General features: G+C 69.4%; 106 protein-coding genes, 1 tRNA gene and 1 pseudogene (1 of these 108 only partly in view). 56 read left to right on the top strand and 52 right to left on the bottom strand.

Translation table 11 applies throughout. The features are described from left to right. Positions 1–11: the start of a SulP family inorganic anion transporter gene (locus BUB75_RS14915; RefSeq protein WP_143175217.1), read on the bottom strand. 1798 nt of this gene lie to the left of the window's left edge; the window shows 11 of its 1809 coding nt (coding positions 1–11); the start codon lies at positions 9–11; its stop codon lies beyond the left edge, outside the window. 171 nt (positions 12–182) lie between these two features. Here BUB75_RS14915 and BUB75_RS14910 point away from each other — a divergent pair, with 171 nt between their 5' ends. The 3 genes from BUB75_RS14910 (at position 183) to BUB75_RS14900 (ending at position 3677) form a co-directional block, all read left to right on the top strand. Beyond that, positions 183–1589: a DUF2252 domain-containing protein gene (locus BUB75_RS14910; protein WP_073257545.1), complete on the top strand. Its 1407-nt coding sequence runs from the start codon at positions 183–185 to the stop codon at positions 1587–1589. Positions 1590–1743: 154 nt separating this feature from the next. Then, positions 1744–2550 (top strand): metallophosphoesterase family protein, encoded by an 807-nt coding sequence (locus BUB75_RS14905; protein ID WP_073257544.1) that lies wholly within the window; start codon positions 1744–1746, stop codon positions 2548–2550. Continuing rightward, the gene (locus BUB75_RS14900; RefSeq protein ID WP_073257542.1) at positions 2550–3677 is read left to right on the top strand and encodes a hypothetical protein; all 1128 of its coding nucleotides are present in this window, start codon (positions 2550–2552) and stop codon (positions 3675–3677) included. Before BUB75_RS14905 ends, BUB75_RS14900 begins: the two co-directional genes overlap by 1 nt. Before the next feature lie 272 nt (positions 3678–3949). On the opposite strand, the gene BUB75_RS14895 is transcribed toward BUB75_RS14900, so the two are convergent. Together BUB75_RS14895 and BUB75_RS14890 are read right to left on the bottom strand one after the other, a co-directional pair. After that, the gene (locus BUB75_RS14895) at positions 3950–4453 is read right to left on the bottom strand and encodes a DUF6069 family protein (protein WP_073257540.1); all 504 of its coding nucleotides are present in this window, start codon (positions 4451–4453) and stop codon (positions 3950–3952) included. Between the two features lies 1 nt (position 4454). After that, positions 4455–4904, bottom strand: coding sequence for a DUF7144 family membrane protein (locus BUB75_RS14890; RefSeq protein ID WP_073257538.1), 450 nt, complete (start codon positions 4902–4904; stop codon positions 4455–4457). Positions 4905–5175: 271 nt separating this feature from the next. Between BUB75_RS14890 and BUB75_RS14885 the strand changes: the two genes are divergently transcribed. The 3 genes from BUB75_RS14885 to BUB75_RS14875 all read left to right on the top strand — a co-directional run bounded on the left by BUB75_RS14885 (position 5176) and on the right by BUB75_RS14875 (position 9318). Next, on the top strand, positions 5176–7365 hold the full coding sequence (locus tag BUB75_RS14885) for an MMPL family transporter (RefSeq protein ID WP_073257536.1): 2190 nt from the start codon (positions 5176–5178) through the stop codon (positions 7363–7365). A gap of 215 nt (positions 7366–7580) precedes the next feature. Next, positions 7581–8099 carry a TetR/AcrR family transcriptional regulator gene (locus BUB75_RS14880; RefSeq protein ID WP_073257534.1) on the top strand — a complete coding sequence of 173 codons (519 nt, stop codon included), beginning with the start codon at positions 7581–7583 and terminating at the stop codon, positions 8097–8099. Between the two features lie 28 nt (positions 8100–8127). Continuing rightward, positions 8128–9318: a UDP-N-acetylglucosamine--N-acetylmuramyl-(pentapeptide) pyrophosphoryl-undecaprenol N-acetylglucosamine transferase gene (locus tag BUB75_RS14875; protein WP_073257533.1), complete on the top strand. Its 1191-nt coding sequence runs from the start codon at positions 8128–8130 to the stop codon at positions 9316–9318. On the opposite strand, the gene BUB75_RS14870 is transcribed toward BUB75_RS14875, so the two are convergent. From BUB75_RS14870 to BUB75_RS14845, 6 genes are all read right to left on the bottom strand, one after another. Continuing rightward, positions 9307–10338 (bottom strand): agmatine deiminase family protein, encoded by a 1032-nt coding sequence (locus BUB75_RS14870; protein WP_073257531.1) that lies wholly within the window; start codon positions 10336–10338, stop codon positions 9307–9309. The genes BUB75_RS14875 and BUB75_RS14870 overlap by 12 nt on opposite strands. A 274-nt stretch (positions 10339–10612) precedes the next feature. After that, complete coding sequence (locus BUB75_RS14865) at positions 10613–11446, bottom strand: siderophore-interacting protein (RefSeq protein WP_178379870.1); 834 nt, start codon at positions 11444–11446, stop codon at positions 10613–10615. A gap of 84 nt (positions 11447–11530) precedes the next feature. Further along, complete coding sequence (locus BUB75_RS14860; protein WP_143175216.1) at positions 11531–12412, bottom strand: ABC transporter permease; 882 nt, start codon at positions 12410–12412, stop codon at positions 11531–11533. After that, positions 12409–13323 carry an ABC transporter ATP-binding protein gene (locus tag BUB75_RS14855; RefSeq protein WP_073257529.1) on the bottom strand — a complete coding sequence of 305 codons (915 nt, stop codon included), beginning with the start codon at positions 13321–13323 and terminating at the stop codon, positions 12409–12411. The genes BUB75_RS14860 and BUB75_RS14855 overlap by 4 nt, the downstream gene beginning before the upstream one ends. 56 nt (positions 13324–13379) lie before the next feature. After that, positions 13380–14075: a response regulator gene (locus BUB75_RS14850; RefSeq protein ID WP_073257527.1), complete on the bottom strand. Its 696-nt coding sequence runs from the start codon at positions 14073–14075 to the stop codon at positions 13380–13382. Further along, positions 14072–15196, bottom strand: a complete 1125-nt coding sequence (locus BUB75_RS14845) for a sensor histidine kinase (RefSeq protein WP_073257523.1) — start codon at positions 15194–15196, stop codon at positions 14072–14074. Before BUB75_RS14845 ends, BUB75_RS14850 begins: the two co-directional genes overlap by 4 nt. 201 nt (positions 15197–15397) lie before the next feature. Here BUB75_RS14845 and BUB75_RS46240 point away from each other — a divergent pair, with 201 nt between their 5' ends. Continuing rightward, positions 15398–15550, top strand: a complete 153-nt coding sequence (locus BUB75_RS46240; RefSeq protein WP_178379869.1) for a hypothetical protein — start codon at positions 15398–15400, stop codon at positions 15548–15550. A 1-nt stretch (position 15551) separates the two neighbouring features. Here BUB75_RS46240 and BUB75_RS14840 read toward each other — a convergent pair whose 3' ends face one another. Both BUB75_RS14840 and BUB75_RS14835 read right to left on the bottom strand, forming a co-directional pair. After that, the gene (locus BUB75_RS14840) at positions 15552–16889 is read right to left on the bottom strand and encodes an RNase H family protein (RefSeq protein ID WP_073257521.1); all 1338 of its coding nucleotides are present in this window, start codon (positions 16887–16889) and stop codon (positions 15552–15554) included. A 164-nt stretch (positions 16890–17053) separates the two neighbouring features. Beyond that, positions 17054–17425 (bottom strand): response regulator transcription factor, encoded by a 372-nt coding sequence (locus BUB75_RS14835; RefSeq protein ID WP_073257519.1) that lies wholly within the window; start codon positions 17423–17425, stop codon positions 17054–17056. 62 nt (positions 17426–17487) lie between these two features. Between BUB75_RS14835 and BUB75_RS14830 the strand changes: the two genes are divergently transcribed. Next, complete coding sequence (locus BUB75_RS14830) at positions 17488–17820, top strand: nucleotide pyrophosphohydrolase (protein WP_073257517.1); 333 nt, start codon at positions 17488–17490, stop codon at positions 17818–17820. On the opposite strand, the gene BUB75_RS14825 is transcribed toward BUB75_RS14830, so the two are convergent. Then, entirely contained in the window at positions 17821–18597 is a 777-nt protein-coding gene (locus tag BUB75_RS14825) for a TetR/AcrR family transcriptional regulator C-terminal domain-containing protein (RefSeq protein WP_073257516.1), read from the bottom strand. A gap of 90 nt (positions 18598–18687) precedes the next feature. Between BUB75_RS14825 and BUB75_RS14820 the strand changes: the two genes are divergently transcribed. Further along, positions 18688–19071 (top strand): VOC family protein, encoded by a 384-nt coding sequence (locus BUB75_RS14820; protein ID WP_073257514.1) that lies wholly within the window; start codon positions 18688–18690, stop codon positions 19069–19071. A 50-nt stretch (positions 19072–19121) separates the two neighbouring features. On the opposite strand, the gene BUB75_RS46235 is transcribed toward BUB75_RS14820, so the two are convergent. The 4 genes from BUB75_RS46235 to BUB75_RS14800 form a co-directional block, all read right to left on the bottom strand. Continuing rightward, positions 19122–20168, bottom strand: a complete 1047-nt coding sequence (locus BUB75_RS46235; protein WP_084741183.1) for an HAAS signaling domain-containing protein — start codon at positions 20166–20168, stop codon at positions 19122–19124. Next, the gene (locus BUB75_RS14810) at positions 20165–20494 is read right to left on the bottom strand and encodes a PadR family transcriptional regulator (protein ID WP_035861325.1); all 330 of its coding nucleotides are present in this window, start codon (positions 20492–20494) and stop codon (positions 20165–20167) included. The genes BUB75_RS46235 and BUB75_RS14810 overlap by 4 nt, the downstream gene beginning before the upstream one ends. A gap of 82 nt (positions 20495–20576) precedes the next feature. Beyond that, positions 20577–21863 carry a PQQ-dependent sugar dehydrogenase gene (locus tag BUB75_RS14805; RefSeq protein WP_143175215.1) on the bottom strand — a complete coding sequence of 429 codons (1287 nt, stop codon included), beginning with the start codon at positions 21861–21863 and terminating at the stop codon, positions 20577–20579. A gap of 410 nt (positions 21864–22273) precedes the next feature. Continuing rightward, a complete protein-coding gene (locus BUB75_RS14800; protein ID WP_245806262.1) occupies positions 22274–22717 on the bottom strand; it encodes a histone-like nucleoid-structuring protein Lsr2 in 444 nt (147 codons plus the stop codon). Positions 22718–23182: 465 nt separating this feature from the next. Here BUB75_RS14800 and BUB75_RS14795 point away from each other — a divergent pair, with 465 nt between their 5' ends. Then, complete coding sequence (locus BUB75_RS14795) at positions 23183–24337, top strand: acyl-CoA dehydrogenase family protein (RefSeq protein WP_073257508.1); 1155 nt, start codon at positions 23183–23185, stop codon at positions 24335–24337. A gap of 7 nt (positions 24338–24344) precedes the next feature. Here BUB75_RS14795 and BUB75_RS14790 read toward each other — a convergent pair whose 3' ends face one another. Beyond that, a complete protein-coding gene (locus BUB75_RS14790; protein ID WP_073257506.1) occupies positions 24345–25292 on the bottom strand; it encodes a fumarylacetoacetate hydrolase family protein in 948 nt (315 codons plus the stop codon). Positions 25293–25442: 150 nt separating this feature from the next. On the opposite strand from BUB75_RS14790, the gene BUB75_RS14785 reads away from it, so the two are divergent. Both BUB75_RS14785 and BUB75_RS14780 read left to right on the top strand, forming a co-directional pair. Then, positions 25443–26453, top strand: a complete 1011-nt coding sequence (locus BUB75_RS14785) for an amidohydrolase family protein (protein WP_073257504.1) — start codon at positions 25443–25445, stop codon at positions 26451–26453. Beyond that, positions 26450–27403, top strand: a complete 954-nt coding sequence (locus BUB75_RS14780; protein ID WP_073257502.1) for a cyclase family protein — start codon at positions 26450–26452, stop codon at positions 27401–27403. The genes BUB75_RS14785 and BUB75_RS14780 overlap by 4 nt, the downstream gene beginning before the upstream one ends. Positions 27404–27433: 30 nt before the next feature. Here BUB75_RS14780 and BUB75_RS14775 read toward each other — a convergent pair whose 3' ends face one another. Next, positions 27434–28912, bottom strand: a complete 1479-nt coding sequence (locus BUB75_RS14775) for a glycine hydroxymethyltransferase (RefSeq protein ID WP_073257500.1) — start codon at positions 28910–28912, stop codon at positions 27434–27436. A gap of 258 nt (positions 28913–29170) precedes the next feature. Between BUB75_RS14775 and BUB75_RS14770 the strand changes: the two genes are divergently transcribed. The 3 genes from BUB75_RS14770 to BUB75_RS14760 all read left to right on the top strand — a co-directional run bounded on the left by BUB75_RS14770 (position 29171) and on the right by BUB75_RS14760 (position 34232). Further along, complete coding sequence (locus BUB75_RS14770) at positions 29171–30439, top strand: serine hydroxymethyltransferase (RefSeq protein WP_073257498.1); 1269 nt, start codon at positions 29171–29173, stop codon at positions 30437–30439. Positions 30440–30674: 235 nt separating this feature from the next. Then, positions 30675–32294: a M28 family peptidase gene (locus BUB75_RS14765; protein ID WP_073257496.1), complete on the top strand. Its 1620-nt coding sequence runs from the start codon at positions 30675–30677 to the stop codon at positions 32292–32294. 183 nt (positions 32295–32477) lie between these two features. Beyond that, entirely contained in the window at positions 32478–34232 is a 1755-nt protein-coding gene (locus BUB75_RS14760; RefSeq protein WP_073257494.1) for a M28 family peptidase, read from the top strand. Here BUB75_RS14760 and BUB75_RS14755 read toward each other — a convergent pair. The 3 genes from BUB75_RS14755 to BUB75_RS14745 are packed head-to-tail and all read right to left on the bottom strand — an operon-like array spanning position 34184 to position 37343. Beyond that, entirely contained in the window at positions 34184–34966 is a 783-nt protein-coding gene (locus BUB75_RS14755) for a MerR family transcriptional regulator (protein ID WP_073257491.1), read from the bottom strand. The genes BUB75_RS14760 and BUB75_RS14755 overlap by 49 nt on opposite strands. Positions 34967–35001: 35 nt before the next feature. Beyond that, a complete protein-coding gene (locus BUB75_RS14750) occupies positions 35002–36501 on the bottom strand; it encodes a flavin-containing monooxygenase (protein ID WP_143175213.1) in 1500 nt (499 codons plus the stop codon). Between the two features lie 56 nt (positions 36502–36557). Next, positions 36558–37343 carry an SDR family NAD(P)-dependent oxidoreductase gene (locus BUB75_RS14745; RefSeq protein ID WP_073257487.1) on the bottom strand — a complete coding sequence of 262 codons (786 nt, stop codon included), beginning with the start codon at positions 37341–37343 and terminating at the stop codon, positions 36558–36560. 51 nt (positions 37344–37394) lie between these two features. On the opposite strand from BUB75_RS14745, the gene BUB75_RS14740 reads away from it, so the two are divergent. The 4 genes from BUB75_RS14740 (at position 37395) to BUB75_RS14725 (ending at position 41514) form a co-directional block, all read left to right on the top strand. Continuing rightward, a complete protein-coding gene (locus tag BUB75_RS14740; RefSeq protein WP_073257485.1) occupies positions 37395–38792 on the top strand; it encodes a glycosyltransferase in 1398 nt (465 codons plus the stop codon). Between the two features lie 190 nt (positions 38793–38982). Continuing rightward, positions 38983–40278, top strand: a complete 1296-nt coding sequence (locus BUB75_RS14735; RefSeq protein WP_073257483.1) for a hypothetical protein — start codon at positions 38983–38985, stop codon at positions 40276–40278. A gap of 173 nt (positions 40279–40451) precedes the next feature. Beyond that, a tRNA-Ile gene (locus BUB75_RS14730) sits at positions 40452–40528 on the top strand. Beyond that, the gene (locus BUB75_RS14725; protein ID WP_218617522.1) at positions 40501–41514 is read left to right on the top strand and encodes a tyrosine-type recombinase/integrase; all 1014 of its coding nucleotides are present in this window, start codon (positions 40501–40503) and stop codon (positions 41512–41514) included. The genes BUB75_RS14730 and BUB75_RS14725 overlap by 28 nt, the downstream gene beginning before the upstream one ends. A gap of 822 nt (positions 41515–42336) precedes the next feature. Here BUB75_RS14725 and BUB75_RS14720 read toward each other — a convergent pair. Further along, positions 42337–43569, bottom strand: coding sequence for a helix-turn-helix domain-containing protein (locus tag BUB75_RS14720; RefSeq protein ID WP_073257481.1), 1233 nt, complete (start codon positions 43567–43569; stop codon positions 42337–42339). 408 nt (positions 43570–43977) lie between these two features. On the opposite strand from BUB75_RS14720, the gene BUB75_RS14715 reads away from it, so the two are divergent. The 3 genes from BUB75_RS14715 to BUB75_RS14700 all read left to right on the top strand — a co-directional run bounded on the left by BUB75_RS14715 (position 43978) and on the right by BUB75_RS14700 (position 48750). After that, complete coding sequence (locus BUB75_RS14715; RefSeq protein ID WP_073257479.1) at positions 43978–44382, top strand: hypothetical protein; 405 nt, start codon at positions 43978–43980, stop codon at positions 44380–44382. A gap of 423 nt (positions 44383–44805) precedes the next feature. Then, complete coding sequence (locus BUB75_RS14705) at positions 44806–45117, top strand: hypothetical protein (protein ID WP_143175212.1); 312 nt, start codon at positions 44806–44808, stop codon at positions 45115–45117. 87 nt (positions 45118–45204) lie between these two features. After that, positions 45205–48750, top strand: a complete 3546-nt coding sequence (locus BUB75_RS14700) for a WD40 repeat domain-containing protein (protein WP_073257475.1) — start codon at positions 45205–45207, stop codon at positions 48748–48750. Here the strand turns inward: BUB75_RS14700 and BUB75_RS14695 are convergent, their stop codons facing one another. The 3 genes from BUB75_RS14695 to BUB75_RS14685 form a co-directional block, all read right to left on the bottom strand. Continuing rightward, positions 48751–49047 carry an NIPSNAP family protein gene (locus BUB75_RS14695; protein ID WP_073257474.1) on the bottom strand — a complete coding sequence of 99 codons (297 nt, stop codon included), beginning with the start codon at positions 49045–49047 and terminating at the stop codon, positions 48751–48753. 47 nt (positions 49048–49094) lie between these two features. Then, complete coding sequence (locus tag BUB75_RS14690) at positions 49095–49871, bottom strand: GntR family transcriptional regulator (RefSeq protein WP_073257472.1); 777 nt, start codon at positions 49869–49871, stop codon at positions 49095–49097. Between the two features lie 437 nt (positions 49872–50308). Beyond that, complete coding sequence (locus BUB75_RS14685; RefSeq protein ID WP_073257470.1) at positions 50309–50698, bottom strand: hypothetical protein; 390 nt, start codon at positions 50696–50698, stop codon at positions 50309–50311. Between the two features lie 41 nt (positions 50699–50739). Between BUB75_RS14685 and BUB75_RS14680 the strand changes: the two genes are divergently transcribed. From BUB75_RS14680 to BUB75_RS45130, 6 genes are all read left to right on the top strand, one after another. Further along, entirely contained in the window at positions 50740–52548 is a 1809-nt protein-coding gene (locus BUB75_RS14680) for an FtsK/SpoIIIE domain-containing protein (protein WP_073257468.1), read from the top strand. Between the two features lie 725 nt (positions 52549–53273). Continuing rightward, positions 53274–54215, top strand: a complete 942-nt coding sequence (locus BUB75_RS14670) for a ParA family protein (protein ID WP_073257462.1) — start codon at positions 53274–53276, stop codon at positions 54213–54215. Next, entirely contained in the window at positions 54208–54591 is a 384-nt protein-coding gene (locus tag BUB75_RS45145; protein ID WP_143175211.1) for a hypothetical protein, read from the top strand. Before BUB75_RS14670 ends, BUB75_RS45145 begins: the two co-directional genes overlap by 8 nt. 15 nt (positions 54592–54606) lie before the next feature. Next, on the top strand, positions 54607–55824 hold the full coding sequence (locus BUB75_RS45140) for a hypothetical protein (RefSeq protein WP_143175210.1): 1218 nt from the start codon (positions 54607–54609) through the stop codon (positions 55822–55824). A gap of 539 nt (positions 55825–56363) precedes the next feature. After that, positions 56364–57260, top strand: coding sequence for a hypothetical protein (locus BUB75_RS45135; RefSeq protein ID WP_143175209.1), 897 nt, complete (start codon positions 56364–56366; stop codon positions 57258–57260). Between the two features lie 481 nt (positions 57261–57741). Next, positions 57742–58029: a hypothetical protein gene (locus BUB75_RS45130; protein WP_143175208.1), complete on the top strand. Its 288-nt coding sequence runs from the start codon at positions 57742–57744 to the stop codon at positions 58027–58029. A gap of 242 nt (positions 58030–58271) precedes the next feature. Here the strand turns inward: BUB75_RS45130 and BUB75_RS14665 are convergent, their stop codons facing one another. From BUB75_RS14665 to BUB75_RS14655, 3 genes are all read right to left on the bottom strand, one after another. Continuing rightward, positions 58272–58565, bottom strand: a complete 294-nt coding sequence (locus BUB75_RS14665) for a HepT-like ribonuclease domain-containing protein (protein ID WP_245806275.1) — start codon at positions 58563–58565, stop codon at positions 58272–58274. A gap of 42 nt (positions 58566–58607) precedes the next feature. Then, positions 58608–58916 (bottom strand): nucleotidyltransferase family protein, encoded by a 309-nt coding sequence (locus BUB75_RS14660; protein ID WP_073257459.1) that lies wholly within the window; start codon positions 58914–58916, stop codon positions 58608–58610. 336 nt (positions 58917–59252) lie between these two features. Next, positions 59253–59576 (bottom strand): XRE family transcriptional regulator, encoded by a 324-nt coding sequence (locus tag BUB75_RS14655; RefSeq protein ID WP_073257456.1) that lies wholly within the window; start codon positions 59574–59576, stop codon positions 59253–59255. A gap of 613 nt (positions 59577–60189) precedes the next feature. On the opposite strand from BUB75_RS14655, the gene larC reads away from it, so the two are divergent. Beyond that, positions 60190–60519, top strand: coding sequence for a nickel insertion protein (gene larC / locus BUB75_RS45125; protein ID WP_073257450.1), 330 nt, complete (start codon positions 60190–60192; stop codon positions 60517–60519). Positions 60520–60527: 8 nt separating this feature from the next. Continuing rightward, positions 60528–62192, top strand: coding sequence for an amino acid permease (locus tag BUB75_RS14640; RefSeq protein ID WP_342761136.1), 1665 nt, complete (start codon positions 60528–60530; stop codon positions 62190–62192). Between the two features lie 58 nt (positions 62193–62250). Here the strand turns inward: BUB75_RS14640 and BUB75_RS14635 are convergent, their stop codons facing one another. The 4 genes from BUB75_RS14635 to BUB75_RS14620 all read right to left on the bottom strand — a co-directional run bounded on the left by BUB75_RS14635 (position 62251) and on the right by BUB75_RS14620 (position 66944). Next, positions 62251–65202: a WD40 repeat domain-containing protein gene (locus BUB75_RS14635; RefSeq protein WP_073257444.1), complete on the bottom strand. Its 2952-nt coding sequence runs from the start codon at positions 65200–65202 to the stop codon at positions 62251–62253. A gap of 172 nt (positions 65203–65374) precedes the next feature. Next, a complete protein-coding gene (locus tag BUB75_RS14630) occupies positions 65375–65779 on the bottom strand; it encodes a hypothetical protein (RefSeq protein WP_073257441.1) in 405 nt (134 codons plus the stop codon). Continuing rightward, positions 65776–66651 carry a methyltransferase domain-containing protein gene (locus BUB75_RS14625; protein ID WP_073257438.1) on the bottom strand — a complete coding sequence of 292 codons (876 nt, stop codon included), beginning with the start codon at positions 66649–66651 and terminating at the stop codon, positions 65776–65778. The genes BUB75_RS14630 and BUB75_RS14625 overlap by 4 nt, the downstream gene beginning before the upstream one ends. Then, entirely contained in the window at positions 66651–66944 is a 294-nt protein-coding gene (locus BUB75_RS14620; RefSeq protein ID WP_073257435.1) for a hypothetical protein, read from the bottom strand. Before BUB75_RS14620 ends, BUB75_RS14625 begins: the two co-directional genes overlap by 1 nt. Before the next feature lie 65 nt (positions 66945–67009). Between BUB75_RS14620 and BUB75_RS14615 the strand changes: the two genes are divergently transcribed. Together BUB75_RS14615 and BUB75_RS14610 are read left to right on the top strand one after the other, a co-directional pair. Further along, a complete protein-coding gene (locus BUB75_RS14615; protein WP_073257432.1) occupies positions 67010–67645 on the top strand; it encodes a TetR/AcrR family transcriptional regulator in 636 nt (211 codons plus the stop codon). Positions 67646–67741: 96 nt separating this feature from the next. Further along, the gene (locus BUB75_RS14610; RefSeq protein WP_073257429.1) at positions 67742–68305 is read left to right on the top strand and encodes a dihydrofolate reductase family protein; all 564 of its coding nucleotides are present in this window, start codon (positions 67742–67744) and stop codon (positions 68303–68305) included. A 77-nt stretch (positions 68306–68382) separates the two neighbouring features. On the opposite strand, the gene BUB75_RS14605 is transcribed toward BUB75_RS14610, so the two are convergent. The 6 genes from BUB75_RS14605 to BUB75_RS14580 form a co-directional block, all read right to left on the bottom strand. Further along, positions 68383–69390 carry an RNA polymerase subunit sigma-70 gene (locus BUB75_RS14605; RefSeq protein WP_073257426.1) on the bottom strand — a complete coding sequence of 336 codons (1008 nt, stop codon included), beginning with the start codon at positions 69388–69390 and terminating at the stop codon, positions 68383–68385. An 87-nt stretch (positions 69391–69477) separates the two neighbouring features. Beyond that, positions 69478–70701: a cytochrome P450 gene (locus BUB75_RS14600; protein WP_073257423.1), complete on the bottom strand. Its 1224-nt coding sequence runs from the start codon at positions 70699–70701 to the stop codon at positions 69478–69480. Positions 70702–70737: 36 nt separating this feature from the next. Then, on the bottom strand, positions 70738–71535 hold the full coding sequence (locus BUB75_RS14595; protein WP_073257420.1) for a spirocyclase AveC family protein: 798 nt from the start codon (positions 71533–71535) through the stop codon (positions 70738–70740). Between the two features lie 118 nt (positions 71536–71653). Then, positions 71654–73102 (bottom strand): aldehyde dehydrogenase family protein, encoded by a 1449-nt coding sequence (locus tag BUB75_RS14590; protein ID WP_073258379.1) that lies wholly within the window; start codon positions 73100–73102, stop codon positions 71654–71656. A gap of 48 nt (positions 73103–73150) precedes the next feature. Then, on the bottom strand, positions 73151–74029 hold the full coding sequence (locus BUB75_RS14585) for an SDR family NAD(P)-dependent oxidoreductase (RefSeq protein WP_073257418.1): 879 nt from the start codon (positions 74027–74029) through the stop codon (positions 73151–73153). Between the two features lie 4 nt (positions 74030–74033). Then, a complete protein-coding gene (locus BUB75_RS14580; protein ID WP_073257416.1) occupies positions 74034–75146 on the bottom strand; it encodes an ABC transporter substrate-binding protein in 1113 nt (370 codons plus the stop codon). Positions 75147–75274: 128 nt separating this feature from the next. On the opposite strand from BUB75_RS14580, the gene BUB75_RS14575 reads away from it, so the two are divergent. The 7 genes from BUB75_RS14575 (at position 75275) to BUB75_RS14545 (ending at position 82345) form a co-directional block, all read left to right on the top strand. Then, complete coding sequence (locus tag BUB75_RS14575; RefSeq protein WP_073257414.1) at positions 75275–76561, top strand: amidohydrolase family protein; 1287 nt, start codon at positions 75275–75277, stop codon at positions 76559–76561. A 53-nt stretch (positions 76562–76614) separates the two neighbouring features. Then, positions 76615–77934 carry a TetR/AcrR family transcriptional regulator gene (locus BUB75_RS14570; protein WP_084741166.1) on the top strand — a complete coding sequence of 440 codons (1320 nt, stop codon included), beginning with the start codon at positions 76615–76617 and terminating at the stop codon, positions 77932–77934. A gap of 151 nt (positions 77935–78085) precedes the next feature. After that, positions 78086–79585 carry a hypothetical protein gene (locus BUB75_RS14565; RefSeq protein ID WP_143175206.1) on the top strand — a complete coding sequence of 500 codons (1500 nt, stop codon included), beginning with the start codon at positions 78086–78088 and terminating at the stop codon, positions 79583–79585. A 79-nt stretch (positions 79586–79664) separates the two neighbouring features. Next, a complete protein-coding gene (locus BUB75_RS14560) occupies positions 79665–79991 on the top strand; it encodes an ArsR/SmtB family transcription factor (protein ID WP_073257406.1) in 327 nt (108 codons plus the stop codon). Continuing rightward, entirely contained in the window at positions 79988–80449 is a 462-nt protein-coding gene (locus tag BUB75_RS14555; protein ID WP_073257403.1) for an SRPBCC domain-containing protein, read from the top strand. The genes BUB75_RS14560 and BUB75_RS14555 overlap by 4 nt, the downstream gene beginning before the upstream one ends. Beyond that, the gene (locus BUB75_RS14550) at positions 80446–81066 is read left to right on the top strand and encodes a dihydrofolate reductase family protein (protein ID WP_073257400.1); all 621 of its coding nucleotides are present in this window, start codon (positions 80446–80448) and stop codon (positions 81064–81066) included. The genes BUB75_RS14555 and BUB75_RS14550 overlap by 4 nt, the downstream gene beginning before the upstream one ends. Positions 81067–81211: 145 nt before the next feature. After that, complete coding sequence (locus BUB75_RS14545) at positions 81212–82345, top strand: ABC transporter substrate-binding protein (protein ID WP_073257397.1); 1134 nt, start codon at positions 81212–81214, stop codon at positions 82343–82345. On the opposite strand, the gene BUB75_RS14540 is transcribed toward BUB75_RS14545, so the two are convergent. Genes BUB75_RS14540 through BUB75_RS14530 form a run of 3 tightly spaced genes read right to left on the bottom strand, consistent with a single transcriptional unit; the run spans position 82326 to position 85222 of the window. Then, positions 82326–83168 (bottom strand): citryl-CoA lyase, encoded by an 843-nt coding sequence (locus BUB75_RS14540; protein ID WP_073257394.1) that lies wholly within the window; start codon positions 83166–83168, stop codon positions 82326–82328. The two genes, BUB75_RS14545 and BUB75_RS14540, sit on opposite strands and share 20 nt — an antisense overlap. Further along, positions 83165–84373 carry a CaiB/BaiF CoA transferase family protein gene (locus tag BUB75_RS14535; RefSeq protein ID WP_073257391.1) on the bottom strand — a complete coding sequence of 403 codons (1209 nt, stop codon included), beginning with the start codon at positions 84371–84373 and terminating at the stop codon, positions 83165–83167. The genes BUB75_RS14540 and BUB75_RS14535 overlap by 4 nt, the downstream gene beginning before the upstream one ends. Before the next feature lie 51 nt (positions 84374–84424). Next, positions 84425–85222 carry an IclR family transcriptional regulator gene (locus BUB75_RS14530; protein WP_073258376.1) on the bottom strand — a complete coding sequence of 266 codons (798 nt, stop codon included), beginning with the start codon at positions 85220–85222 and terminating at the stop codon, positions 84425–84427. 335 nt (positions 85223–85557) lie between these two features. Between BUB75_RS14530 and BUB75_RS14525 the strand changes: the two genes are divergently transcribed. The 11 genes from BUB75_RS14525 (at position 85558) to BUB75_RS14475 (ending at position 99040) form a co-directional block, all read left to right on the top strand. After that, positions 85558–87033 carry an aldehyde dehydrogenase family protein gene (locus tag BUB75_RS14525; protein WP_073257388.1) on the top strand — a complete coding sequence of 492 codons (1476 nt, stop codon included), beginning with the start codon at positions 85558–85560 and terminating at the stop codon, positions 87031–87033. Continuing rightward, positions 87033–88019, top strand: a complete 987-nt coding sequence (locus BUB75_RS14520) for a zinc-dependent alcohol dehydrogenase (protein WP_073257386.1) — start codon at positions 87033–87035, stop codon at positions 88017–88019. Before BUB75_RS14525 ends, BUB75_RS14520 begins: the two co-directional genes overlap by 1 nt. Then, positions 88016–89737 carry a thiamine pyrophosphate-binding protein gene (locus BUB75_RS14515; RefSeq protein WP_073257383.1) on the top strand — a complete coding sequence of 574 codons (1722 nt, stop codon included), beginning with the start codon at positions 88016–88018 and terminating at the stop codon, positions 89735–89737. Before BUB75_RS14520 ends, BUB75_RS14515 begins: the two co-directional genes overlap by 4 nt. A gap of 53 nt (positions 89738–89790) precedes the next feature. Next, positions 89791–90918, top strand: coding sequence for an ABC transporter substrate-binding protein (locus tag BUB75_RS14510; protein WP_073257380.1), 1128 nt, complete (start codon positions 89791–89793; stop codon positions 90916–90918). Between the two features lie 98 nt (positions 90919–91016). Then, positions 91017–91886: a branched-chain amino acid ABC transporter permease gene (locus BUB75_RS14505; RefSeq protein WP_073257376.1), complete on the top strand. Its 870-nt coding sequence runs from the start codon at positions 91017–91019 to the stop codon at positions 91884–91886. Further along, complete coding sequence (locus BUB75_RS14500) at positions 91883–93724, top strand: branched-chain amino acid ABC transporter ATP-binding protein/permease (protein WP_073257373.1); 1842 nt, start codon at positions 91883–91885, stop codon at positions 93722–93724. Before BUB75_RS14505 ends, BUB75_RS14500 begins: the two co-directional genes overlap by 4 nt. Next, entirely contained in the window at positions 93721–94452 is a 732-nt protein-coding gene (locus BUB75_RS14495; protein WP_073257370.1) for an ABC transporter ATP-binding protein, read from the top strand. The genes BUB75_RS14500 and BUB75_RS14495 overlap by 4 nt, the downstream gene beginning before the upstream one ends. Positions 94453–94529: 77 nt before the next feature. After that, entirely contained in the window at positions 94530–95186 is a 657-nt protein-coding gene (locus BUB75_RS14490) for a TetR/AcrR family transcriptional regulator (RefSeq protein WP_218617520.1), read from the top strand. 58 nt (positions 95187–95244) lie between these two features. Continuing rightward, positions 95245–96576: an MFS transporter gene (locus BUB75_RS14485; RefSeq protein ID WP_073257364.1), complete on the top strand. Its 1332-nt coding sequence runs from the start codon at positions 95245–95247 to the stop codon at positions 96574–96576. Continuing rightward, entirely contained in the window at positions 96573–97349 is a 777-nt protein-coding gene (locus BUB75_RS14480; RefSeq protein WP_073257361.1) for an N-acyl homoserine lactonase family protein, read from the top strand. The genes BUB75_RS14485 and BUB75_RS14480 overlap by 4 nt, the downstream gene beginning before the upstream one ends. Before the next feature lie 2 nt (positions 97350–97351). After that, positions 97352–99040: an FAD-binding protein gene (locus BUB75_RS14475; protein WP_073257357.1), complete on the top strand. Its 1689-nt coding sequence runs from the start codon at positions 97352–97354 to the stop codon at positions 99038–99040. Between the two features lie 94 nt (positions 99041–99134). On the opposite strand, the gene BUB75_RS14470 is transcribed toward BUB75_RS14475, so the two are convergent. After that, a complete protein-coding gene (locus BUB75_RS14470) occupies positions 99135–99782 on the bottom strand; it encodes a TetR/AcrR family transcriptional regulator (protein ID WP_073257354.1) in 648 nt (215 codons plus the stop codon). 114 nt (positions 99783–99896) lie between these two features. Here BUB75_RS14470 and BUB75_RS14465 point away from each other — a divergent pair, with 114 nt between their 5' ends. Beyond that, complete coding sequence (locus BUB75_RS14465; protein WP_073257351.1) at positions 99897–101078, top strand: FAD-dependent oxidoreductase; 1182 nt, start codon at positions 99897–99899, stop codon at positions 101076–101078. Positions 101079–101085: 7 nt separating this feature from the next. Here BUB75_RS14465 and BUB75_RS14460 read toward each other — a convergent pair whose 3' ends face one another. The 6 genes from BUB75_RS14460 to BUB75_RS14435 form a co-directional block, all read right to left on the bottom strand. Further along, complete coding sequence (locus tag BUB75_RS14460) at positions 101086–101376, bottom strand: DUF4287 domain-containing protein (protein WP_073257348.1); 291 nt, start codon at positions 101374–101376, stop codon at positions 101086–101088. A gap of 104 nt (positions 101377–101480) precedes the next feature. Further along, complete coding sequence (locus BUB75_RS14455) at positions 101481–102653, bottom strand: amidohydrolase family protein (RefSeq protein WP_084741163.1); 1173 nt, start codon at positions 102651–102653, stop codon at positions 101481–101483. Positions 102654–102707: 54 nt separating this feature from the next. Further along, positions 102708–104237, bottom strand: coding sequence for a cytochrome bc1 complex cytochrome b subunit (gene qcrB, locus BUB75_RS14450; protein WP_073257345.1), 1530 nt, complete (start codon positions 104235–104237; stop codon positions 102708–102710). A gap of 133 nt (positions 104238–104370) precedes the next feature. Next, positions 104371–105777, bottom strand: a complete 1407-nt coding sequence (locus BUB75_RS14445) for an FAD-dependent monooxygenase (RefSeq protein WP_073257343.1) — start codon at positions 105775–105777, stop codon at positions 104371–104373. Between the two features lie 121 nt (positions 105778–105898). Continuing rightward, positions 105899–106429 carry a hypothetical protein gene (locus BUB75_RS14440; RefSeq protein ID WP_073257340.1) on the bottom strand — a complete coding sequence of 177 codons (531 nt, stop codon included), beginning with the start codon at positions 106427–106429 and terminating at the stop codon, positions 105899–105901. Next, positions 106426–107046, bottom strand: a complete 621-nt coding sequence (locus BUB75_RS14435) for a TetR/AcrR family transcriptional regulator (RefSeq protein ID WP_073257337.1) — start codon at positions 107044–107046, stop codon at positions 106426–106428. Before BUB75_RS14435 ends, BUB75_RS14440 begins: the two co-directional genes overlap by 4 nt. A gap of 121 nt (positions 107047–107167) precedes the next feature. Between BUB75_RS14435 and BUB75_RS14430 the strand changes: the two genes are divergently transcribed. Genes BUB75_RS14430 through BUB75_RS14415 form a run of 4 tightly spaced genes read left to right on the top strand, consistent with a single transcriptional unit; the run spans position 107168 to position 110975 of the window. Next, entirely contained in the window at positions 107168–108421 is a 1254-nt protein-coding gene (locus tag BUB75_RS14430) for an amidohydrolase family protein (protein WP_073257334.1), read from the top strand. Continuing rightward, complete coding sequence (locus BUB75_RS14425) at positions 108422–109456, top strand: acyl-CoA dehydrogenase family protein (protein ID WP_218617519.1); 1035 nt, start codon at positions 108422–108424, stop codon at positions 109454–109456. It begins immediately after the preceding gene. Positions 109457–109465: 9 nt separating this feature from the next. Next, the gene (locus BUB75_RS14420; protein ID WP_073257331.1) at positions 109466–110671 is read left to right on the top strand and encodes an acyl-CoA dehydrogenase family protein; all 1206 of its coding nucleotides are present in this window, start codon (positions 109466–109468) and stop codon (positions 110669–110671) included. Between the two features lie 40 nt (positions 110672–110711). Then, positions 110712–110975 carry a GntR family transcriptional regulator gene (locus BUB75_RS14415; protein WP_073257328.1) on the top strand — a complete coding sequence of 88 codons (264 nt, stop codon included), beginning with the start codon at positions 110712–110714 and terminating at the stop codon, positions 110973–110975. Here the strand turns inward: BUB75_RS14415 and BUB75_RS14410 are convergent. Both BUB75_RS14410 and BUB75_RS14405 read right to left on the bottom strand, forming a co-directional pair. After that, on the bottom strand, positions 110944–112128 hold the full coding sequence (locus tag BUB75_RS14410) for an RNA polymerase sigma factor (RefSeq protein ID WP_073257325.1): 1185 nt from the start codon (positions 112126–112128) through the stop codon (positions 110944–110946). The two genes, BUB75_RS14415 and BUB75_RS14410, sit on opposite strands and share 32 nt — an antisense overlap. Further along, positions 112122–112469, bottom strand: coding sequence for a YciI family protein (locus BUB75_RS14405; RefSeq protein ID WP_073257322.1), 348 nt, complete (start codon positions 112467–112469; stop codon positions 112122–112124). The genes BUB75_RS14410 and BUB75_RS14405 overlap by 7 nt, the downstream gene beginning before the upstream one ends. 156 nt (positions 112470–112625) lie before the next feature. On the opposite strand from BUB75_RS14405, the gene BUB75_RS14400 reads away from it, so the two are divergent. Then, a complete protein-coding gene (locus BUB75_RS14400) occupies positions 112626–112901 on the top strand; it encodes a hypothetical protein (RefSeq protein ID WP_073257319.1) in 276 nt (91 codons plus the stop codon). Between the two features lie 48 nt (positions 112902–112949). On the opposite strand, the gene BUB75_RS14395 is transcribed toward BUB75_RS14400, so the two are convergent. Together BUB75_RS14395 and BUB75_RS46230 are read right to left on the bottom strand one after the other, a co-directional pair. Further along, a complete protein-coding gene (locus BUB75_RS14395; protein WP_073257316.1) occupies positions 112950–113915 on the bottom strand; it encodes a DUF808 domain-containing protein in 966 nt (321 codons plus the stop codon). Between the two features lie 97 nt (positions 113916–114012). Then, positions 114013–114333, bottom strand: a pseudogene (locus BUB75_RS46230) (CDP-alcohol phosphatidyltransferase family protein); the annotation flags it as partial.

The following is a 114333-nucleotide window of genomic DNA, read 5'->3' as shown; positions in this document are numbered from 1 at the left end:
ACTCTCGACATCCGGCCTCCCTCGCGACCCAGCCATTCTCCGGACGCGTCGGCTCTGTCGACCCCATCCGGTAGGGGTGAACCGCGGCTGCTCCGATGGTCCTCCGCTGCGGATGATGTGCGAGTCGTCGGCCGGGACGACCGTAGGACGTCCAGTCCGCATCGTGACAACCGGGGGGACGCATGGTCGATCACCGTGATCCGGCGACCCGGGTCGAGACCGGTCGCGCCGCTCGGGAGCGGACGCCGCTGGCCACGCACGCCGAGTTCGCGCCGAGTGCGGGCCGGACGGATCCGGTCACCGTGCTCACCACCCAGGAGGCGGGTCGGCTCCCGGAGCTGCTGCCGATGCGACACGGGCGGATGCTGACGTCGGTCTTCGCGTTCTACCGCGGGTCCGCGGCGATCATGGCCGCCGATCTCGCGACGACGCCGAACTCCGGTCTCCCCGCGCAACTGTGTGGGGACGCGCACCTGTCCAACTTCGGCGTCTTCGGGTCGCCGGAACGGCGGATGCTGTTCGACGTCAACGACTTCGACGAGACCTACCCGGGACCGTGGGAGTGGGACGTCAAGCGGCTCGCGGCGAGCCTGACTATCGCGGCGCGCGGCAACGGTTTCCGTCGGAAGGCACGGGCCGGGATCGTTCGCGCGGCGGTGGGCCGGTACCGCACGACGATGGCGGAGTTCGCAGCCGCGCGGGAGCTCGAGGTCTGGTACGCACATGCCGACGTCGACCGGTTGGCGCCGGAGCTGACCGCCGAGTTGAGCAAAGAGCGGCTCAAGCGGCTGGAGAAGGTACGGACCAAGGCTCGGTCGCGGGACAGCCTGCAGGCGTATCGCAAGCTCACCACGTCGGTGGAGGGACGCCGGGCGATCGCGGCCGATCCGCCGCTGCTGGTACCGGTCGCCGACCTGCTTCCGGACGACGCTCAGGAACGCTTCGCGGACGATATCCGGGCGCTGTTGCGGCGATACCGGCGGACGCTTCCGATCGAACGTCGGCCGCTGCTGGATGCGTTCACCTACGTGGATACGGCCCGCAAGGTGGTCGGTGTCGGCAGCGTCGGCACCCGCTGCTGGATCGTGCTGTTGCACGGACGAGACGACGACGATCCGCTGTTGCTGCAGGTGAAGGAGGCCGAGCCGTCGGTGCTGGCCGCCCACGTCGCGCCGGGGCTGCGGCTGCCGAGCCGGATCAGCGAGGGCCAGCGGGTGGTGACCGGCCAGCGCCGGATGCAGGCGGCCAGCGACATCTTTCTCGGCTGGCAGACCGCGATGGGCATCGACGGCCACGTCCGTGACTTCTACGTCCGGCAGCTGCGGGACTGGAAGTTCTCGGCGCTCGTCGAGGAGATGGACCCGACCACCCTGCGCACCTACGGGGCGCTGTGCGCCTGGACGCTGGCCCGTGCGCACGCCCGGACCGGCGACCGGATCGCGATCGCGGCCTACCTGGGCGACGATGCGACGTTCGACGAGGCGCTGGTCGAGTTCGCCGAGCGATACGCCGACCGGGCCGAGCGCGACTACGCGCTGTTCGCCGAAGCGGTGCGCGACGGCACGATCCAGGCCGAGGCGAGCCCGTGACCCCGACGCCCCCGCGCCTGGCCGTTGGCGGCGCGGGCCGGGCTGTGAGTGCCGTGGGCCGGTCCGCGGGCGGCGCGGGCCGGGGTGCGAGCGCCGCGCGCGGCGCAGCGTCCGCGGGCCGGGCTGTGGGTGGCGTCTGCCGGGCACCGGGCGGATGACCGCACCGGATACCGGCGCAGCGTCGCTGGTGATCGCGCACGTCTCCGATCTCCACGTCGGCAGGCGCCCGCCGACGCTCGCCGACGCGGTGGTGGCGGACGTCCACCGGGCCCGGCCCGACCTCACGGTGGTCACCGGCGACTGCACGATGCGGGCACGGTCCGCGCAGCTCCGGCTGGCCCGCGTGCTGCTCGATCAACTGCCGCAGCCGTGCCTGGTGATACCGGGCAACCACGATGTCCCGCTCGCACCGTCCCGGGTCCGGACGCCGTACGGGCGCTACCGGGCGTACGTCGACCCGGACATCGAACCAGTGCTGAACGTGCCGGGCGCGCGGGTGCTCGGTCTGGCCTCGATGCCGTGGTGGCGGTGGAAGTCCGGTCGGATCACCGCGGACCAGGCGGCACGGATCGACGCGGTGCTGGGCGGCGCACCGGACGGGACACTGCGCGTGCTCGCGCTGCACCATCCGCCACTCGCGACCGGTACCGCCAGGCTGGTTGGGCGAGCCCTGCTGGTCGAGGCGCTCGTCGCGGCACGGGTCGACGTCGTGATGGCCGGTCATACGCACGTGCCGGCCAGTCGCGTGGTCGAACTGGTGCACGGTGGTCGCCGTCATCGCGTCATCGAGGTGATCGCCGGTACGGCGACCAGTGGGCGCACCCGGGGCGCGGAACAATCCTGGAGCGTGTTGCGGGTCGACACCGGCGGCGTCACGGTGGACGAGCGGCGCTGGATCCGGGACGAATGGCGTCCGGGCCCGAGTGCCCGGCACCTACGCACACCTTCGGGAGCGCCGTGATGGACCAGGCCCTGGTGTTCAGCGCGGTGGTGGCTGCCCGGTTCCTGGTGCCGCTGCTCATCCCACGGTTCCCGCTGCCCGCGATCGTCGCGGCGTTGGTCCTCGACGGCGTCGACCAGACGATCTTCCAGGCGTTCGGGTACGACCCGCCGGGTTACCAGGGCTACGACAAGGCGATGGACGTGTATTACCTGTCCATCGCGTACCTCACGACGATGCGGAACTGGACCAGCGAGTCCGCGGTCGGCGTCGCGCGGTTCCTGTACTTCTACCGCCTGGTGGGCGTCGTCGCGTTCGAGTTGACCGACTGGCGGCCGCTGTTGATGGTCTTCCCGAACACGTTCGAGTACTTTTTCATCGCCTACGAGGTGGTTCGGACACGGTGGCGTCCGGACCGGTGCAGCGTCCGATTCTGGGTGCTGACCGCGGCCGCGATCTGGATCTTCGTCAAGCTGCCGCAGGAGTACTGGATCCATATCGCCCAGTTGGACGTGACCGACCTGCTGGGCGAGTACCCGTGGGCCGGCGTCGCGATCGGCTTACTGCTGGCCGTCGTCGCGGTGGCGGTCGGGACGTTCCTGCGTCCGCGGCTACCCGCCACCGACCACGCGTGGCAGCTCACCGCGGATCCGCTGCCTGCCGGCATCCGGACGGCGCCGCAGCGCGAACGGTGGGTCGCGGCCCACGGACGGCTGCTGTCGGCCTCCACCGCGGAGAAAGTGGTCCTCGTCGGCTTGCTGCTGGTGATCTACGCGCAGGTGCTACCCGGCCGCGACACGTCCGCCCTGCAGTTCTTCCTCGGCGTCGCCGTGCTGGTCGTGATCAACACGGCGGTGATCCTGTGGGTCGCGCGCGGAGCGCGGGGCGTGGAGTCGGTCGCCCTCGCGTTCGGGATCCGGGTGTTGCTGAACGTCGGGCTGGTGTCGGCCGCCGCGATGCTGCTCGACCGCGGGCGGGGGGATCTGCAGGAGGGAAGCGCGCTGTTCTTCGTCGTGCTGCTGAGCCTCACCACGCTGCTGGACGACCGCTACCGGCCGATCCACGAGTACCGCACGGCCGGCCACCCCGAGCCGTCCGACCCCGGCACCCAGCCGGACCCCGACCCGGCCCCGCCGAGCCGCACCTAGAGCCCTGAGCGTCCGACCTGTCGGCCCACGGCCGGGGTCCGCCCGACCATACGCGGGCCTGACGGTCAGGCCCCGCACGATGGCCAGGCCGGGTACGGCGGCCGGACCGACCACGGCCAGGCCTGACGGCCGCACCGGGCGCGGCGGCCAGGGCCGGGCGTGGTGGCGGGGCCGAGGGTGAGGGCTGGGCGCGGCACGGCGGTCAGGCCCGGCCTGAGCGGCCGGGCCTGACGCGATGCGGCCGGCCGTTCAGGCTGGCCGGGGGTGGGCCACTAGTACGGCTGCCCGGGATACGTCCGCCCCGGACCGGGTGCGCCGGACGGCGGGCGCCGCCGGCGCGGCATTCGGACGGATCGGCTGGCGACGCCGCTGACGAGCGTCCCGATCGCGATGCCGATCACCAGGTGGATGACCGACGTGGCGAGTCGCGGCGCCCAGTCCGCGTCGTAGCTGAGCGGCACCAGTGTCGCCACCGCGGTCACCAGCGTCACCACCCAGCCGAAGAACACGAACGGTCTCGGCGTGGAGATCAGCAGCAGGTGGATGAGTGCGGTGGCCAGCAGTGCGCCGACGGCCGCCGACACCGCCAGTGTCCCGGTACTGGCATCGCCGAACGCCCCGGCGCGGCGCGGAGCCAGCACCGGCACGTCGAAGATGCCGCGCGCGATGACGACGCCCACGACCGCGACCAGGGCGGCGACCAGCGCCGCGGCCGCTCCACCCGCCCAGAGCGTGCGGGCGTCGACGGCCGGCCGGACCGGTTCGGTGGGCTGCATCTCAGTCCACCGTGACGGTGTCGGAGCCGGCCCGGCGCGGTGCTGCGTCCGGACGCAGCTCCCCGAGCGCCTCGGACCACTTCGCGGTGAGCGCGAACAGGATGACCGTGTCCAGCCCGATCATCAGCAGCGACCAGACGGGATACGCGCCGAGCCAGGCGATCTGCACGACTGCGTGCAGCCCGACGAGGATGATCGCCGTGACACGGGCCCAGGTCTGACCTTGCAGCAGCGCGGCGCCGACCGCGAGCAACAAGAGCCCGAACAGCAGGATCGTCCACGCCCAGCCGGTCAGGTCGACGACGACCAGGTTCGCGGAGGTGACGACGACCCGCTCGTCCCAGATGAGTGCGATGAAGCCTTGGAAGGCGTTGATCACGCCGACCACGATCAGCATGGCGCCGGCGAAGACGATCCAGCCGGTCCACGCGCTCCTCGATGCGATCGCCATCTTCGTTGTGTCCCTCCGTGGCGAGATCCGCGGACGCTCCGGGAGCGCCCACGGGGGACCGCTCGGTGCCCGCTCCGCATCGTCGTGGCGCGCTCGCCCGCGGCGGATCACCCGCGCAGGATGAGGGAGGGCTCGGAGCTCTGAAACGCGGGTGGCCTGTTAGACATCCCACTAGCCGTCCGGCTAGCAGGTGCAGGGGTGGTCCGGCAGGATTGCGGCCACGGGAGGGGCGTGTGCCGCGCCCTGACTCCACCCCTGACAAGGATCCACATTGGCTACCCTGCTCTACCGCCTCGGCCGGAGCTCGTTCCGCCGACGAAAACTCGTCCTCGCACTCTGGCTCGCGCTCCTGGTTGCGCTCGGCGGCAGCGCGCTTGCGTTCAAGGGGCCGACGACCAGCGACTTCGCTCTGCCGGGCACCGAGTCGCAGCGTGCGCTCGACGCGCTGGAACGTGAGTTCCCCGCGGCCTCGGGCGCCACCGGCACGATCGTGGTGGAGGCTCCCGAGGGCCGGACGCTCGCCGAACCGCGGCTCACCACCGCGGTCGGCGACCTGGTCAAGGAGGCATCCACGCTTCCCGGCGTGGTCGGCGCCGTCGATCCGTTCACCGCCAAGGCCCTGTCGCCCGACGGCCGCTACGCCCTGATCCAGGTGCAGTTCGCCGAGCCTGCCGACGAGGTCACCGAGGCCCAGCGCAGCGCGTACGAGAAGTCCGGCGCCGACGCGGAGGCCGCCGGGCTGCGCGTCGAGCACGGCGGCGAGGTGACGAGCTCGCCCCCGGAGGTCGGCAGCACCGAGGCCATCGGCGTCGCGGTCGCGCTGGTGGTCCTGCTGATCACGTTCGGCTCGCTGGTCGCAGCCGGGATGACGATGCTCAACGCGCTGATCGGCGTCGCCGCGGGCATGGCCGGTCTCTACGCGCTGTCCGGCGTCGTCTCGCTGAACAGCACCGCGCCGATCCTCGCGCTGATGCTCGGCCTGGCCGTCGGCATCGACTACTCGCTGTTCATCACCTCGCGGCACCGCCAGCACCTGGCCGAGGGCGTCGAGCCGGAGGAGGCCGCCGCACGCGCGGTCGGCACCGCGGGGTCGGCCGTCGTGTTCGCCGGGATCACGGTGATCATCGCGCTCTCCGGGCTCGCCGTCGTCAACATCCCGTTCCTCACCGCGATGGGCCTGGCCGCCGCCGGGACCGTTGCGGTCGCGGTACTGGTCGCGGTCACGCTGCTGCCCGCGTTCCTCGGCTTCGCCGGAACGCGGGTCCTTCCCCGCAAGCTCCGCGGTACGTCTCCTGCACATGGGGACGCCGTCCCGGGCGCCATGAAGGAGGGCTTCGGGTTCCGGTGGGCGCGTCTCGTCACCCGGCTGCGGATCCCGGTCATCCTGGTCGGGATCGTCGGGCTCGGTGTGCTGGCGCTGCCCGCGGCGGACATGCGGCTCGCGCTGCCGGACGCCAGCACCGCCGCCGAGGGCTCACCTGCCCGGGAGGCCGCCGACCTGATCACCGAGGGCTTCGGCCCCGGCTTCAACGGGCGGCTCGCGCTCGTCGTCACGTCCGACTCGCCGGAGCAGACCGCGACCGCCGTGGAGGGCGTCACCCAGGCACTGCGGGGGACGCCGAACCTGCTGGCGATCACCCCGCCGAACCTCAGCCCGGACAAGCGCACCGCGCTCCTGGGCATCATCCCGAAGACCGGTCCGACCGCGGCCGCCACCGAGACGCTGGTGCACGACGTCCGCGACGAGACGCGGGGCATCGACGGCGCCGAGGTATCGCTGACCGGGCAGACCGCGGTCGGCATCGACGTGTCCGAGAAGCTCTCCGGCGCCCTGCCGATCTACCTCGCGCTGGTCGTCGGACTGTCGGTACTGCTGCTCATGCTGGTGTTCCGCTCGATCCTGGTGCCGCTGAAAGCCGCCGGGGGCTTCCTGCTCACGGTCGGTACCACGTTCGGCATCACGGTCTGGATCTTCCAGGAGGGCCACCTGGCGAACCTGGTGGGAGTGTCCACACCGGGGCCGCTGGTCAGCTTCCTGCCGATCCTGCTGATCGGCATCCTGTTCGGGCTCGCGATGGACTACGAGGTGTTCCTGGTGTCCCGGATGCGGGAGGACTTCGTGCACGGCGCCGGTGCGCAGGAGGCCACGATCAGCGGAATGGGGCACGGCGCCCGCGTCGTCACCGCGGCGGCACTGATCATGATCAGCGTGTTCGCCGGCTTCGTCTTGATCGACGACCCGACGATCAAGTCGGTGGGCTTCGCGCTGGCGCTCGGCGTCGCTGTGGACGCGTTCATCGTCCGGATGACGATCGTGCCCGCGGTGATCTCGCTGTTCGGGCGGAGCGCGTGGTGGCTGCCGCGGTGGCTGGACCGGCTGCTGCCCAACGTCGATATCGAAGGCGAGAAGCTGCGGGAGCAGCTGCACGAGCCCACCGAGAAAGAGCTCGCCAAGGTCTGACCGTGTAGACCTACCGCCGTGGGAGCGGCGGTAGGTCTTCACCACGTCGGCTCGGAACGTGAATCCCCATTTACGCCCCTTGATGACAAAATCGTCCATAAGGGTGATGGCTCGGGCTGCCGGTAGGTAATGTCCGCTTCGTGCGGTCGATTCCAGCGGTGGGTTCCTCGCCTCGACGTCTGGATGCCCGACGTAATCGCGAGGCGATTCTTCGGGTGGCCGAAGACGCGTTCCGCGACGAGGACGTCGTGTCGCTGGACGAGATCGCCCGCCGCGCCGGCCTCGGGCGGGCGACCGTCTACCGGCACTTTCCGGACCGTTACGCGCTGGGCATCGCGGTCGCGACCCAGTGGCTGACCGAGCTCGAGCATCGAGCGGCCACCAACGGGTCGGACGGCTGGACGTTCCGCGACCTGCTGTACGCGGTGCTCACGCTGCAGACCGAGCAGCGCTCGCTCGTCCACCTCTTCCGTGAGCTGCCGGAACGGGCTCAGCGCCGGTACACCGATGCGCTGCTCACGATCCTCGGGCCCGCGTTCCGCCGCGCGCAGGAGGACGGGAGCCTCCGGGACGACATCGCGATCACCGACCTGCCGCTCGTCTTCGAGATGCTGGAGGGCGCGCTGCGCGGCGGACCATCCGCCGTGAACCGCGGCGAGGCCACCGAGCGGCTGCTCGGCGTCCTGCTCGACGGCCTGTTCGGTACGCGGGCGGCACTGCGGTACCCGGCGTAGCTCTGCGGGCTGGCTCTACCCTGGAGACGTGACTTCTCCGCTCTCGTCGTTCGATCTCCAGCGGCCGTTCCGCCTGATCGTGTCGGGGGGAGGAACCGGCGGGCACACGTATCCGGCCCTGACCGCCGTGCGGGCGCTGCAGTCGCGGCTCGCCGCGGCGGGAAACGTGCCCGAGGTGCTGTGGATCGGGTCCGCGGACAGCCTGGAATCGCGTGTGGCGGCCAGCGAGGGCATCCGATTCGAGTCGGTGGCGACCGGGAAGGTCCGCCGCGACCGCAACCCGCTGAAGATGCTGTCCGCCGCGAACATGCGGGACATGGCGCGGGTGCCGGTCGGTGCGAACGAGGCCCGCTCGCTGGTGACGAAGTTCCGCCCGGACGTCGTCCTGGCGACCGGTGGGTACGTGGCGGTGCCGGTGGGCCTCGCGGCGAAGATGTGCCGCCGCCCGCTGGTCGTGCACGAGCAGACCGTCCGCCTCGGCCTGGCCAACCGGACGCTGGCCCGGGTGGCCACCCGGATGGCGCTGTCCTCGGAGTCGAGTGTGGAGCTGCTGCCGGACTCGGCCAGAGCGACGGCGGTCGTGACCGGCAACCCGGTCCGTCCGGCCGTGCTCGCCGGTGAGCCGCAGAAGGCGATCGAGGCGCTCGGGCTGCAGGGCTTCGACCCCGCGCTGCCGACCGTGTACGTCACCGGCGGCGCGCAGGGCGCGGTACAGATCAACCGGTTGGTGCGCGAGATCCTGCCGTGGCTGCTCACCCGGGCCAACGTCCTGCACCAGTGCGGCCCGGCGAACGTCGAGGAACTGCGGGCGGCCGCGGCGACGCTGCCCGTCGAGCTGGCCGCGCAGTATCACGTGACCGGCTACCTCGGCCCGGAGCTGCCGGACGTGCTGGCGCTGGCCGACGTGGTGGTGTCCCGCAGCGGAGCCGGCACGATCGCGGAGCTCACCGCGCTGGGCAAGGCGGCGGTGCTGATCCCGTACGCCGCCGCGGCGGGCAACGAGCAGGCGCACAACGCTCGCCACCTGGCCGAAGTCGGTGCGGCGGTGGCGCTGCTCGGCGAGGTGTCGTCCGCGGATCTTCGGAGTGCGGTGGAGCCGCTGCTGGCCGATCCGTCCCGCCGCCGGGAGGTCGCCGACGCGGCGCGGGCGCACGGCCGCCCGGATGCGGCTGACCGCCTGGTCGACGTCCTGCTCTCGGTGGTCGTGTCAGCCCGGTGACGGTACGGCGGGCTGCTGCTGCGTGATGCAGTGGACGCCGCCCCCGAAGCGGAAGATGTCGCGGGCGTCGACGAGCACGACGTCACGCCCGGGGTAGACGTCGGCCAGCACAGCGGCTGCCGTGGCGTCCCGCGGATCGTCGAACGCGCACCCGACCACGACGTTGTTTCCGAGGTAGTGGTTGACGTAGGAGTGGTCGACCGGGCGGCCGTCGTAGTCGGCCACGGTGGGGGACGGGAGCTCGACGACCTCCAGCCGCCTGCCCCTGGCGTCGACGGCCGTGCGGAGGATCTCGGCGACCTCACGCATCGGCTCGTGGTCGGGATGACCGGGATCGGGCTGGGTGTGGACGACGACCGTGCCCGGGCGGGTGAACGTCGCGACGACGTCGACGTGGCCGCGGGTGCCGAACTCGTCGTAGTCGGCGGTCAACCCGCGGGGTAACCAGATCGCGGTCGTGGTGCCGAGCCGCTGGTGGATCTCGGTCTCGACCTCGGTGCGCGACCAGCCGGGGTTGCGATCCGGGTCGAGCTGGACGGTCTCGGTGAGCAGCACGGTGCCTTCACCGTCGACGTGGAATCCGCCGCCTTCCTGGGTCAGCGTCGAGCGGTCGACCTCGACGCCTGCCGAGCGGGCGACCCGCGTACCGAGGTGCCGGTCGTGGCCCCACGCGGCCCACGACTGCGCGCCCCAGCCGTTGAACCGCCAGGCGACGGCGCGCGAGGCGACGTCCGACCCGCCGAGGTCATGGACGAACGTCGGCCCGGAGTCCCGCAGCCAGGCGTCGTCCAGCTCGACGTCGATCAGGTGGACGCGGGGGTCGAGTACCGACCGGGCCGCAGCCTTGTCGGAGGCGTTAACGAGCATCCGGACGGGTTCGTAGGCGACGATCACGTTCGCCACCGCGGCCCAGGCGGCGCGGGCAGCGTCCAGCGCCGGGCTGCCGTCCTCTTCGAACGTTGCGTTGGGTGTCGGGAACGCCATCCAGGTGGCCTCGTGCGGTGCCCACTCCGGTGGCATGAGCACCGGCCGCTGATGCGGTGTTCGTGCGGGCCCGCGTCGAGTTGGCCTGCGTCCACGTCCGGTCGTCGATAGCGAGCCGGTGTTCAGCACAGGATCCAGCCACCCCCTGCTCCTCGAGCCGGTGAGCATCTTCGTTCGACCGACGCAGGTCGGGCGCAGCCACCTGATCGTATGGCTCGACGCCGGATCTTGCAGGCGGATCGTGATTTCGATGTCACGCTTCGTGAAGGACGCTCGCGTTCATAACCGCAATACGCCGTCACAAACGGGGTTATTGACTGCGGCCGACCCGCCAATAACCGCAGAACATGATGTGGTTCTTGGGGACGCCCTGGCTCACCCAGTGCCGCCGGAGCCCGGTCGGCAGATTCTGCTCGCCGACCACCCAGCCGTAGAACGGCTCACCCGGAAGCGGCAGTGCGGACGCCGCCGCCAGCGCGGCCCGGCCCGGCACGTCGTGGTGGTCCGGGCGGACGACCCAGGTCACCTCGACGCCGTCCGGCCCCGACAGCGGCTGGCGGTCCTCCTCGGACGGCACCTCGATGATCGCCTCGCCCGTGGCGTCCGCAGGCAGTGAACGCAGGATGCCGGCGACGGCGGGAAGCCCCGACTCGTCGGCGACCAGGCGGACACGGTTGAGTCCGTCCGGCGGGTTGAATCCGACGCCTTCGTCGATGATCGCGACCGGATCGTCCTCCGTGCAGGTCGATGCCCAGGTGGCTGCGGGCCCGGCGGTGCCCTCGGCGGCCGAGCCGTGCAGGACGAAGTCGACGTCCAGTTCGGGGCCGTCCGGCCCGTCCTCCCGGAAGTCGCGGACCGAGTAGTTCCGGAGGGCCGGGCGTTCGGTCTTGGAGACGGCCAGGTAACGCAGCAGCGCGATCGTGTTCAGCTTCTGCGGCGCCCGGGCCAGCGACCCGTCCGATACCGGAATGAAGAGGCGGAACCACTGGTCGAACCCCATCGGTACGAACCGTTCGACGTCGCCGCGGCCGAGCGTCACCCGGCCGAAGTGGGGCGAGATCTGTTCCCGGCGCAGGACGCGCAGGGTGAGTAACTCGGACGTCTGCGGCTTGATGCGGTTCGCGTGCAGGTTCTGCCGGGCCATGCGCTCACCTCGCCAGTGTGGTTAGGCTTACCTAAGCGCCTCACTGTAGGGTGTGATGCGGTGTACCGGTAGGGGGTAATCCGGTCAGACGTCCCGGGTGCGGAACGCGTACGCACTCGCGGCCAGCGCCGCCCCCGTGTACGCGGCCAGTGCGAGCGTGGGCCAGGCCGCGCCCTCGGCCGGGGTGACGAGCTTCTGCAGTGCGGCTGCGGGTGTCGCACCGGTCACCCAGCGTTCGGCGTCGCCGAGCAGGGGCCCGAACAGCGCCGGGGCCAGGAGGACGCCGACGATCGCGCAGATGCCACCCGCGGCGTTGCGCAGCAGGGTGCCGAGCGCGAGGCCGAGGAGTGCGGCGGCCACGGAACAGGCGGCGACGCCGAGCAACGCCGGGAGCGGGTTGCCGAGCGGGTGGTCGTCCCGGTCGAGCAGGACGGCGGTGATCCCGTACGCGCCGGCCGAGGCGAGCAGCGCGACGACGTACACGGGTACCGCGGTGACGAACGCTTTCGCCGTGACCACCGCACTCCGCCGTGGGGTGGCCGCGCACGTCGCGCGGATCGTGCCGGACGAGTACTCGGTCGCGATCACGAGCACCCCGAACGCGCCCGCGACGACCAGGCCGACCGTGCTGTTGCCGAGCGCCGCGGTCAGCACGGTCTCGTCGGGGTGGAAGCTTCCGGTCAGCGCGACCAGTAGCGCGGTGCCTACCGTGGTCGCGGCCATGACGATCAACGTCCAGATCGGGGAGCGGATCGAGCGGAGCTTCGTGAATTCGCTCGCGACCAGGTGCCGAAAGGCGACCGGTCCCGAGCCCGGACCCGGTGCCGGGCCTGGGCCCGGCCCGAGGCCTCGGCCTGCCGCCCCGGCGCGGGCCGCTTCGGGGCCGGGTGCGCTGGAGCCGGGTGCGCTGGGGTCGGGTGCGCTGGGGGTGGTCGTGTTGGGGCCGGGCGGGTCGGGGGCGGTCATGCGGCGGCCGCCCTCGCGCGGAAGGTGCTCGCCTGGTCGGTGAGGCGCGCGTAGGCGTCCTCGAGCGAGTCGCGGTGCGGTGTCAGCTCGTGCAGGACGATCCGCTGCGCGCACGCCAGCTCGCCGATCGTCGCCGCGTCCAGGCCGTCCACCCGCCACGCGCCGCGCCGATCCGGCCGCACCGTGCCGCCCGCGCCACACAGGACGTCGCGGAGGCGTTCCCCCTCCGCGGCGCGGACCATCGTGTACCCGTGCGCGTGCGCGGTGAGGAAACTCTGCATGTCGGTGTCGGCGAGCAACCGGCCGCCCCCGATCACGACGAGATGGTCCGCAGTCAGCTCCATCTCGCTCATCAGGTGGCTGGAGAGCAACACCGTGCGGCCGTCCGCGGCCAGCTGCCGGAGCAGCGTCCGCAGCCACCGGATGCCGTCGGTGTCCAGCCCGTTGATCGGCTCGTCGAGGATCAGCACGGACGGCTCGCCGAGCAGCGCCGCGGCGATGCCGAGCCGCTGCCCCATGCCCAGCGAGTACGTCTTGGTCCGCCGCCGCGCCACCGCAGTGAGCCCCACCTCGTCCAGGACGTCGTCGACGCGCCGCCGCGGGAGGCCGTTCGCCTGCGCGAGGTAGAGCAGGTGGTGGTAGGCGCTGCGGCCCGGATGCGCCGCCCGGCCGTCGAGCAGCGCGCCGACCTCGCGCAGCGGAACCGGAAGGTTCCGGTAGGACTGCCCGTTCACCTCCGCCGAGCCCGCGGTCGGGGTGTCCAGGCCGAGGATGAGGCGCATCGTGGTCGACTTGCCCGCTCCGTTCGGGCCGAGGAAACCTGTCACCCGCCCGGGGCGGACGTCGAGCGAGAGGTCCTCGACCGCCGAGGTGTCGCCGTACCGTTTGGTCAGATGTCGCGTCCGGATCATGCGCCGACCGTAGGAAGCGGGAGCCGCCGGGCGAATCCGCCGATCGAAGTCGGCTACTACTCCGATGGAAGTACCGGCGCCGGGTGATCCGGCGGTGCGCCCACCCGCACCAGGCCGGTCTCGTAGGCGAGCACGACCAGCTGCACCCGGTCGCGCAGGCCGAGCTTCGTCAGGGCGCGGCTGACGTGCGTCTTGGCGGTCAGCGGACTCATCACCAGCCGGGCGCCGATCTCCTCGTTGGACAGACCGCGCGCAACCAGCGCGACGACGTCCCGCTCGCGGTCGGTGAGGACGTTCAGCCGTTCGACGCCGATCAGCGTGCCGCGGAGGCGGGTGAACTCCTGGACGACGGTTCGGGTCACGGCGGGGTCGAGCAGGCTGCCACCGGCGGCGACCACTCGGACGGCCGCGTACAGGTCGTCCGGGTCGACGTCCTTGAGCAGGAACCCGCTGGCGCCCGCCGACAGCGCCTCGAAGACGTACTCGTCCAGCCCGAACGTCGTCAGGACCAGGATGCGCGTGCCACCCAGCGCCGGGTCGGCCAGGATTCGGCGGGCCGCCTCCAGACCGTCGTGACCGGGCATCCGGATGTCCATCAGGACGACGTCCGGCCGCATCCGCCGCGCGCAGGCCACCGCGGACGGCCCGTCCGCGGCCTCACCGACGACCCGCAGGTCCTCGGTCAGATCGAACAGCGCGCGGAAGCCCGCCCGGACGATCGTCTGGTCGTCGGCGAGCACGATCGTGGTCACCGCACTCCTCCCACGGGCAGGATCGCGCGCACATGGAAACCGCCCTCGGCTCGCGGACCGGCCTCGATCCGGCCACCGACGCTTGCGGCGCGTTCGGCCATGCCGCGCAGTCCGAACCCGGCGTGGTCGGCCGGGTCGCCGCCGATGCCGTCGTCGGTAACGTTGACGATCAGTTCGTCCGGTTTCCGGTCGACCGAGACGACCGCGTGTGTGGCGTGCGCGTGCCGGACCACGTTGGTCAGTGCCTCCTGGACGATGCGGTACGCGGTCAGCTCGAGGACGGCCGGCAGCGGCTCGGCGTCCGGATCAGTGCGGACGTCGACGCGGAGGGCCGGCGACCGCACGCCGTCCGCCAGGTGAGCGAGGTCGGACAACCCCGGCGGCGGACCACCGTCGGTCGCCGCACCGCCGTCGCGGAGCAGCGCGACCGCGGTCCGCAACTCGGCCAGCGCGCCCCGGCTGGCCGTCCGGGCCTGCTGCAACGCGGCGCGGGCAGTCTCCGGACGCCGGTCGAGCGCGGCGACCGCGACACCCATCTGCACGGTGACACCGGCCATGACGTGCGCGACCACGTCGTGGACCTCGCGTGCGATCCGCATCCGCTCGGACGCGATCCGGCGGCTCACCTCGCGCTCCCGGTCGGCCACCAGCCGGGCCTCGCGGGCGGCCTGCTCGTGTTGCAGCTCCCGGCGTGCGCGCACGACCTCGCCGAGCAGCAACGCGACGACCGGCCAGGCGAACGCGGTCGCGGGGGCGCTGGAGCGGTCGCCGACCGTCCATTCCAGCGCGCCGGACCAGACCACGGCCGCTGCTCCGATCAGGAGGCTGTGGGCGCGAGTGCTGCGGACCGCCACGCTGTAGAGGGCCACCGCGGTCGGGAGGAACAGCAGCTCACCCCGGTATCCGCGGAGCGACAGGACGGTGAACGCGACCGCGCAGGCGACGAGTACCAGCAACGGCCGGCGACGGCGCAGCAGTAACGCCGCGATCGACGCCCCGACCAGGACGTAACCGAGCGGGTCGGGCGGGGGAGCGCCGGGCGGGCTCCACCAGACGTCGAGGCCGGTCACGAGGGCCACAGCGGAGAGGCCTACGGCGTCGAGCGTCCGGCTGCCCACCATCGCTCTACCGTACGGGCGCGGTGCTTCAGGACGACAGGGCTCTGTGCCGTCTGCAACTTGCGTAAAGCCACTTGCGCGGCAGAGATATCGTGTAGGTGTCGAAAGCGTCGGTGGCGCAAATCGGACTGCCGGCGTACAGCGCTACAGGGGTCGGTGAGCGCGATGACAGTACGAGAACGACGACGAGCACACGCCATACGCATGCGGGTTCACACCGCGACGCTGGTTGCGGTCCGTGCGAGCGGACCGATGATGTCGGACGCCGACCACCGGGCGGCCTACCGACGGCACGCAGCGCACCTCCTCGCCTCGGCTGCCGAGAAGGCGCCGCCGGAGTGTGCGCCGGTTTCCTGAGTTAGGGGGAGGGCTCGCCGCCCCGCAGGCGCCAGGTGTCGCCGGTGCGGGCGGCGGTGAGGCGGACCCGCCAGCCGGGCTCGGCCTGTTCGGCGATTCCCGCCGGGACCGGGACCGGGCCGATCGTCCGGCCGGTCGGGTCGTCGAAGGTGATCGATTCCTCGGTGACGTCGACGATGCGCAGCAGGGTTTCCCGGAGCCATTCGTCGACGGCTGAGTCGGCGAGGTCGGTTTCGTCCTCGAGCCAGAACCGGAGTTCGTCGACGAACTCGTCCCGAAGCTCGTCGATGTCGTCGGGGTCGGGGTCGGCGGCGGGGTCGGCGGCGCCGGGGTCAGCGACGCCGGTGTCGGGCGCGCCGTCCGTGCGGGGCACGGGCGGGGCGTCACCCGGCCGGAACGGGAGGCTCGCGCGCTCGCCGCTGGGGCGCTGGAGCGTGCTGGCCGGTCGCATGGCAGCCACGACCTCCCGCGGCAACGCCCGCCCGGCGGGTGCCGACGCGGTCGGCCCCGGCGCGGTCGGCACCTGAACCGGCACCGGTTCCCCGGCAGGCCCTGGCCTCGCCGCAGGCGCCGCGTCCGCGACGGGCGTCGGCCCTGCAGCGGGTGCCGGCTTCGCAGCGGGCGCCGCGTCCGCGACGGGCCGCGGCTTCACGGCGGGCTCTGGCTCCCTGGCAGGCGCGGCCGGCCTGTCCGCATCCGGACGTCGGGAGGCGTTCTCCCGCTGCGCAGGAGCACGTTCCGGGCGGGCCGGGGAGGCCGGCCCGGCAGCGCGTCCCGGTCGCGCGGCGGCGCGGTCGGCCAGAGCGGCGCGGTCGGCCAGAGCGGCGCGGTCGGCCAGAGCGGCGCGGTCGGCGGGGGACGCGCGGCCGGCCAGAGCGGCGCGGTCGGCCAGAGCGGCGCGGTCGGCGGGGGACGCGCGGCCGGCCGGGGAGGCGGCGGCTGCGGCGAGAGTGGTGGCGCGGGTCGCGAGCGCCGCGTCGACCACCACCCACTGCACCCGGTGCCGCGTCACCGCCGCACCCAACCGGGTCCACAGGTCGGTATCCTGCGGGTCGGTGTCGCCGCCCTGCAAGCGTGCGGCCACCCCGGCACGGACGTACTCGTTGTCGGTGAGCACGAGAACGGTCGTCGGCCGCGTCAGGCACTCCACCGCGCTGACGACCGCGAGCAGGCTCATCCGGTCTCGCGTCGCCCCGGTCTCGGCGCCGGAGAGCTCGCGGCGCGACTCGCCGTGCGTCAGCAGCGCGCCCCACCCGCCGGCGCCCGGCGACGCACCGCCGGACCCGGACGCGTAGATGACGACCCGCCTGTCGTCCGCGGGTGCAGCCTGCTCGACCACGCCATGCCTCCTGGGTGTCCCGACCGATCCTCGCAAATCATGCCCGCCGCCCCGCGACGACGGCCGCGCCACTGTCCGGGCGCGGATGAAACGCGGATCGGTCCAGCTATATACCTGGACCGATCCGCGTTTCATCGACCAGGCCAGGCGGTGACACAGGCACGTCACCGGTCGGTCGAGAGCAGCGCCGCGATGCGTCCGACCAGTTTGCTGGGTGCGAACGGCTTCGTGACGTAGTCGTCGGCGCCCGCCGCGAGGCCGGCGCCGACGTCACGCTGACTCGCCGACGCCGAAACCATGACGACGAGCGTGTCGCGGATCTCGGTATCGGCGCGCACGGTCTCGCAGAACTCCAACCCGGTGGTGTCCGGCAGCAGCACGTCGAGCAGCACCAGATCGGGCCGCTCCGCGTGCAGGACCGAGAGGCCCTCGGCGCCCGTCCGGGTGGTGGTGATCGTGTGGCCGGCTTCGCGCAGCTTGAGCGCCATGAGGTCGAGCATGTCCGGCTCGTCCTCGACAATAAGGATACGCGCCACGACGTATATCGTACTAAATGGTGCGAAGAATCCGCAGGAGGGTGTCGCCGTAGGCTGCGGGCATGAACGGCGACTCGGGACTGGCGGAGCTGACGGCGGCGACGGCGGAGTTCGCGGCAGCCCGCGAGTGGCAGCCGTGGCATACGCCGAAGAACCTGGTCATGGCCCTGTCGGGCGAGGTCGGAGAGCTGACCGCGCTGTTCCAATGGCTGACCCCCGAGGAGTCCGCCGTGGTGATGCGGGACGAGACGGTGGCGGCCGACGTGCGGGACGAGATCGCCGACGTGATGCTCTACCTGGTCCAGCTCGCCCGGGTGCTGGACGTCGACCTGGTCGAGGTGGCCACCGCGAAGCTCGCGCGTAACGAGCACCGCTTCCCGGCGCTGCCCCGGTAACTACCGCTCGACCAGCGCAGCGAGGCCGTCGAGGACGCGGGCCAGGCCGAACCGGTACGCGTGCGCGGGGCTGTACGCGGCGCCGTGAGCCGCGCCGGCGGCGGCTCCGACCCGCGCGGCGAGCGGGTAGCGCGTCTCGTCGAAGACCCGATCCAGCAGCGGGCCGTTCGCCGCCCACCAGTCGGCGTCGCTGAGCGCGCTCTCGTAGGCGGCCGCGCGGACGTCCCCGGCGGCGCGGGCGCACGTCTCGACGAAGCCGAGGACGAACGTGAGCGCCGCGTCCCGCGCCACGTCGTCCAGGCCGAGACCCTCGAACGCGGCGAGCTCGTACTCGTATTTGGCCATCACCCCGGGGCCGAGCGGTGGACGGCTGGTCGCGACCCCGGCGATCCACGGATGCCGTTCGTACAGCGCCTGGTTGTCGTGTGCGACCGCCTCCACCCGCGAGCGCCAGCCGTCGTCGGCGGGGGTGGACCTGGCCATCTCGGCGTACGCCGTGTCGAGCATGAGGTCGAGGAGTTCGGCCTTGCCGGGGACGTACGTGTACAGCGTCATCGCCGCCACCGCGAGTTCGGTGGCGACCCGGCGCATCGTCACGGCCTCCAGGCCTTCGGCGTCGGCGAGCGAGATCCCGACCGCGACGACCCGGTCGACCGACAGCGTCGGCCGCGGCCCCCGCGGGGTCCTGCCGTTCGGTGGGTCGACGTTCTCCGACGAGCGCCAGAGCAGGGCGAGCGTCCGCGCGGGATCGCCCGCGCTGCTGCGTTCGGTGGCCACGGCTCCATCCTGTCAGGCCGTGCAGTGGGCAGTTCTCATCGTACGACGTATAATGTACTGCGTACGATAAATATCCGGAGGGAGACCGCGTTGCGAATCACCGCGTCCGCTGTGTCGTTGAACGTCGACGACGTCCTCGCGTCGAGTGAGTTCCTGCAGAAGCACTTCGGCTTCCGAGAGGTGATGTCCGCGGACGGCTTCGTGTCACTGACCCGGGACGACGCCGGGATGAACGTGATCTACCTGCGTCGTGGCCTGGCGACGCTGCCCGCGGACTTCCGGGACGTCGGCGCGGCGGGCATCCTCGTCGCGTTCGACGTGGAGGACCTTCCCGCCGAGGAGGCCCGCCTGCGCGCCGAAGGTGCGCCGATCACACACGAGCTCACCGTCGAGCCGTGGGGGGAGCGGTTTCTCCAGGTCACCGACCCGAACGGCGTCATCGTTCAGCTCGTCGACTGGGTCACGACGACCTGACGGGTCACGGCGCGGCGCGCGGGCGGCGGACCGCCGCCCGCGCCCGTGCGTCAGCGGGACGGCGAGGGCGCGGTCGCGGACGGCGTTCCGGTGCCCGAGGGCGTGGGCGTCGGCGTTCCGGAGGGAACGGGCGTTCCCGACGCGGAGGGCAACGGAGACTCCTCCGGTTCCGGCGTCGCCTCGGCGGTCGGGGCCGCCCGTTCGGTCGGGAGGAGGCCCGGCAGCCGCTCCGCGACCGGTGCCGAGCCGTCCTCGCAGCGCAGATCGGGCGGCTGGTTCAGCGAGCGCGGGTAGACGTTCTCGGCGACCCCGCCGTCCGTCCGGGTGCGTGGCACGTACTCGCACATCGACGGCAACAGGATCGGGTTGCCGTTCTGGTCGAACACCTGCGCGTCCCGGATCAGCTGCCCGTCCGGCCCGTAGATCCGCAGGTCGGTGGCGCCTTCCAGGTTGCCCGCGTAGTAGTAATCCTGCGCGTAGCCGACCGAGTCATGGTTCGGCTGCGTGACTATCCCCAGGCCCACGAGCGCGACGAAGATCCCGCCCGCGAGCACTGCCCGCTGCGCCCAGCGTCCGAATGAAGCAGTTCGCCGGCCGAGCCAGACGGAGGCGTACGCGGCCGCGGCCGCAAGAATCAGAAATGCGAACGCTTCGGCGCCGCCGCCCGGGAGCACGCCGTTGAAGCCGCCCCAGAACACCCCCGTCACCACCACCGCGGCGAAGTAGCCACGCAGCACCCACCAACCGGGACGCAGCTCCGGCAGGAAGGCGCGGAACCGCCGGTAGGCGGGCAGCCCGTCGAGCGTCGTGCGCACCCGGTCGGTCACGTTGCGCACCCGGCTCGGAACGGTGCTCTCCGGTGCCGGCGCCAGCCCCGCCGACGCGCGTAACTCCGCCGCGTAGGCCTCCGGCCGGCCGAGCCGCTCGACCAGCGCGGCCTCGGTCAGCGTGTCCGGCGTCTCCGCGGCGATGTCGGCCAGGTGCGCCGAGAGGTCGTCGATCAGCTCGTTCCGCTCGTCGTCCGGCAGGTCGGCCAGGGCGGCCCGGACCCGCTGGAGATAGCGGTCCGCCTCGGTACCGACGGTTGGTGCGGTCATGCCACTGCCTCCCCGGTCAACAGGTCGTCCATCGTCCGGGCGAAACCGGCCCAGATCTTCGTCGACTCGGCGAGCTGCAGCCGGCCGGCGTCGGTGATCCCGTAGTACTTGCGGTGCGGGCCCTCCTCGCTCGGAACGACGTACGACGTCAGGCATCCGGCCTGGTAGAGGCGTCGCAGCGTTCCGTAGACCGAGGCGTCGCCGACGTCGGCCAGGCCGGCACCGCGCAGCCTGCGCAGCACGTCGTAGCCGTAGCCGTCCGCGTCCCTGATCACGGCGAGTACCGCGAGGTCGAGCACGCCCTTGAGCAACTGTGTGGTGTCCACGTCCCACCTCCTGCGGACGGGACACTACTGCGCAATGCGCTATACCGGCAAGGGGCGTGCGCAGAGGCGCACCGCGAGGCGTCTAGGGGAGGGCCGGCCGGGTGTCGACGCGCAACACCCGTCCGCGGCGGCGTCCGGTGGCGAGTGACGTGCTCGAAACCCCGAAGTCGACGATCCACAGCGAACCGTCGGCGGGGTGGTACCGGACGTCGACCGGGTTGGCGAACGCGGACGTGTGGAGCACGTGCTGCGCCCCGTCGGACGTCCGCACCAGCACGATCACACACCCCGGCGCCTCCGGGCCGGTCACCAGCGCCACCGTGGCCACCCGTCCTCCGAAAGCGGGGTCCACGTCGAACGCGGTCGCGGTGACCCCGCCGCCGAACGCGGTCAGCGGACGTTCCGGCCGCGGCAGCTCGTGGTGGTTGGCCAGCAGAAACGACGGTGTGCTGCCGTCGCTGGGCCGGTACGCGGGGTCGGTGACCGGCCGCCCGCCGAAGTAGTCGGGCCAGCCGTACCAGGCCCCCTCACGTACCTCCCAGAGGAAGTCCGGAACCTGCCCGACCGGCCGGCTGCCCCGGTCGTCCGCCCCCTGGTCGATCGCCAGCAGCCGCCCGTCCGGCAGGAAACGCAGCCCGAACGGGTTGCGCAGGCCCCAGCAGACCAATTCGACGCCGGAGCCGTCCGGGTTCGCCCGATGCACGGCCGCGGTCGCCAGCGGCCAGCCCCACAGCCGCGCGCCGAGGATGTGCGTATCGGCGTGCACGACCTCACCGAACGGCGTGAACGGGCCGGTGACCCGCTCGGCGCGCGGATCGTCGGAGAACGGGTCGGAGGTACGCGCCCGGACGTTACGTAGCATGATGTCGTAACCCGGGACGTCGAGGATCGCGGGCTGTCGCGCGCGCCAGCCGTTGGCGACCGTGTCCAGCCCGATGATGCCGCTGTTCGTCAGCGATCCGAGTCCGAAGTAGAGCTTGCCGTCCGGCCCGAACGCGACCTCACCGACGTGGTGGTCGCCGCCGGGCAGGTCGGTGAGCACGTGCTGCACGGACCCGTCCGGGTCGAGGCGGCTGATCCGTCCGGGCGGACCGCCCTGCGAGACCCACAGCGCACCGTCGTGGAACACCAGCCCGGTGATCGGCGCGAGGAGCGCGTCGCTGATCAGCGTCCGTTCGCCGGCGCCGTCGAGCCGCCAGACGCGCCCGGCACGGGACGGTCCATCCGGCCGCAACCCGGTCTCGGCGACGTACACCGCACCATCGGCGCCGAACGCAACACCGCTGGGGAACGTGAGCCCCTCCGCCACCGTGGTGACCGGACCGAGGTCGTTCGTGCGGTGCCGGGCGGGCATCGTGGGTGCGGACATCTCGGACTCCCCCCAGGGCGGACGGGGCATGCGTGATCGCAGATACAGATCAAATTGCTGTCTCGTCCACGGTCACATCCGAATTAATGACCGTCAATATCGCGCACGTGATGATTCCGGCAGCGAACTTATCCACCCGTTACTGTTCGCCGCTGCGCGGCGCAGTTCTTGTCAGCCCAACCGCAAATACAACGACAATTTTTGGACGTCCGGCAGCGCGCCGTCCGGGGGAGTGGTGGACGTCATACGCGTCGCGTCGCGGCGGGAGGGCGCGGGGTGCCGGGGCGCGGGGCGCCGGGGCTCCGGGGCGCCGGGGCTCCGGGGCGCGCGCCGACCGCGGGGCGGTGGCGCGCGCCGAGGGCGAGGTGGTGACGCCGACCCGGAGGGCCCGGGCCGACGCCGGTGTTGTCTCAGCCCGAGAACGCGGGCTGCTCGGTGTTCGGTGCGGGGCGACCGGCAGGCGCCGAGTCGTCGTCCTGCTGCTCGGAGAAGTGGCCCCGGTAGCGCTCGATGACCTCCTTCGGCAGGCGGCCGCGCGCGTTCACGTCGATGCCGCTGGCCTCGGCCCACTCGCGGATCGCGGCATTCTCGGCCCGGCTGTTCGTCGAGCCGGACGCCGAGGAAGCCAGCTTGCGTCCCTTGCGGACGGTGCCGCTGGTGCGGCGGCCGGCCCGGACGTACTCGTCGAGGATCTCGCGGAGCTTGGCCTGGTTGGCGGCGCCCAAATCAATTTCGTACTCGACGCCGTCAATCCCGAACTGCACCGTCGGAAGCTCGACGGAAGTCGGATCGATTTCTGAGTTATCGAGGTCATCGGTGAGAATGACCAGCTCTTTCCTCGCCATGCTGCGCATAATACAACATGTTGTCGCGAGTCCAATGAATGGGGTGGAAATTGCGGTTCGGGAGGGGCGCGCATTTTCCTGGGTTCTGCTAGGTGGAGTTTCTGTTTTGTCCGCATTACCGTGTGCGGAGGTGCGGTGCCCGCCCGGGGTGCCGCCCCGGCAAGGGGGGGTTGTCATGGGTAAGAAGAAGAAGGACAAGAAGAAGAGCGGCAAGAAAAAGAAGAAGTAGCCGCGACGGCGGCGGGTCCTCTGCGGCCCGCCGCCCCCATTCGCGCCCGCCACCCATCCCTCCCTGCCGCCCATTCCCGCGGCGCCGCCCGTTCCCGTCCCGCCGCCCATTCCCGCGGCGCCGCCCATTCCCGCCCCGGCCGCGAGGGGTACGGCCGTCTCCAAAAGAGGAACGGCTCTGTACAAGATGAACGATGGCGTGCAAGATGAGCCGAGCCCGGAGGGGACGCTGGAGGAAGGACGCCGATGACCGCGAGCCGGTGGGACACCCCGGAGCGTCAGCTCTTACGCACCACGACGCGCCGCTTCACCGAGCGCGAGATCGTCCCCCACCTCGCCACCTGGGAGGAGACCGGCGAACTCCCACGCGCCCTGCATCGCACCACCGCAAAGGCGGGCTTGCTCGGCGTCGGCTTCCCGGAGAGCGCCGGCGGCAGCGGCGGTGAGCCGATCGACACGCTGCTGATCGCCGAGGAGATGATCCTCGCCGGCGCCTCGTCCGGCCTGATCGCCGGTTTGTTCACGCACGGCATCGGGCTGCCGCATCTCGTCACGGCCGGCGACCCGGACCAGATCGACCGCTTCGTCCGCCCGGTCCTGGCCGGTGACAAAATCGCGGCGCTCGCGGTCACCGAGCCCGAGGGCGGCTCGGACGTCGCCTCGATCCGCACCCGCGCCGAACGGGACGGCGACCACTACGTCGTCACCGGCGCGAAGCTGTTCATCACGTCCGGCGTCCGCGCCGATTTTGTGACGACCGCGGTGCGCACCGGCGGGCCGGGCGCCGCGGGCGTCTCGCTGCTGGTCATCGAACGGGACATGCCGGGCTTCACCGTGTCGACGCCGCTCAAGAAGATGGGCTGGTGGTGCTCCGATACCGCCGAGTTGCGTTTCGACGGCGTCCGGGTGCCCGCAGCGAACCTCGTCGGCGCGGAGAACAGCGGCTTCGGCCAGCTGATGACGCAATTCGCCGCGGAGCGCCTCTCGCTCGCGGTGCAGGCGTACGCGACGGCGGCGCGCTGCCTCGCGCTGACGCTCGACTGGGTGAAGATCCGCGAGACGTTCGGACGCCCGCTCTCCAGCCGCCAGGTCGTGCGGCACAAGGTCGCCGAGATGGCGCGGCAGACCGACGTCGCACGCACCTACACCCGCGCGGTCATCGACGACTGGCTCGACGACCCGACACGAAGCGACCTGGTCTCCCGGGTCGCGATGGCGAAGAACACCGCGGTCGCGGCGTGCGACGAGGTGGTGGACGCGGCCGTACAGCTGCACGGCGGGATGGGGTATTTGCGCGAGACCGAGGTCGAGCGCCACTACCGCGACAGCCGCATCCTGGGAATCGGCGGCGGCACGAACGAGATCATGACCGAGCTCATCTCCCGCCTGCTGCTCGCTTGAGCGCGGGTCAGTTCTGTGCCGCGCCCGCGAACGGTGTGATCGGCTGCGCGACCGGACCGGCCACTACCCGGTTCCGGGTGCCGCCGAGCAGCTCCACGGTGGTCGTGACGACGTCGCCCGGCGCGAGCGGCGGACGGAAATCGCGGCCGTGCCTGCCCCAGAGCTCGGCCAGGCACCCGCCCTGGCAGGTCCCGGACCCGAGCAGGTCGCCGGGGCGGATCTCGGTGCCGCGCGACGCGTACGCGGCCAGCGCCGGGAACGTCCAGGCCATGTGGTCGAGCCGGTCGCTGCCGATCAGCTCGCCGTTGACCCTGACCTCCATGGTCAGGTCGAACGACGATCCCGAGCGGCGGGGCTCCAGCTCGTCGGCGGTCACGAAGTACTGGCCCAGCGCGGTCGCGGTGTCCTTGCCCTTGGCCGGGCCGAGCAGCATCGACATCTCGTGGAACTGGACGTCGCGGGCCGAGAAGTCGTTCAGCACCAGGTAGCCGGCGATGTGGTCGGACGCGTCCTCGACCGACAGGTCACGGCCGGTGCGACCGACGACGGCGGCGACCTCCAGCTCGAAGTCGAAGTCGACGCAGTTCGGCGGCACCGGCACGTCCGCGACCGGGCCGACGATCGCGTACGGGTTGCTGAAGTAGAACGTCGGGATCTCGAAGAACACCGGGTTGATCGTCGCGTCCGGGTTGAACAGCTTGACGATGCCCGCGGTGTGCTCGGGGAACGTGGAGAAGTCCCGGAACGTCGGCGGGTCGAGCGGCGCGAGCAGGTCGGCGTCGGCTTCGGCGGTGACTGTGGCTCTCGTCCGCAGCGCGGCCTCTGCCGCCTCGTGCAGACGTCCGTCCAGCAGCGGGACGAGATCGCGCTCGCCCGGAACGTCGACCAGCTCACCGCTGGTGCCGACAACGGCGAGCTGCGGTCCGGATGCGGTGTTCCGCCGGACGATCTTCATTCGGTGCCTCCTGTCGTCCCAGGACGCCACGGTAGGACGCCGTCGAGAGAGGCGGAAATCAATCCGGTGAGTAGCTCGCATCGACACAGTGCATTTCCGCCCGTGCGCACCGCGACCGTACGGTTTCCGGGTCGAGAGGAAGGCGCTGCGATGACGCACGTTTCGAGCGAGAGACCCCCGGCGATCGACCTGCACGCGCACGCGCTGGTCGGTCCGGCCGAGGGCTTGGTCGCCGACGAACCCGCGCTCGCCGCGGCCAGGGCCGCCGAGGCCCGCGCCGCCGGGCCGGAGACCAGCACGGTCAACCGCGAGCAGATCGCGGCGATCGCGCCGCTGCTGGTCGACCCGGGTAAGCGCCTCGCCGCGATGGACCAGGCCGGGCTCGACATCCAGGTGGTCAGCCCGATGCCGATCCACCACTACTGGGCCGGGCGTCCGCTGGCGCAACGGTATGCCCGTGCGGTGAACGAGGGCATCGTGGCGCACTGCGCGGCCGCACCCGACCGTCTGCTCGGACTCGGCACGGTGCCGCTGCAACACCCGGACCTGGCCGTCGCCGAGCTGACCCGGGCGGTGGAGTCCGGTCTGAAGGGCGTCGAGGTGTCCACGTACGTGGCCGGTCGCGAGCTGTCCGACCCGGTGTACGAGGAGTTCTGGGCCCACGCCGAGGAGCTCGGCGCGGTGATTTTCGTGCACCCGTGGGGCTGCACGCTCGGCGAGCGGCTCGATCTGGGCTACCTGTCGAACACGATCGGCAACCCGCTGGAGACCACGCTCGCGCTGTCCCGGCTGATCTTCTCCGGGCTGCTCGACCGGCGTCCGGGGCTGCGTATCGTCGCGGCGCACGGCGGCGGTTACCTGCCGGTGTACTCGAGTCGGGCCGACCACGCCTGGGAGGCCCGGCGCGACGCCCGCACGTGCGAGGAGCGGCCGAGTGCCTACCTGCGGCGCCTCTGGTACGACTCGCTCGTCTACACCGGGGAGGCGCTCGACCGGCTGGTCGGCGCGGTCGGTGCGGACCGGGTCGTGCTGGGCACCGACTACCCGTTCGACATGGGCGTCACCGACCCGCTGGAGCGCCTGGCGCTCGCGAACCTGGACACCGAACAGACCGACGCGATCCGCGGCGGGAACGCCGCCGCTCTCCTGGGGTTGAAATGACTGATGTCGAGACCGCGATCGCGAAGGTCGCGGAGGAGTGCCGCAACTGGGACCGCTGGGGTCCCGACGACGTGCTCGGCACCCTCAACTACATCGATGCGGACGCCAGGCAGCGCGCCGCCGGGCTGATCCGCCGCGGCGTGACGTTCTCGCTCTCGATGCGATTCGAAGCCGACGGGCCGCAGAAGGGCTGGCGCCGTCGCACGAACCCGGTGCACACGATGCTGGACACCGGCGTGGACGCGGTCGCCGGGCACCAGGGGTTCCCGCACGGCATCGGTGGCGCGGACGACGTGATCGCGATGCCGCTGCAGTGCGCGACGCAGTGGGACGGTCTCGGGCACATCTTCGACCGGGGCAAGGCGTGGAACGGACGCCCGGCCGAGCAGGTCGTGAGCTCGCTGGGTGACCTGGTCACCGGCATCGAGCACATGGCGGCGGACGTCGCGGGGCGCGGTGTGCTCCTGGACGTCGGCCGCGTCTTCGGCGAAGGCGGCGTACTGCCGGACGGCTTCGCGATCACCGCCGACCACTTGGACGAGGTGGCCGCGCAGCAAAACGTCACCATCGGACGCGGGGACATCCTGCTGGTCCGCACCGGCCAGCTCGGCAAGTGCCGCGACCTGCCCGGTTGGGGCGAGTTCGCCGGCGGCCCCGCGCCCGGACTCTCGTTCTGGTCGGCGCCGTGGCTCCACCGCACCGAGATCGCCGCGATCGCCACCGACACGTGGGGCTTCGAGGTGCGGCCGAACGAGTTCCCGGTCGCGTTCCAGCCGCTGCATCAGATCGCGATCCCGAACATGGGGCTGCTGATCGGTGAGATGTGGGACCTGGACGCGCTGGCCGCGGACTGCGCGTCCGACGGCGTCTACGAGTTCTTCCTGGTGGCAGCGCCGCTGCCGGTCACCGGCGCGGTGGGCTCGCCGGTCAACCCGATCGCCACGAAGTAGGCCCGGCCCCGAGGGGCCGGGCCTCCGGGCTCACTTCACCAGCGACAGATCGATCTCCGGGTAGAGCGGGAAGTCGCGCAGCAGGTCGGAGGTGCGCGAGCGCGCCTCGGCGGCGACGGCCTCGTCGAGCTCGTACTTCGCCTTGCTCGAACCGTCGGTCTTCACCGCGGCCAGCACGGTCGCGATCACGTCGGCGATCTCGGTGATCTGCTCGGCGCCCATGCCCAGCGTCGTCACCGCGGGCGTCCCGAGCCGCAGGCCGCTCGTGTACCAGGGCCCGTTCGCGTCGAACGGCAGCGAGTTGCGGTTGAGCGTCAGGCCCACCGACCGCAGCGCGCTCTCCGCCTGGCGTCCGGTGAGGCCGTAGCTCGCGGCGACGTCCACCAGCACGATGTGGTTGTCGGTGCCGCCGGTGAGCACGTCGACCTTGCGCTGCTGCAGCTGGTCGGCGAGCGTCCGGGCGTTCTCGACGATCCGCGACGCGTAGCCGGCGAAGTCGGGGGAGAGCGCCTCGGTGAACGCCACCGCCTTGGCCGCGATCGCGTGCGGCAGCGGGCCGCCGAGCACGGTCGGGCAGCCCTTGTCGACGGCGTCCGCGAACTCCGACGTGCACAGCACCATTCCGCCGCGCGGACCGCGCAGCGTCTTGTGCGTGGTCGACGTGACGACGTGCGCGTGGGCGACCGGGTCGTAGTTGCCGGTGAAGACCTTGCCCGCGACCAGACCGGCGAAGTGCGCCATGTCGACCATCAGCACCGCGCCGACCTCGTCCGCGATCTCCCGCAGCGCGGCGAAGTCGATCAGCCGGGTGTATGCGCTGTATCCGGCGAGCAGGATCAGCGGCTCGACCTCGCGTACCTGTGCACGCACCGCATCCAGGTCGAGCAGCTTGGTGGTCGGGTCGACGGTGTACGAGCGGGCGTCGAACAGGCGCGCCGAGACGTTGAACCGGTACCCGTGGGTCAGGTGGCCACCGGAGTAGTAATCCATTCCGAGCAGCTTCTGGTTGAGCACCGACGACCGGAGCTCTGCCCACTCGGCGTCGGTCAGCGCCGACGCGTTCTTGCGCCCGAACCGCTCGATGATCCCGTTCTCGACCCGGGTCGCCAGGATCGACAGGAACGCGACGAGGTTCGCGTCGATGCCGGAGTGCGGCTGCACGTAGGCGTGCTCCGCGCCGAACAGCTGCTTGGCCAGGTCCGCGGCGTGCGCCTCGATCGTGTCGACGTTGTCGCAGCCGGCGTAGAAGCGGTGGCCGGGCGCGCCCTCGGCGTACTTGTCGGTGAACAGGTTGCCCTGGGCCAGCTGCACGGCCAGCGAGCTGAAGTTCTCGCTCGCGATCAGCTTGACGTTCGACCGCTGGTCGGCCAGCTCCTGGACGATGCTCCCGGCGACCGTCGGGTTGACGGTGGCGACCTGGTCGAGCGAGGCGAAGAACGCGAGCGCACCGGGGTCGGGTGTCGCTCCGTCGAGACTCGCCAGGTAACGAAGGGCGGACAGCTCGGACATGATGGAAGTGACCTCCGAATCGGGGTGCGGCGTGCAGATGATACGGATCCACCGGCGCGACAACCGCCCCGACGGGGTGCGCACCGGTCACCCGAGGAGACGTCGGCCACGTCCGTAACCGCCCCCGCTCCAGGGCTCTCACCAGCAACTTCTGCGCTCCTGAGCAGCACCCTTACTGCTCCCGTCGACACGCGAGCAGCCGGTTGCCCGGCGCCGTTCCGTGGTGCTACGAAGGACGCGAGCGGGGGTGGTCTGCCGATGACGTCACTGCGAACCCCGGTGTTCGACGGGATCCGACCGGCGAATCTTGATGCGCTCCGCTCGGCCGACCCGCAGGTCGCCGACATCCTCGGCGCCGAGTACGACCGGGTCCGCCACTGCGTCCAGCTGACCGCCAGCGAGAACTTCACGTCGCCGGCCGTCCGGGCGGTGCTCGCCTCGACGCTCGGCGACAAACACGCCGAGGGGTACCCGGGGCGCCGCTACTACGGCGGGTGCGAGTTCCTCGACCAGGCCGAGGAGCTGGGGCGGGTGCGGGCCTGCGAGCTGTTCGGTGCCGAGCACGCGAACCTGCAGCCGCACTCGGGGACGCTGGCCAACCTCGCCGCGTACGCCGCGCTGCTGGTGCCCGGTGACACGGTGCTGGCGATGGACCCCCGCTACGGTGGTCACTTCACGAGCGGTAGCAGCCGGAACTTCTCCGGGAAGTGGTTCCGGACGATCGGGTACGGCGTCCGCCGGTCCGACGAGCGCATCGATTACGACGAGGTGCGCGACCTGGCCGCCGAGCACCAGCCGAAGATCCTGGTCTGTGGCGCGACCGCGTACACCCGGCTGATCGACTTCGCCGCGCTGCGTGAGATCGCCGACGAGGTGGGCGCCTACCTGCTGGTCGACGCCGCGCAGATCGGCGGGCTGGTGGCCGGCCGGGCGGTGCCGTCGCCGATCCCGTACGCCGACGTGACGACCGCGACGTCGCACAAGTCGCTGCGTGGTCCGCGCGGCGGGATGATCCTCTGCACCAGCGAGCTGGCCCGCCGCATCGACAACGCGGTGTTCCCGTTCCTGCAGGGCGCACCGCTGATGAACTGCGTCGCGGCGAAGACCGTCGCGCTCGGCGAGGCCGCAGAGCCGTCGTTCGGCGCGTACGCCCAGCGGGTGCTCGCCAACTCCGCCGCGCTCGCCGCCGGTCTGGAGCGGGCCGGTCTGCGGTTGGTGACCGGCGGCACCGACAACCACATGGTGCTCGTCGACCTCGGCGATGCCGGGGTGACCGGGGCGGACGCCGAGCAGCGCTGCCGGGACGTCGGGATCCTGCTCACCAAGCACCTGCTGCCGTTCGACCACCGGCTGCCGGAACACGGGTCCGGGCTGCGGCTCGGGACGCTCGCCGCGACGACCCAGGGTTTGACCGAGGCCGACATGGCCACCGCCGCCGACCTGATCGTCCGGGCGATCCGTGGCGTGGACCCGGTGAGCGTCCGGAGCGAAGTCGCCGAGCTCGCGGCCCGCTACCCCTGCTACTGAACCCGGTCGTTATCGATCAGTGATGCAGGCCACATCCAGCGGATTCGTGGATCACTGATAACGGCCGAGATCATCTTTAATCCATTTTGGTCCCGGAAGTCTTGGAGTACCGCTACGTTCTGGCCCCAGCCGAGCACTGACCGCAGTGCCGGGAGGCCCTACCGGAGGCGTAGCAATGCTTCACCGCCGCTCCTTATCCGACTCCGACCCGTCGACTCGCCCGAGAGCCGGACGCGTGGCCGTCGCGTTCGCAGCCGCCGTCACGCTCGGTCTCGTCGCGACCGGCCCGGCTGTCGCGGACCCGCCGACGCCCGCCCAGGCCGGTGCCGCGGCGTCGAAGAAGCTCACCTCGGCGGTCACGCCGGCCGGCGTGCTGGGGCATCTCCGCCAGTTCCAGCGGATTGCCGACGCCAACGGCGACACCCGGGCGTCCGGCACTCCCGGCTACGACCGGAGCGCGGACTACGTCGCGCAGAAACTGCAGCGCGCCGGCTACCGGGTGAGCAGGCAGAGCTTCCAGTTCCCCTTCTTCGAGGAGCTGAACCCGTCGAAGTTCGCGCAGGTCACCCCTACGCCGACGACGTACGTGAACGGCACGGACTTCTACACGCTCGCGTTCTCCGGTGACGGTGTCGCTCAGGGCACGGTGACGCCCGTCGACGTCAACCTCGCCCCGCCGCGCGCGACGACCAGCGGCTGCGAGGCCGCTGACTTCGCCGGCTTCCCGCGCGGCAACATCGCGCTCGTGCAGCGCGGTACGTGCGACTTCGCGGTCAAGGCCGCCAACGCCGCGGCTGCGGGCGCGATCGGCGTCATCATCTTTAACCAGGGCAACGGCACCGAGGCCGAGAACCCGGATCGGTACGAGGCGTTCCAGGGCAACCTCGGTGGGCCGGTACCGATCCCGGCGATCTCGACGACCTATGCGCTCGGCGCCCAGCTGGCGGGCACCACGAACACCGTCGTCCGGATCGAGACCGACACCCTGTCGGAGACCCGCACCACCCAGAACGTGCTCGCCGAGACCCCCGGCGGCCGCGCGGACAACGTCGTGATGGCCGGCGCGCACCTGGACTCGGTCCCGGAGGGGCCGGGCATCAACGACAACGGCACCGGCAGCGCCGGTCTGCTCGAGGTCGCGCTGAAGTACGCGCCGCTGGCCAAGCACGCGAAGCCCACCAACAAGGTGCGGTTCGCCTGGTGGGGCGCGGAAGAGAGCGGCTTGCTCGGGTCGGAGCACTACGTGGCGTCGCTGACGCCGGCGCAGGTCGCGAACATCGGCCTGTACTTGAACTTCGACATGATCGGCTCGCCGAACTACAAGCTCGCCGTCTACGACGGCGACAACTCCACCGGCACGGGGACGCCGCCCGCCGGGTCCGGTGCGCTGGAGACGCTGTTCCGTAAGTACCTGGCCAGCCGTGGGCAGCAGGCCGTCGACAGCGAGTTCGACGGACGCTCGGACTACGGGCCGTTCATCGCCGAGGGCATCGGGATCCCGTCCGGTGGGCTGTTCACCGGCGCCGAGGGCATCAAGACCGCCGACGAGGCCGCGAAGTTCGGTGGCGTGCCGGACGTCGCGTACGACCCGTGCTACCACCAGGCGTGCGACAGCTTCACGCCGACGGCGGACGGCGGAGACGCGGCGACGTACCAGAGGCTCGCCGCCGCCTACGGGCGGAAGCTCGTCGGCAACGTGAACGTGTTCGCGCTCGACGTCAACTCGGACGCGATCGCGGACGCGGTGGCCAGGCTCGCGTTCGACACCAGCGGGATCTCCGCCCCTGGTGACACCCCGACGGCGGCCGCCGCAGCGGCCCCGAGCGGTGGTCAGGGGCACCTGATCCTCGCCTGACCTCGCGAATCGACGCGAAACCGGCCTCTAACGCGACGTTAGGGGCCGGGTTCGCGTCTCTGCGCGCGAGCGCGCCCGGCGCGGGTTCGCGGCGCGCCGGGCGCGGGCTGGCGGGTGGCGCGAGCTAATGCGACTAATCTCCTGATTCGGGATTTATCGACGTCATCCCGGGGGAGAAGGCCCATGCTTGCTCGCACCCGCCGCGGCAGCCCGGCCCGCAGACCGACCCGCTCCATCGGAGCGGTCGCCGCGCTCGCCGTCGCCGCGCTGGTCGGCCTGGCCGCCAACCAGATGACGGCGACCGCGCATCCCGCCGAGGCGCCACCGAAGAACCAGCGCCCCGCTGCAGCGCCCACCCCACCACCGGCTACTCCGGCCCAGCCCAGCCCGGCACCGGCCACCAGCAAGCCGGTGCCCGACCCGGCGACCGCGGGCACCGCCGCCGGACGGGCGCTCGCCGCCCAGGTGACCGCCGACGGCGTCCTCGCCCACCTGCGCGCGTTCCAGAAGATCGCCGACGCCAACGGCGGCACCCGCGCGTCCGGGGTCGGCAACGGGTACACCCGCAGCGTCGACTACGTCGAGCGCGAGCTACGCCGGGCCGGTTACCGGGTGACCCGCCAGGCGTTCTCGTTCCCGTACTTCGAAGAGGTCCACCCGACGACGTTCCGCCGCACGGCCCCGACGACCCGCACGTACCGCGGACCGGAGGAGTTCCGGATCCTCAGCTACTCCGGCAACGGCGTCGTCGCGGCACGCGTCCACCCGGTCGACGTCAACCTGACGCCGCCGCGGGCCTCGACCAGCGGCTGCGAGGCCGCCGACTTCGTCGGCTTCCCGGCCGGTGCGGTCGCGCTGCTGCAGCGCGGGACCTGCGACTTCAGCGTCAAAGTACGTAATGCGGTGGACGCCAGGGCGGCCGGCGCGATCATCTTCAACCAGGGCAACGGCAGTCCCACCGCCAACAAGGATCGCTACGAGACGTTCGGCGGCACGCTCCAGAAGCCGTCCTCGATCCCGGCCATCGCGGTGTCCTACGAGATCGGCGCCGACCTCGCGGCGTCGCCATCGGTTCGCGTCCGCATAGAGACCGACGCCCGATCCGAGACCCGCACCACCGCGAACCTGCTCGCCCAGCTACCCGGTCCGGCCACCGGCCGGACCGTGATGGTCGGCGCGCACCTGGACTCGGTGCCCGAAGGGCCCGGAATCAACGACAACGGCAGCGGTAGCGCGGGGGTTCTGGAGGTCGCGGTGCGCTGGGCCGAGCTGGTCCGCAACGCCGAGAGCCCGCCGCCGAACCCGGTGCGGTTCGCGTGGTGGGGCGCCGAGGAGTCGGGGTTGCTCGGCGCGAAGCACTACGTCGACCATCTGACCCCGGCGCAGAAGCGAGCGATCGCGCTCTACCTCAACTTCGACATGATCGGATCGCCCAACTACGAGCTGGGCGTCTACGACGGCGACAACTCGGACGGACGGGAGGGGACGACCCGGGGTCCGAGCGGATCGGCGCAGATCGAGCGGTTCTTCCGGAACTTCCTGGCCGAGCGTGGACAGAAGTCGGCGCCGAGCGGCTTCGACGGACGCTCGGACTACGGGCCGTTCATCGCCAAGGGCGTCGGCATCCCGGCCGGAGGCATCGACACCGGCGCGGAGGGCATCAAGTCGCGCAGCGCGGCCGAGAAGTTCGGGGGAGTGCCGGGTGTCGCGTACGACCCCTGCTACCACCAGGCGTGCGACGGGCTGACGCCGTCGTTCCCGGATCGGGCCAAAAAAGAGGCGTACCGCAAGCTCGCCGCGGCCTACGGGAGCCGCCTGGTCGGCAACGTGAACGTGGTGCCGCTCGACCTGATCAGCGACGCGATCGCGGCGGCGGTCGGTCGGTACGCCTACGACGTCTCGGACGTGGAGGGAGCGTCCGCGTCGCCGTCGCCCTGAGTGTGCTTCGAGGCGCGGGCGACCAGCTCCTCGAACGTCCGCTGGATCGCGTCGTTGAACCCGCGGGCGAAGTAGGCCGCGACGGTCTTGGCGGCGTGCGGGCGCAGCCGGGCGATCGACTCGACCGCGTCGTGCAGGTCGTCGGCCGCCGGTAGCGCGCCGGGGCCGTCCGCGGGGAGCAGGTGGCCGCCGACCAGGTCGACGATCCGGTCGGCGGTGCGCTGCTGGTCGTCCCGGATACCCTCGCTGAGGTCGAGGACCGCGGTCAGCGGGATGCCGGCCGCGACCATCTCGACACCGGCCGCGAACGGGCGGGGTTCGAGGATCTCGAACGTGGTCGGTCCGGTGCGAGCCAGGACGCCGAGCGCGATCGCCCGCTCCAGCAGGTCGGGTGTGGCCTGACCGCCGTGCAGGCGCTGCAGCTCCGCGAGCGTGACCGGTTCCGGCCGCTCGTCGCGCGGCTCCGGCCGGGTCGCCGACTCCAGGCCCAGGACGTCCTCGAGGTTGCGGCCGTCGGCCCAGGCGTCGACCAGATCGCGGATCACCCCGAGCGTGTAGCCGCGCTCGAGCAGCCGGTTCACCAGCCGAAGGCGAACCAGGTGATCGTCGGAGTACAACGCGATCTTGCCCTCGCGGCGCGGCGGGGGCAGGATGCCGCGGTCCTGGTAGACGCGGATGTTGCGGACGGCGGTGTCGGTGGCGTCGGCCAGCTCCGCGATGCGGTACTCGGCCAACCGGACCTCCCGTACGGTGTGCTTCCGGCAGCAGCCTAGCGATCGCCCGCCGCTCCGGCCGCGAGTTCGCGCTCCACCGGCGGCGCCACCGCCCGAAGGTGGTACTCGCCGACGTCGAACGCGCGGGTGACCATCCGGAACCGCCACGTCGATCCGGGCCACTGCGTGGTGACCCGGCCGCTGGAATCCTGGTACCAGCTGCTGCACCCGCCGGTCGCCCACACCGTCCGCTTCATCCGCCGGTGGAGCGTGGCGTTCCAGCGCTCCTGAGCATCCGCGCGGGGTTCGACCGTCGCCAGCCCATGCCGTTCCATCGTCGTGACCGCGTCGATCAGGTAGTTCAGCTGCGACTCGATGACGAACACCATCGAGCTGTGGCTCAGCCCGGTGTTCGGCCCGATCAGCAGGAAGAAGTTCGGGTAGCCGTGCACGGTCGTGCCGCGCAGCGCCTCCATTCCGCCCGCCCAGCGGTCGGACAGCCGGATCCCGTCCCGCCCCACGACCCGCTGCGCTACCGGCATGTCGGTGACGTGGAAACCCGTACCGAAGATGATCGCGTCGACGTCCCGCCGCGTGTCGTCCGAAGCGATGACCGTGTGGCCGTCGACGGCGCGCAACCCGGCAGGGATCAACGAGACGTTCGGCGCGTCGAGCGCCGGATACCAGTCGTTCGAGAGCAGAACCCGCTTGCAGCCCAGCCGGAACGACGGGGTGACCGCAGCCCGCAGCTCCGGGTTGCGGACGCTCCGGCGGATGTGCGCCCTGGCGGCCAGCTCGCCGGCCCGCAGGACCGTGGGGGTCAGCACGAACCCGGGAACGGTGGCCTCGCGGGTCAGGTAGACGCCGGCGCGGGCGACTTTCTGGGTGAGCGCGGCCGAGCTGAACACGGCCCGCTCGGCGCCGGTGATCGGGCGGTCGGCGCGGGGCAGGATCCACGGCGCGGTGCGCTGGAAGACGGTCAGCTCGCGGACGTGCGGCTGGATCTGTGGCACGAACTGGACCGCTGACGCGCCGGTGCCGATCACCGCGACGCGTTTGCCGCGCAGGTCGTACGCGTGGTTCCACTGCGACGAATGCCAGATCTCGCCCGGGAACCCGGCCAGGCCGGGGACGTCCGGGATCTGCGGGTCGGACAGCGGCCCGGCGGCGGCGACCAGCACGTTCGCGGTGAGGTCGCCGGTACTCGTCCGGATGTGCCAGTCGGTTCCGGTCCACGTCGCCTCGAGCACTTCGGTGTGGAACCGCACGTGCGGGCGGACGCCGAACCGGTCGACGACGTCCTCCAGGTACCGGCGGATGTCCGGTTGCGCGGAGAAGCTCCGCGGCCAGCGCGGGTTCGGCGCGAACGAGAACGAGTACAGATGCGACGGGACGTCGCAGGCGCATCCGGGGTAGGTGTTGTCGCGCCAGGTCCCGCCGATCGCACCGGCCCGCTCGAGCAGGACGAAGTCGTGGACGCCCGCGTTCTTCAACCGGACCGCGGCGCCGATGCCGCCGAAGCCCGACCCGATCACCGCGACCCGGACATGCGTCATGTCGACTCCCATCGTGTCAATGACTGATGGGACGTTAACATCACTCGTTGATAGTTTCAGGCGAACGTGCGGGCGCTCGGCTTGCCCTGACCGCCGTCCACGACGATGTTCGCGCCGGTGATCCACGACGCCCGGTCGGAGAGCAGGAACGCGGCGACGTCGCCGACCTCCTCCGGGTGGCCCAGCCGTCCGAACGGGAACTCGTTCGCGCGGAACTTCTCGAAGACCTCCGGGTTGTTCGCCTTGAGGTTCGCCCAGCCGCCGCCCTCGAACAGGATCGAACCCGGGCTGATCGCGTTGACTCGGATGTGCAGCGGTGCGAGCTCCAGCGCGAGCGTTGCGGCCAGATGGATCTCGGCGGCCTTCGCCGCCGCGTAGGCCGTGCGCGGCCCGGGCTTCGTGCCGGTCACGGACGCCACGAACAGCACCGATCCGCGCTGCGCGGTTTCCAGGTGCGGCAGCGCGGCCTTGGTGAGCGCCGCCGCGTGACCGACGTTGAGCGCGTAGGTGTCCAGGAAGTCGTCGACCGTGCCGTTGCGCAGGTTGCCGTTGCCCGCCGTGCCGCCCGCGTTCGCGACGACGCGGTCGAGGCCGCCGAGCGCGCTCGCGACCTCGTCGACCGCTGCCGCGAGCGCTGCGGAGTCGGTGACGTCGGCGATCACGGTGACGACCGGGCTGCCGTGGCGTCCGATTCGATCGGCGGCGTCGGCGAGGTCGTCCGGGCCGCGGGCGATCAGCCCCACCCAGGCTCCCTCGCGCGCGAGGGAGTCGGCGATCGCCAGCCCCAGGCCTCGGCTGCCGCCGGTGATCACCGCTCGTGCGCCGTCCAGCCCCAAATCCATCCTGACCTCCTGCTTCACGGCTATCTCAGGGGCCACGCTACTGTCCGCGCCATGTCGCCTCCGCTCCGCGTCGCGCTCGTGGCCGGGTCCGATCCGGGGCACGTGTTCCCGCTCGTCGGGCTCGCTGCAGCGCTGCGGCGGCGCGGGCACTTGCCGATGGTGGTCGTCGCCGGGCGGTGGCTCCCGGCGCTGCGGCGGGACGGGTTCGTCGCCTCGAAGCTGCACCAGCTCTCGCCGGGTAGTCATCCGGGTGGGGTGTTCGCGCAGTTGCACGGAGAATCGGCGCGGCTGGCGCCGATTCTCGCGGAGACGCTGCGGCCGTTCGGGCCGGACTGTGTGGTCGCCGACGTCATCTCGCCGTTCGGTGGGTACGCGGCGGGGCTGCTCGGGGTGCCGTGGGTGCAGCTGGTGCCGCATCCGCTGCAGGACCCGTCGCCGTACCTCCCGCCACCGGGTTCAGGGTTCACGCCGGCAGGCTCGGGGGTCGTTCCGGCAGGTTCGGGCGTCGTTCCGGCAGGTTCGGGGTTCACGCCGGCAGGCTCGGGGGTCGTTCCGGCAGGTTCGGGCGTCGTTCCGGCAGGTTCGGGCTTGCCTTCGGCGGGTTCGGGCGTCGTTCCGGCAGGTTCGGGGTTCGCGCCGGCAGGCTCGGGCGTCGCTCCGGGAGGCGGGGTCGGGCGGGCTCCGCGGGACCGGGTGCTCGACGGGCTGCGGGGTCTTCGGGACCAGGCGCTCTACCGGCTGGTGTCGCGAGACTGGCAGCGCGGCACCGTGGAGCAGGCGGTCGCGCGGGCGTCGCTGGGGTTGCGCGCCGACGGGCGCCCGGTCGCGCGGCTGATCGCGTCGGTGCCCGCGCTCGAGCCGCCGCACCGGGACTGGCCGCCGGACGCGTATCGGGTGGGGCCGCTGGAGTGGGACCCTGCGACTATTTCGCTGCCCCTTCCGCCGGGGTCTTCGCCGCTGGTGTTCGTGTCGGCGTCCACTGTGCCGGGTGGCGCCGCCGATCTGCTAGGAACGGCGATCGGCGCGCTGCCGGGCGTCCGCATAGCGTGTACGCAGTTCGAGGAGCCTGACGGACCGGTACCGGACCACGTCGTGGCCGGGCCGGGCCGGCAGGGCCCGGCCATCTCCGAAGCGTCCGTGGTGGTCAGCGGGGCGGGGCACGGCATCGTGGCGAAGGCGCTCGCCCGCGGGGTGCCGCTGGTGGTCGTGCCGGGCGCGGGCGAGCAGGCCGAGAACGCCGCCAAGCTGGTGCGGGCCGGGCTGGGCCTGGCGATTCCGCCGCGAAAGCTGACGCCGGCGCGGTTGGCGGAGGCGGTGCGGACCGTGCTGGACGATCCGGGGTTCACGGTGCGGGCGCGGGCGTGTGTGCCGTCGGGAAGGGCACAGGGCGAGGTGGCAGTAGACGTCCTGGAAGCAGTGGTCCGAGGGCGAACCGGCCGGGTGGCCTGAGGTTCCGCGCGCGGGGGTTGGCGGCCGCTCCGGGTTCGGTTCGTGCGGCCGCGCAGCGGTTGCGCGGTGTGGGTTCGTGCGGCCGCGCAGCGGTTGCGTTGCGTGACCGCGGTTGCGACGCTTCGCGGCGGATTGCGAACGGCTTGCCGTTTGCACCGATAGCGCTTCGGCGCGCCGATACCCTGTGCGCATGGCGATTGCCGAGGAGCTCATCGCGGGGATCATCTCCAGCGTGCTCGCGGTTCTGCTGGTCGAGATCTACTTGTGGGTCCGGCGGCGGTACCGGCAGCGCGCATTACGGTGGCTGGTCGGCACCGAGACGGCTGCCGTCGTCACGCCGGTCTACCCATGGGCGGACAACGCGCACCCGGCCGGGCTGCTGACCACCTACGACGCGATCGGGCTCGCGCACGTCCTGGAGGCCTGCAACCGCGTCGGAACGGTGCCGGTCGTCAACCGGAGCGGCGAGTCCGCGGAAAACGCGCCGTTGGACGTGATCGCGATCGGCGGTCCGTCCGGCAACCAGGTGAGCGCGACCTTCCTCAAGGCGTACTGCCCGGGCTTCGAGATCCTGACCGACCCGGAGACCGGCAAGCTGTCGTACCGGTGCGACGGTCGCACGTTCGCGCGTACCGACGACGAGACGTTCGCGTTCATCGTCCGGCTGTCACCGAAGGAGACCGGGCTGCCCGGCACCGCGGTGATCGCGTGGGGCCACTCGGCCGTGGCGACCGCCAGCGCGGGCTACTACCTTGCTCGGTACCCGAACGTGCTGCGCAAACTCGGCAAGGGTTCGTTCTTCGTCGCAATCTCGGTGCGCTGGGTGCTCGGCTACCGTTCGTTCGACACCCGCCCGATCGACCTGACCGCCGCGGCGTTCGCGCCTCCGGTCTCGGCCACCGACGACGCCGAGCCGGCCCCGAAGTCCCGCCGCTTCGGCCGCTCGTCCAGCCGGTCGTCGTCGAGCGAGTCCGTGCCCTTCGCGCCCGCGCTCACCGCCCCCAGGCCGTCCGAGTCGGTGCCGTCGGAACCGGTCCGTTCGCGGTCCGGATCGTCGGAGCCGTTCGTTGCCGGCTCCGGATCGTCCGAGCCATTCGTCTCGGGTTCCGGATCATCGGGGACAGTCCTTTCGAGTTCCGGATCGTCGGAGACCGGCCCTTCGGGGCCGAGCCAGCCCGAGTCGAGGTCTTCCGAGTCGCTGTCTTCCGGGTCGGTCGCTTCGGGATCGGGATCGTCCGTGCCGGAGCCTCCGGCGGCCGGGACGTCCCCTTCCGGCCGCGCCCGTTCAAGCTCGCGCCGCTCCGCGCCGCCTTCGCGCACCGGAACCTCGGGCCGGTCGCGCGTGGCGGAGGCCCTCGACGACGTCCGCGCAGCGTCGGCGTCCCCCGTTGAGCCGCGCCCGTCGGCTGCGGACCCCGACGCGGACGATGCCCCGGGCGGCACCGCGGGGCCGTCCGACGCCGAAGGCAAGAGCAAGCCGAAGTAGCGCGGCAGTCCCGGTCACCGGGTTCTAGGGCGGCGCGTCCCTGGTTGCCCTCCGCGTGCGGCGCAGCACCGTAGGCAAGCGACGCCCGTCTTGGAACACCGCTGTCGGACGCCGGACAGTCGCCCGGGGCGGCACGCCATCACCCCGCGGCGGACGCTAGTCTGCGCCTGCGAGGGGCGGTAGCTCAGTCGGTTAGAGCAGGGGACTCATAATCCCTTGGTCGTGGGTTCGAGCCCCACCCGCCCCACCACCAGGCAATACGTTGGGACTGAATCCTGCGTAGCGGTGCAACAGCACAGTATTCTGCTGCGCATGGCCGCTACTTCGCGTGCTTCTTCGGTCGCGATCGATGACATCGCGACCCTGCTGCCGGACTGGCAGCGACACTTACGGGCGTTGAACCGGGCGCCGTCCACGATCAGCTCGTACTCGACCGTCGGTCGGGCGTTCGTGGTCTACCTCGTGGCTAACGGGATGCCGACGCGGGTCGGTGCCGTTCGTCGCGAGCACATTGAGCACTACCTCGGCCATCTCGTTGCCACGGGTTCCGCGGGGAACGCCGCCAAGCACTACCGGACGTTGCAGCAGCTCTTCCGCTGGCTAGAGGAAGAGGGCGAGGTCGACGCGTCGCCGATGGCGAAGATGCGTCCGCCGGCGATTCCTGAGCAGCCGGTGCCGGTCTTCACGGAAGACGAGCTGGTCGCGCTGCTGCGTTCGGCCGATGGCAAGCGGTTCGAGAACCGACGCGATACCGCGATCATCCGGTTCTTCCTCGACTCCGGGGCTCGGCTGTCCGAAGTGGCTGGGCTGGAGTTGGGTGACCTGGACTTCGATGCGGACGTCGCGATCGTGATGGGCAAGGGCCGGCGCGGGCGGGCGGTGCCGTTCGGGGTGAAGACCGGGGAGGCGCTGCGGCGGTATCTCCGGCTGCGCTCCAGGCACCCTCAGGCGAACCTGGACGCCCTGTGGCTGGGCAAGAAGGGGAAGATGACCGGGAGCGGCATTACGCAGATGCTGGAGCGTCGTGCGGCCGATGCGGGGATCGAGAACGTGCACCCGCATCGGTTCCGGCACACGTTCGCGCACCGGTGGTTGGCGGATGGGGGGCAGGAGCAGGACTTGATGCGCCTAGCTGGGTGGCGTTCGCGCGAGATGGTCGGCCGGTATGCGGCAAGCGCGGCGGATGAGAGGGCACGAGCGGCGCACCGGAGGATGGCACTGGGGGACCGTCTCTGAACAAGTGCCGATGCGCCGAGCGGAGAATCGGGCAAAACTATCCTACGGTGACGTGCGGTCATGGAATGCGTGAAGAATCATCGCCATGCCCAGAAAAGCATCAGATCGGCATCGGGGCCGGTCCTCTCGGGCGATCATTTGTCCAATATTTCCTCATAGGAAAATTGGTGCAATCTCGCCTCAAGCTACAAAGGTGTAGTTCTTGACCCGATTTGATTGAACCGGTAGAGCGTAGATCGACGCGAGACCGATCTCGTCGCCTTGCTGATGCTGGCCGCTGGGGGGTAACGGCTTTGGCTACATCGCGCGGACGCTCTTCCGGAAGCCGCAAATCTCGGACTCCTTTCAAATCGTGGGGAACGCTCGCGGCTGGGCTCCTCCTGCTAACTCTGTATGCCCACGAATGGGGCTACTCGGCATGGATCTTTGCCCTCTTGGTCTTCTATGTTCTGGCTATCCGTGTCACGGTTTGTCGAGTAGAGACGAAATCCGGTAGGCCATGCCGATGGCGAGTTCGCGGGCTACTACGTGCGTGTGACTACCATAACGGTCTGAAACGCGGATTTCCCACCCTGGTTCGGTCGGGCAGAAGTCTGGTTCTTCCCGATCTGATGTGGCCACGACCTGACTCTGTTGATCGGCGAGCGCGTGCGGAGCGGCAACCGGCGGCGGGCGGTTGGCAGATGACTCCGGCTGATTCGGTTCCGAAGAACGGCGAAAATCTAATCAAGTGGGCAACGATCATTGGAGTCGTGATCGCGGGTATGTCGTTCTTGCGCGATCTCATTGATGGTTTTATCTAGGGGTCCGTAAAGTTGACTGCTAGGGGTCTGCAAGGAAGAAGCGGATCTGCCCGATTAGCTCCAAGGCCTCCGGCGCATCCGCATAAGGTGGCTTGGTGAGGGTAGTGAGAAGAGGGTGCAGGCGTCTATTGATCCAGGAGTACCGCAAATCGGTGGGTAGATCGAGCACGGGCCGGATGGCCTCTGCTGCTCCGGAGATGTCGCCCAATTGCAGGCTGGCCGTAGTCCAGTAGATACGCGACAGTGCTTGATCGCTCGGGGACCGTCTGTGCGGCTCAGCGGTGTCCCAGAGTTGTACGGCGGTTACCGCACCAGTGACTGCACGTTCGGCATCCTTCTCGCCGTCGAGCCATATTAGGCTGCTGCCGACGTAGTAATGCAACTTCTCGATTGGGAACCCGAAGATTCCTGCCTCTGCATCCCGTGTAGAACCTTGCTCGCACTCTGCCAACCCTCGACTCAAGAGGCGATTGGCGGATTGGGAGTCACCATCCACCGCGCGGCACTGTGCTTCCGCGCTCAGCAACCTGCTCAACGATTGCCCTCTCCGCGTGTGCTCCTGGCCGGCGACCGCGGAATCTAGCGCTCGCTGATTGTCTCCCTTGAATCGGTAGATGAGGCTCTGAGTTCCCCGAGTCCATGCCTTCAGTTCGGCGTCACCTGCCAGGTCTGCGCACCGCCAGGCAGCTTCGGAGTGCGCGGTGGCAGCGTCCGGATAGCCGAGATCTAGGGCGGCGTACGCGAGGATTCCGGAGAGTCGGCCGACGGTGACGATTCCGTCCGTGACCGCGCGCGAGCGTAGCTGCCCGTGCTTGAGGGCCGTGTTCACCTCGCGGCGGAGTCGTATCGCGGTTTCCAGGATTTTCGCTGGCGGAGTACCGAGGTACTGGACTGCCAACTCTTGCGTGCGCTCCCCGGCTGAGTCCGCCATCACCGGTTCTGCCTCGCGAGCGATATCCCGCGATTCCGCTAGCGCCGCATCGAGAAGCTGACTTCTCCTCCGCCGCGCATCCCGATCCCCGGTCGCGTGCCGCCACGAGGCAATCAGTCGACCGTCTGCCCCGAGTTCCACGTCGGCGATCTCCGCGAAACGCCGATCGGGCAGCCGCTTGCCGTTCTCGATGTTGCCGATGCTTCCGCGGTGCGTGTAGGTGATCGCCGCCAACTGGCTCAGGGAGAGTCCACGTTCCTTGCGGAGCGCGCGCAGGAGCTGCCCGAATCGTTGCGCGTCGGCCGCTTCGCGTTCGGCCACGTGGTTCCTCCTGTCGTCACCTGGTCGTCGCCGTCCTTGACGACAGCAACGACCTGTTCGTCAGGCGCCCCGCCTTTCACGCTACTGATGCGGCCAAAGAATCGGCCCGCTCAATCGAATCACGCCTGACGCTCGGAAGAGGTGGGGTCGCATGGCGTATCACGTGGAAGGGTCCGCGAAGGGTTCACTCGTCATAGACCAGCCCACGCACGAGCCCGGACTGGAACTCGCCGACTGGTATCCGAACTACTCACAAGGCGGCTCCCCCGAGCGTCCGGAGGTGGGCTACGACGCCCTGCCCTGGAAGCCCCAACATCCGAGCCAACGTCCCGCGTTCGGCCCGGACGCTGAGGCGCTGATCGGCGCGATTCGCGCCCACGAGCAGGAGCTACCGCGGGGAGGTGCACCGTGTCGCTGCCGTTGACGCCAGTCGTCGGCTATGTCCGCGCGCCAACCCGCGAAGACGTCCAGAACCTCCGCGCCGATCTCGACGAGTACGCCAGCCGCGCTCGGCTCCTTGTCCGCGACGTCGCACGGGAAGCGCCCGGCGCGTCCGCCGCGATGCTCCCGGCGTTCGCGGGCTGCCTGGAGATGGTCCGGAAGGAGATCGTGCGAGGGATCCTGCTTCCGACGTGGGTCCACCTGGCTCCGAACGGCTTGCTCGGAATGGCGTTGTTCAGGGCCGCGCGCCGCGGGGGAGCGCCCCTCTACGTCGCTGACCTCACCGACATCCCACGCTGGGCGGTGGAGATCGCGGCGTCAGCGCATCAGGTGCAGGCAGACATGATCGCGACGGCGGGAGCGCCGTCATGATGCACGGCCTGACCACGTCGCCGGCTGAAGCCGACCAGGAATCACGCGACCCAGGCGCGATACCGCCGCGGTGGCACCGTGACCTGACCCGGGAGGACGTCGAGACAGCACAGGGTGTGCTGCCGATGCATCACCCGACGGGTTCCGACCCGCTGCGGCCGGTATGCGCGAGCGCGACTCACCTGATCCTTGCGCAGCCGTGGCCCTGTGAGCAGCACCGCTGGGCTCGGTGGGTCCTCGATGCCGACGAACGTGGGGAGATCACCTGACCCAGTGAGGAAGGCCGGACCACCGTGAACCCTGGCAGGCGCGGGTGGTCCGGCTGGGGCGAACCCCGGTGTCGCACGATACCGGGGTAGGCCGCACCGCCCGGCGTGGTTGACCGGGCACGCTGGCCGCTCCCGGGAACGCTTCCGTTCCTGAGTGGAGTTGATGTTGGTGACGACGGAGCCGGGTCTTGAGACCGACGAGCCTTGCGACGTCCTGCACGAGGAGGTGCCCTACGTGCAGGGCTGGATGGGCGCGAACGAAGCTCTAACGGCACTGCGCAAGGCGCTGGAAGCCTGCGGTCTGAAGGGATGCCTGCCGTACGCGCGAGCAGACGTGACCGTGGCCGGCGTCGGCGTGGTGGAACTCGGCCGAATCACGCCGGAGACCGCCGGGCGCCTGGCCGCGCTACTCGCTCGCGCGTACCGGGCCGACGATGACGCGGACGGTGAGAGCCGTGCTGCGTAGCACTGTGGACTTTCCCGGACACCCGTACCGGCCCGTGTTCGCTGCATTACTGTCGGCTCCGGCGGTAAGCGGCTCCGGGAGGCACAGTTGCGGCAACGCCGCTCGTCCTCGACGACCCTGCAACTGTCATTGCTGCTGGTCGGCATCCTGCTCGAGATCACCGCCAACTTCGCAGCGAACGCAGCCGACGACTCCGCCGTAGCCCGAGCGATCCAGAGCATCGCCGCCCCGGGCCTAATCATCCTGCTGCTCGTCCTCGTCGCCGGCAACGTGGTTGTGCTGTGGTGGGAGAACCCACGCACCAAGCGCCCCGAGTGGCAGTCCGACCGTTCGCCGTATCCCGGCCTGGCTGCATTCGCCGAGGACGACGCTGCCGTCTTCTTCGGCCGCGAACCCCAGATCAAGGAACTCATCGGCCGGCTCCACGAGTCCGGGACCGACGCCACGGAGCGGTTCATCTGCGTGACCGGAGCGTCTGGCAGCGGCAAGTCCTCCCTCGTCCATGCCGGCGTCGTTCCTCGCCTGCGGACAAGCCGGTGGAGCGTCCTGCCGACGCTGGTCCCGGCCGGGGAACCGCTCGGCAGGCTCGCAGGGTTACTCGTCACGCTTGCCGGAGGCGACCAGCCAGCCCGCCTGCACGACCTTCGCCACGATCCGAACGCCTTCACGCACGCCGTCCGTCAATGGCGCCGCGAGCACGGCAACCGCTACGGCCGCGTTCTGTTCGTCCTCGACCAGCTCGAAGAACTCATCACGCTCTCCGGGCCGGCAGACCGCCGTCTGTTCCTCGACCAGATCGCCCGCGCGCTGGCATCGGACCGGCGCCTCTGGGTTCTGGCCACGCTCCGGCTGGAGTTCCTGGACGACCTGCTGGCGGGCGACCACCCGGAGCTGTTCGGCGCACCGGCTGCGCTCGGGTCGATCGGCCGCGCGGAGATCACGACCGTCATCGAGGAGCCTGCTCGTCTGGCCGGAATGACGTTCGACGACGGGCTCGTCGCCCGGATCGCTGATGACACCGGCACTCCAGACGCACTCCCGCTGCTCGCTTACGTCTTGCAGGAGCTGTACCTCGCGACCCGTTCCGGGAAGGGCAAGTCTGTAGGACGGGCCACGCGCGAGACCTACGACGCGCTCGGCGGCGTCGCCGGGGCACTCGCTCGGCAAGCCGACCTCGTGCTCGCCGAACTCCGCGACCGCTACGACTCCGACGCCATCCTCTCCGCGTTGCTGCGCCTGGTCGCGATGGACGGCACCGAACCGACACGCCGCCGTGTGCCGATGGACGAGCTGAGCGCTGATGAGCGGCAGATCGTCGAAGCATTCGTCGACGCGCGCCTGTTGACCACCGACGCCACCGATGGCAAGCCGTCCGTCCACGTGGCGCACGAAGCGCTTTTCCGCCAGTGGGCTCCACTGCGCCAAGAGGTCCGGACCCGCGCTGAGTACCTGACCCGTCGGACCGAACTCGAACGCTGGGCTGCCGACTGGGAACGCGCCGGCCGCAGCGATGACTACTTGCTGACCGGCGAACGCTTGACGCTGGCTGGCCAGTGGCTCGACGCGATGGCCACCGCTGGGCAGGACGTCCCTGGGCCACGCGCTCTGGTGGAAGCATCCCGACGCCGAGACAGCGCGTTCCTGCGTCGGGTGTCGATGTCAGTCGGCCGATACGCCCTAGCCAACGTCGACCGCTACCCGGAACTCGCGGTTCTGCTCGCGACAGCGGCGTTAGCCGACTGCGCACGGACGCCGATCGCAGCACGCGCGTTGATGTCCGCGCTCGCGTTCAGCCACGCCGAGTCCGTGCTTTCCGGCCATGCCGACGCCGTTCGTGCCGTCGCCTGGTCACCCGACGGCACGTCGGTGGCCACCGCATCACGAGACGGAACCGCGCGTATCTGGGATGCCTCCACCGGAACCGTCTCCCGCGTACTGGCCGGACACGACGGGATGGTCGACGGCATCGCCTGGTCGCCGAACGGAACACTCATCGCGACCGGGGGCCGGGACACATTCGTCAGGGTCTGGGATCCCGCGACCGGCGACCAGATCACCGCGCTGAACTGCCCCGACTTCCTGCGCGCCGTCGCCTGGTCGCCGGATGGACGGACACTGGCCGCCAGCTCCCGCGACGAACGCGTCCGCATGTGGGAGACGGGTTCGTGGAACCTCAGCGCCACGCTCGCCGGACACCGCGGCGACGTCTGGGGCCTTAGCTGGAGTCCTGATTCGATGAGGCTGGCGTCCGCGTCCCACGACCGGACCGTCATCGTGTGGGACGTCGTTGCCGGACAGCCGGTGGTCATCCTCGCCGGGCATCTCGGCTTCGTCGAAGCCGTGGCGTTCTCACCGGATGGTCGATGGATCGCGACGGGATCGGCCGACGAATCCGTTCGGATCTGGGACGCCGCAACCGGCGCCGAACGGCGATCGGTCGGCGGACACCCGGACGTCATCTGGTCGGTTGCCTGGACTCCGGATGGAACGCGCCTCGTGTACGCACTTGGGGACGCAAGCGTCCGAGTCTGGGACACGATCCGACTGTGCGAAGTCGGCGCGCTCCGTGGCCACGATCAAACCGTGTGGCACGCGGCTGTCAGTCCCGATGGCACTCGGGTGCTCACCGGATCCGGTGACACCACGGCGCGCATCTGGGCGCTTCAACCGGCTGGCGCCGAACGGACAACCCTCGTCGGACACACCGGACCCGTAACCGCCGTCGCGGTCGACACAGACGGAATCGTGATCACTGGATCTGACGACGGCAGCGTCCGCCACTGGACACCGGACACCCCGATCACGTATCCCTTCGAGTCGCCTGTCGTGACCGTCGCGGCCTCGCCCACGGCGTCCGTCGTCGCGGTGGCCTTGCAGAACGGGACTACGCACCTGCTCGACATTGCGGAAGGATCCGCGCACGTCATCGCGGACGGTCCTGAGTTCGAGTCCCTGTCGTGGTCTCCCGACGGATCACGCCTGGCCGGCGGAGCGAAGGACAGCGTCATTCACGTCCTGGACGCCCGCGATCGGACGTCGCTGTTCTCGTTGCGCGGGCATACGGACTGGATCGGGACGCTCGCTTGGTCACCCAGTGGCCGATTTCTGGCGTCCGGATCCGATGACCGGACCGCCCGCGTGTGGAATCTCGAACACCCGGACGCACCGATCGTGCTCACCGGGCATCAGAACTATGTCGACGGCCTGAGCTGGGCACCGGACGAACAGCGCCTCGCGACGTGCTCAGCGGACTGGACGATCCGGTTGTGGGAGCTGCCGGGCGGAGAGTCCGTCCGGACGATGACCGGACACGAACGGCGAGTGCGTGCCGTCGCGTGGTCACCGGACGGGAGGCGGTTGGCGTCGGCGTCCGATGACCGGACCGTCCGGCTGTGGGACGTCGGGAGCGACGAGCCGGAACAGATCATCGGCGTGCATCGCGACTTAGTGTCGTCGCTCGCGTGGCTACCCGACGGGGACCGCGTGGTGAGCGGCTCGACGGACGCCACCGCTCGGGTCTGGGCGGCCGACGTCGACCTCGACGCGCTCACCCGAACAGCACGGAAGCGCGTCTTTCGAGGTCTGACGCAAGAGGAGCGCCGGGAGCACCTGCTCCCGGCGGCCGACGAGTAGCTACAGCACTTCCTCGACCACGCGCATGTCCTCCTCGACGATGTACTCCGACGGATCGAGGCCGAGGTCATCGCGCTGGGAGGTGGACCAGTAGCGCTTGTTCGCCTCCTCGAAGGTCTCGTCACCCTCGTACGCGATCACCCAGACGTGCGCGTTGCGCTCCCGGTCGACCCAAGAACCGCCGATCTCGAAGCCCAGCTCGCGACGCAGCGGGACGACCAGGGTCCGCCACTTCTCCACCCACTCATCCAGTCGATCCGGCCGAATTGTGTACGTCCTCAGCTGCACAGTCCGCACGGCGCAAGGCCCCTTCCAGTCGCCCGATTCGCCTGAGATTAGCGGGCTTAGGAGGACGAGGGGTCGCCTGCGACGGGGTAGAGGAATTCACTCTGATCGGCCGGAACGCGCGTTTCCTCCAACGTCACCGGCCGACCAGCGACCGTGCAGACGCGCGAGACGACCAGCAGCGGGATCCCGGGTTTCGCGCTCAGGGACGCGGTCTCGTCTCCGAAGGGCATGCGGGCGCGGATGTGGTCCTGGAACGTCAACGAGTGCCCCTGCTCTGCGAGCCATCGATAGACCTCCGCCGGCTCGGGGAGATGGGAACGCTTCTGCCAGGGCGCGTCCAACTCGGCAGCGACCGGGAATGGCATCGCTAGCCAGACCGATCGCCGCTTGTCGCCGTGGGCTTGGAGCGCCTCGCGGGTGAGCATCGGCGTCCCGATGTAGATTCCCTGGAGCAGGTCAGCGTGCGCCGCGGTGGCATCGATGCGCAGGTAGACCGGCTTGCCGATCATTGTCCACTCTGACGCGTCGGGCTCCGTGTAGTCGGCGGTCAGGCTGCGATCCTGGGTATGCGCGGGCCGTGCGTGTGGGTCGCGCACAATCGCACCGAACGGGCGCCGGACTGAGACGAGCCCTTCCCCGGTGAGGGTGGCGACGGCCTGCCGGATCACTGGGCGCGACACCCCAAACTCGCCGGCAAGCGTCTCCTCGGACGGGAGCGGCTGTCCAGCCGGGAACTGCCCGGACAGGATGCCGTCCCGTAGATAGTCCGCGACCTGCCGCCAGCGGGGGACAGGCGTTGTGATCCGCGGCCGGGCCGCCTTCTCCTGCGGCATGGCACACCTTCTCTGTCGATTCGTGTGTCCGACGCGGTCCGTCTCGGCCTGCTTGCGCGGATCGGTCGGCAGTCGGAGCTGGTCCCGCTCCTAGTCCCCAGTGCAGTTGGGAACTCGGGCCCTTGCGGGAACGTAGTACGTTATCCGTACAACGTCAACGTACTACGTTGACGTTGTACATGGACTGTCGCTCTGAAAGGAGATCGCCGATGGTGCGACGCCCCAACGGATTGACCGATCCGCGATGCCTGTGCGGTGCCACCGCTGATCGGCTCGGGAGCTGCCGCAAGTGCCGCGCCCGTGCCCGTTGGCTCCGCCGAACTCGCCACCCTCGATGAACCGCCCGGACGTCTCGGGGCCGCCGGACGTCCTGGGACGGCGTCACCGCCCGAAGACATCCTTGGCACGTCCCGCCACGTGGTGATCCCGTCCCGCCCTTAGACGCGACCCTCGACCGCATCAATCCAGCAACTCAGACCGAGAAAGGCGCACCGCATGACAGCGACGACCGCAGCCCGGATCCACGACCGCTCGACCGAACCACCGATGAACGGAGGTACACGCTGAACGACACTCAGAACACCCCGACGCCCGACGGAGAGTCCACCCACCGAACCCACTGCTTCCCTCGCATCCCGAGCCCCGATAAGCCGTCCACCGACCTCGACGATCAGCTCGCGCGCCTTGAAAAGCGCCTGACCGATCTGCAGCGGCACCACGCCAACCTCGTCGCTGCCGCCCGCGCCGCGCTCCTGGCCGATGCCGAAGGCGAAGCAGATCCGCTCTGGTACCTCCGCGACGAACTCCCACCCGCGCCGATCGGCCACCCGCTGTCTGATGAGGCTGCCCCGGACGGCGGTGAGCAGCGATGACCGGACGCCACCGCGACCGATACGGATACGGCCTCGGGATTGGCTTCATCCCACCGTCCTTGGTCGGCATCCTTCTCGGCTTCGGCTTCTTCCTCATCGTCAAGACGGTCCGCGCGCTCTCGCGGACCGCCTGGCGGTACCGGTCGGAACTGGCGCCGCTGGTGATCGCCGGAGCGCTCACCGTGGCCGGCTGGTACTGGCATTACACCCATCCCCGCTGGGCGCTGCCGATCGCAGCCGGCGCCTGGACCGTCGTTCTCGTTCTCTTGCTGCTGCCGTCACGCTGGGCGGTCGTCCGTAGGTGCTGGTTGCCGCGCCGGATCGAACGGGCCTACGCGGCGCTGTGCGTCGCACTCGCCGGAACCTGGCTCTCCGCGGCGGTCACGGCCGGACCCGGTACTGGTCCGCTCCCCGGACTCGGAATGCTGTTCACCCTCGCCGGTGCGATCCCGTGGTGGGTACACCGACGGCGTCGTGCCCGGATCCAGGTCGAACGGAGGCTGTCGGCCTGGCCCGGCATAGCCGATCAGATCGGCTTGACCGGCTCACGGGTAGCGTCCGCGACGGTCGGCAGGTTCGGGTACGTCGTGCGCCTGGCGTTGCGCCGGGGCCAGACCGTCCAGCAGGCAGTCCGGGCGGCCGGCGGGATCGAATCCGGACTCGGCGCGCGACCCGGGTCCGTCCGGATCGAAGCCGACCCGGTACGAGCCGACCGCGCGATCGTCCGCGTGATGCAGGTCGACCCGCTCGCCCGGCCGATCCCGTACCCGGAACCGATCGGACCCAGTTCGATCCTGCGCCCGTTCCCGCTGGGCGTGTTCGAGGACGCGACGGCCCTGGCGGTGAAGCTCGCGTACCGCAACGCACTCATTGGGGGAGTGGTCGGCTCCGGCAAGTCGGGCGTGCTGAACGTGCTGCTCGCCGGACTGATCGCTTGCCCGGATGTCCTCGTGTGGGGCATCGACCTCAAGGGCGGCATGGAACTCCTGCCGTGGATGCCCAGCCTTGCCCGGCTCGCCGTTGAGCCGGCCCAGGCGGTTCGGATGCTGCGGGACGCCGTCGCTGAACTCGACCGGCGTGCGGGCGAGCAAGCTGCAGCCGGTCAACGGCTCTGGCAACCGAGTCCGGCCCATCCCGCGCTCGTTCTGGTCGTCGACGAGTGGGCCGAACTCCCCGCGGCAGCCGCACCGCTAGCCGACTCGCTCGCTCGCCGGGGACGAGCGGTCTGCGTGACCCTGCTCGCCGCGACCCAACGGCCGACCCAGAAGGCCATGCAGGGCGGCGCCATCCGGTCCCAGATGGACGTCCGGATCTGCCTGCGAGTCCGGGAAGCCCGGGACGTCGACCTGATCCTGGGGCAGGGCATGAACGCGGCCGGCTGGAACGCCCAGGCCCTGGACGCTCCGGGGAAGCTGCTGATCTCCGACCCTGAACACAACCAGCCCCGACCCGGCCGCGCCTACTGGCTACCCGACGACGCTGTGAGCGCGCTGGCCGCTGCTCACGCACCCATCCGCCCGCGGGATCTGGCCGACCGACCCGAGGTTAAGCAGCCCTGGCCTGAGCCGTCCGCCGCGCCGTCTCCGACCATCCCGCCTCAGCGCGAGAGCGCCGAGAACACGACGACCGCCGAACAGAAGCTCCGCGATGCCCTCGCCGGCGCACCCCAGGAGGGAACCGAGATCGGCGAGCTAATCCAGGTCACCGGGATGTCCCGAGCCTGGGTCTACCGACAGCTCTCCGCTCTCGCTCGGCAGCGCCAAGCCACCCAAGCCCAACGCGGCCGGTGGCGCACCACCCGCTAACGGCGAGTAATCGTCTCCCGTCTCCTCCAACGTCTCGTCTCCGCCGTCTCGCGCGCCTGCGCGTACGAGATACATCCGGCGGAGACGAGACGAGCGAGACGGAGACGATCACGAGAAGTCACGACGAGAGGAGGAACTGACGACGGAACAGTCGGATCATCAGCGCGAAGCGCTCGCTCGACAGCGGGCCCTCATCGCCCGCATCGGCGCGTACAGCCTCTGGGCGCGGGTCGAAGATCGGACCGCACGAACCGAAGCCGCGCGACGCACGTTCATGAGCCGCTTTGAGCGCGAGGTTGATCCCGATGGCAAGCTGCCGCCGGAGGAACGCGCGAAGCGCGCCGCCGCGGCTCGAAGCGCCTACTTCTCGGCGCTCGCGCTACGCGCAGCGCGTAAGCGCACACGCAGTGGGTAGCTTCCCGTCGCGGAAGCACGGTGGAGCCGACCAGGTCTCGGGGAGCAGACGTCAGTCGTTGGCGGAGGCGCCCGAATCACAGTACTCGGGCAAGTGCGCGACTCCACATATCAATCATCGTGCCCGCGAAGCGTTTGAGACACGTAATGGGTACAAACGAAACACGACAATAAGACTGAATCGTCTGTCACGACCGTGGCAGGAGCTACTTAATCCTCTGTAGACGCAAAAGACTGAAGACCCGTTCCGTGTCGGCGAATAGGCACTACAGTGACCGTCGTTCGAACCTTCCACGGACGATGGGGGAAACGTGAGGGTCGTATCCGTCATTAACTACAAGGGTGGCGTTGGTAAGACGACGGTTACGGCAAACCTCGGCGCAGAGCTAGCCCGCAGAGGTTTTCGGGTGCTGCTTATAGACCTCGATCCGCAGGCGAGCCTCACGTTTTCGTTCTACGATCCGAATGAATGGGAGGCGAGTCTTGCGGACTCGCACACTATCAAGAGATGGTTCGACGAACTCGTTGTGGCGCAGGGCGATACGAGTCTCGTAGATTTGATAGTCCGGCCGCCTGCTGCGAATGCTCGGATTAAGGGAGCGGGCAGCATAGACTTAGTGGCCTCGCATCTCGGCTTAATCAACGTGGACTTAGTCCTGGCAGCAGAGCTCGTCGTGGCTCCAGCGAAGTCTCGTCCGAAGTATTTAGAAGTGCATAGTTGGCTGGCGGCAGGTCTGGCTTCCCCTGGCCTTCCGGCGTACGACGTTGTTCTTATCGATTGCCCGCCGAACTTCAATGTGGTAACTAAGACGGCAATCGTGGCTAGCGACGACATCTTGATTCCGTCGAGGGCGGACTACCTCTCGACGCTGGGAATTAGCTACCTACTTGGAAACGTCAACGACTTGGTCGGAGAATATAACGAATACACGGGACAGGTCGGTGGCAAAAGAGCGAAAACGTGGACGCGAATTGAGCCGCGAGTTCTCGGTGTCCTGTTCACGATGGTGCAGCTGTACGGTGGCAGGCCGACGATCGCAAGCCAGGATTTCATCTCGCGGATGCAGAACCGCCTAATGGTCCCCACCTTCGACGTCAAAATTCGTTCACATCAAGGAGTATTTGCTCAGTCATCACACAAGGGCGTACCAGTGGCACTAACGCCTGAGTTACATTCAGATGTCGCGCGCGAGATAAGAAATCTCGCTACTGAATTCCTTGCAAAAATCGGGTGGAAGGATTCTAATGACTGACGTACAGTCAATGGCTGTCGCAACTATTCGACTCGTCCTCGAAACCATCCGGAAGATGACGCCTGATCAAGTTGAGCAGGCGTTAGAAGGTACAGGGAAGGTTTCTTTCATTCCACCTGGCGCCGAAGTGGTGGTACAGGGGCCGGACGCAGCGAAGGTCGAGCAGGAGCTAGGCGCGGTTGGCAGCCGTTCTGAGGCTAACGAGTATCTCGCGCAGCTTAATCTCGGTCGCGCGCAACTCATTTCGCTTGCGAAGCAATTACGTGTCGGTGTGCGGAGCCGAGACAACATGGAGACCATCCGAGAAAAGATTGTAGAGGCCACTGCTGGCGCAGTCTTGGACTCAGCCGCGATTCATCGCAAGTCGGGCAGGTAGCCATGAGGGTGTGATATGCCGGAGGCATGGGTAGTCCGCGCTGTGCGAATCAGCGAAAGCGATGAATATCTGCTGGCAAAGGATCTAATAGCCGTGGGATGGCCAGCAGTTGATGACCTTGCTGAACTCTACACACTGGCTGATGTCCGGGAGGTTGTCCGAGCAGCGTATCCGTCTGCGGACCGAAAGACGCTCGCCGGCTATGTTGATCAACTGTACGAGTTCAGGTCGGGCATGTCGATTGGTGACTTAGTCGTGCAGTTCCGTCGCTCCAGCCTCGATGTTGCCGTTGCCGAAGTCGTCGGTGATTACGACTTCCGAACCGACGTAGTGTCTGGGGTCCGTCATGTCCGAGCGGTTCGGTGGCTGCGGAAGGATGTCCCCAGGAGTCTGCTTGAGCCAGAGCTGGTGGGGCTGCCTTCCCTTCCTATGGTTACTCATCTAGGTGGTACAGACCTAGTCAGGCAAATAACTGAGAAGGTTCTGGGCGATTCCTCGCTGGCCGGCGACATGTCCGCAGCGGCGTACCAGGACGACGCATTGGAGCCGACGGTCGAGATACCGTCCTCCGTACCTGAGCGAGGCGAAGCGATAGCTGGGCTTAACCGAGACTTGGCGTACGCTCGAAGATTGGCCTCCGCAGGACGTCATCTGGGTCAATTGCAAGTGGGATCCTTCGAGGTATCGGACGTCTACAGGGCCGCATGGGTGCAAGCAGTGGCAGCGCTTGATTACTGGGGTCGCCAAGAGGTTCGTGCCGGGATGATCGCGCTAGCCGGAGAATCTGACTCACCTAAACCGAAGGGCTACCTCTCGTTCTCCGTCACCCTTGATCAGCATGAGCGGATATCGCTTGGCGAGATTTCCATTGCGGATGCGATCGACCAACGCTTGAAGGACACTCGTGGTCACCTCACCTATCAGCAGCCCGAGAAGATAAAAGAAGCCTTCGGTCTAGTCGCTGATACGGGAAGGCTATGGGACTCTGTTGCAAGGGTATTATCCCAGCGCGGAGGTGCGGCAGAAGATATTTCAGGAACTGAGGTACAGCGTCGACTAAAAGATATTGTGAATCGTCGCAATAAGATTGCCCATGAATACGATGCCGATCCTCGCCACCCTGGCCGGCGCGCGGCAATATCCGTCTCGGAGGTAATGCAGATAATCGAGTGGATAGGATCCTTGGCAGAGTCCATACTGGTTGTCATAAACGATCAGACCAGGAGCGCATAGCGTACTGCTCTTTGAGCAGCCCGCTTGCCATGACGCGCCCTGCCCTTGCTTACTGAGCATTCGACCTTCAGGACGCGCCAGGGGTGCTGTCCCGGATCCCCGGCGGACAGCCAGTCCGTTCGCTCCCTCCCCCACTCCATGTCTCAGACCAAGAGGGTCAGGGCGAGATCGCTGCACTCGCACGGCAACGGAGTCGAATCGACTCAGGAGCGATTCGATCTAAAGCGGATCCGCCAGCGTCTTCAGCAGCAAAGTATTCAACGCACTACGGTGCGTGCCGACCTGCGTCTTTGCTGGTCCGCGCAGCGCCACGTCCGTTAGTCCTCATAATGCCTTGGATCTGGGTTCGAGCCCACCCGCCCCACCAGGCAACGTGCACTCCCGTCCCGCTGGTTCGTGTGCTGGCCTCGTGCGCACGCGAGCCGCAGTCCTACCGAGCGCCCAGCGAGGGCTCATTGGGCCACCGTTTGGCGGTCGACCGGTGCCCACACCTCGACTATGTTGTCCGGCTGACGACACCGTCCAGCAGGAGAATCCCCGTGGCCTTCAGCGCATCCGTACGTCGTGTCCTGATCTCTTGCCCTGGCGACGTGCCACGAAGTGACCTCACCGTGATTCACCATGCTATTAATCGCTGGAACGGCGTGTACGGAGAGCGCTTTGCGTCTGTCGTATTGCCAATTTCTTGGGGGACGCATGCCGCGGCGCAGTTCGGCGGAACGCCGCAGGATCTCTTGAATCGGCAACTGGTAGATCGATGCGACTTTTGTATCGCGATTTTCGCTAATCGGCTGGGAACTCCGACGAGCAACGCAGAATCTGGAACGGCGGAGGAGATCGAACGACTCGGGGAAGCGGGTAAGTACGTTGCTGTGCTCCGATCGAATCGCGAGGTGTCGCGATCGAATATAGATCTGCAGCAGGCGGTGAAGCTCGACGAGTATCTAAAGCGACTTACTTCCAAAGCCCTGATCCTTGAGTATGAAGATGACCTAACTCTCGGAAACCAGGTGGAGACCATTCTGGTGGCCGCAGTGCAGAGCGAGATCACCCGAACGAGGATGGAGTTGCCGGAGCCAACGTCGGCTGCCCTCATCATTCCCAGGGTTGTATCAGAAGATCGCGTCAGGACGGACAGTAAGGGACGGGTTCGGACTAGCCGGAACTGGTACCTGGTTCTTGAGAACACTGGTGAGGTGCCGGCTGAAAACGTCAGCGTCAAGTTCGAGTCATCTGAACCCGATAGCCCGCCATGGGACATCCACAGGTCAAATTCCAGTACGGGTGCCGACGTGGAAATCATCGCACCTGGTGCGTCAATTCGGCTTATACTCTTTGCTGCTCTGGGAATGGCAAGTCAGGTCAAGTGCACTGTTACCTGGTCCGATGGACGGGGTGATGGTCAGTCGAACGTGACCACGCTGCGTTTGGCCTAGGCTCCCGTAGAGTGCCGGAAAGGTTGACTCGGCTATCCTGAGTCCGTGCAAGGCAACGCGTCGATCCGTCCTTACGAGCCGCTGACGCTTGCCCGGCCTGGCCAAGGACTTCGGTCGAGCGCCGACTCGGAGCGGGGGCGTTGGGTGGCGGAGCTTTGGAGGAGTACCGCTAGGAGTCGGCCGACGTCCGACCTCACCTGCTGGCGGAGGAGCCAGCGGCTCAGGAGCTTGATGTCGCGTGAGCGGCAGTGACTCGTTTCTCGACCGGCCGGCGATCGAGGACGCGTTCCGGCGCCTTGGCGACCGCTGGCGCGCCGCAGTGTAAATCGCGGACCTGTACATCTCCGGCGGGACGGCGATGGTGCTTGCCTATGACGCGCGTCGGTCGACCCGCGACGTTGACGCGGGTCTTACGGCCACAGGGCGTTGTCCTGGTCGAGGCGCGGGCGGTAGCGGACGAACTCGGTTTGCCCGATGGTGGTTGAACGAGCAGGCGAGCAGCTATGTCGCACCACGCGGCGATCCCGATGCGGCGAGGGTCTTCGATCATCCTGGGCTGCGAGGGGTTGCGGCTTCGCCAGAGCATCTCTTGGCTATGAAGGTGGTCGCGGCGATGCGCCGGGATGTCGATGACATCCGCTTCTTGGTCAAGCACCTCGACTTGGCCGACGTCGAGCAGTTGTTGGCAGTATGCGCTGAGGTCTTCCCTGACGAGGAGGTGCCACCGAGGGCGCACCGCACCCTTGAGGACGTCTTCGGCTACGAGTGACCGGCGGATCGACTCGTTAGCGCTCCGGTCCTCTATGGATTCCGCCCTGAAGTTACAGCACAGTATTCGACGCTCTACGGTGCGCGCTGAGCTGCGTCCTCGCTGGTCCGCGCAGCGCTAGACCCCTTAGTCCTCATAATCCCTTGGTCGTGGGTTCGAGCCCCACCCGCCCCACCACAAAACACGCACTCGTCGTGCCTTGACGATGAGTTGGTACAGCAGAGGCTTGGCTCCTGGACGGATCAGTCCCCGTTCTCGGGAAGCAGCATCCGCACGACTCGTTCGAGTTCGGAGAGTCTGTCGGTGGCGAGCTGCCATACCAGGATGTCATCTACGGTGGCGTAACCGTGAATTAGAATTTTGCGGAAGGCCACTACACGCGGTAGATCCGGGATCCGGGCAGCGGTTTCCGGATCAAATTTTGAGAGCTGGTTCAGCGCCTCACCAATGATCTCGAACTGTCGCTCCACGGCAGACCGTAGCATCGCGTCAGCCTGGTACTCGGCGAACGTGCGCCCCGTGCTGAATTGCTTGATTAGTTCAGCGGCGTGCAGAGCGTCCCAAGGTAAGTACGCGAGTCACGCGGCATAAACGTTTTCCCTGGTGCGCAGGATTTCTTCGCGAAAATATGGGTTGCGAATGCTGGTCACGCTGACGAGATCGACCGGCCGACCCAGTACGGCCTCCAGGCCTTCTTTGAGGCCGAAGAAGGACTCGACGTAGTCAGTGTCTCGCGTCGAGTCGAACTCGACGAGCACATCGACGTCGCTCGCGGCGGGATCGAACGGGCCAGCGGCGGCCGAGCCGAAGACGTCGAGGCGGCGCACGCCGTAGTCGCGGCAGAGCGCCTCGATCTCCGCGCGTTTCGTCGCCACGTTCTCGTGCACCCGCGCCTCCCCAACCGCCGTCTTGGACCGCACCCTGCGGTTTGGGCCTTCAAGGTACCGAGTCCGGTCACCGTGGTCGGCGGTCCCGCGCGCCATGTAGACCGGCACGATCGACGTCGATGCATGCCTATCGGCGCGCCGAGCGGGTTGTGGGATCGGTGTCTCATAGATCGGGATGACGGCACGCACGAAAGGCTTCGGTTACAGCAAAGTATTCGGCGCTCGACGGTGCGCGTCGACCTGCGTCTCGCTGATCCGCGCAGTGCTACGCCCGTGAGTCCTCATAATCCTGGTCGTGGAACGAGATGGGATCCGGCGTCTGCTGCTGGTTCCCGCTTAGCCGACGACGAGGCGCTCGCCGCCGAAGTCCGCGACGATTTCGAGCCTGCCGCCGAGAGCCTTGATGTAGGCCGCGAGTGTCCTGAGTTCGCTGGCGTCGACGTTCGCACGTTCGATGGCCGAGACGCGTTCCTGGCGCACGTTCATACGCTTGGCGACCTCGGCTTGCGTCAGGCCGAGGCGCTTGCGCATTTCTGCGAGTCGGTGAGCGCGGGAGACGTTGATGAGTGTTTCGGCGCCCGCCTCGACCTCGGCGCGGTCGGCGGGGTCGGGGAAGAATTCGTTGAGGAAAGCGTCCCGGTCGTAGCCATGAGGGCTCATGGCCCCTCCTTCTCTTTCAGGTAACTCGCGTATCGCTCTTCCGCGAGTGGAGTTAGCCTCGGCGACGATCTCCAGTCGTAGCTCACCCTCCGAGGGCACGTGGACGCTAGTACACATGCATACTGGGCGCTGGGTGTCGAGCGAACGATGCAACTACAGGGGAGGGGCATGGTCGAGCCCTATCGGCCGCTGACGATCGCTCGGTTGGGGTGGCTGTTGGCGGCTGGTTGCAGAGTTTCTGACCGAGTACGGGTGGGAACCGCCTTCAGCTCGGCTTGCCCTGCTTGAGGTTGAGCCTCCAGAGACTGGCGACGAGCGCTGGGACGTCTTCTTGGCGGCGCTCGCTGAGCACTTGGCTGCGAAGGACCAGCACGCGGCGCCGTCTTGGGCTGACGACCGCTCCTTGCGAACGTTCTGGTTCCCGTTCAACACTCGGGCGGCCAGCGTCGACGCGGTGGTCCACGCGCCCGCGGCGTTTCGCCGGCGTGGGGTGTTCGTGGCTCGGCAGGAGCTCGAAGTCGTTTGAAGGTGCAGGTCGGTGAGCCTCGGCCTGCCGCATATCCGCGGTTCTGGCCGGGTGTGCTGAGCGCGCTGCTGGAGGCCGGTGCGTCCTATGCCTACACCAGCACCCGGCGTCCGGGAGTCGCCGCGCTGCAAGACGGCACTGGTGCGCGTGGTCGTCCACGTAGAAGTGCTGGGCGAGACCGTCGCGGTCAAGGTCGGGCGCGCCGATGGTGTGCTCGTGCAAGTGATGTCTGAGTTCGACGAGGTGGCTGCGCCGGCCCGTCGGCAAGGGCGTTCGGAGCGGGAAGTGTTGTTCGACAACTTGGGCCGCGATCGACAGCGTTACAGCGCAGGTGAGCGCGGCTCCCGCGCTTCCTCGCTGCCCACGCATCGACGATGCATTTCCGATGCGGATGACAGCTATTGGGAAGACGAATAGCTATTCGTGTGGCACTAGGTGTGGTCAGGGCTATCCTAGGCCCTCTTCAATGCCACGTCCGCTATTGCGGAATCGCGCGTCGACGTATTGGTCGAGCCTTGCCCTGGCGACGATGCCGAATTGAGCAGGAGGCTTCCGTGTCCGGCAGATCCGGTCCTCACTTCGTGTCCGCGACGCAAAGACCTTTTCCCACGCACAGGAATTCGGCAAGAAGACCCGGGGCGGCGGCGCCGGGCTCTGCGCTGAACGGGAGGCAGCTACTCTGCATAATCGTCGCATCGCACGGGCCAGTCGTGCTCATGCTGGGTGCGGTTCCCACCGGCTACCAATTCTCCGGCTCCCAGGGCGTGCCGTTGACCATGGCCATCGCCGGATTGTGTCTCTGCGCTTTCGCGATCGGAAATATGAGCGTCGCCGGTCGAATCCGACACCGTGGTGGACTCTACGCCCTCGTTTCCCGGGCGTTAGGCCCGATTCCCGGACTCGGAGTGGCAACTCTGTCCATTGCGGGGTACATCGGCCTGCTGGCTGCTTTTCTTATTGTGCTGGCGGGCGGTCTGACCGGGCAGCTCTTCGACGCGATCGGCGTCGACGCTCCGATTTCGCTGCTCATAGTGCTTCTCGTCGGCGTCCTGATCGCCGTGGAACGTGTCCCCCTGCGCGTTTTCACAAGGTGTGTCGCCATAGTCGTCATCCTCCAAGTCGCGGTGGTACTCGCATTCGGTGTCCTGGCCGTCCTCCACCCGGCGGACGACACCGCCGCCGCCGCAGCGCTGGATCCCGCGGGCCTTCTCACCGGATCGTTCTCGCTGGCACTCTGCGTGGCGGTCACGAACTTCATCGGATCAGAGATCGGCTCCAGCTTCTCCGAGGAGGTGGTCACACCGAGTCGAACCGTTCCCCGAGCGACACTCGCGGGCTACGCCATCACCACGGCGACTCTGCTGATCAGTGCGTGGGCGACCAGCGTCGTCGTCGGACCGGCCAACATCGTCGCCGCAGCGACGGGTCAGCTCGAAGGCAGCACCGGGGGATCTGGGGAGCCGTTCACGGTCACCGTGGCGCGGCAAGCAGTCGGCGGAGACCACCTTGACACCGTCGTGAACGCTCTGACCAGGACGCTGATCCTCGGCGGCCTGGCCAGCGCCGTGGTTCTGTGCCAAGTCGTCGCCCGCCAGCTCAGCGGCCTGTCGCGAGACCGAGTGATGACAGCGCGGCTACAGCCACGGCTCAACGGGGGCGCTCCGCTGTCCGCTGGGCTGATCGCGCCGCTGACCGCGGGTGCCGTCGCCTTGCTGGCCGCCGCCGGCCAGCCCTCGGAGATCGTCCTCTATCTGCTGGTGGGAAGTGGGTTGGCCATCACCGCGGTGCTCACCATCAGTTCGTTGGCCACAATCGTATGGCTCTTGCGCACCGATGAAGGAGAGGCCGGCTTCTTCGGCTGGGAGGGCAGGCTCGTCGCGGCGATGTTCGCGTTCCTGACCACAGGATTCGTCGTGGTCGTGGGAACCGTTCGGCTGCCCGCCCTGCTACCCGCAGGCCACACCTACGGTTGGCTGATCCCGGCAAGCATCGCCGGCGGGCTCCTCATCGGCCTCGTCTGGGTCGGCATAGTGCGCCTCTCTCGCCCGGAAGCGCTGGCTGGCCTGAGCCGACAGGCGCGTGCCGACTGACGGCGACGTCACGCGCGCGGCCGACGCGGCGGGAAGGAGCTCGCCGACGTCATCAGCGTCAATCCGAGGGGCACGGGACGAACGGGACGATGTGTACCGTCGCATCCGCGCTGATGGCGACCGCCGTGCGACCGTCGACCTCGGCCATCGCCACCTCGGACACGGGAATTCCGGCGGACGCGCTGCCGAGGTGCTCGCCGGTCAGCGCCGACAGGTGGACCCGGTCTTCGCTGACCTCCGCGAGCACCGGCCGCCCGTCGTACGAGCCGAGGACGGCACGCGCACGGGGAGCGTCGAACGTCTGGTCCAGCCTCTCCAACGTGACCAGGTCCCGGAGCTGCAGGATGTCTTCGTCGGACGGGTCGTCGCGCTCGTCCCAATCGGTGTAGTCCTCGCCGAGGACGACCACCCACCGTCCGTCGACGGTGGTCAACGCGACGAAGCTCTGCTCCTCCCAGATGCCCCAGTAAGGCTCGTGCAACTGCTGGCCACTGCGTACGTCCCACACGCTCACGCGGAGGACGTCGCCGTCCTCCGCGCGGCCGACGACCGCGGCGATGAGCCGTCCGTCGATCTCCGCCAGCGCCGCCCGCCAGGCGGGCCCGCACTCCAGGAGGCAGTACGGTGCGCCCGTCACGGCGTCCCAGAGCCGGATCCCGGAGAGCGTCGCTCCATCGGCCGGCACCGGGCACGCGACGAGAGTGCGCCCGTCGTACGCGACGGTCGTCACCCATCCGACCTTCTCTTCGAGCCCCGTCTGCGGATCGCCCAGCAACGTGCCGGCCGCGGCGTCCCACCGAAGGAGGGTGCCGTGTGCGTCGATGCCCAACACGACCGTCACGCCGTCGGTTTCGACCACGGCAACGCCGTTGACTGCGGCGGTGTGCCCGGTCAGCGGCGCGCCGACCGGTTCGCCGGAGCCCGCGTCCCACAGGCGGATCGTGCGGTCGGTGCTCCCGGAGGCGAATACTGCCCGCCCGCGTAACGTCCCTGACGCCAGGCAGGTCACCGCCGACAGGTGCCCGGTCTCCACTGCCGGGGCCCGCAATGACCACATGCGGTACGGGCCGCTCTGTGCGCCCGACACCACGACCGGCTCGCCGCCGAATTCGGTCACCAGGACCGACATGATCTCGTCGCCGTGGCCGGCGAACGGACCGGCGACCAGGTCTCCGGACGAGGCGTCCCAGACCCGTACGGTCGTGTCGTCGCTGCCCGACGCGACGACGGTGCGGCCGTCCATCGTGCCGAACGCGAGCGTGGTGATCCTGTCGGTGTGGCCCGTGCACGGCGGGGCGACGTCCTCGCCGGTGCCCGGATACCACAGGCGCACGACTCCGTCGTGGTCCCCGGACGCCACGACCGGCCTCCCGCCGACGTCGCCGACCGCCACCTCGGCGAGATCGGTGCCGTGCCCCTCGTACGAGCCGAGTTGCTCGCCGGTCGCCGCGTCCGACCACAGCACGAACGACTCTCGTCGCTCGTTCACCGCGAACAGCGCCACCGCTCGTCCGGCGATCCGGGTGCGGGTCGCTGCGACGACGATCCAGTCGTCGTCCATCGCTAGGTCGTCCACGAGTTGCCGGGTCGCCCGGTCCCAGACGCCGGCTCTCTCCTCGGCGTTGCGGTTGACCGTCACCGCTATTGCCGAGGCGCCCACCTGCCCGTCCGGCGCGCTGAACAGCCGGAAGCCGTCGGGAATGCGTTGAGGCGGCCCGGAGGGCAGTCCCGCGACGACGTCCCACAACCGCAGCCAGCCGCGGCCCTCGAGCAGCAGCGTCGCCCGTCCGTCCACCTCGCCGAAGGCGAGGACGGTGTCGGTCGGCGGCCCGAAGTACCGATGCGGCGACTCCGTACCGGTGTCCAGGTTCACCAGGCGTTCGGTGCCGTCGAAGCCGCCGATCAGCACCGTCGGCCGGTTCCCGATCCGCGCGAAGGCGAACGACCGGCTGTCGTCGTCGAGCCGGATGGCTTCGCAGGACGTGCTGGGGCCCCGGAGGAACAGCGCGCTGCCGAACCCGTAGGGATTGCCGACGACGGCGTAGGACCGTCCGTCGAACTCGCCGACCGTGAGGGACTGGACGTCGTCGTCGTGGCCGTCGAAGGGTCCGGGTACCCGTGCGCCGGTGTGGGGGTCCCACGTCTGGACACCGAGGTTTCCGACCTGCACGGAGTGTCCGTGCCCGATGAACAGAACGGTCCGCCCGGCGTGTCGGCCGAAAGCCAGGCACCGTTTGCCGGACAGGTTCTCGGGAATGGGCGGGCCGAGCGGTGCAGCCGTGACGGCGTCCCACACGTGGACGGGATGCTCGTGGACGGTGAGGGCAACCACCAGGCGGCCGTCGACACTGCCGAACGCCGCTCCTACGCCACCGAGGTAGTCAGAGTCGACGGTGAACGACGCGCCGACCGGTACTCCCGACGCCACGTCCCGGACCTGGAAGTCACCGTCGGTGCGGGTCAACATCACCACGCGGCCGTCCCGGTCGGCGAAGCCGGCTTCCGCGATCGCCCTCGGGTTGTCCCACCGGATCAGCTCCACGTCCGCCAGCGGATCCCAGACCCGGACCGAGCGCTGCGCGTCGAGGATGAAGACGGCGGACCGGCCGTCTACCTGTCCGACCCGCAGGGCCTCGATCTCCCAGTCCCGCCCCTGCCCCTGCCCCTTCAGTACGTGCAGCGGTTCCCCCGAGACCGCGTCGCGGACCAGGACCCGGCCGTCGGCGCCGCCGGACACCACCACCTCGAGATCACCGAGCCGACCGTACGTCAGGGCCGACACCCACCCGGGGTGCCATCCGGCGCGGTGGTGCCACCGGGCGCCGGTCGCAAGATCCACGACCTGCGGCCCACCGTCTCGGCCTCGGTGCGCCAGCGCTAGCTTCCCGTCCACCCGCCCGACCACGAAGCGTTGGCCGTCGCCGGGTCCGAAGATCCGGTGCGGTGGGTGTGCGGGGTCCTCGACCCACGTGCTTCCACCCACCGTCTCCGGGTCCGGCCGGTGCGTCATGCTCAACCTCCGTTGGCGCGTAATGTCGGTCGGACCGGCAGGATACTTGCGACACGGCGGGCCACCCGGCCGCTGACGGTGCGGGTGGACGTGGGTGAAGTGGGCAACGCCCCGGTGGCGCCTTGAACTAGAACTGCAGGTGATCGCTTGGCCGACTATCGCCGTCGCGGTCCTAGAACGAGCTGAAGCTGTCCACGTCGATCAGGGTGAGCACCTCGGCACGCACGGCCGGGCATTCCGCCTTGGTCGCTGCGTCCAGTACGGTGCCGTTCTCCGGCTTGCCGTGGGATTCGAAGAAGGTGGCCAGCTTGCCGGCCAGATTGGCGTGCCGCCCGACCGGGCTGCTGATCTCCTTCAGTGCAGGGATTTCGCCCTCTAGGTAGGTGCAGACGTCCTTCGCCGAGTAGGAGCCGCTCACCGCTGCGGGCGGCTTGCCGCTGGCTCGGGTTGCTCCGTCGCCGACCGACGTAGGCGCGTCGGTGGACGGCGGGTTGGTGTCGGCTGAAGTGCAGCCGGACAGCACGGCGCTGCCGATGAGCAGTGTGAGGACTGCGGCCAGGCACCTGGGAGAGGTCATTGTGTGCTGGTCCTGTCTGAGCGAGCGGTGATCAACCAAAGGCCGGTCGGCAGCTGGTAGCCGACGCCGGCGGTGCGGAACCGTTCGAGCAGGCGTGCCGCCCCGCGCCGGGCATGCCCCTGGGCGGTAGGTTCGGCGTCTCGGTAGGCCGCGCTGGCGGGGCTGATCTCGATGAGCCATTCGGTGACCGCTTCCGGGTCGTCCGGGGCATCGAGCGTGACGTCGTACGGGTGAAGGCCGATGTCGGTGTAGCCGGCGGCGGTGAGCAGGCGGGTCACTCGCGCCGCGTCGGCGAATGCGAAGGGCCCCGGCTCGTCGCCGATCGGCAGTGGCGGCAGGGGTCCCAAGTAGGCCGCCGCGCCCAGCATCGCCGCCGAGAGCCATGGGTTCACCCGGCCGTCGCGGAACACCGTCGCGGCCAGTCGGGCGCCGGCACGCATCGACCGCCGGACTGTGGTCAGGCCCGCGACCGGATCGGCGAGGAGCATCAACGTCATCCGGGAGTAGACGGCGTCGAACGGCGCCCCGGGTACGGCATCGAGCGTCTCGATGTCACCTGCGACGAACCGCGGTTCCGCGCCGTCCGGCGTGGTGAACCGCTCGCGCGCCGTCGCGACCATCGCCGCGGCGAGGTCCAGACCGATCGCGCTGCCCAGCGGAGCGACGGCCCGCGCGAGCTCGGCGGTCGTGCCGCCACACCCGCAGCCGACGTCCAGCACCCGTTCCCCCGGTTGGGGCCGCAGCCAATCGAATGCCACGGCGCCCAGCGGCCGGCCGATCTCGTCGTGCCGGTCAGCCTGATTGACCCAACCCGGCGCCGTCCGGGCCCAGAAGTCGGCGTTGCGGGCGCGCTGGGTGGCAGCGTCGGCCATCAGAACGGCATCTCGGCGCCATCGACGCTCACCGACCGGAAGGCGGCGGCCTTCGCCGCATCAAAGCCCTCCTCCTGGGCGGCCAGCCCGGCGGCCCGGACCAGGCGCTCCGACTGGAACCTGCGGAACGCGGCCTGATCGGCCCAGATGTTGATGATCCGCCAACCCTCGTCGGACGGACCGGCCACGTGGGCCAGCAGGCCCGGCGGCCGATCCGGGCCGAGGTGCTTTTCCACCTGCCGGTATTCCTGCTCGCTGACTCCGGGCATGTCTTGAACGACGCCGTACGGCATAGCTGGCTCCTGCAGGTTCGATCGATAGAGTTAAGCTCTATCGAATAGAAGACTACGCTACGACCGTGACTGTCAATCGGCGTTACGTCTCGCCCCGCCGTCAGGAACAGGCTCGCCAAACCCGGCGAGCGATCCTCGACGCGGCGGCCAAGCTGTTCGTGGACCCGGGCTACGCCGCGACGCCGCTGACCGCCGTCGCCGCCCAGGCCGGCGTTGCCGTGCAGACCGTGTACGCGGTGTTCGGCAACAAGCGCCAACTGCTCTCCGATCTCGTCGATGTCACCCTGGTCGGCGACGACGAGCGGGTGGCGATGGCGGAGCGGTCGTTCGTCGCCGACATCCGCGCGCTGACCGGCCTGCGGGCGAAGCTCACGCGGTACGCCAGGCACCTCGCCGAGACGCATGCGCGGCAGGTGCACGTGATGCTGGCGCTGGCCGGTGCGGCGACCGCCGACGCCGACGCGGCGATGATCTGGCGCAAGAACCTCGAGGACCGGCGCCGCGGCATGGAAATGTTCGCCGCCGATCTCGCGGCCACCGGCGAGGTCCTGGTGAGTCAGGACCGGGCGGCCGACGTGCTGTGGCTCGCGCAGGACATCCGCAACTACGACTGGCTGGTCCGCGAGCGTGGGTGGCCGGTCGAGCGGTTCGAGCGATGGTTCGTGGACAGCGTCGCCGCGGTGCTCGGCGCGCCGGACTGACCGCCCTCCGCGCGGCGATTCGAGATCGCGCACCGATGAGGTTTCCGCGCCGCGCCCGTCTGTACCTGTGAGATCGACTCACGAGAGGCTGGCACGATGCGGAAATTGATCTTCGGCATGAACGTGAGCCTGGACGGCTACATCGCCGCGCCGGGCGACGACCTGGGCTGGAGCGAGCCGAGCGACGAGCTGTTCCAGTGGTGGCTCGACCAGGAGCGGGCGATCGGCCTGTTCCTGTACGGGCGCAGGCTGTGGGAGACAATGAGTTCCTACTGGCCGACCGGCGATCAGCAGCCGGGCGCCACCCCGGCGGAGGTCGAGTTCGCGCAGAACTGGCGGGACACGCCGAAGGTCGTGTTCTCTTCGACGGTCGACAAGGTCGACTGGAACACCCGGATAGTCACCGGCGACGCGGTCGAGGAGATCACCCGGCTGAAGGCCGAGGACGGCGAGCCGATGAGGGTTGGTGGCGCTGCGCTCGCCGGCGCGGCCATGCGGGCCGGGCTGGTCGACGAGTACGAGATCGTGACCCATCCGGTGTTGCTGGGCGGCGGCGCACCATTCTTCACCGCGGTGGACAGCTGGGTGAACCTGAACCTGGTGGAGACGCGGATGTTTCCCGGCGGCGTGATGCTGACCCGATACGAGACGAGGCGATGAGCACGGGCCACATGCTGGGCTTGTAGGGCCACGAACGGCACCCCGCGCTGGATTCGTCGACGAGCAGGACTTGGCGATTACAGCGTCGGGGGCAGGCCCAGCCACGGTTTGTCGGTGGCGTCGAATCCGGTGAGCTCGGCGATCTTCCCGTCGACGATGTGCAGGACGGCGATGTTCAACAGCCGGTACTCCGGGTCGTCGGAGGTGCGCCGGTACAGCGCGGCGGCAGGCATGCGGTTGACGGTCGTGGTGATGCAGCGCCAGTCGTCGTAGCCGGCCTGGAAGAGCCCACCGGAGATCCAGCCGTCCACCGCGTCCTTGGCCCCCACGACCACGGTGCCCGGATCGGGCAGCATCGCGAAGCGCAGGTCGTCGCGCAACAGGGACATCAACCCGTCGAGGTCGTTGCGCTCATGGGCGTCGATATACGACTTCACCACGCCGCGTTCGCCCTCCGACAGCTCGTGGGTGGCAGGACTCCGCCAGTCGAGGCGGCGGCCGGGCAGCTGCTCGCGCATCGTCACGCGCGCACGCTGCAGTGCGCTGGTCACCGACGCGACGGTCAGCTCCAGGTCGTCGGCGGCCTTCGACGCCGGCCAGCCGAGGACGTCGCGCAGGATGAACACCGCCCGCTGCCGCGGCGGCAGGTGCTGGACGGCGACGATGAACGCCAGCTCGATCGTCTCCCGCGCCACCACCGACTCCTGCGGGTCCTCCGGGAGCATCCGGTCCGGGTAGGGCTGCAGGTAGGGCAGTTCCGAGTCCGCACCCGGCAGCCCGGCAGGCACGGGTGTGCGGTCGTTGCGTTTCTCCAGGAAGTCGAGGCAGGCATTCGTCGCGATCCGGTACAGCCAAGTCCGTAGCGCAGCGCGGCCCTCGAACGACTCCCGCTTGTTCCACGCCCGCAGGAACGTCTCCTGCGTCACGTCCTGGGCGTCGTCGTAGTTCGCGAGCATCCGGTAGCAGTGCACCTGCAGCTCACGCCGGTGGCGCTCGGTGATGAGCGTGAACCGCGCCGTATCGTCCGAGCGGACCGCCGCGATGAACGCGGCCTCGTCGGTGCCCAGCCGTCTGGCGTCGGTCATGGTCGTCAATCCTTCCACCGGTGCGAGAGGGCCACCAGAACTGACGACATGGCGGAGGATTTCTCATCGGTGAAGCCGCAGGGCAGGTCAGCGAGCACCTTCTGTCGTTCGGTGGGGTCGAACGGGGAGGTAGCCCCACCCTCGCACGCTCGCGGTGTGGGCCATCGCCCCTCGGTCGGTGTCGACATCCCATCCTCTCCAGCGTCGCAGGATCTCCTCGAGGGCCACCCTGCCCTCCAGTCGGGCGAGGGCGGCGCCGAGGCAGAAGTGCAGTCCGTAGCCGAACGAGATATGCGGTCCCTCGGCGCGGTGGACGTCGAACGTGTCGGGTCGTGAGAAGTGGCGTTCGTCGCGGTTCGCGGCGCCGTTGAGGAGCAGCATGGTCGAGCCCTCCGGCACGGTGGTGCCGTGTACCTCGACGTCGCGCTGCACGTATCGGGCCTGGACCGGCGAGGGGGCCTCGAGCCGCAGGATCTCCTCGATGGCGTTGGGGATCAGCGACGGGTTGTCGACGAGCAGCCGACGCTGACCGGGATGCTGAGCGAGCAGCTGCATCGTGAACCCGATGAGACGGGTCGCCGTCTCGTTGCCCGCACCGGCGACCATGCTGGCGTAGGTGATCACCTCCTCGCGGGTGAGGGGACGCCGGGTGCCGTCCGGTTGGTCGACCTGAGCGTTCAGCAGCTCGGTCATGAGATCGTCGCCCGGGTTATCTGATCGCCAGTCGACGTAGTCGGCGAGAGCGCCCAGGACCTCGTCGAACGAGGACTGGTCGAAGCTGATCGGTGTGCCGTCGGTGGCGAGCGCGTCGTCGGTTCGCCGACGGTAAGCGAGCTGGTCGGCGTGGGGGATGCCGAAGAGAAAGCCCATGGTTCGTAGGGGGATCTCGATGCCGAACTCGCCGACGATGTCGAACTCGTCCCGTTCGACGAGCGCGTCGAGGGCACTGGTGCAGTACTCCCGGACGAGTGGTTCGAGGTCGAGCATGCGCCTCGGGGTGAAGACGCGGGAGAGCAGCGCGCGGTGCGCGTCGTGGAGTGGGGGATCCTCGAAGAGGAGGATGCCGGGTGGTATCTCGACGTCGGCGCGAATGATCTCCAGTACGGTTCCGCGGCCGGATCGGTAGGTCTTCCAGTCGGCCAAGGCCGGTTTGACGTCGTCCCACCGGCTCAGCGCGAAGAAGTCGTGCTCCTCGTTCCGGTACAGCGGCGCCTGGTCGCGGAGCCGTTTCCAGGTGGGATAGGGGTTGTCGTCGATGTCCACGTCGTAGGGGTCGTAGCGAACCTCTGCCGCCGGGGTCGCAGTGGCCATGGTGGTCTCTCCGATCTATCGGTCGGACCGCACGGGTCAACGGCCGTGCAGCGGTTGGTTCGGCACACCCTCGAACAGCTCCTCGGTCGGCCCCGAGGTCACCTGGCCGGCCAGTTTGGTGGCCAGGTGGGGCGCGAAGACGGCGCCGTAGACGACGTGCCCGAGGGCTATGACCGCCAGGGCCGCGAGGAGCGCGGATCGAAAGCGGGTCGTGGCCTTCGTGTCGGCCCACACGTCGATGACCGTGCGTCCCTTGGGGTCGGTTCGCCCGAAGAGGTAGGCGAACACCATGATCTGCACGCCCATGGCCAGCGAGTCGTAGAGCGGGTACTGGTGTTTGGTGCCTTCGAACAGCGCGAGGCCGGGGATCACGCGGCCGTAGTAGAAGACGCCGAGCTGGGCGCCGATGACCGCGTTGAAGAGGAACGCCCACAGGAAGCCGACGACGAGGCCGGTCGTCAGCAGCGCGAGCGGCCTGCGCCATCGGAACCTGGCGCTCAACCGCAGACCCAGCGCGGCCCCGATCACCGAGGGCAGCACGAAGTAGGCGATGTAGCCGACCGGCACCGAGGACGGCAGGCCGCCGCCCCAGGTCATGTTCAGCGGCCACCAGGACGGCATGCGTGGGAGGGCGGGCGGGAACTGCGCGTACATCGCCCAGTCGTAGGGAGCCTCGATCCACGAGAACGAGATCGCCGAGATGCACAGGAGCAACAGCGGGTGCAGCCGGCCGTGTCGAACGCTCAGGACGACACCGGCCACGACGAAAGCCGATCCGCCGACGTAGGCGAATCCGACGGCCGCCGCCAGCAGCGGCGTCAGTTCGGTGTTCATTCGGCGTCCGCGTCCGCCGAGGGACGACGTGCTTCGGCGTCGTAGCGAAGCACCAGACCGAAGACGAGGGCGATCAGCCCGACGAGCGTTCCCAGCATGATGAGCGCAGCCACGTTCTTCACTCCACCGGGTAGGCGACGGATTTGACCTCGGTGTATTGGTCGAAGCCGGCGATGCCGTTCTGTCGGCCGACGCCGCTGGCCTTGTAGCCACCGAACGGGACGTCGGCGCCGTACCCGACGGTGCCGTTGACGCCGATGAACCCGGCCCGCAACCGCTTCGCGACGGCTAGCGCGTGGTCCCTCGTGCCGGACATCACGTTCCCGGCCAGGCCGTACGGGCTGTCGTTGGCGATCCGCACGGCGTCGTCCTCGTCGGTGTACGGGATGACCGTGAGCACGGGCCCGAAGATCTCCTCCCGGGCGATCGTCGAGGTGTTGTCGACGTCGACGAAGAGGGTCGGCCGCACCCAGTACCCGCGATCGAAGCCGTCCGGCGACTCCGCGCCGCCGACCAGCAGGCGGGCTCCCTCGTCGATTCCCCGGTGGATGTAGCCGCGGATCCGATCGCGCTGCTCGGCGGAGATCACCGGGCCGCACAGCGTCGCCGGGTCCCGTGGGTCGCCCGGCGCGATGCCCTCATACATCGCCTGCAGCATCGCGACGCCCTCGTCGTAGCGGGAGCCGGGCAGCAGCATCCGGGTCGGGATGGCGCAGCCCTGGCCGGCGTGCACACACGGCGCGATCCCCAGCAGGCAGGCGGCCCCCAGGTCGGCGTCGTCCAGCACGATCGTCGCGGACTTGCCTCCCAGCTCCAGGAACAGCCGTTTCATGGTCGCGGCGCCCTTCTCCATGATTCGCTTGCCGACCGCGGTGGAGCCGGTGAACGAGATCAGGTCGACCTTGGGGGAGAGCGTCAGCTCCTCGCCGATCAGGTGGTCGGAGGCGGTGACGACGTTGACGACGCCGGCGGGGATGTCGGTGTGTTCGGCGATCAACCGGCCGAGCCGGGTGGCGTTGAACGGCGTGTCGGGGGCCGGCTTGAGCACGAGCGTGTTCCCGGTGGCCAGCGCCTGCGCCAGCTTGTTGATCGTGACCTCGAACGGGAAGTTCCAGGGCACGATCGCGCCCACCACGCCGACCGGCTCACGCCAGACCACGCGTCTGGTCTGCACGCCGGTCAACTCGACGAACGTCTCGCCGAGGTCGGTCTCCCAGGCGTATTGCTCGATCAGCTCGGCCGGGTAGGTCAGTCCGTCGGCCAGCGGGGCGTCCAGCTGTGGCCCGTGGGTGGTCATCCGCGGGCAGCCGACCTCCCGGATGAGTTCCTCGCGGAGCGCCTCCCGGTCAGCGTCGATCGCCGCGTGCAACTGCTCCAGGCAACGCTTCCGGAACGGACGGTCGGCCGACCACGAGGTCTCGTCGAACGCCCGGCGGGCGGCGTCGATCGCTCGGAGCATGTCTGACCGCGAGGCGTCGGAGACGGCGCCGAGCACCTCCTCGGTCGCCGGGTTGACGTTCACGAACACGCCGGCCCCACCCTCGACGAGGACGCCGTCGATCAGCATCCGCCGCTCGAAGGCGTCCGCGGTGTCAACCATGGACGGTGCGCTCCTTCATCGGATCGTTGTGCTGGGTTCCGGGATGGAGCCAGCTCGCGGGAGGCCCATGGCCAGGCGGACGACCTGATGCAGAACGCCGTCGGGAAGCAGCCGACGGGCGATCAGCGTCAGCCGGGCGTCGGCCCCGACCGGTCGGCGGACATACGGGCCGGTGGCTCGGAGAGCCCTCGACAACCCGCGCGCGAATCGCTCGGGCGGCGACGCGAACCGGATCGCCGATCGTCCGCGCCGATCGATGCACTGATTCTGAACGGCGTACGGACCGTCGAAATCGCGATAGTCATCGATCGCGTCGGTGATGATCTCGGTGTCGAACGTGCCGGTCACCAGCACCGTGACGCCCAGCCCAAGAGGCGATATTTCGCTGGCGAGCGCCTCCGCCCAACGCTCGAGGGCGCTCTTGGCGGCGGAGTACGGGGAGGCACCAGGGAATCCGCGGATGCTGATGAGGCTGGAGACGACGACGATGCGGCCCCGGCGGGCCTCCCGCATCGAGGGCAGGAGCGCGTTGGTCAGCGCCACCGGCCCGAACAGGTGGGTGGCGAACATGTCCTGCCAGACCTCCGCCGGCAGCTCCTCGGCGCAGCCGGCGACGGCGATGCCGGCGTTGTGCACCAGGACCTCCGGCGCGCCCACGGCGTCGAGGATCGCGTCGGCCGCCGCGGCGACCGACGCCCGATCCCGCAGATCGAGTCGCACTCCGACGAGGCGAGGGTCGCCGTCCGGTGCGCCGGTCGCCGTGCGCAGCCGCTCGAGCCCGGCCTCGACCGTCCGCACAGCTGCCACCACCCGCCAGCCCTGCTGGTACAGGTGGGTCGCCGAGGCCAGCCCGAGCCCTCGGGACGCGCCGGTGATGACGACGGTGCCCACCATCGCGCTACTCCTCGCCGAAGCGGCCGACGAGGTGCGAGCTCACGCCGTCCGGGTCGAGCCGGCGGGCGACCAGGTACCCGGCGCCCATCCAGGCCCGGCGGGTCCACTTACCGAACGAGATTCGGGTGCCGGGCGCGCCCGAGGCGGCCGGCAACATCTTGACCCGTTCCAGTGCCTCTTTGACCCCGCGCGGACTGAGCGGATGGGCCTCGGTGAACGCGTGGAGTAGGGCGTTGGCGATGTCGTGGTTGACGACCGGGACGCAGTACTCCGGGCGCCGCCCGACCTCCTTCTGGTAGCGGTCGAGGAAGCGCTGCCCGAGCTGGTTGTGCTCGTCGTACTGGTCGTTGCCGGTCCAGCCGAGAAACGCCTTCCACAGTGCCTCGTTGAGCCACGCGTTCTGAAAGGCCGTGCAGGTGTAGCGGGGCGGGTCCCAGCCCAGCGCCTCGAGTGCCGGATTGGCGAAGACGATGCCGAACCCGAAGCCGGCGTGCACGAGGGCGTCGGGCCTGGCCTCGTGCAGCCTCGCCACGGCTTCCGCGACGTCCTGCGCGGTCTGCGGCACGGCTTCCTGCGCGACGATCCGCAGCCCTCGTCGTCGGCAGGCGGTTTGGAAGTGCCGCACATAGGTCTCGCCGACCAGGGACCGCTCCATCAGCACGCCCACCGTGGTGTGCCCGGCCTTGACGAGCTGGTCGGCCCAGAAGATCGGCTCGTCGGTCAGCGATCCCATCGGGAAGGAAAACGTCCATTCGCCGAGCCAGTCGTCGGTGCCGGTGACGCTGACCGCGGGCACCCGGAACCGTTCCTCGATGGCCTCCCGGGTGGGCACCGCGTTGTCGGTGATGTTCGGCCCGATCACGACCAGACAACCTTCGTCGACCAGCTCGCCGTAGGCGTCGATCACCGCCTTGACCGAGCCCTTGGGCAACCCCTCGACCTCGCGGTACCGGAATTCGATCGGGCGGTCGAGCGTGCCGTCGCGGAGCGCGTCGCCGAAGACGAGGTGGAACGGCCGGAAGAGGTCGTCGCGCATGGTCTCCGGGAAGGCGTCGGGGAGCGTGAAATCCATCAGATACCCGATTTTGATCGGCGCCGCGGAGCCCTCGTAGGACATGCCACCTCCAGTGGAGCCTGCCTAACATCTGTTCCAAGCTAGGGAATTCCCGCGTTTCGCGTCAACATATTGACCGGATTTCTGTTCCACCCTACGGTCGACGCCATCATGAGGAGGAGGAGTGGCCAATGAAGATGGAAGACTTCGTCCTGGTGTCGGTGGACGACCATCTCGTGGAACCACCGGACATGTTCAAGCACCACATCCCGGCCAAGTACCGGGATCTCGCGCCGAAGGTGATCCAACGTGCGGACGGCACCGACGCGTGGGTCTTCGAGGGGCAAGAGGCCACCAACGTCGGCCTGAACGCGGTCGCCGGCCGCCCGCCGGACGAGTACGGCGCGGAACCGACCAAGTTCGCGGAGATCCGAGAGGGCTGCTACGACGTCCACGAGCGGGTCCGCGACATGAACGCCAACGGTGTGGCCGCGTCGCTGAACTTCCCCTCCTACCCGCAGTTCTGCGGGCAGTACTTCGCCCGCGCGCAGGACAAGGACCTCGGGCTGGCGGTGCTGCGCGCCTACAACGACTGGCACGTCGACGAGTGGTGCGGCGCGTACCCCGGCCGGTTCATCCCGCAGGCGCTGCCGCCCATCTGGGATCCCCAGCTCATGGCGGCGGAGGTCCACCGGATGGCCGGGAAGGGCTGTTCCGCCGTCACGTTCTCCGAGAACCCCGAGAAGGTCGGCTACCCGTCGCTGCACAACGAGCACTGGGACCCGTTCTGGCGAGCCTGCAGTGACACCGGCACGATCGTGAACCTGCACATCGGCTCGTCGTCGTCGGTCGTGATCACATCGCTGGACGCACCCGTGGACACGATGATCACGCTGCAGCCGATAAACATCGTGCAGGCGGCAGCTGACCTGGTCTGGTCACCGGTTCTGCGCAAGTTCCCGGACCTGCTCCTGGCTCTCAGCGAAGGCGGGATCGGCTGGATACCGTACTTCCTGGAGCGCATCGACCGCGTCTACACGATGCACCGGGCCTGGACCAAGCAGGACTTCGGCGACAAGCTGCCCTCCGAGGTCTTCCTCGAGCGCATCGTCACCTGCTTCATCGTCGACAGCTTCGGGCTCCGGTCCAGGGACGCGCTCAACCTCGACATGGTGACCTGGGAGTGCGACTACCCCCATTCCGACTCCACCTGGCCGCTCGCCCCGGAGAGCCTCGCACCCCACCTCGACGGCATGCCCGATGCCGAGATCAACAAGATCACGCACGAGAACGCGCTGCGGCTCTACCAGTTCGACATGTTCGGAAAGATCCCCCGCGAGCAGCTCACGGTCGGGGCCCTGCGCGCCCAGGCCGGCGACGTCGACCTCGGGTTCCGGTCGTCGGAGCGGCTCAAGAAGACCGGCACCGACACCGTCACCGTCCTCGACCTCGCGGCCAAGCTGCCCACCATCAACTAAGTGCCGTTCGCCCGCGAGGGTAGGTCGCCGTCGCGGGGGATCCATGCGCGAGAATGGTCCTGAACGGGGCCGATGGGCGGTGCCGGTCACCGTGGGAAAGGTCGAGGCGCGGGCGGGTGAGAATACGGAACGCGCCGCGGGCGGAGTCGAGCAGACGCGAGGAGATCCTCCAGCACGCCGCGATCCTGATTGCGTCGTCTGGCCCACAGACCTCACTCCAGCAGATCGCTGACGCCACGGACCTCCAGCTCGGCAGCCTCTATCACCACTTCCGTTCCAAGGACGAGATCCTCGTCGAACTGCTCAGGCGCTACCACGCCGACCTCGACCGGATCGGCGAGGTGACCCAGCAGGCCCTCGACGCGCCGCAGTACCGGCCGGCGCCGGAGCGGCTGACCGAGCTCGGCGCGACGATCGCCGCCTGCGCGATCCGGCACCGAGCCGCCCTCCAACTCACGTTCTACGAGGCGCCCAGCGGCAACCCGGAACTCAAAGAGCTCGTCCGGCGCCGACCGGTGGCGATCAACCGGGCGATGCTCGACACGCTTCGGGCACTGCGCTGGACGGGCGTGCTCCGGCGGAACCTCGATCTGCCGGTGACCGCCGACCGGACAGCCCAGACCATGCTGCATGTCGGGCTGGACGCGATCCGCCACCAGGCACCGGCCGAGCGGACCGTCGAGGTTCTGGCCGGCATCCTGCTGAACGGCCTGGCCACGACGGAGACCAGTGATGACCGGCTCGACGCGTCGAACGCGTTCACCGCGGCGGACAACGTCGTCAGGACCTGGATCGAGCAGCCCGGCCCCGCTCACGCGGACACCGCCGGCCGGGTCCGAGCGGCCGCCCGAACCGAGTTCGCCCGACGCGGGTTCGAGACGACCACCTTGCGGGACATCGCGGCGGCGGCCGAAGTCGGGGTCGGCACCGTGCACCGCGTGATCGGCTCCAAGGACGAGGTCCTGGCCACCATCATGCGGTCGTTCGGTGAGCATGTCATTGAAGGCTGGGCCAGCGTCTTCCGTTCGGACTCGAGTCCGGTGGAGAAGCTCGACGCGATGATGTGGATCAACATCAACACGCTGCACCACTATCCGGACGAGTTCAAAATCCAGCTCGCCTGGCTGCGGCAGGCCTCGCCGAACACCGCCGAACCTGGCTGGCACTTCACCCAGCAGCTGGAGCATCTCGCCGCGGTCGTGTCCGAAGGTATCGACGACGGAGAGATCCGGCCCGACATCGCCCCCGTCGATCAACTCGCCCAGTGCGTGATCAGCGTGCAGTGGATCCCGGAGAACATCCTCCTGGATCGGGGCACCCGAGCGGCCCTGCAACTCGGCCGGGACACGGTCCTGCGCGGCATCGCCCGCTGACCGCCGCTGCATCCCAACGGGCGGCCAGGCGCCGACGATGCCCGATTTCGATCCACTGTGTAGTCGTGCTCGCGACGGAACGTGGAACTTAGACCTCTCCCCGTCTCACACTCACGGGCGTTGGATCGGTGTCGGCTACGGAAGGCCTGTCATGACGCTCTTGAATCCGCAGACGCCGACGGTGGCGATCCCACGACAGAGGGCGACGGGGACCACCCGTACGGTGCCGACGATCGCCGCGGGATCCGCCTACACGTACGTCGTGCCGCCGGTGGCGTTCGCACCGGCGGTCTCGGACGCCCGCTGCCTGAGCATGGTGACCAAGTCGTCGTACTACTTCTCGACCTACTGGTGGAACACGAAGAACCGCTACGCCGCCACCGGGATCCCGAACATCACCTGGACGTCCGCGTACGCCACCGGAATGGAGGTGAAGGTTCGCGAGGCGTGCAACGCCGCGATCACGATGGCGGTGTGCGCCGACTGGGGCGGCTTCCTGCCGTCGGCGGTGCCTCTCAACCTCGCGGACCTGCGCAACCGCGCGGCGCGGCTGGTGGTCGGGGTGGCCCGTAAGCACGTCACCTACGGAGCGGGCGGAGCCAGGTGGGGTGGCAACTGGCAGTCCGCCTACTGGGCGTATTCGCTCGGACTGGCGGCCTGGCTGCTCTGGGACACGCAGCTGACCAACGCCTGGGACCGCGAAGCCGTCTGCGACGTGCTCGAGTACGAGGCGGATCAGCAGCTGTACCGGAACCGGCCGGAGATCTGGCGCGACTCGACGGGCGCCGACCAGCCTTTCAACGGCGTGTATCGCACCGGGACGCGCACCGGCGACAGCGCCGCCGAGGAGGACATGTGGCAGGCGACCGTCCTGGACCTCGCCGCCACGATGATGCCGGGTCACCCGCGCGCCGCCGCCTGGCGGAAGAAGGCCGCGCAGTTCGGGATAGTCGGTGCGATGTCGCGGAACGACCTCTGGAACACGACGACGGACATCAACGGTGAGAGCCCGAACCACTGGACGGTCGGCATCACGATGTCCTCGCCGCCCCTCGGCCCGTCACAGATCGGTAAGTCCGGCTACAACTGGTCCGACCAGTACGTCGTCACCAATCATGGGAAGCGCAGCCCCGACTACATGCAGGCCGACGCCATGCGGCTCGCCATGTCGCTGCACCACTCGCTCGCCGGCGAACCCACCCCGGAATGGGTGCGTTGGAACAGCGAGAAGATCTACGGTGCGATGCGGACGGTCGTCTATCCGGGCACGGCCAGCCCGACCAAGCCGATGTACCGGGACACCACCAGCCCGGCGCTGTACTTCCCGGACGGAGTGGACTGGGGAACCGCCCGGCACACCGGCTACTGGCTGTGGGACTCCCTGATGGAAACCCACGTTCTCGGAAGCAACGGCACCTCGGCGCTGGTCCCGGTCAGCCCGAAACACTGGGACTCGATCCACGGCAGGGCGGCCAAGGCGATGCAGGACCGGGCGCGCGTCATGCCCGGCGGGCAGATCGTGCTGAACAACACCGAGGACTCGTATCCCGGACGGGAAGGCTGGCACGCGTGCAGCGCGGCCTTCATCGTGCTCAACAAGGCCCTCACCAATGCCGGGCGGCTGTCCTGGACGAACGCGTCGCTGGTCTGAAGGTCAGGAGGCTAGGACCCAGTAAGGCTTCGCGACAAACACTTTGCTTGGCGGCTAAGTATCTGTGATACTTAGCCGCGTGGCACAGTATTCTGCGGTGCTCGACGAAGTCTTCGTCGCTCTCGGTGACCCGACCAGGCGCGGCGTGATCCGGCGTCTCGGCGCCAGCCCGACCAGCGTCGGCGAACTCGCGAGCGAGTACCGGATGACCCTGCCCTCCTTCATGAAGCACATCCGCGTGCTCGAGTCGGCGGGCCTGATCAGCACCGTCAAGTCGGGGCGAGTGCGGACCTGCGCGCTCAACCGGGAGCGCCTCGCGGTGATCGACGACTGGCTCGCCGAGCAGCGCCGCGTCTGGGAGGACCGCACCGACCGCCTCACCACCATGCTGGAAGAGGAGCAATGAACCCTGACCTTGACCTGACCCTGTCGCGCGTGATCCGCGCGCCACGCCGATCCGTCTGGCGGGCGTGGACCGACTCGTCCAGGTTCGAGAAGTGGTGGGTTCCGGCGCCCGCCCTGTGCCGGGTCGAACGGCTGGAGGCGCGTCCGGGCGGCGGCCTCTTGACCCGGATCAGCGACGACGGGTCGTCGTTCGGACCGCACCTGGACGCGGCGTTCATCGTGGTCGACGACCTCGAACGGATCGTGTTCACCAATGCGATCGACAGCACCTGGCGGCCCGCCATCCCCGAGCCGGTACCCATGACGGCCGAGATCACGTTCGCCGACCACCCGGACGGCACCGACTACCGGATCCTCGTCCGGCACGGCGATCCCGAGGCGCGCGCCCTGCACGAGAAACTCGGCTTCGCCGACGGCTGGGGTACGGTCACCGCGCAGCTCGCGGGGGTCGTCGAATGAAGCTGGCCCTGCTGCAGTTCGTGACCCTCGACGGGGTGAGCCAGGGCCCCGGCTCACCCACCGAAGACACCAGCGACGGATTCAGCGGCGGCGGCTGGCTCGTGCCGCACTTCGACGAGGTGTTCGTCGAGCGCACCGCCGGGTGGCTCGGCCTCGCCGACGGCTTGCTGCTGGGCCGGCGGACCTACGACGCGTTTGCCCGCGACTGGCCGCAGATCACCGACCCGGACGACCCGTACACCCAACGCATGAACTCGTTGCCGAAGTACGTGGTGACGAGCGGGCCCGTCGACGCACCCTGGAACCCGACGGCGGTGGTCTCCTTTCGCGACGTCGGTGCGTTGAAGGAGCAACCCGGACGGGAGCTGCAGATCCACGGCAGCACCACACTCGGTCGCGCGTTGCTCGCCGAGGGACTCGTCGACACCGTGCGTCTCGCCGTTGCGCCGACGGTCATCGGCTCCGGGCGGCGACTGTTCGACCACCACGGCCTCACGGCCGGCTTGCGGCTCGTCCGCCACGAGGTGACGGCGAAGGGCGTCCTCATCCTCGAGTACGAGTACATCGGCGCGGTGCCGGTCGCCGCGTACGAGGGCGTCTCCGCCGCCCTGTCCTGACGGAGCGAATCAGCAGGTTCCTGTTTTTGTCGGCGGCGCGCGAGGCCTCGGCGTATGTTCTGGGGTCACCGCACAGCGGTCACACAGAACCGCCTAGCGGTCCAATGCCCCAGCGGGCGCGCCTCACCGAACAGGTGTCTGCCTCATGTTCAGATCTCGCGCAGCCCGGCGCGCCCTGATAGGTGCGCTGGTTCTGGCCCTGGCATCGACCACCGCGGCCTGCAGTCGTCCCAGCAAAGAACCGATCAGAATCGCGCTCGCCGACGCCCAGAGCGGCCGGCTCAGCGCCCTGGGTGCTTGGGAGCTCAAGGGCGCCAAGCTGGCGATCGACGAGTGGAACGAGAACGGTGGCATCAACGGGCGCAAGATCCAGCTCGACGTCTTCGACGAGCAGGGCGACCCGGCGGTGGCCACGAAGGTGGCGCGCACGATCGTCAGCGAAAAGTACATCGCGATGCTCGGTACCGCGGAGAGCGCGGTGACGATCGCGATGGCACCGATTCTGCGCCAGGCGAAGATCCCGAACATCACCTCCGGGCAGTCACCGGGCCTGGTCGCAGTCGCCAGCCCGTTCCTGTTCCTCAACGGACCGACCAGCACGGCGTACGACGAGACGCTCGCGCAGTTCGTCCTGGAGCGGAAGCGGATCACCCGGATCGCCCTGATCACCAACGACGGTTCCTACGGCAAGGGGGAGAAGGACGCGTTCACCGAGGCAGTAGTCGGCCACAACGTCATGCCGCTGGCCAGCCAGGTGGTGACCGCCGACCAGAAGGACTTCAGCGCCGCCCTGACCTCGATCCGGCAAACGAACCCGGACGCGCTGTTCATCGGTGCGGAGGAGATCCAGTCCGGTCTGATCGCCAAGCAGGCCCGCGAACTCGGAATCCACGCGACGTTCATCGGCGGCGCCGCGCTGGTGACACCGGTGTTCCTCGCAACGGCCGGCGCGAAGAATGCGGAGAACTCGATCGTCAGCTCGGCATACCTGAGCAACGACCTCAACGACGCGACCCGGAAGTTCGCCGACGCGTACCGGGCGGCCTACAAGGAGGAGCCCGAGCTGCACGGCGCGAAGGCCTACGACGGCGCACAGATCCTGCTCACAGCGCTGAAGAACAGTGACGTCGCGACCGGAGCGGAGCTCGCGGAGGCCATTCGAGACACGACGTACAACGGGCTGCTGGGGAGCTTCGCCTTCGACGAAACCGGCGTGGGCATGTTCACCACCTCCATCGGCGTCATCACCCAGGGCAAGGTCACGCCGGTGGCTGCCTGAGCGACTTCGCGGGCTCGAGATAGGTCGGCAGCACCGAGCGGGGGAGCGGACCCTTGTTCCGGAGGCCGCTCCCCGTCTCCTCCCAGGCGTGCGCGAGGATGCCGACGCTGCGGCTGAGAACGAACAGGCCGCGGGCCAGCGGCGCGGGGAAGCCGAGTTCGGCGTAGATCACGGCGGTGGCGCCGTCGATGTTCATCGGGATCGGGCGGCTCCGCCCGCGGTTGAGCTCCTCCTCGACGGCCCGCGCGGCCGCGAGGTGGCGACCGGCGACGACGCCGTCGCTCACGGCGGCGTCGACCAGTGCCAGCAGCGGATCGCGGCGCGGGTCGATCGGGTGGAACCGGTGCCCGAAGCCGGGCAGGTAGGTGGTCCGCGCCCGCCAGGCCGCGACCGTTGCGGCGGCCGCGTCCGGTAACGGAAGGCCGGCTGCCAGGACGTCGGTGAGCAGCTCGACGCATTGTTCACCGGCGCCGCCGTGGACGTCGCCCAGCATGTTCACGCCGGTCGCCACCGCGTTGTTGAGGCCGACGCCGCACGTCGCCGCCATCCGCGCGGCCGCGATCGACGGTGCTTGCGGGCCGTGGTCGACCGCGGCGACCAGCGCGGCCTCCAGCAGCGCCGCTTGCCGGTCGGTGGGCAGTGAGCCCCGTACGAGCAGCCAGATCATCGCGGGGAAGCTGATCGTTCCGATCAGCTCCTGCACCGGGCGACCGCGCAGTTCGATCACGCCCGGTTCGATCCGGGACACCGCGGTCGCCCACCAGTCGGCGGCCTCTTTCCGGAACGGGTTCTCGACCGCGGAGGCGGCCCGGTCCGTTGTCATGACGTGACCTCGGCCGGGGCTCCCCAACGGGTGAACAGCTCGGGAAGGCGGGCGTTGTCGGCACCGAGCGCCGGCGCCGGTCCGGTGGGCCGGAGTGGGACGCCATCGAACAGGACGCCGTTCCCACTGACCCGCGCGGTACTTACGTTCCCGCCCGGGAGCGCGGCCCCGCCCGGGAGAGGCACGTCGGTGAAGAACCCCCGGGACGCTACCTGTTCGAGCTCGACCGCCTGGGGGACGGTGAGGATCCGTGCCGCCGGTACCCCGGCGGCCGACAGGATCTGCTCCCACTCCTGCGCCGAGCGGGAACGCAGCGCACGGTTGAGCTCCGTGTTCAGCTCGACGCGGTGCGCTTTCCGCGCCTCGCGCTCGGCGAACCGGTCGTCGAGCACCAGATCCTCCCGGCCGACCAGACGGCACAACGTCTCGAACTGTTCCTGCCGGTTGGCGGCGATGTTGAGCGGGCCGTCGGCGGCCTCGAACGTGCCGGACGGCGCGGCAGTCGAGTTCTGATCACCCATCGGTTCCGGGGCCACCCCGCTGACCAGGTAGTTCGAGACCGCCCAGCCCATCGACGACAGCGACGCTTCGAGCATGGAGACGTCGAGGTGGACCCCTTCGCCGGTGCGGGCCCGCGCGGCGAGCGCCGCGCTGATCGAGAGTGCCGCGGTGAGGCCGCCGACGGTGTCAGCGATCGGGAAGCCGACGCGGAGGGGAGCGGTCTCGGCCGTGCCGGTGACGCTCATCATTCCGGACAGGCCCTGGATGATCTGGTCGTAGGCGGGTGCCTGACTCATCGGCCCGGTCTGGCCGAATCCGCTGATCGCGCAGTAGACGAGGCCCGGATTGAGCTCGTGCAGCCGCTCCCACGGGTAGCCCATCCGGGCCAGCACCCCGGCCCGGAAGTTCTCCAGCAGTACATCTGCGACACCGACGAGTTTTTCGAAGGCGCGCTGTCCCGCGAGATCCTTCAGGTTCAGCTCGACCGACTTCTTGCCCGCGTTCTGGGCGAGGAACGACGCGCCGATACCCGCTCGGTTGAGCTCGGGGTCCGGTCCGAGGTGACGCGCGAGGTCACCGCGTCCCGGCGTCTCGATCTTGACCACGTCCGCGCCCAACAGCATGAGGTGGTAGCTGCAGTACGGCCCGGCGAGAACGTTGGTCAGGTCGAGGACACGGATCCCGTCGAGCGGTCGTCCCTGCATCGGCGTGCTCCTTCCGCGGCCGATCGGCTCGACCGCGCGGTGATCTGTGGGCTAGGCGCCCAATGGGTGGTCGAAGCCTCGCTCCGAGAGGCGCCGCGCGACCCCGATCAGGTCCTGCGCGAATGCGTCGACCTGCGGTTCGGAGAAGCGGACGGTCGGGCCGCTCAGCGTGAGCGCCGCGACGACGCCTCCGGAACGGCCCTCGATCGCGACCGCGACGGCGGAGAGCCCGGCTTCGCGTTCGCCGTGGCTTACCGCGAAACCCCGCGCGGACGCCTCGGCGATCTCGGATCGCAAGCGAGCCAGCCGCTCGGCACCTTCGGGCGAGCTGCGCACGATCCGCCGCAGCCGGCTCTCGTCGGCATCGCGGAGCAGCACCTTCGCCGACGCGCCTCCCCAGAGGGGTAGCTCGTCGCCGACGCGCACGACATGCCGCAGCGCCTGTGGGCTCTCCTGCTGCGCCAGGCAGATCCGGGTCAGGTCTCGGGTGCCGTAGAGGTTCACGGTCTCCCGGTGCCTGGCCGAGAGGTCCCGCATCGCGCGCGTCATCTCGGGCGGCATCTCCCAGCTGGTCCGCGCGAGGTGGGCCCACCGCCAGAGCGCCGGCCCGGCGAGGTAGCCGCCGGAAGTGGCCCAGAGCAGGCCGGTCTGCTCCAGCGTCTGGACCAGCCGGATGACCGTGGTCTTGGCCAATCCGGTCCCATCCGTGATGTCGCGGATGGTGACCACGGGCCGGTCCTCGGTCAGCAGCGACAGGATGTCCATCGCGCGCTGGACGCTTCGGACTCCTGCGGCCTCGCCGGCGGTGTCCTTGCCGGTAGACCGGTCGTCTGCGGTTGCTGCACTCACGAATACACCTTCCCCGAAGGACGTCATGGGACTCGGCGTGATTGTCGTCCGGGGACGGTCGTGTCATCCATCGGTAACTTTCCGAGCTCGCCTATTGCCAGCGGCGAGCAGCCGCCCGTAGGTTACACGCAGTCCGCCCAGCGGTCCATACGGTCCACGCTGTGGCACGCCATCACCGAATCGTTATGGCAGATAGGTATCGATCAAGTCCTTTCGCCAATGCTTCGCCGTCCCTACCGTGTACGTACTAGTTCGAACATTGGGCTGGCCCGGCTTCGCCGAGGAGCGTGCAATTGACTCCGAACAGCACATACCCCTCTGATCAGGACAGTTCAATGAGTTCTCTTCTGGTCCGCGGGGAGAATTCCGAGCCGGTTCTGGTCGGGTCCTTCCTCGGAGGGAAGTGGGTAACCGACGGTCCGACCATCGAGCGCGTCGGTCCCTATCTGCGGACGGTGGTGAGCCGCGCGCGTATCGCGGCGTCCGGCGACGTCCCCGCCGCCGGACGGTATGCCCGCCGGGCGGCGCGCACGATTGCCGGACTGGCGCCGGCGACGCGCGCGGACATCCTCGATCGCGCCGCCTCGGTAGCAGCCGCTCACCGGGACGACGTCGCCCGGCTGATCGCTCTCGAACTCGGCAAACCGGTGAAGGACGGTCGCGGCGAGATGGACCGCGTGGCCGACACGTTCCGCGTCTGCGCGTCGGAGGCACGGCAGATCGGCGGCGAGGTCCTTCCGGTCGCGGGGTTCGCCCGCGGTGTCGGCAACACCGCGCTGACCTACCGGGCCCCCACAGGCGTCACCCTGGCGATCACCCCGTTCAACGCACCGGCCAATCTGCTCGCCCACAAGCTCGGCGCCTCGTTCGCGGCCGGCAACACGACGATCGTCAAAGCCCCGCCGCAGGCGCCGGCCGTTTCCGCGGCGATCGTCGCGATCCTGCTGGAGGCGGGTGCGCCGCCCGAGGCGGTCCAGCTGCTGCACGGCGGAGGCGAGGTCGGTGCCGCCCTGTGCGCCGTTCCCGAGGTGAGCGTCGTCAGCTTCACCGGTGGCGCCGCGACCGGCGCCGCGGTCGCCCGGGCGGCCGGTGCGAAGCGCCTGGTCCTGGAGCTCGGAGGCAACGCCGCCACGATCGTCTGCGCGGATGCCGACGTCGCGCGTGCCGCGAGCGTCTGCGCGAAGACCGGTTATTCCAACTCCGGGCAGAGCTGCATCTCGGTGCAGCGGGTTTACGTCCACCGCTCCCGGTTCGACGAATTCCTGGACGCGTTCCGCACCGGCGTCGCGGCGTTACGCGTCGGCGATCCGCTCGACCCGGCCACCGACGTGGGCTCCATGGTGGACGACGACGCGGCCGAGCGAGTGGTCCGGTGGAGCCGGGAGGCCGCCGAGGATGGGGCCACGATCGTCTGCGGCGGCACCCGCGACGGCGCCACCGCAGCCCCGACGATCGTCGCCGACCCGCCGCGCTCGGCGAGCGTCGTCACCGAGGAGATCTTCGGGGCCTTGGTCGCCGTGCTGCCGTTCGACGCCGTGGACGAGGTCATCGAGGAGTGCAACCGCAGCCGCTACGGGCTGCAGGCCGGGCTGTTCACCACCGACATCCGGACGATCATGACCGCTTGGCGCGAGCTCGAGGTCGGTGGCCTGATCGTCAACGGATCGTCCAACTACCGCCTCGACCACGTCCCGTTCGGCGGCGTCAAGGATTCGGGTTTCGGCCGTGAGACGCCCCGGTCGATGATCGAGGACTACACGGTCGTGAAGACGCTGACGCTCCGCGACCTCTCGATCTGGGGCGAGAGCTGATGCGCGCGGTGACGCTCGCCGCGCCCGACCGGCTCGAGGTTCGCGACGACCACCCGGAGCCGGAGTGCGGCCCGGACGACGTGCTCGTCGCCGTCTGGGGCGTGGGGGTGTGCGGGTCGGACCTCGCCGTGGTGTCCGGCCGGCGCGCGGTCCCGGCGCTGCCCTGGGTGATCGGCCATGAAGCCGTCGGGGACGTCGTGGCCGTGGGCGCCGCGGTCACCGATCGGTACGTCGGCCAGCGGATCGTCGTCGAGCCGAATTTCCCCTGCCTGCGGTGCGAGTCGTGCCGTGCGGGCCTCACCGCCGGGTGCGCCCACCGCCGGAGCCTCGGCATCAACGAGCCCGGCGTCCTGGCCGAGCGCATCGTCGTACCGGCTCGGTTCACCTGGCCGGTCGATGCCGATCTGGACCCGTGCGACGCGCTCTGCGTCGAACCGCTCGCGGTGGCGCTGAGCGCCGTCGACCGGGTCGGCGTGGAACCCGGCCAGCGGTGTCTGGTGATCGGTGCCGGTGCCCAGGGGCAGTTGGTCAGCCTCGCGGTGCGGGCCCGTGGCGGAATTCCGGTCGTCACCGACATCAACACCGAGCGCGCGAAGCTCGCCGTCGAACTCGGCGCGGAGCAGTTCGCCCGGAACGACGAACGGTTCGCCGTCGTCGTCGAGACCTCGGGGGCGCCGTCCACGCTCGCCGAAGCAGTCAGCCGCACCGCGCACGGCGGCAGCATCGCGCTGATCGGCCAGAGCGAAACCCCCAGCTCGGTGAGGACCTTCGATGTCGTCCAGCGTCGGCTGACCCTGCACGGCTGCCTCATCTACGACCACCCCCACGGCTTCGCGGCGACGTTGGAGCTGCTCCGGGCCGGTGACGTCCGCCCCGGCCGGCTACTGCGCCGCCGGTTCCCCCTCGGGGACTCGGCCGCCGCCTTCCGTACCGCGGCCGTGTCGCCCGGCAAGTCCTGGATCTCGATCGCGGAGGGCGCCCGATGACTACCGCCGCAGCCGCACTCACCGCGCAGCTGGAGTCCTACGGCGTCGAGTACGTCTTCGGCACCTGCGGGCACACGAACATCGCGCTGCTGGACGCGATCGGGCGCAGCGGCATCAAGTTCGTGATCGCCCGCCACGAGCAGGCCGCCGCGCACGCCGCCGACGGTTACGCCCGGGCCAGCGGCAAGCCCGGCGTCGTCCTGCTGCACGTCGGGCCGGGGATGATGAACGCGGTCACCGGGGTCGCGACCGCGGCGCTCGACTCGGTGCCGCTGGTCGCGATCGCCGGCGACATCCCGTCGTACTTCCACGGGCGGCATCCGCATCAGGAGGTCAACCTCCACAACGATGCCGACCAGACGGCGATCTACCGCCCGTTCGTCAAGCGCGCCTGGCACGTGCACCGGGTGGAGGACCTGCCGCGCTTCACCGAGCGGGCGTTCACGACGGCGACGACGGGGCGCCCCGGGGCCGTGCTGCTCAACGTCCCCATGGATTTGTTCAATCGGCCGCAGGCCGCGAAGGCCTACCCGCAGCCGGGCGAGGTGAGCAAGCCCGGCCTGCCGATCGACGTCGCCGAGCGGATCGCCGACGCGCTGGCGGGAGCGGAGCGGCCGCTGGTCTACGTGGGTGGCGGGCTGTCCGCCGGGCCGGGGCGGGAGGCGCTGCGCGCGCTCGTCGAACACCTCGACATCCCGGTCGCGCACTCGCTGATGGCCAAGGGGACGCTGCCCGACGACCACCCGCTGGTGATGGGCATGCCCGGGTTCTGGGGCCTGGAGCAGACGAACCGCTACGCCCGCGAAGCCGACGTCGTGCTGGCGATCGCGACCCGCTTCGCCGAGACCGACGCCAGCTCCTGGGACGACCGGTACACCTGGAGCTTCCCGCCCACCCGGCTGATCCAGATCGACATCGACCCGGCCGAGATCGGGCGCAACTACCCGGTCGAGATCGGCGTGGTCGCCGATGCGGCGCTCGCCGTCGCGCGGATCGCCGAGGCGGCGGGAAAGCACGACCCACGAACCAGGGCGGCCCTCCGCGCGGAGATCCACACCGCCCGCGGCGCGCTGTTCGCCGGGAGCGAGGAGCGCGGCCGCAGCGAGGACTTCCCGCTCCGGCCGGAGCGCATCCTGCTCGACGTCCGGGAGACGCTGCCCGCCGACACCGTGCTGGTCACCGACGTCGGCTGGAACAAGAACGGGGTCGCCCAGGCGTATCCGCTGCCCGAGCAGGGCCGGTTCATCACACCCGGCGGCGCCTCGACGATGGGCTTCGGCCCGGCTGCGGCGCTCGGCGTGCAGATCGCGTGGCCGGACCGGCCGGTCGTCGCGCTGATCGGCGACGGCGGGATGAGTGCCCAACTGCCGGCGCTGCCGATGGCGGTGGAGCAGGGCCTGCCGGTGCTGTTCGTCGTGATGAACAACCGGGCGCACGGCACGATCGCCGACCTCCAGGCCGCGAACTTCGGCGCGAGCTACGGCTGCGAATTCACCGACGCCGACGGCAACCCCTACAGCCCCGACTTCGCTGCGCTCGCCGAGGCCTGCGGCGCCGACGGCTACCGGATCTCGCAGCCGGGAGACCTCCGCGATGCGCTGCGGAAAGCCCTGGCCAACCGGCGTCCCGCGGTGATCGACGTGCCGATGGTCAACGAGCCGGTGCCCACCCCGGGCCACTGGAACATCAAGGACATTTACGCCGGAATTTTCGAGTGATCCACCACCCCCAACCCCCCTTGAGGTGATGATCCGTGTTCAGACTCCGCGCCATGGCAGCCGCGGCGGCCGTCCTCGCGCTGACGCTCAGCGCCGCGTGCAGCGCTCCCGGCGAAGACGAAGACGACGGCGGCAGCGGCTCCGGCCCGATCAAGATCGCCGTCGTCGACGCCCAGAGCGGGCAGCTGTCCTCGCTGGGCAAGTGGGAGTACAAGGGCGTGAAGCTCGCGGTCGACGAGTGGAACGCGAAGGGCGGCATCGAGGGCCGGAAGATCGAACTCGGCCTCTTCGACGACCAGGGCGACCCGACGATCGGCACCAACCTCGCGCGGAAGATCGACAGCGAGGGATACATCGCGATGCTCGGTACCGCGGAGAGCGCGGTGACGATCGCGATGGCCCCGATCCTCCAGCAGGCCGAGATCCCGAACATCACGTCCGGGCAGTCGCCGGGCCTGGTCGCGGTGAAGAGCCCGTTCCTGTTCCTCAACGGACCGACCAGCACCACCTACGACGAGACGCTCGCCAAGTACATCGTCGATCAGAAGAAGATCACCAAGATCGCGATGATCACCAACAACGGCGGATACGGCAAGGGCGAGCACGACGCGTTCACCAAGGCGCTGGCCGACCGGGGCATCAAGCCGGTCGCCGACCAGATCGTCACCACCGACCAGAAGGACTTCAGCGCCGCGCTCACCAACATCCGGCAGAAGGCTCCGCAGCTGATCTTCCTCGGCGCGGAGGAGGTCGAGTCCGGCCTGATCGTCAAGCAGGCCCGTGACCTGGGGATCAAGGTGCCGTTCGCCGGTGCGGCTCCGCAGGGCACGCCGGTGTTCCTCGACACCGCGGGCGCGGCGAACGCCGAGGGGACGATCGTGTCCTCGCCGTACCTGAGCAACGACATCAGCGAGGCGTCCAAGAAGTTCGCCGCGGACTACCAGAAGGCGTTCAACGAGGAGGCCGAGCTGCACGGCGCCAAGGCCTACGACGGCGCGCAGATCCTGCTGACCGCGCTGAAGAACAGCAAGGTCGCCACCGGCAAGGAGCTGGCCGACGCGATCCGCGCGGTCAAGCACGAGGGCCTGCTCGGGAACTTCGCGTTCGACGACACCGGCGTCGGCATCTTCGAGACGTCGATCGGCACGATCACCGGCGGAAAGCTCGTCGCGGCGAGCTGACCTGACCCCGGCCCGGTGCGGGTCCGCCTCCCGGTGGCGGACTCGCACCGCGGTCGGCCCCGTTCCGTCCCGTGTTCTCGGCCCGCACAGGGAGAGTCATGCAAGTCTTCGTTCAGACGCTTGTCGGCGGCATCAGCCTCGGAGCGATCTACGCGCTGGTCGCCATGGGATTCTCCCTGGTCTACCGCACGATGGGCCTGGTCAACTTCGCCCACGGCAACGTCGTCATGATCGGCGCCTACCTGGCGTCCACGTTCTACCTCTCGGTCAAGCTGCCGTTCGCGCTCGCGATGGTCGTCGCGATCGCGGTCACCGGGCTGATCGGCGTGATCATCGAGCGAGTTCTCCGGCCGCTGGAGAACAAGGATTTCGACCTGATGCTGATCGGCACGATCGGCTTCGGCATCGTCCTGGACGCGCTGGCGATCGTGATCTGGGGCGCCACCGGCCGCGCGGTCCCGTCGCCGGTGCCGTCCGCGCCGCTTGACGTGTTCGGGATCCGGATCCGCACCTACGACCTGGTCGTACTGGCAGTCGCCGCCGCGGCGATGGTGCTGCTCGTGCTGTTCCTCCAGCGCACCAAACGCGGCGCGGCGATGCAGGCGGTCGCGATGGACCACGAGGCCGCCACCGCGGTCGGCATCCACGTCGGACGGAGCAACGCGATCGCGTTCGTCATCGGTGCCGGGCTGGCCGCGCTCGCCGGCGGTCTGGTCGGGCCGCTGCTGTACGTGAGCCCGTCGATGGGTGGTGCGCTGGGCATCAAGGGGTTCGCCGGGGCGATCCTCGGCGGCTTCGGCAGCATCCCCGGCGCGATCATCGGTGGCCTCGCGATCGGCGTCCTGGACTCGTTCGCGGCCGGTCACTTCCAGGGCTACTCCGAGCTGGTGACGTTCGTCGTCTTCGCAGTGCTCATCATGTTCCGGCCGACCGGCATCTTCGGGGAGACGACGGTGAACCGCGCATGAAGTCGTTGTCGAAAGGCGGCGTGCTCGCCCTGCTCGCGCTCGTGGCCGTGGTGCTGCCCTACACCGTCGGCCGCTACACCATCCACGTCATCGACGTGACGATCATCTTCGCGATCCTGGCCATCGGTATGGGCCTGGCGATGGGCATCGGTGGCCAGATCAACCTGGCGCAGATCGCGTTCTTCGGCCTCGGCAGCTACGTGACCGCGATCCTCACGGTCAAAGAGGGCTGGGGATTCTGGACGGCCGCCGTACTCGCTGTCATCGCGACGGTGGCCGTCGGTCTGCTCGTCGGCACGCCCGCGCTGCGGGTCCAGTCGCACTACCTGGGCATCGTCACGCTCGGCCTGGCGCTGGCGTTCACGAACTGGCTCACGAACACCGAGCTGACCGGGGGAGCGGAGGGCATCTCCGGCATCCCGGTGCCGACGCTGCCCGGGGTCGACCTCTCCAGCGAGTACCTCTACTACTACCTGGAGATCATCGCGTTCGCGGTGCTGCTTACGTTCGGGCAGTTCGTCGTCCGCACCCCGCTCGGGCGGCGGCTCCGCGCGATGCGCGACGACCCGCTCGCCGCCGGCGCGATGGGTGCCGAGGTACCGATGCTGCGGATGACCGCGTTCGCGCTCTCCAGCGTCTACGGCGGGTTGGCCGGTGTGCTCTACGCGGGCCTGATCCGCTACGTCGCGCCGGAGACGTTCAGCATCGCGAACATGTTCCTGCTGCTCGCGATGGTCATCATCGGCGGACGGCAGTCGCTGGTCGGCTGCGTCGTCGGCGCGGTCGGGCTCTCGCTGGTCCGGGAGTGGCTGGTCGACTACCCGACCTACGCCCAGATCGCCTACGGCAGCGTCGTCGTGCTCACCGTGCTGTTCGCGCCGACCGGCCTTGCCGGTCTGCCGGAGCGGATCCGCGGCGCCTATCGGCGCCGACGGCCGGCCTCGGCTTCCCGCGCGGTTTTGCGTCCCTTCCAGCCTTATGCGGACGCTTCGTCGCGCGCCGTCGGCGCCCCGCCGGCCTTGGAGATCGACGGGATCAGCAAACACTTCCGCGGGCTCAAGGCGCTCGACGACGTGTCGCTGACCGTTCCGGCGGGGCAGATTCGCGGCATCGTCGGGCCGAACGGCTCGGGCAAGACCACGCTGTTCAACGTCATCAGCGGCTTCTACAAGCCGACCCGGGGCGCGGTGCGCATCTCCGGACGCCCGCTGACCAACGCGGCCTCGTACCGGCTGGCGCAGGCCGGCGTGGCCCGCACGTTCCAGAACCTCCGGCTCTTCCCGGCGATGACCGTGCGGGAGAACGTGCTGGTCGCGCTCGACCAGACCCGAACCCGCAGCATCTGGCAGTACGCGGTGTGGCAGCCCGGCGTCTGGCGCCACGACCGGCGGCTGCGCGCTCTGGCCGACGGGATCCTCGAGCGGTACGGGCTCGCCGACTTCGCCGACTCCCTCCCCGGCGCGCTGCCCTACGGGATCCAGCGCCGGGTGGAGATCGCGCGGGCCATGGCCCGCGCGCCCCGGCTCCTGCTGCTGGACGAACCGGCCGCCGGTCTCAACGGCGACGAGGTGCGGCAACTCGGCGAGATCGTTCGCTCGATCCGGGACAGCGGCGTGACGGTCGTGCTGATCGAACACAACATGGGCCTGGTCATGTCGCTCTGCGAGCACGTCACGGTGCTGGCCAGCGGACGCATCATCGCCGACGGCACCCCGGACGAGGTGGCGACCGCGCCGCAGGTCATCGAGGCCTACCTCGGTGACTCGATGGACGACGTCCTGCCTCCGGCCGTGACCTCGGCGGCGGCATCCGCAGAGGAACCGGAGGGCCGGCAATGACTCAGACCGTGACGACCACCGAAGAACTGGTGGTCGAAGGCTTGACCGTCAACTATGGCGGTGTCTCCGCGGTGCGGTCGGTCGGCCTGACCGTTCCCGCGGGGTCGGCCGTCGGCATCATCGGCGCCAACGGCGCGGGGAAAACCTCCACGCTCCGGGCGATCATGGGTCTGGTCCCGCGGTCCGCGACCACGATGCGCTGGGGCGACCTCGACCTCACGAAGGTCCCCGCCCGCGACATGGTCCGGCACGGAGTCGGCTACGTCCCGGAGGGCCGGCACGTGTTCCCGGGCCTCACCGTGGAGAAGAACCTGCTCCTCGGGGCCTACTCCCGGCCGTGGAAGGCGGAGACCAAGCAGGCGCTGGGGGAGGTCTACGAGCTGTTCCCGGTGCTCGGCGAGATGAAGGGACGGTTGGCCGGCGCGCTCTCCGGCGGGCAGCAGCAGATGCTCTCGATCGGACGGGCGCTGATGTGCCGTCCCCGGCTGCTGCTGCTCGACGAGCCGTCGATGGGACTCTCGCCGAAGCTCGTGGCCGAGATCCTCGCCGTGCTGCAGCGCCTGTCGTCCGAGGGGCTCAGCCTGCTGCTGGTCGAGCAGAACGCCAAGCTCACGTTCGAGGCGACGAGCACCTGCCTGGTCGTGGAGAACGGCGAGGTGGCGATGGTCGGGACCTCCGAGGAGCTGCGGCACGACCCCAACGTGCGCCGGATCTACCTCGGGTTGTGAGCCGGTGCGGCGCCGGTCCGCCGGGCTCGGGAGTGCGGGCGCAGTACTGTACTCACCAGTTCGTACGGGAGGCGATGGTGGGTAATTCGAAGGTGGCGCCGTCCCAGCGCATCCGGGACGCCGAGCGGACTCGCGCGGACATCCTCGAGGTCGCGACCCACGCGTTCGCGGAACATGGCTACGCCAGCGCGCGCGTCGACGAGATCGCCGGCAAGACGCGCACGACCAAGCGGATGATCTACTACTACTTCGGCAGCAAGCAGGGTCTGTACGTCGCGGTTCTGGAGCACGCGTACCGCCGGATCCGCGCGCTGGAGCAGAGCCTGGACGTCGACCACCTCTCCCCGCCCGACGCCTTGCGGCAACTGGCCGAGTTGACGTTCGACCACCACGAGAAACACCAGGACTTCGTGCGGCTCGTCAGCATCGAGAACATTCACCATGCCGAACATCTGCTCAGCTCCGAGGCGCGCGACGGGCTGGCTGCCCCCGCACTGCAGGTCCTGGCGCGGATCCTTGAACGAGGTCGATCCGAAGGTACGTTCCGCGACGATCTCGACGCGCTCGACGTCCACATGATCATCAGTTCGTTTTGCATCTTCCGTGGCGCGAACCGGTACACGTTCCGAGCGATCTTCGGGCGGGATCTGCTCGACCCCGGGCGTCGGGGGCACCTGCGCCGGGTGCTGGGAGATCTGGTCGTCGACCACGTGACGGCTCGACCCCGCGCTTAGTAGCGTACTCACGAGGTAGTACATACGCGCGTGGCGTACGTCGTCGAGGAGGACGAACATGGCACCTGCGGCAATCACCCCTCCGAGCGCTTCGACCAGAGCGGCGCGCGCGGCCTGGATCGGCAGCGCGCTGGAGTACTACGACTTCTTCCTGTACGGCACCGCCGCAGCGCTCGTCTTCGGGGCGGTGTTCTTCCCGAACGAGGACCCCGCGGCCGGCACCCTGGCCTCGCTGGCCACCTTCGGTGTCGGGTACGCCGCCCGTCCGCTCGGCGCGCTCGTCCTCGGTCATGTGGGCGACCGGTACGGCCGACGCCGGGTGCTGATGACGACCGTCATCGCGATGGGTATCGCGACCTTCCTGATCGGCTGCCTCCCGTCCTACGACGCGATCGGCGTCGCGGCGCCGATCCTCCTGGTGTTCCTCCGGCTCTTACAGGGCTTCTTCGCCGGCGGTGAGCAGGCCAGCGCGAACTCCATGACGCTCGAGCACGCGCCGGAGGACCGCCGCGCCTACTACAGCAGCTTCACGCTCGGCGGCACCCAGGCCGGGCAGGCGATCGCCACCGCGATCTTCATCCCGATCGCCACGCTGCCGGACTCCGCGCTGGAGAGCTGGGGCTGGCGGGTGCCGTTCTGGCTCAGCGCGATCGTCGCGATCATCGCGGTGCTGATCCGCCGGTCGCTGGACGAGACGCCGGTGTTCGAGCGGGAAGCGGCCAGGGGCGAGGTTCCGCGGGTCCCGCTCGCGGAGCTGTTCCGGTACCACTGGCGGGCCGTGCTGCGCGTCATCTTCGCCGCGGTGATCGCGACGCCGAGCACGATCTTCACGGTCTGGGCGCTGTCGTACGCGGTCAACACGGTGGAGCTGGAACGGACCCCGATGCTGCTGGTCGGGGTGCTGGCCAACGTCGTCGCGCTGTTCACGATCCCGCAGTGGGGCAAGCTGTCCGACCGGATCGGCCGCAAGCCGCAGTTCATCGGCGGCTCGATCGGCTCCGCGGTGATGACGTTCGTGTACCTATGGACGATCACCACCGGCAACTACGTGCTGATCTTCCTCGCGGGCATCCTGTTCTTCGGCGTCGTCTACACGGCCACCAGCGCGGTGTGGCCGGCGTTCTACGGCGAGATGTTCTCCGCCCGGGTGCGGCTCTCCGGCACCGCGTTCGGCACTCAGATCGGCTTCGCGATCTCTGGATTCGTGCCCTCGGTGATCACCGCCGTGGCCGGTGACGGAAAGGACGCCTGGGTCGGCGCCGCCCTGATCACCGCACTGCTGTGCGGCGTGAACATCGTCGCGGTGTTGACCGGCAAGGAGACCTACCGGGTGCCGACCGACGACCTCGGCGCACGCACCCCGCGAGTGCCGGCGGAGGAGGCACGGTGAGCGCGCTGGTTCGTGGACCGTCCGGCGATCGGTACGCGGTGTACGCGCTGCAGTACGGACGTCGGGCGGGCGTCCGCGGTGAGCACTTCCTCGGCTGGGACGCCACCGCCGCCGAGCCGCACCCCACGGCGTACTACGCCTGGCTGGCGTTGTCCGCGGACCGGACGATCCTCGTCGATTCCGGCATCGACCCGGACGCCGACCTGCCGCTGTCCGGCTGGGAGTTCCGCACGTCGGTCCCGGCGCTGCTGTCGTCGGTCGGGATCGACGGCGTCGACACGCTCGTGCTGACCCATCTGCACTACGACCACGCGGGCGGGGTGCGGTCGTTCCCCGACGCCCGGGTCGTGGTGACGGCGGCCGAGCTGGAGTACTGGACCGGCCCGGCGGCGGCGCGAATCACCCGCGAGGCGTGGCTGGTCGACAAGGCCGACCTCGACGACGTGGCCGCCCGGGCGGAGCTCGTCGAGGGAGATCGCGAGATCGCGCCGGGGCTCTCCGTGCACCCGGTCGGCGGCCACACCGCCGGCATGCAGATCGTCCGGGTGAACACCGACGCCGGGCCGGTCGTCCTGGCGTCGGACTCCAGCCACTTCTACGAGAACCTCGACACCGACCGGCCGGGCACGATCCTGCACACGATGGCCGGTGTGTATACCGCGTTCGACCGGGCCCGCTGGCTCGCCGACGGTGGCGTCATCGTGCCCGGACACGACCCCGAGGTGCGGAACCGTTTTCCCTCCGTCGCCGAGCACATCGTCCGGATCGCCTGACGGTGGCCGACTGGGATCAGACCGTCGACCTGCTGGTCCTCGGAGCAGGAGCCGGTGGTCTCACCGCCGCGCTCGTCGGCGCCGACGCCGGGCTGTCGGCGCTGGTCCTGGAGAAAACCGCGTGGGTGGGCGGCACCACCGCCTACTCCGCGGGCACGGCGTGGATACCCGGCCACCACTTCCGGGCCGACGGGCCCGGGGACACCGCGGCGGCACGCCGGTACCTGGACGCGCTCGTCGGGGACCGCGCGCCGCGGGAACTCCGGGAGGCGTATCTGACGCACGGCCCGGCGGCGATCGCGCACCTCGCCGGCCTCGGCGTCGAGTTCTGGCACTCGGCGACCGTCGTCGACTACCACCCCGAGATCGCGGGGTGGGGCACCGGCCGGGCCTTGGAGCCCGCCACGTTCGACGGACGCCGGCTCGGTCGGGAACGATTCCGAACGGTGCGGTGGCCGATACCGGAATTCGCGCTGTTCGGCGGCACGATGATGCTGCGCAGGCCAGAGGTGGACCGGCTGATGGCGATCTTCGACGGCTCGATCGCCGGGACGGCACTGGCGGCACGGCTCGGAGTGCGGTGGGCGGCCGACCGGCTGCGTTTCCCCCGTGGCACCCGGTTGACGATGGGCAACGCGTTGGTCGCGAACCTGTACTGGCAACTGGTGCGCCGCGGAGGAGTGGTCCGGACCGGCGCGGGCGCCACGGAGCTGGTGCGCGAGGACGGCCGAGTCGTCGGCGCGATCGTCGATCAGGCCGGTGCCACCGTCCGGGTGCGGGCGAAGCGTGGCATCGTCCTGGCCGGTGGGGGGTTCGCGGCGAGTCCTGAGTGGCGCGCGGTCCACCTACCGGCGCCGACACCGGCCTTCACTCCCGCAGCCGACGGCGCGACCGGCAGCACGCTCGTCCTCGCCCAGCGCGGCGGTGCCGCGCTGAGCGAGCCGCAGGACGACAACGCCGTCTGGTTCCCCAGCTCGATCGGCCGGCGCAAGGACGGGTCGGAGGTGGTGTTTCCGCACATCTGGGACCGGGCGAAGCCGGGGATCGTCGCCGTCGACACCACCGGAGGCCGCTTCGTCGACGAGTCGGTGTCCTACCACCGCTTCGTCCGCGCGATGTACGCGACGGGTGCCGCACCGGCCTGGCTCGTGATCGACTCCCGGTCCCTGGCGCGTTACGGGCTCGGCCTCGTCCGGCCCAGGGTTCCCCGCCGCGTCCTCCAGCGCTACGTCGCGAACGGCTACCTGCGCGCCGGCGCGACGGTGCGAGATCTCGCGGTGGAGATCGGCGTCGACCCGGCCGGATTGGAGGAGACCGTGCGCCGGACGAACCGCTCGGCGATCAGCGGGATCGACGAGGAGTTCGGCAAGGGCGAGAGCCCTTACGGGCGCCAGTACGGCGATCCGTCGCACCGGCCCAACCCCAACGTCGGGCCGATCGAGACGGCTCCGTTCTACGCGATCTCCGTGGTGCCGACACCACTCGCCACCACCCTCGGGCTGCGTATCGACGCCTCGGCCCGCGTGCTCGACTCCGCCGCCGAGCCCATTCCGGGGCTCTACGCCTGCGGCAACGACGCGCAGTCGCCGATGGGGTCGGAATATCCGGGTGCGGGCTGCCAGGTCGGCGCCGCGCTGACGTTCGGCTACCGCGCCGCGCACCACGCCTCCCTGGAGGCTTGGTGTCGATGAAACATCATTCAAGGTCTGTGGCAACGGCAGATCCTGAATCCGTACATCCACTACGACCAGGCGTGAGGCCGGAGATAGCGAGTCGCCGCGGGCCTCAGGAGGGATCGGTGCTCAGGAGGTAGCGCACCGCGGTCTCGCCCAGCCGGGCGGCGAACGCGTCGTCGTCCTCGACCGCCGCCGTGGCGAAGCCCGGGCCGTAGGCCACGCGGATGACGGTGGTGGCGAACACGGTGTCGAAGCAGGTCGACATCGCGGCGCCGACGTGATCGTGGGTGATCCGATCGGCGAGCGGTGCCAGCAGCTGGGTGAACTGCTCGCCGAGGGCCCGGCTGTAGCCGGACCCCCGGCGCCGGATCTCCGGGTGGGACGCCGAGAGCAGCACCACCGGGCGGAGAAAGCGCTGGTGCCGCAGGGGAATCCGCACGGTCTCGGCCACCACCGCCCGCACGAGCTCGGCCGGGGCGTAGCCGGTCCAGCGGTCCGCGGGCTCGAGCGCCTGCTGATCGGCGACCAGACGGGCGATCCCGTGCTCGTACACGGCCAGGAACAGCGCTTCCTTGCTGGTCGTCCGGGCGTAGATCGCGGGTGGTGCGACGTTGGCGCGCTCACACACCGCCGCGATCGTGAACGCCTCGTAGCCGTCCTCCTCGAGGATCGTCACGCCGGCGTCCAGGACTCGGTTCCACGCCTCCCGGCTGCGGCGTTGCTTCGGCGGCCGGACCTCCAGCTCGGCGTCGGCCACGGCGCGCGCTCTCCCGTCGTCCGGATGACGTCTTGACAGAACAGTAGCGGACGCTAAAGTTCTCGCCTAACAGTAGCGAACGCTACTGTTTTCTGCGACACGCTGGGGTGTCCGATGGGTTCTGTTGCTGTGCTCGGTGCCGGACCGGCCGGTATGGCCGCCGCGCTCGGTGCGTTGAAGGCCGGTCACGAGGTCGTGGTGTACGAGCGCTATCGGGAAGCGCGTCCGGCCGGCAACATCCTCAACCTGTGGCCGCCGCCGCTGAAGGCGCTGCGCCGGTTGGGCGTGGACACCGACGACCTCGGCGCCCCCACCGACACCCAGTTCCGCAACCTGCGCGGCAAGGTTCGGGTCACCGTGAAACTGGACCCGGCCGTGAAGGCCGCCTACGGCGGCGGATTCATCGGGCTGCTGCGGCCGGAGCTGTACGAGCGGATGCTCGCCGCGCTCCCGGACGATGTGATCCGGTTCAACCAGCAGGTGACGCGCATCGAACAGGATGAGCGGGCGGTCACGCTGCACTTCGCTGACGGCAGCACTGCCGAGCACGACGTTCTGATCGGCGCCGACGGCATCGACTCCCTCGTGCGGCGGACGCTCTGGGGTGACTCGCCGAAGCGCGAGCATCGGTTGCACATCTTCGGCGGCTTCACCTTCGCCGACGTCCCGGGCACCACGCCGAACACGTGCGTCCTCACTCATGGCCCCACCGTCCAGGGCAGCTGGACGTCGATCCGGCACCAGGGCCGTGACGGTCACCAGTGGTGGGTGCTCACCGCCACCGACCCCGCCGCGCCCCCGCCGGCAGACCTGCATGCCGCGGCCGCGGCGCTAGCCACCGGGTTCCCGGCGCCGCTCCCCGGCCTCGTCGCCGCGACCGACTCGGGCAACGTCCAGCGCTGGGTGCTCCGCGACCGGAAGCCGCTCCAGCAGTGGTCGCAGGGGCGGGTGACCCTGGCCGGAGACGCCGCCCACGCGACGTCCCCGTACGCCGCCTACGGTGCCGGCATGTCCATCGAAGACGGCTACTTCGTCGGCCGTGCCCTCCGTGGTGTCGACCTCGCCGACTTCGACGCCGTCTGCGCGGCGCTGCACTCGTACGAGACTCCGCGCAAGCCGCACACCGCCCGGCAGGTGAACCAGGCCTGGATGCTCGGCAAGGTCTTCCATCACACCCCGGCGCTCCTGCGGCCGGTGCGCGACTTCGTGTTCGACCACACCCCGTTCCTGCAGAAGGTCGCGGGCGACTCGAATCCGGCGGAGATCACCAAGCAACTCGCGCTCATCGAGGACTGACGCGGGGTCATTCCCGGCCGCGGTTGGCCTTGCCGTCCAAGTGCAGAACGGTGCTGGGATCGCGGTGGGTCCCGGTGCTGCCGACATGTTTGTCGCTGATCGTCGGCCCGTTCTTGACCACGTGGACGAGGGCCATGCCGTGGCCGCGGCCGAGCTCGTAGTCGTCCTTGAGCCACTGCAGGATTTCGTTCGCGCGGGTGTCGGAGCCGTAGCCGCGTTCGTGTGCGGCGGCGACGAGCTCGGCGGGCGTCTTGCCGGTCTTGGTTTCGATCGCGTCGAGGTAGGCCTGGAAGGACATGATTCGCTCCTGGGGTGCGGCTTCTCGGATGCCTGTCACCCATGCGTCGCGGCCACCGGGCCGATCCGGACATCGACCCTCAGAAAATTTCGAACCGACGACGCTCAGCCGGCCGGCGGATACTCGATGCCGCCCGCCCAGATGTGCCGGATGTTCCGCGTCGCCCGGATGTCGGCGGTGGGATCGCCGTCGATCAGGACGAGGTCGGCTCGGTAGCCCGGCCGGATGAGCCCGCGGTCACGCAGCCGGAACGCCGAGGCCGGCAGCACGGTCGCCGAGCGCAGCGCATCGACCGGGGAGAGCCCGGCCTGGACCAGGAGCTCCAGTTCGTGGTGCAGGCCCGACCCGAACTCCGGGTGGACGGGGACACCGGGGGTGGTGTTGGCATCCGAGCCTGCCAGGATCCGCGCACCGGCCCGGTGCAGCGCGGCGACGCTGTTGCGCGCCTGCGCGTAGTCGTAGGCGGGGTCGCCGAGCGCCCCGAAGCCCTCCATCATCGTGAGGGTCGGCACCGCCACGCGGCCCCCCGTCACGAATCGCGACACCTGCGCGGCGGTGAGGGCGGCGTCGAGCGGAACGTGGTGGATGACGTCCGCCCCGGCGGCCAGCACCGCACTGGCGGTGGCGTTCGACGCCGCGTGGGCCATGACGAGCTTGCCCGCCGCGTGCGACGCGACCGTGAGGGCGTTGCCGGTCGCCTGCGACAGGCCGGGGACGTCGACGATGAGCTTGATGTAGTCCGAGCCCTCGCGGACCCGTGCGGCCACGAACGCCGACGCTTGCTGCGGCCCGGTGACGACGCCGTTCGCCGGGTAGCCCGGCGATTGACTCTGACGACTTCCCGGTGGGGTCGCGGGAACCCCGGCGCTGCGGAAGTCGGTCAGACCGGTCCGGTGGCGGAGCGAGTCGACCAGTGTGGACGGCCAGCAGCCCATGTCCAGTGCGGTAGTCACGCCGTAGCCGGTCAGCTGCCCCAGCATGTCGAGGCTCCGCACGTGGACGTGGGCGTCGATCAGGCCGGGCAGTAACGTGCCGCCGTTGCCGTTGATGATCCGGGCGCCGGCCGTCCTGCCGCCGATCACGCCGTTGGTGACCACCACGGTCGTCGGCGCGGTGAGCCTGCGGCCGTCGAAGACCCGGACGTTGGTCAACGCCACCTTCGACCGGCCGTCTTCGGCCGCGGTCGCGGGGCCGGCCGAGTTCAGCGTCGCGGCCAGTCCCACGCCCGCCGTTGCGGCCGTGAGGACGTCGCGTCTGGTCCAACTCCTGCTGTGCATGGTGGTGCTCCTTTGTCTTCGGGCAGTTGAGGCGCAGGGCCGATGGTGCGCGGATTACACCGGCCGTCGTACCCCTCGATCGAGGGGTGTGGAGGGGCTCGCTGGTTCCACGGCCTCGAGCACACGGAGGTGGTTCAGCTTTTTCGGCACCGCCGAGCCGGCGTACGGCAACGCACTACGACCCTGGTCGTCGGGCTGCGCGAGCGGCTGGTGGATCTCCGTGAAACCACCGTCCGGCAGGCGCCGGATGATGCCCGTCTCCACGCCGCGTGCCAGGACCTCCCGGTCGTGCTGCTGCAGCCCCAGACAGATGCGGTAGGTGATCCAGTACGCCACCGCAGGCAGGAGGACCAGCCCGATCCGACCGGCCCAGGTGACCGCGTTCGCGCTGATGTGGAACGTCAGGGCGAGGACGTCACCGGCACCGGCGAGCGTCAGCACGAGGTAGAACGTGACGGCCATGGCCCCCGACGCCGTGCGGGCCGGCGCGTCCCGGGGACGCTCGAGCAGGTGATGCTCACGGCGATCCCGCCGCACACGCGCCTCGATGAACGGGTAGGCGATCGGCAGGACGACCAGGATCGTGGGCAGCACCACCGCCGCCCAGAACAGCGGCGGGACGGCGTACCCGTCACCGATCGGGATCGTGACCTCCCAGGGCGGCATCAGCCGGACCGCACCGTCGAGGAACATGACGTACCAGGCCGGCTGCGACAACGCGGCCGCGACCGCCGCGTGCGACGGTCCGTAGAGCCAGATCGGGTTGATCTGGAACAGGCCACCCAGCAACGCGAGCACGGCGGAGACGCCCAGGAACAGACCGGTCTGCTTCGCCGCGTACTGCGGAAAGGCGCGCTGACCCACGACGTTCGTGCTGCTGCGGTGCGCACCCGGCCACTGGGCGGGCTTCTGCCGGAGCCGCAGTACCGCGCCGACGGCTGCCAGACCGATCATCAGCACCGGCGTCAGTAGGTGCAGGAGGTACAGGCGACCGATGATCACCTCGCCCGGGTACTCGCCGCCGAAGACCGACATCGCCAGCCACGAGCCGACCACGGGCACCGACATGAGGATCGCCGACAGGATCCGCATACCGGAAGCGGACATGCCGTCGTCCAGCACCATGTAGCCGGTGTAGCTGGCGACCAGGCCGGTCCAGAACAACAGCAGGCTGATCACCCACTGCGCCTTCCGTGGCTTGCGGAACGCGCCGGTGAAGAAGACCCGCAGCAGGTACACCACGATCGACGCCATGAACAGCATCGCCGCCCAGTGGTGCAGCTGACGCATGAACAGACCACCGCGAACCTCGAACGAGAGGTCCACCGTCGAGGCGTAGGCCTCGGACATCGTCGTTCCCTGCAGCCGCGTGTACGACCCGTCGTACACGGCCTCCTCCATCGACGGCTCGAAGAACAACGCGAGGAACGTGCCGCTGACGAGTAACACGACGAACGAGTACAGCGCGATCTGACCCAGCAGGAACGACCAGTGGTCGGGGAAGACCCTGTTGAGCACGGCGCGCAACGGTGGAACGGCCCGGGTCGCCGCGGACCGGCCGGGGCCGTGGGAATGTTCGTTCATGCCCGAACTCCTGCTCGTGGAGTCGCGCCGCGCAGCGCGACGCCCGTGAACAGGAGACGGCGGTGGGTCACTCGTTTGTGACGGCTCGGTCGCGTGACGCGCGCCACCGGTCGAGCCTGGGCGACGTCTGCCGCTAGCCGAACCAGCGGGAGAGGTGGGCGTCCAGGTCCTGTTGATCGTCACCGATCCAGGCGACGTGGCCGTCGGGGCGCAACAGGGCGCACGGAACGTTCAGCGCCGCAGTGGGATCCGCGAGGTAGTCGACCCGGTCTGACCAGCCGCCGACGGTCAGGCGTTCGGTGCGGTCGAGCAGCAGGCCGCGGCCGCGATGCAGCAGCCCGTAGAGGTGGCCCTGCTTGACGTCGATGTCCGGCAGGCGGCGCCCGAGCAGGTCGGGTCCTTCGCCGAAGTCGTAGCGGATGTCGATCGCGGTGATCTTCTCGATCAGATACCGGTTCACCTCGTTGAAGTCCATCAGCCCGGTGAGCAGCCTGCGCACGGCCCGCGGGCCCGGCTCGTCCACCGACAGCTCCATCTGGGCGCGGGTGTTGTCCAACACGTCCTCGGCGACCGGATGACGTTCGGCCTCGTAGGTGTCCAGCAGAGTTTCCGGCGCCCAGCCGCGCACCTGCGCGGCCAATTTCCAGCCGAGGTTGAAGGCGTCCTGAACACCCAGGTTGAGGCCCTGCCCGCCGGCGGGCGGATGGATGTGTGCCGCATCGCCGGCCAGCAGCACCCGCCCGACCCGATAGCGTTCGGCCAGCCGGGTGGCGTCTCCGAAGCGGGACAACCAGCGCGGGGAGTGCACGCCGAAATCGGTTCCGGCGATCGTGCGCAACTGCTGTTGGAAATCCTCGAGGGTGGGCGGTTCCGCGCGGTCGCTGACTTCCGCGGCGGGCACGACGACGCTGTACGCGCCGCCGACGGCGGGCCGGATCCAGAATGGGGTCTCGCTGACTCCGGCCACCGCAGCGGCGATGTCCTCCGCGGACACACCCACTTCCAGCTCGCCCATCAGCGTCTCGGTACGCGACGGCTCGCCGGGGAAACCCACGCCGAGGTGTTTGCGGACCGTACTGCGTGCTCCGTCACAGCCGACGAAATAGCGCGCACGCAGCTGTTCCCCGACTGCGAGCTCGACGGTGACACCCTCCTCGTCCTGCTCGAAGCCGGCCACCGTACAACCACGCCGGACCTGCGCACCCAGGTCGATCGCGTGTTCCTCGAGCAGGCGAACGATGACCGGCTGCGGGATGCCCAGCAGATAGGCGTGCGCGGAATTCAGGCCGTCGGGCACTGGCTTCGGAATGGCGGCGAAAAACCCGGCGGCCGGACGCTTTCTCCCGTGTTCGAGAACACGTTCCAGCAGTCCGCGCATGGCCATCAGCTCGAGACTGCGAATATGCAGGCCGACGATGCGGACGAACGATACGGGCTCGGTGTCCTTCTCCAGAACGAGGACCCGCACATCGTGCAGCCGCAATTCGGCGGCCAGCATCGCGCCGGTCGGCCCGCATCCGGCAATGATGACGTCGAACATGCAACCCCTCATTGGCAGGGATCCGCGGACACGACCGACTCGACGCCTTCACCTGCCACGTCTGCGGCGCACTCGTCGCGACCGGCCGCTCCGCCGGCCCGGTAGGGCCCGGCGGAGCCGCCTAGCAGCGCACCTTGTCGTCGACGATCTTGAAGTAGGGCGACGCCCCGAGGTCGCCGGTCAGCGGGCTGATCGCGTGCATCCACATCCGGAAGACGCGCTCCAACGCCTCGAAACGATCGGACGCCGCGTTCAGCTCGGCGACGTTCAGGTGCTTGAGCGTGGGGACCCGGCGCGCCTCCACGCCGATGTCCGGGTCGATCCAGGCGTACCCGACGAGCCAGTCGCCGTGGTCCTGGGCGTCCCGGGTTTCGAAGACGGCCGTCAGCTCGGCCTCCAATGAGGCCAGCAATGCGTCGATCCGGAGATCGTCCTTGTACCGGCGGGTGAGAACGGAGAAGGCTTCGAGCAGCTCCCGGGGCGGCAACTGGGCGGCGGTCGGGGCTTCGTCCAGGGCGTTCTGCATGACCTGAACGCGCCACCGCAGCGCCTCGACCACCAGCGAATAACTCAGCACGTACCGGCCGACGGCGCGGACCTGCTCGTCGACGTCGGCGGGGCTGTAGGACCGGTCAGCGGCCTCGACGCTCATTTTGCCTCCAGGATGTGCTCGCTCATCGCCACGAAGGCCGCCCGCGCACGGGCGGCCGCCTCCAGGACGAGCGGTTCGGTGTACGTGGTGCTGTGGTTCGCTGCGGCGACGCTCGCGACGATCGTCCAGGCGAGGCCGACCAGCAGGACGTCGTCGCCCCGCGCGATCTGCTCGGCAGTGAGCCGCTGCCGCAGTACGGGCAGGATCATCTTCCGGATCTTGCGTCCGACCGCCTCGCCGATGAACGCGTACTTCGCGGGCAGCCGCCTCGCGATCGCGTTCCAGGCGCGAGAGTGCTCCTGCGCCGCTTCGTTGCGATGGGCGATCGCCCGGATCAGTGCCTCCAGCGGTGGTTCGCTGAACGGACGGGCGGCGAGCTGATCGGGAATCCGCGACCCGCCGCGAACCCCGAACTCGATCAGCACGTCGTCGCGGGAGGCGAAGTAGCGGTAGAACGTCCGCTCGGAGATCTCCGCGGCAGCGGCCAGGTCCGACACGGTGATGTCGTCGTAGTCCTGCCGCTCGAACAGTTCCACCGCACGCGCGGTGATCACGTCGCGCCCCGCCTCGCGGCGTGCGTTCGCGGTCTGCGTACGGAAGGACTGCTGTAGATCCACGCCGCTCCTCAGGCAGATCCTGTCGAGTACTGGCAGAGTCTGCCACACGACTGCTACGGTCCCGAAAGGGTTACGGGAAACGTGTCGGCACGGGCGGGCCTGGCAAGGAAGGGACGGAATCATGCGCATCGAGGACATGACCCTGATCAGCATCGACGACCACGTCGTCGAACCCCCCGACATGTTCGAGGGGCACCTTCCGGAGGAGCTCAAGGACGCCGCGCCCAAGTGCATCAAGGATGAAAAGGGCATCGACAACTGGGTCTTCCAGGGCGCGTCGATGGGCCCGATGGGTCTGAACGCCGTGGTCAGCTGGCCGGCCGAGGAATGGGGCATGGACCCCGCCGGCTACGCCGAGATGCGTCCCGGCGCTTACGACATCCACTCGCGCGTCCGCGACATGGACCGCAACGGCATCCTCGCGTCGATGTGCTTCCCGACGTTCGCCGGCTTCTCCGCCGGTTTCTTCCAGAAGGCCCCGGACAAGGACCTCGCGTTCCGGATGCTGCAGGCCTACAACGACTGGCATGTGGACGAGTGGTGCGCCGCCTATCCGGGCCGGATGATCCCGATCGGCATCGCGCCCGTGTGGAACCAGGAGCAGATGGTCTCGGAGATCCACCGCCTGTCGGCCAAGGGCGTCCGCGCGGTGACGATGCCGGAGCTGCCGCACCTCCAGGGCGTACCGAGTTACCACGACATGGACTACTGGGGCCCGGTCTTCCAGGCCTGCAGCGACACCGGCACGGTCATGTGCCTGCACATCGGCGCGGGGCTCGGTGCGCTCCGGCTCACCCCCGGCGCGCCGATCGACAACATGATCATCCTGGCCACTCAGGTGTCGGTGCTCGCGGCGCAGGACCTGCTCTGGGGTCCGGCGATGCGGACCTTCCCCGACCTCAAGATCGCCTGGTCCGAGGCGGGCATCGGATGGATCCCGTTCTACCTCGACCGCAGCGACCGGCACTACACCAACCAGCGCTGGCTGCGGCGTGACTTCGGTGGGTCGCTGCCCAGCGAGGTCTTCAAGGCGCACTCGCTGGCCTGCTACGTCACCGACCCGGCGGCGCTCAAGAACCGCCACGAGATCGGCATCGAGACGATCGCCTGGGAGTGCGACTACCCGCACTCCGACTCGATCTTCCCGAACGCACCCGAGTTCGTCCTCAACGAGATGAACAACGCGGGCGTCTCCGACGACGAGATCAACATGATCACCTGGCAGAACAGCGCCCGGTTCTTCGGCTGGGACCCGTTCAAGCACATCTCGAAGTCCGACGCGACGGTCGGCGCCCTGCGCGCGACGGCCACCGATGTGGACGTCACGATCCGGCCCCGTGCCGAGTGGAAAAAAATGTACGAGGCCGCGCACTAGATGGGTTCATTGGATCGAGACGCGCTTCGGCGGCAGGACTTCTCGCTGGACGACAATCAGCTAGCGGTCCACAACGCGTTCGCCGACTTCTACGCCAACGAGTCGCCGACCAGCGTGGTCCGTGCCGCCGAGCCGTTGGGCCACGACAAAGCGCTGTGGGCGCAGCTGGTGTCGATGGGCGCCGCGTCGATGGGCCTGCCGGAGTCCGCAGGCGGCGACGGCGCGACCCTGCTCGACCTCGTATTGGTCGCCGAGCGTCACGGCCACGCCGTGGCGCCGGCGCCGTTCATCAGCCACGCGGTGGCCACCCGGCTCCTCGCCGCGTCGGGGCTGCGTGAAGGGGCCACCGGGGAGCGCATCGTGACGCTCGCTCTCGAACCGGTCCCGCCGGGCGCGCGCCGGCTGGTCCCGGACGCCGCGATCGCGGCGGACGTCGTGGTCTACGACGGCGAAACCCTGGCGCTCCACAGCGCGGCGCAGCCGTCCGAACACGTGCCCAACCAGGGATCAACGCCGCTGGGCTGGTGGCAGGCCGATCCCGGCGCGGCCGTCACGGGCCTCGCCACCGGCGAACGTGCCGCCACGCTGCACCGGCGAGCCGTGTCCGAGTGGAAGCTGCTGACCGCCGCTGCGCTGGTCGGTATGACGGAGGCGGCGCTCACGCTCGGCGTCGAGTTCTCGAAGACCCGCGAGACGCTCGGAGTGCCCATCGGCACGCTCCAGGGTGTGGCGTTCCCCCTGGTCGACGTCCAAATTGGCATTTCGGGTGTGCAGAACCTCGTGCGCAAGGCCGCCTGGATGACGGAGAACGAGCCGGACACCCAGCCCGAGCTCGTGCCGCTGGCGTTCGCGGCAGCGAACGAGGTCGCCACGCGGGGAACCACCGTCGCCGCACACGTGCAGGGCGGGCTCGGATTCACCACCGAGGCCGACGCGAGCCTGTACTTCCTCCGTGCCAAAGGCTGGGGTGTTCTGGCCGGGAATCCGGCGGACGGGCTCCGCGAGGCGGCCGCACTGCTCATCGCTCGCGCCTAGGGAGCTTCCGTGGACCTCAGCCTGCTGCAGCTCACTGCTGAAGAACAAGCATTTGCCGACGACGTCCGCAGCTACCTCGGCGAGCACATGACCGACGAGGGCCGCGAGCACGAGCGGCGTACCGGCGACGGGTTCTGGGAGCCGGTGCACCTGGCGCTGGGACGCCGCGGGTGGCTGTTTCCCACTAGCCCGGTCGTGGAGGGTGGGGCGGGGCTCGACCCGGTGCGTGCCCGGATCCTCGAGCTCGAGCTGGTTCGGCACGAGGTCCCCGGGATCACTCGCGGCACCACCGGGTTGGTGTGGCCGAGCGTCAAGAAGTTCGGTCAGCCCGCGTTGCTGGCCGAGCTCGGCAGCGGTGTGACGGAGGGGCGGATCCGGTTCGCGCTCGGGTATACCGAGCCCGACGGCGGCTCCGACATCGCTGCGGCCAAGACGCGTGCCGTCCGCGACGGCGATAGCTGGATGATCAACGGCGCCAAGATGTTCACGACCGGCGCGCACAACTGTCAGTACACGTTCCTGCTCACTCGCACCGATCCGTCGCTGCCGAAACACGCCGGCCTGACGATGTTCCTGGTGCCGTTGGACGCTCCCGGGGTCGAGATCCACGCGATCCGCACCTACGGTGGCGAGCGCACCAACATCGTGTACTTCGGCGACGTCCTCATCGACGACCGGTACCGGCTCGGCGGGGTCAACGCGGGCTGGTCGGTGCTGCACGAACCGCTGGACGCCGAGCACGCGCTCGGGACGTCGGACGTCGTCAGCGACATCTCCGGCGGGATCACGTTCTCGCGCCTTCTCGAGCACGGGGTCGATGCGGTGGCGCGCTGGGCGAAGACGGCGAACCCGTCGGCCGCCGAGGACTCCGCCTTTCTCGAAGCGCTCGGCAGGGCCGCGATGGAAGCCGAGGTCGCGCGGGTGACGCCGGGGCCGATGGGCCGGATCAAAGGTTCCGACGTCCTGGTGCAGCAGGCACCGTTGCTCCTGGACCTGGTAGGCCCGCAGGCTCTGTTGCCGCGCGGCGCCGACGGTGCGCTGGACGACGGGCTGCTGGAGTTCAACCACCGATTCGCGCAGGGCACCGCTACCTACGGCGGCACGGTGGAGGTGTTCCGCGGAATCGTCGCGCAGCACGTGCTCGGCCTGCCGCGTCCGACGTATCCCGGCAGCAAAGCGTTGGTGGCGCCCCGGAGTACCGCCGATCCTCGCTGAACTCAACCACTCGTTGGAATGAGGCGTGTATTCTGGGACCATGTTGGACCCGGATCTTGACCGAGCGTTGTACCGGCAACTGGCTGACCTTCTGCGCGCCGACATCCGCAGTGGTGTCTACGGCCCGGGTACGCCGATTCCCTCGGAGGCCAAGCTGATCGCCAGCCACGGCATCGGCCGCAACACCGTACGTCTGGCGATGGAGGTGCTGCGCGATGAAGGCCTCGTCGTGACCCGCCAGGGCCGCGGCACGTTCGTCCTCAGCCCTGACGCTATGAAGTCGCGTCAGCTCCCAGTTCGCTGAGCCGGCGTTCGAGGAAGCGACGTTCGGCGCCGACGTCGGTGAGTAGCCACGCACGTCGATAGGCGTCACACGCCTCGTCGGCGCGCCCGAGGCGCCGCAGGAGGTCGGCCCTGGTCGCGTGGGCGTAGCGGAAGTCGTCGAGACCGAGGTTGTCGACGATCCGCAAGCCCGCCGCGGCGCCGTCGGTCTCGGCGATCGCGATCGCGCGGTTCAGCTCGACGACGGGGGAGCCGGTCAGGCGGGCCAACGCGCCGTACAGTGCGGCGATCTGCGGCCAGTCGCAGGGCGTCTCGGCGTGCAGCGAGGCGATGGCGGCCTGCAGGACGTAGGGCCCACGGCCGCTCAGGGCGAGCGCGCGGTCGAGCTCAGCGCGTCCGGCGGTGATCTGCGTGGTGTTCCACCGGGATCGGTCCTGGTCGGCGAGCAGCACCAGCTCGCCACCGCGGAAGCGGGCGTCGCGGCGGGAGTCGTGCAGGAGCATCATCGCCAGCAGCCCGTGGACCTCGGCGGCGTCGGGGAGCAGTTCGGCCAGCGCGCGTCCCAGCCAGAGTGCCTCGGCCCCGAGTTCGTCACGGCCGCCGTAGCCCTCGTTGAAGATGAGGTAGACGACGGCGAGAACCACGTCGAGGCGTTCGCGGAGCAGGTGCGCGGGCGGCACCCGGAACGGGATGCCGGCTGCCCTGATCTTGCGCTTGGCGCGCGTGAGCCGCTGCGCCATCGTGGGCTCCGGGACGAGGAACGCGCGGGCGATCTGGCCGGTGGTCAGCCCGCCGAGCGTCCGCAAGGTGAGCGCGACCTGCGCCTCGACGGCGAGCGCCGGGTGGCAGCAGGTAAAGATGAGTTCCAGCCGCTCGTCGGGAAACGTCGTGGCGTTCATCGGCGCCTCCACACGATCGGTAGCGGCGAGCAGACCGAGCTTGGCCGCGCCGACCTGATCGCGGCGGATGCGGTCGGTCGCTCGGTTGCGGGCGGTCGTCATCAGCCAGGCGCGCGGGTTGGTGGGAATGCCCTGACGTGGCCACCGCTCGGCCGCGATCGCGAAGGCCTCCTGGGCGGCCTCCTCGGCGAGGTCGAAGTCGCCGAGGAGGCCGATCAGGATCGCTACGACGCGGCCCCATTCGTCGCGGAAGATCTGCTCGAGTGTCGTTACCAATACACTTCCGAGGGTCGGATCTCGACGGCGCCGCCGTAGCGTGCCGCGGGGACCCGGGCGGCGATCTCGATCGCCGCGTCCAGGTCGTCGGCTTCCAGGATGAACGCGCCGCCCACGGCTTCCTTCATGCCGATGAACGGGCCGTCGGTCGTCAGCGTCTTGCCGCCTTCGACTCGGACCGTCGTCGCGTTCGCGGCCGGCCCCATCGGCGGCACCGACGTGACGCCGGGAGTCTCGTTGATCGCTTGGTAGTCGGCGTAGACCTGCTTCTGCTCGTCCTCGGACAGCGCGGCCTGTCGCTCCTGTGCGTCACCCTGGTAGATCAGGACCACGTACTTCATCGCCGCCTCCTCGTCGTTGCCGGATGGTCACGCGCTAAGACGAACGGCGACCCACGATCTCGACACCTCGACCCCGGAAATTTTGACCCCCCGGCCAGGGGGGGCGTCAAGCGGCTCGGTTGCCGGACGGGCGCTCCATCGTGGACCCTGGTTCGCGTGCCGGACGACGAACGATGCATCCATGACCTGCCGATCAGCCAGTGTGCGGACTGTCGCGCGCAGGCGCTCGGCTACCCCAGGCGAGTGGCGATCACCGCAGGCGGCAGCGTCTTCCACCTCGACGCGAACTGTGACGGGCTCCGTGACGGTCAGGGATCCGTCCGGCGACGCGGTGGGGTCCCCGCGGATCTGACCTGGGTTCCGATCGGTGAGGTGTTCAGCAAGGGGCGTGGCAGCTGCAAGCGGTGCTGCTCGCACCTGCCCCCGCCCTGAGTGCTGCTCGGGGCCGCCGGTCGCGGAACGACCGACGGCCGGCGGCGGTCAGTGCGAGTCGGTCTCGGTTGCGGCGGCGGCGGCGGCCTTCTTGGCCTTGCGACGGTGAACCGTCAGTGTGATGACGAGGACGACCAGCGCGCCGACGATCAGCCCGAGGATCGCGCTGGCAACGGTGTTGACGACCCAGCCGACGAACCCGCCGAGAGCACCCGTGGCGTCATGGGCGGCCTCCTCGACGTGGTGGACCGTCTCGTACAGGAAGTGCAGGCCGAGATCGTCCGTGCCGACCAGCAGGATGTGCCCGCCCACCCACAGCATCGCGGCGGTGCCGATCACGGTCAGCGCGGTGAGCACCAGCGGCATCGCCTTCACCAGGCCACGACCGAAGGCGGCGATGGCGCCGGAGGACGCGGAGAGGCGCAGCCCGGCGTCGTCCATCTTCACGATCAGCGCCACGACCCCATACACCACGACGGTCATGACGAGCGCGACGACGGCCAGGATCGCCAGACGCGACCAGAACGGCTCGTCGACGACCTCGTTCAGCGTGATGACCATGATCTCCGCCGACAAGATCAGGTCGGTGCGCACCGCGCCGGAGACCAGCGACTTCTCGTCCGGGGCGCCCTCGTCGCCGTGACCGTGGGCGTCGTGGTGGGCGATCTTGGCCCACACCTTCTCCGCGCCCTCGTAGCACAGGTAGGCGCCGCCCAGCATGAGGATCGGGGTGAGCAGCCCCGGCAGGAACTGGCTGAGCAGCAGCACTGCCGGGAGGATGATCAGGAACTTGTTGCGCAGCGACCCCAGGGCGATGCGCTTGATGATCGGCAGTTCGCGCTCGGCGGCGATGCTCCGGACGTACTGCGGCGTGACGGCGGCATCGTCGATGACGACGCCCGCCGCCTTGGTGCCCGCTTTTGCCGCGGCCGCCCCGATGTCGTCGATGGAGGCGGCGGCGGTTCGAGCCAGCACCGCCACGTCATCCAGGAGTGCAACGAGTCCACCGGCCACGAGTGGTCCTTCCAGGGGCTTGAGCAGCGTCCGGAGTCAATTCTCGCAAGAGCCGCTAGAGCCGTGGAATTGCGTACCGCAACGGTCGGCCGTTCAGTCAGGAACGACCCGCCCCGACGAGCGGCTCGGCGGCCGGGGCGGTGCGAACCGCGGCGCGTTGCCGGGCGCCCATCCGGTGGAGGTAGCGCACGTCGCGGGCGAAGGACCAGGTGAGCACTGCGAGGGAGAGCGCGATGACCGGTGTGGGTACGACGCCGGTGGCGGCGACGATGAGCACGATGCCTTGGAGGGCGGCGACGGCGCTGCGGGATTGGCGGCGGGGTAGGTCGCCGCGGAGCCAGGGGAGGGCCCAGCCGGCGGCGACGAACGCGTAGCGGTAGGCGCCGATGGCGATGACCCAGGGGCCGATCGTGCCGGC

The organism is Cryptosporangium aurantiacum (assembly GCF_900143005.1).
GTDB classification, from domain to species: domain Bacteria; phylum Actinomycetota; class Actinomycetes; order Mycobacteriales; family Cryptosporangiaceae; genus Cryptosporangium; species Cryptosporangium aurantiacum.
This window is presented reverse-complemented; position numbering and strand designations above follow the sequence as displayed.

Coding starts and splice junctions, on each gene's coding strand:
- BUB75_RS14745 (WP_073257487.1), bottom strand. CDS start 37,343: ATGGATTTGGGGCTGGACGGCGCACGAGCGGTGATCACCGGCGGCAGC.
- BUB75_RS14635 (WP_073257444.1), bottom strand. CDS start 65,202: ATGACGCACCGGCCGGACCCGGAGACGGTGGGTGGAAGCACGTGGGTC.
- BUB75_RS14600 (WP_073257423.1), bottom strand. CDS start 70,701: ATGGCCACTGCGACCCCGGCGGCAGAGGTTCGCTACGACCCCTACGAC.
- BUB75_RS14630 (WP_073257441.1), bottom strand. CDS start 65,779: ATGACCTCTCCCAGGTGCCTGGCCGCAGTCCTCACACTGCTCATCGGC.
- BUB75_RS14430 (WP_073257334.1), top strand. CDS start 107,168: ATGCGCATCGAGGACATGACCCTGATCAGCATCGACGACCACGTCGTC.
- BUB75_RS14690 (WP_073257472.1), bottom strand. CDS start 49,871: ATGCCGCAGGAGAAGGCGGCCCGGCCGCGGATCACAACGCCTGTCCCC.
- BUB75_RS14890 (WP_073257538.1), bottom strand. CDS start 4,904: ATGGCGATCGCATCGAGGAGCGCGTGGACCGGCTGGATCGTCTTCGCC.
- BUB75_RS45145 (WP_143175211.1), top strand. CDS start 54,208: ATGACTGACGTACAGTCAATGGCTGTCGCAACTATTCGACTCGTCCTC.
- BUB75_RS14900 (WP_073257542.1), top strand. CDS start 2,550: ATGGACCAGGCCCTGGTGTTCAGCGCGGTGGTGGCTGCCCGGTTCCTG.
- BUB75_RS14455 (WP_084741163.1), bottom strand. CDS start 102,653: ATGCACAGCAGGAGTTGGACCAGACGCGACGTCCTCACGGCCGCAACG.
- BUB75_RS14625 (WP_073257438.1), bottom strand. CDS start 66,651: ATGGCCGACGCTGCCACCCAGCGCGCCCGCAACGCCGACTTCTGGGCC.
- BUB75_RS14525 (WP_073257388.1), top strand. CDS start 85,558: ATGAGTTCTCTTCTGGTCCGCGGGGAGAATTCCGAGCCGGTTCTGGTC.
- BUB75_RS14775 (WP_073257500.1), bottom strand. CDS start 28,912: ATGTCCGAGCTGTCCGCCCTTCGTTACCTGGCGAGTCTCGACGGAGCG.
- BUB75_RS14415 (WP_073257328.1), top strand. CDS start 110,712: ATGTTGGACCCGGATCTTGACCGAGCGTTGTACCGGCAACTGGCTGAC.
- BUB75_RS46235 (WP_084741183.1), bottom strand. CDS start 20,168: ATGACCGCACCAACCGTCGGTACCGAGGCGGACCGCTATCTCCAGCGG.
- BUB75_RS14855 (WP_073257529.1), bottom strand. CDS start 13,323: ATGATCCGGACGCGACATCTGACCAAACGGTACGGCGACACCTCGGCG.
- BUB75_RS14500 (WP_073257373.1), top strand. CDS start 91,883: ATGAAGTCGTTGTCGAAAGGCGGCGTGCTCGCCCTGCTCGCGCTCGTG.
- BUB75_RS14680 (WP_073257468.1), top strand. CDS start 50,740: ATGACCGGACGCCACCGCGACCGATACGGATACGGCCTCGGGATTGGC.
- BUB75_RS14750 (WP_143175213.1), bottom strand. CDS start 36,501: ATGACGCATGTCCGGGTCGCGGTGATCGGGTCGGGCTTCGGCGGCATC.
- BUB75_RS14865 (WP_178379870.1), bottom strand. CDS start 11,446: ATGGCCCGGCAGAACCTGCACGCGAACCGCATCAAGCCGCAGACGTCC.
- BUB75_RS14440 (WP_073257340.1), bottom strand. CDS start 106,429: ATGAGCGTCGAGGCCGCTGACCGGTCCTACAGCCCCGCCGACGTCGAC.
- BUB75_RS14800 (WP_245806262.1), bottom strand. CDS start 22,717: ATGCGCAGCATGGCGAGGAAAGAGCTGGTCATTCTCACCGATGACCTC.
- BUB75_RS14565 (WP_143175206.1), top strand. CDS start 78,086: ATGACGCTCTTGAATCCGCAGACGCCGACGGTGGCGATCCCACGACAG.
- BUB75_RS14595 (WP_073257420.1), bottom strand. CDS start 71,535: ATGAACACCGAACTGACGCCGCTGCTGGCGGCGGCCGTCGGATTCGCC.
- BUB75_RS14485 (WP_073257364.1), top strand. CDS start 95,245: ATGGCACCTGCGGCAATCACCCCTCCGAGCGCTTCGACCAGAGCGGCG.
- BUB75_RS14895 (WP_073257540.1), bottom strand. CDS start 4,453: ATGCAGCCCACCGAACCGGTCCGGCCGGCCGTCGACGCCCGCACGCTC.
- BUB75_RS14425 (WP_218617519.1), top strand. CDS start 108,422: ATGGGTTCATTGGATCGAGACGCGCTTCGGCGGCAGGACTTCTCGCTG.
- BUB75_RS14445 (WP_073257343.1), bottom strand. CDS start 105,777: ATGTTCGACGTCATCATTGCCGGATGCGGGCCGACCGGCGCGATGCTG.
- BUB75_RS14830 (WP_073257517.1), top strand. CDS start 17,488: ATGAACGGCGACTCGGGACTGGCGGAGCTGACGGCGGCGACGGCGGAG.
- BUB75_RS14740 (WP_073257485.1), top strand. CDS start 37,395: ATGTCGCCTCCGCTCCGCGTCGCGCTCGTGGCCGGGTCCGATCCGGGG.
- BUB75_RS14610 (WP_073257429.1), top strand. CDS start 67,742: ATGCGGAAATTGATCTTCGGCATGAACGTGAGCCTGGACGGCTACATC.
- BUB75_RS14460 (WP_073257348.1), bottom strand. CDS start 101,376: ATGTCCTTCCAGGCCTACCTCGACGCGATCGAAACCAAGACCGGCAAG.
- BUB75_RS14590 (WP_073258379.1), bottom strand. CDS start 73,102: ATGCTGATCGACGGCGTCCTCGTCGAGGGTGGGGCCGGCGTGTTCGTG.
- BUB75_RS14620 (WP_073257435.1), bottom strand. CDS start 66,944: ATGCCGTACGGCGTCGTTCAAGACATGCCCGGAGTCAGCGAGCAGGAA.
- BUB75_RS14605 (WP_073257426.1), bottom strand. CDS start 69,390: ATGACCGACGCCAGACGGCTGGGCACCGACGAGGCCGCGTTCATCGCG.
- BUB75_RS14575 (WP_073257414.1), top strand. CDS start 75,275: ATGAAGATGGAAGACTTCGTCCTGGTGTCGGTGGACGACCATCTCGTG.
- BUB75_RS14780 (WP_073257502.1), top strand. CDS start 26,450: ATGACTGATGTCGAGACCGCGATCGCGAAGGTCGCGGAGGAGTGCCGC.
- BUB75_RS14585 (WP_073257418.1), bottom strand. CDS start 74,029: ATGGTGGGCACCGTCGTCATCACCGGCGCGTCCCGAGGGCTCGGGCTG.
- BUB75_RS14785 (WP_073257504.1), top strand. CDS start 25,443: ATGACGCACGTTTCGAGCGAGAGACCCCCGGCGATCGACCTGCACGCG.
- BUB75_RS14465 (WP_073257351.1), top strand. CDS start 99,897: ATGGGTTCTGTTGCTGTGCTCGGTGCCGGACCGGCCGGTATGGCCGCC.
- BUB75_RS14860 (WP_143175216.1), bottom strand. CDS start 12,412: ATGACCGCCCCCGACCCGCCCGGCCCCAACACGACCACCCCCAGCGCA.
- BUB75_RS14655 (WP_073257456.1), bottom strand. CDS start 59,576: ATGAGCCCTCATGGCTACGACCGGGACGCTTTCCTCAACGAATTCTTC.
- BUB75_RS14535 (WP_073257391.1), bottom strand. CDS start 84,373: ATGCAGGGACGACCGCTCGACGGGATCCGTGTCCTCGACCTGACCAAC.
- BUB75_RS14790 (WP_073257506.1), bottom strand. CDS start 25,292: ATGAAGATCGTCCGGCGGAACACCGCATCCGGACCGCAGCTCGCCGTT.
- BUB75_RS14735 (WP_073257483.1), top strand. CDS start 38,983: ATGGCGATTGCCGAGGAGCTCATCGCGGGGATCATCTCCAGCGTGCTC.
- BUB75_RS14520 (WP_073257386.1), top strand. CDS start 87,033: ATGCGCGCGGTGACGCTCGCCGCGCCCGACCGGCTCGAGGTTCGCGAC.
- larC (WP_073257450.1), top strand. CDS start 60,190: ATGCCTACACCAGCACCCGGCGTCCGGGAGTCGCCGCGCTGCAAGACG.
- BUB75_RS46240 (WP_178379869.1), top strand. CDS start 15,398: ATGCGGGTTCACACCGCGACGCTGGTTGCGGTCCGTGCGAGCGGACCG.
- BUB75_RS14555 (WP_073257403.1), top strand. CDS start 79,988: ATGAACCCTGACCTTGACCTGACCCTGTCGCGCGTGATCCGCGCGCCA.
- BUB75_RS14795 (WP_073257508.1), top strand. CDS start 23,183: ATGACCGCGAGCCGGTGGGACACCCCGGAGCGTCAGCTCTTACGCACC.
- BUB75_RS14910 (WP_073257545.1), top strand. CDS start 183: ATGGTCGATCACCGTGATCCGGCGACCCGGGTCGAGACCGGTCGCGCC.
- BUB75_RS14870 (WP_073257531.1), bottom strand. CDS start 10,338: ATGCCACCGGAGTGGGCACCGCACGAGGCCACCTGGATGGCGTTCCCG.
- BUB75_RS45140 (WP_143175210.1), top strand. CDS start 54,607: ATGCCGGAGGCATGGGTAGTCCGCGCTGTGCGAATCAGCGAAAGCGAT.
- BUB75_RS14515 (WP_073257383.1), top strand. CDS start 88,016: ATGACTACCGCCGCAGCCGCACTCACCGCGCAGCTGGAGTCCTACGGC.
- BUB75_RS14540 (WP_073257394.1), bottom strand. CDS start 83,168: ATGACAACGGACCGGGCCGCCTCCGCGGTCGAGAACCCGTTCCGGAAA.
- BUB75_RS14405 (WP_073257322.1), bottom strand. CDS start 112,469: ATGAAGTACGTGGTCCTGATCTACCAGGGTGACGCACAGGAGCGACAG.
- BUB75_RS14545 (WP_073257397.1), top strand. CDS start 81,212: ATGTTCAGATCTCGCGCAGCCCGGCGCGCCCTGATAGGTGCGCTGGTT.
- BUB75_RS14760 (WP_073257494.1), top strand. CDS start 32,478: ATGCTTGCTCGCACCCGCCGCGGCAGCCCGGCCCGCAGACCGACCCGC.
- BUB75_RS14510 (WP_073257380.1), top strand. CDS start 89,791: ATGGCAGCCGCGGCGGCCGTCCTCGCGCTGACGCTCAGCGCCGCGTGC.
- BUB75_RS14495 (WP_073257370.1), top strand. CDS start 93,721: ATGACTCAGACCGTGACGACCACCGAAGAACTGGTGGTCGAAGGCTTG.
- BUB75_RS14905 (WP_073257544.1), top strand. CDS start 1,744: ATGACCGCACCGGATACCGGCGCAGCGTCGCTGGTGATCGCGCACGTC.
- BUB75_RS14550 (WP_073257400.1), top strand. CDS start 80,446: ATGAAGCTGGCCCTGCTGCAGTTCGTGACCCTCGACGGGGTGAGCCAG.
- BUB75_RS14845 (WP_073257523.1), bottom strand. CDS start 15,196: ATGGTGGGCAGCCGGACGCTCGACGCCGTAGGCCTCTCCGCTGTGGCC.
- BUB75_RS14580 (WP_073257416.1), bottom strand. CDS start 75,146: ATGTCCTACGAGGGCTCCGCGGCGCCGATCAAAATCGGGTATCTGATG.
- qcrB (WP_073257345.1), bottom strand. CDS start 104,237: ATGAACGAACATTCCCACGGCCCCGGCCGGTCCGCGGCGACCCGGGCC.
- BUB75_RS14805 (WP_143175215.1), bottom strand. CDS start 21,863: ATGTCCGCACCCACGATGCCCGCCCGGCACCGCACGAACGACCTCGGT.
- BUB75_RS14770 (WP_073257498.1), top strand. CDS start 29,171: ATGACGTCACTGCGAACCCCGGTGTTCGACGGGATCCGACCGGCGAAT.
- BUB75_RS14570 (WP_084741166.1), top strand. CDS start 76,615: ATGGTCCTGAACGGGGCCGATGGGCGGTGCCGGTCACCGTGGGAAAGG.
- BUB75_RS14505 (WP_073257376.1), top strand. CDS start 91,017: ATGCAAGTCTTCGTTCAGACGCTTGTCGGCGGCATCAGCCTCGGAGCG.